The sequence below is a fragment of the Psychrobacter sp. MF31 genome (genome assembly GCF_012847335.1).
GTDB lineage: Bacteria > Pseudomonadota > Gammaproteobacteria > Pseudomonadales > Moraxellaceae > Psychrobacter.
The window spans coordinates 115,343-230,685 of the sequence record NZ_JABBDX010000001.1; the positions used below are offsets into that span (position 1 = coordinate 115,343).

Here is a 115,343-nt window from a genome sequence, read left to right on the forward strand (position 1 = left end):
TTTGCGGTCTGCATACCAAGCTTGAGCAATAGTATCAAAAAGCCTCGAGCCATCTTGTTCAGCACGCTTCTCTTTTTTCTTATCGTTTGGGTTAATTCCTTCAGTGATCAGCTGTTTTATTTCTAGATTACGCTGGCGTGCCTGCTGTAATGTAATCACCGGATACTTGCCCAAAGTGAGCGACTGCTGTTTACCCTGCCAGCGATAAGCGCTGACCCAGACTTTGTTCCCAGTATGTCTTACCCATAATTGAAGACCATCGCCATCACTGTGTTTGTCAGGGCGGCTAGGGGTACATTTTTCACTTGGGGTTAGTTTGTTAATAATAGTATGAGTTAATGACATGTTGGTATATCTCCACGTTGGTATAATCTATACCAACAAATATACCAATATTCTATGTGATTCGCCATATACCAAGATATTCGTAAAACTCAAAAAACCTTATAAAAAAAGGCTTGCCGTATCGCTACGAACAAGCCTGATTTGATATGTGGTGGGCCCAGTAGGACTTGAACCTACGACCAAAGGATTATGAGTCCTCTGCTCTAACCAACTGAGCTATAGGCCCTAATTGAGAAGCATTATGATACCTGATTTTTTGAAATTATCAAGCAAAAGATGAGCCGTTATTTCAACCCAAACCGCCAGCAATGGTCAGACTGCGACCGCCATCAATGGTGATGATTTCGCCGGTAATATAGCTTGCTTTTGCCAAAAACAAAGCGCAATCAGCAATATCTTCGGGCATTCCTAAGCGCTGCATCGGAATGGAGCGCCCGATTTGCTGCTTTTGCTCGTCGCTTAATCCTTGGTCGCTGTCATCTTCGGGTAAAATGTTCGCCCCCGGAGCAATGCCATTAACGCGAAGGTTTGGCGCAAGCTCCAATGCCAAGGATTTGACCATCATAGCATGCGCCGCTTTTGCCATATTATATACCGTATAATTTAAGAACGGCTGATGCGCGCCATGAATATCAAGAAGGCTAATCATACAGCCTTTTGACCTTGCAAGCTCATGGCTTAAAGCTTGACTTAAAAGGAGCGGCGCTTTGGCATTGGTGAGCATCAACTCCTCCCAGTGCTGCAACTTAATATCGCCAATCGGGGTTGGATAAAACCGTGATGCGTTATGAATTAACACGTCAAGCCTACCAAAAGTGCGAATAACCGTTTGCGTAAATTGTTGCAGTTTCTGCGGACAGTTGACCAGTACCAAATCAGCTTTAATAACCGCTGCGCTATTGTCGCGTTTGGCATTCAGTTTTTTTGCTAAATGTAAGGCGTCTTGATGACTTTGATGGCAATGAATAATGACGCGGTAGCCCTGATCGTGAGCCGCGCAAATAATCGCCGCGCCGATACGTTTTGCTGCGCCGGTGACTAGCATAACGGGTGCGTCCGTTTTTTGAGAAAAACTTGAGGTCATATTATACATCAGCGCCCAGTTGAGCCTTAATCTTATCAATTCTTGCTTGTTTTATAGCGATGCCGATGTCCGCGCCTTGTAAATTGGGGTCAATATTTTTAATCGAGATGCTGTTATAGTCATCAATCGCTTGTGACATCTTAATTTTCTGGCTTGCCAATTGCCAAGTTTGTGCAACTTTCATGAGTTCGATAAAGCGATTGGGATGTTTGTCTGCCGAAATAGACTGAATCAACTCTACCAAATCATTGGCATCAACTGCCTCAAAATTGGTCAAAATTTCAAGATGCGTTATAAACCAAAGGGCAAATTGGGTGATATTTTTGGGAACTTTGTTTTCATTGCCAAAGGTACGGATAGTGGTAAGTGTATTTTCTAGTTCTGTAGTTGATGACGAATTAAAGCTAGTCATTAATAATGCCCATCGCTGCTGCAAATTTAGTTGAAAACTTTGGGCAAGTTCAAGGCTTGCAAAAACTTGCAATCGTAATTGATGGCTTGATTTATGTTGATGCCAAGCGTCATCAAGCTTCGGGTAAAGGGCTTGTAACGCGCCGATCTCATCAAGACTTTGCCAATAAACCTGCGGTGCCTCTTGCATGAGCGCTCGGCTTGATTCTTGCCAAATGCGCTCGCAACTTAAATGAGCAAGCTCACCACTGTCAACCAGTGAGGTCATCAATGCCAAAGTTTCCTCAGCAATGCTAAAGCCAAGAGGGGAATAGCGGCTATAAAATCGTGCCGTTCGTAGCACTCGCAGCGGATCTTCGCTAAACGCGCTTGAAACGTGCCGCAAGGATTTATTTTTAATATCTTCAAGACCACCATAGTAATCAATAACTTGGTTATCAACTGGAGAGCTGTCACTCAAGCTTGTCACCTCAATTGCCATGGCATTTACAGTTAAATCTCGGCGCGCCAAGTCGTCTTGCAAGGTCACCTCAGGGCTGGCAAACACTTGAAAGCCTTGGTAGCCGTGACCCAACTTGCGCTCGGTTCGAGCAAGGGCAAACTCTTCTTTGGTTTTTGGGTGCAAAAATACTGGAAAATCAGCACCCACTTGGTGAAATCCGGCGGCAAGCATCTCATCAACACAGCTGCCGACCACGACAAAGTCTTTATCTTTGATCGGTCGCCCAAGCAGTTGGTCACGAACAGCGCCGCCTACCAAATAAACTTTCATGATGATTTTCCTTCATTTTAAAATCGCACGGGCTATTTTAAAAAATAAATGTTGGTAATAAAAAAGCCAATATCTTACGATATTGGCTCAGTGATGAGCAAGTGAGGTCTTTCTCATCTTTTAAAATTGCTAACTAGCGAAGCTGCTTATTCTCCAAATCCTGAGCTTCCGTAACGGCAAGCGCAGTCATATTAACCACGCGGCGCGCCGTTGCCGATGGGGTCAAGATATGAACGGGTTTATTGGCGCCAAGCAGGATAGGACCAATGGAGGCGCTTTGGGTTGCCGTTTTCAGTAAGTTAAAGGCAATGTTTGCAGCATCAACTGAAGGCATGATCAGTAAGTTTGCCGAACCTTTAAGCGTACTTGAGGGCAAGTCGTCTAAGCGAATGCGCTCGTTTAGCGCCGCATCGCCTTGCATTTCACCATCGAATTCAAAGTCAACGTTCATGTCGCTTAGCAATTGATAAACTTTGCGCATTTTGACGGCACTTGGGCGATCTGAGGTGCCAAAGTTTGAATGCGATACCAATGCCACTCGCGGGGTGATGCCAAAGCGGCGCATTTGTGCAACGGCTAAAACTGTCATTTCTGCCAGTTGCTCAGCGGTAGGATCATCGTGGATATAAGTGTCCGCGATAAATACGTTACGATCTTGCATTAAGACGGCGTTCATGGCGTAAAAGTCGTTAACGCCTTCTTTTTTACCAATGACGCTTTGGACATATCTTAAATGCAGATGATAATGGCTAAACGTGCCACAAATCATGCCATCAGCGTCGCCATTTTCAACCAAAAGCGCACCGATCAATGACGTTTTGCGGCGAACATCACGGCGGGCAAGCTCGGGGCTAACGCCGCAGCGTTTGTTTTTTTCGTAATAACCCTGCCAGTAATCTTTGTAGCGTGGGTCGTCGTCTTGATTGACGATGGTGATGTTTTCGCCATCTTTTAGGCGCAGTCCTAAACGCTGAATGTTTTTTTCAATAATGGCTGGTCGACCAACCAAGATGGGTTTGGCAAGCTCTTCATCAACGACCACTTGAACGGCAAGCAAGATGTTATGGTCTTCGCCTTCACAATAAACAATGCGTTTTGGATCGGTTTTGGCGCGTGAAAAAATAGGCTTCATCACAAATGCTGAGTTATAAACAAACTCAGACAATTGCTGACGATAAGCTCTAAAATCGTCAATCGGTAAAGTTGCAACGCCAGATTCCATGGCGGCTTTGGCAACGGCAGGGGCGATTTCGATGATTAAGTTTGGCTCAAGAGGACCTGGAATTAAATAGTCACGACCAAAGCTTTTGCTAGTGTCAGTCGTTTTTGCGCGCGTGGTGGTTGGCATAGCTTCAACATGAGCCATAGCCGCAATAGCGCGCACGCAAGCAATTTTCATCTCCTCGTTAACCGTTGTTGCACCAACATCGAGCGCGCCGCGGAAAATATAAGGAAAGCAAAGGGCATTATTTACTTGGTTTGGATAATCTGAGCGACCGGTTGCCATAATGACATCTGGGCGAACCGAATGCGCAACTTCTGGCATGATTTCAGGCGTTGGGTTGGCAAGCGCAAAGATAATCGGATCTCGCGCCATGCGTTTGACCATATCAGGGGTGAGCGTTCCTGGCATAGAAAGCCCTAAGAACATATCCGTACCATCGATCAATTCGTTGATCGTGGTCGCATCAGTATCACGGGCATAACGAACTTTAGACTCATCCAAGTTATCGCGACTGGTTGAAATGATGCCGCGAGAGTCTGACACATAAATATGCTCTTTTTGAACGCCAAGCGCGCACAATAAATCAAGACACGAAATCGCAGCCGCCCCTGCGCCTGAACAAATCACTTTGATGTCTTCGATTTTTTTATCAGCGATCAATAGTGCGTTTAACAATGCCGCACCAACAATGATGGACGTGCCGTGCTGATCGTCGTGAAATACCGGAATGTTCATGCGTTTGCGCAGTTCGCGCTCGATTTTAAAACATTCTGGCGCTTTAATATCTTCTAAATTAATTCCGCCAAAGGTTGGCTCTAAAGCGGCGACCGCCTCGATAAATTTGTCCGGATCATTTTGCGCCACTTCAATGTCAAAGACATCAATTCCCGCAAATTTTTTGAACAATACGCCTTTACCTTCCATGACCGGCTTTGATGCCAAAGGTCCGATATTGCCAAGACCGAGAACCGCCGTTCCGTTAGTAATGACGCCGACCAAATTGTTACGGGCGGTATATCTTGCTGCAAGGGTAGGGTCTCTTGCAATCTCAAGGCAAGGTACGGCAACGCCAGGCGAGTAAGCCAGTGCAAGATCGCGCTGGTTGGCAAGCTGTTTGGTTGGGGTAACTGAAATTTTACCAGGGCGAGGATTGGCATGGTAGTGCAAAGCGGCTTGTTCAAACTGCTCTTTGTCCAAGTTTGCATTTTCCGTGTTCGAGTTCGTATCGTCAGTCATAATAGTGGCCATCATTAAAAGATAAAATTAAAGCGATCGCTTGATCTAGGTCTCATCTTTAAAGCACGATCGATGATCATCAGCCTTTTTTGCTGATAGGCAACTTATTCTAGCACTATTGCCAAATCGCTGCCTAGTCAACCTGATTTTAACGTACAAAAATATATGAAAATTTTATAGATAGCATTTAGCATTTTAATAATAGACGTTTAAAATATAAAAAATTTATCAATTAATACCTAAGTCATTGTTAAAACTGCTATTTTTTAGATAAAATCAAGATGAACAGCTGATCGCAAGCGGCGGTGCATTGTTATCAGGTGGTGTAATATCTAATTCGGTAGCAATATCTTGAACGATAAATGGCTGACTGAGCAGTTCAAACAATCGTGAAACTTCGCTAAAGTCATCTTTTTCAGCGGCAATAATTGCCCGTTGCGCCATATCATTGCGCAAGATATAAACGGGATTGCTTTCGGTTAGGCGCTTAACAACGTCTTTTTGTGGCAAATTTTGCCAAAGGTTTTGGTAGCGCGATTGCCAATCTTGCCAAGATTGGACAGCGTTTTGCCCTTTTGCTTGGATGTCTTGATTGATCGTGGCAAGTAACTTGGCTTCAAAAGTAAATTTATCGGGGTCAACCAATGCCAAAAGCGCACGAAAGCTGTTGGTATAATCTAAGCGATAATCTTCTAATAAAGTTAACCAATCAAACGCAAGGTTTAAGCTGTCTTGATCAAATGCTAATCCCAGTTTGTCGCAAAGCCCCCGTTGATAATGCTGCATAAAAGTGGGCTCATAATGAGAAAGCGCATCGCTGAGCGCTTGGCGACTGACGCCGGATAAGCGCATAAAGTGCGGCAGCCAAACATTTAAGTTCCAATGCCCAATCGCAGGCTGATTTTGGTAGGCATAGCGTCCGGTAAAGTCTGAATGATTGTTAATCCAAGCCGGATTAAAGCGCTCCATAAAGCCAAAAGGTCCAAAATCAAGCGTACTTCCGGTAATCGATAGATTGTCCGTATTCATCACGCCATGCGCAAAGCCGATCAGTTGCCAATCTGCAATCAAGCGCGCCGTATTTTTGACGACAGTTTCTAAAAATGCCAAAACAGGATGGTCCGCCGATTGGCAATCCGGATAATACGTAGCGATCATATACTCGGTAAATGGCTTTAATAGATCAGGGGCAAAGCTTGCAATCCATTCGATATGACCTAGCCGAATATGACAATCCGCCACCCGAATCAGCGCCGCTCCTGCTTCAATCGTTTCGCGCTGAACCGGTGTTTTGGAAGTCACAATCCCAAGCGCTTCTGATGAGGCAACACCAAGATGGGTGAGCGCATGACCGCCCAAATACTCACGAATGCTGCTTCGAAGTACCGCCCGACCATCGCCCATCCGCGAGTAGGGCGTCAACCCGCTGCCTTTTAAATGCAAATCTTGAAGCTTACCATTGCCATCGATCACTTGCGCCAAAAGTAATCCGCGACCATCGCCAAGCTGACCTGCCCATTGCCCAAACTGATGACCGGCATACGCCATCGCAAGCGGACAAAAATCCTCAGGAACGTAAGCGCCACCGATGATATCGACCCAATTTTCCATTAATTCCTTATCATCTGACCAACCAAGTTTATCAGCCAATTTTTGATTAAAATGAACGGGCATTGGGGCATCAAGTGGGGTTGGCGGCTGCCGATGATACAGCCTTGGGTCTAATTTCGCATAAGTGTTTTGATAATTCATGAGAATAATCCTTAATTTTTAACCACTATATCACAGCAGCAATCGGACGAAAAAACTCGCTATAAAAAGCAACATAAAAAAATCCCCCTAGCCATGTCAGCTAGAGGGAGGAGAAAACAAAATCGTTTTTATTTAGGGCATCAAGCAGCTTTTTGATCAAACCCTAAAGAGCGAAAGGCGATTTTTAGATTGTCGTTATGGGCAACGATTTTTTGTTCGATTTTCGCGTATTCATGCTTAAGCTTTTCATCGACTTCATGCAAGCGGTCAGCAAACTCAGTCTTTTTCATCTCAATGGTTTTGGTCTTTAATGCTTGCCATTCCTCAACCGTTTGCGTGAACGCCTCAAATTCAAGTTTGATGCGCTCTTGGAAGTGGATCATCGCTTGCGGCAGATCAATGCCACTGGTGTTGACGGTATCGATTTGCTCTTGGGCGCGTTTAAACTGCATTTGAACTTCAGCATGTTTAATGGTGGCGTCATCAATAGTGCGTAGCTCACTGGTCAATCCCACTTTTGATAGCGCTGCAATCAGCCACTTAGTTGGGTCATATTGCCACCATTTCACGCCATTTCGGTAGTCGTATTGGAAGAAGTGGTGGTAGTTATGATAGCCTTCACCCCAAGTGAAAATCGCTAAGATAAAGTTATCACGAGCCGTGTTGGTATCAGTATAAGGTCGCGACCCAAACATATGGCATAGCGAGTTAATAAAAAAGGTGAAGTGATGGGTGAGCACCAAACGCAGTAATCCTGCTAATACAAGCGTTCCCCAAACATCCCCAACCAAAAGTCCTGCTGCAGTGACCAGTCCTAAATTGGCAGCCAGCACCCAAAGACCGTAGTATTTGTGCTGAATTTGCAGCGTTTTATCTTTGGTCAAATCGGGAATGTTTTTATAGTCAAACTTGCCACTTGGGTAGTTTTTGAGCATCCAACCGATATGACTGAACCAAAAACCGCGCTTGGCTGAGTACGGGTCGTCCATTCGGTGGTCAACATGACGGTGATGGCTTCGGTGACCTGAGCACCAGTCAAAGGCAGAACCTTGAACCGCTAAGGTTGCGCCCGTTAATAAAAAGTTTTTAACAACGGGATGGGCTTTATAAGCGCGATGCGACAACAAGCGATGATAGCCTGCGGTGATACTAAGCCCTGTCCATGCCATGAAAAAGCCAAATGCGCCCCAAACCGGTAAGCTGACTTTATGAGTAAGCAAATACCACGGGGTAATAACGGCTGCGGCAAGTGGCGTTGCGACCAAAATCGTTGCCGGAATCCAGTTGATCGGCGCTTTTTTAAATTCAAGCTCCCGGATGTCGATCACCTCATTGATGGTCACATCCGTAGGCGTTGACGGCTGAGTGAGATAACTGCTTGCCTGATCTGGCGAGTTGGTTTTTGATGCATTTTTATCCTCAAGCCACGTTTTAAAGCGTAGCGCCCCTGTCCCAGCAGTTTGGATTAATGCGTCACCAGATTGGATTGCGAATCGCAAGCCTTTTAGCGGCAAGCCCATTGCTTTTTTTGCAATCATATAATATCCCTAGCGGTATTGATTTCAGCCTCTATATTACCTGAATTAATTGGGAAAGTGAACGCTTATTCACTATAAAAATATTGCTAAATAACAATAACTTGTATGAATTTTAGTTACAGTTACCAATAAAACCCTACAAGCTCTCAGGATTTAGCATAGTTTGTAATCAAATCGCGAATATTTTGTCCAAGTGTTTATTAGTAAACGAAAACTAGAGATTAAAAAACAATCAAGAAAAAATAAAAAGATCACAAAATCTGTGTCGGAATGTCAGTGATAATGACATCCACTTGCCAAAAGACCAGTTGCTTGACTACCTCAAGATCATTGACCGTCCAAGCGCTTACCTTTAAGCCATAGCGGTGACAATTTTGGATAACCGCTTGAGTTAATAAAGGATAATAAACGCCCAGTTGTTGGCAGCCAAGCTGAAGCGCGCTGTTTGCGGCGTAAGTTAAGGCTTCAGGAGTTCGGATTAACAACCCACGCGGGATTTGTTTTAGTACAGGATGGCGCTGCAATTGCTGCAAAAGCTGGCGATCAAAGGTGGTTAATGCTATGGGCAATTTATGAATTTCAGCGCCGCTAAACGCGGTATTAAGCGCTTGAATCAGTTTTTGATGAGAGGTTCTGCCATGCGTTTTGATCTCAAGCTCAATATGGCTAAAGGTTGCAGCAATAGCATCGGAGGCATTGAGAACTTGAACAAGCGTTTCAAGCGTAATGATCGGGTGCCCAGATTGCAGTTGGCGGCGGATTTCTTTTAAGGTTAACTGGTCTATCCTAGATTGATTGCCGCAAAGCCGTTGCAGCGTGTCATCATGAAACACGACCAAATGACCATCAAAGGTGAGCTGAACGTCAAACTCAATGCCCGCAAGACCAAGTGACTGCAAACGTTTGGCATGTTCAAAGCCAAATAAGGTATTTTCAAGCGCTTCACTGCGCGCGCCGCGATGCCCTAACAGCTGAGTTCGGTTGAGTGCAATCATGATTGCGTCCTAATCAAAGGTTAAACCTTAAATTGTTAAACTCTGCATTTTTGACATTTATGCTTTAAAAAGTTGAGTTTTAAAATTTAAGCCGTTAAAACGACAGTTTACTGGATAATTTAATGGCGGATCAATGCGCGTAAGTAATGACCCACGATTATAAATTTCGTATAATGGCTTCATTTTACTCAAAAGTTTAGGAGCAAGACAAAATGAGCGCAGCAAAACAGCCCCAGCTAATGTGGTCAAATTTGGCAAAAATAGCAGGGATAAGTGTGATGGTTGGGATGGCGCTTGCCGGTTGTAGCAAAGCGGATAAATCAGAAGATGCGCCTGAAGAAACGGTGGTGGTTGACAATAGCGATGTGGCGCCAGCAGTAGGCTGTCAAGACCCTTTGGTTCAAGATCGGCTTAAAAATGCGCTTAAAAATGCCTTATATCAGCAGTCGCAATCGCTGGTTGTCGGCTATGGTAGCGAGGCAGATGTTAGCTTAGATACCAGTATGGTTCGCAATAAAATTAATAATATTGGCGTTGGTATTAACAATATTTCCATGCTTCAAGCGGCAAATGCCAATGGCATCACCACTTGTCAGGCAGCGATCAGTCTTGCTTTGCCAAGCGAAGATGTGTTTTTGACCAATCAGCTAAATGCTGAAAACAATCATCCAACGCTGCAATCACAAGTGGCGCAAGACAATTTGCGCATGTCAGACAATACGATGATTGATGATGCGCTCACCTATATTGTTGGCGCGCAAAACGGTCAAGTCCAAGTGCGAATTGTCAGTAACCCGCCGCTGCTCACTGCCGCTGCTGACGTGGTGGCAAGCTCGATGCTCAAATCAGCGCTTGATAATCAAAGCCAAAGCTTGCCGCAATCAAGCAGCAATCAAGGCTCAGCGCCTGTCGTTCGCGCTACAAGACCTGCTGCGCCCGCTCAGCCAAAACCACCTGCTCAGCCGACCGCCCCTGCAAAACCTGCTCAACCCTCATCAAAACCTGCCGAACCACCAAGTTCAAGCACCAGCTCAAATAGCCAAAGCAGCTCAAGTGCCCAAACCCCAAGCTCAAGCAGCAGCTCATCAAGTTCAAATAATAGCAGCGCAAGCAGTTCGGCAAACAGCAGTGCTAGCACGCCAAGTACAAGTGCCAAGCCGCAACCTGCTGCACCAAAAGATGACAGCATTGATATGGTCATCATTGAAGAAAACGGCACTTATTAAAATTTAGAGGCGCTTATTAAAACTTAGATAGGAAAGGTTTTATAACGTTGCATTGAAATAATAAAGACAGAGTAAAAAAGGCTTACGATAGGTAAGCCTTTTTTATCTGTGATTTTCAACCTCTATTTTTCAGAAAAAACGCTCAGCACTTGACTGTCCCAAAGTACCTCGCGGCTTTGGTCAGAATCGGTGCAAAATCTTGCTGCTACAAATAAAAAGTCCGATAGGCGATTGATAAATTGTAGCGCCGATTTGGTGATGGCGTCAGGAGCGTTAGTCTTTAAGCGAACGGCTTGACGCTCAGCGCGGCGGCAAACGCTTCTTGCAACCTGAAGCTGGCTAACAAGCACTGACCCTGTTGGCAAAATAAAGTCTTTAAGCGGCGGCAAATGCGTGTTCATCGCATCGATTTGCTGCTCAAGCCATGTGATATGAGCTGCCGTCACACCCACATATTCTGGCATGGCAAGCTCACCGCCGATATTAAATAGCAAATGCTGAATGATGGTTAAACTTTGCGCAAAACTTGCGCTGTTATTTTCTTCATTGTGAAGAACACGCTCAGGAAGCGCATTATTGTGTTGAGTGTCATTGAGTAAAGCGCGAACCAAGCCGATTTGCGAATTGAGCTCATCAACATCGCCCATCACCTCAAACAACACATCGGCTTTACTCACGCGGCTGCCATCAGCCATTGCCGTGCTGCCATCATCGCCCGTTCGGGTATAAATTTTACTTAAGCGGTTTCCCATAACAACTCGTTTCCTTTTTTTGGTTGAGATTCGATTTTGGTTAAAAGTTAAAATTGGCATTGTGGCATTTTTTAGCAATTTTCGCTAAGATAACCGATTGCTAGCGCGATTGCGACTGCTGATAAAAGCAATGCGTCATTTTAGCTGGTTTCTTATTTATTTTTTGAATTATTAAAAGGCGACTACTCATGTCTACGCCCCTTGCTGACGCCATGGACAACTTGACAATTTATGACTCACTAACTGCAAAAAAGCGCGTATTTAAGCCGCTAAATGCCGGTCAGGTCGGCATGTACGTTTGCGGAATGACAGTTTATGATTATTGTCATATTGGTCATGCTCGCGTCATGGTTGCCTTTGACATGGTGGTGCGCTGGCTAAAAACCCTTGGATTTTCGGTCAACTATATTCGCAATATCACTGATATCGATGACAAAATTATCGCTCGCGCCATTGAAAATAATGAAAGCATCAATGAGCTGACTGAGCGCTTTATTACTGCTATGAACGAAGATGCCACCGCCCTTGGTTGCGAGCCGCCAAATCAGGCGCCGCGAGCTACCGATTTTATCGATGAGATGCAAGCGATGATTGGCAAACTGGTCGCAAATAACCACGCTTATAAAGCGGACAATGGCGATGTTTATTACGCCATCGACAGCTTTAAAGATTATGGCAAATTGTCCAAGCGCAATTTGGAGGACATGCAGGCGGGCGCTCGCGTTGAAGTGGATGATAATAAGCGCCATCCATTTGATTTTGTGCTTTGGAAAGCCGCAAAGATAGGGGAGCCGCAGTGGTCATCACCTTGGGGTCAAGGTCGACCCGGCTGGCATATTGAATGCTCGGCGATGTCAACGCATTGCTTAGGTAACAGCTTTGACATTCATGGCGGTGGTCACGATTTGCAGTTTCCGCATCATGAAAATGAGATTGCGCAATCCGAAGCGGCAACGGGCTGCGAGTATGCTCACAATTGGATACACGTGGGCTTTATCAATGTCGATGGCGAAAAAATGTCCAAATCTTTGGGCAACTTTTTTACCATTCGCGATGTGATGGCACAGTTTCATCCTGAAACCATTCGCTTTTTCTTATTGTCGAGTCACTACCGCAGTCAGGTTAACTTTTCAGACAGCGCATTGACGGAAGCTCATAATAGCCTAAGTAGATTGTACCATGCGTTAAAAATTGCTGAACAACAAAATTCACAAGCCATTTATCTTGACGATGAACTCATCAGTAAAGCTTGGCAAAGTCAAGCGGGTCAAGAGTTTATCAGCGCCATGAACGATGATTTTAATACTTCAGCTGCGATTAGTGTTTTATTTGGGCTGGCGCGCGATATCAACAAAGCCATTAAAGAAAATGACGTAAGCAGTGCTTGGCAGCAAGCCGTCATGTTAAAAGCGCTTGCTCAGCCGTTAAATATCTTGCAGCAGCCGGCTCAGCAGTTTTTGCAAGCAATCATTGGTCAAGATAATAGTGACTGTTTGAGTGATTCGGCGATTGAAGCGTTAATTAGTGATCGTGCTACCGCCAAAGTTGATAAAAACTTTGCTCGCGCCGATGAGATTCGCCAGCAATTAAAAGATGCAGGCATTGAGCTTGAAGACAGCCGATCAGGAACCACTTGGCGACGCGGCTAATTAACAACAGCAAACCTGACGATCATAAAAAAATAGCGGCAAGTAGAAATAATTCAAATATCGACTTGGCTTTTTTGGTATAATGTGGCGTTATTTTCATCGGGAAATGTTTTTTGCAAGCCCTTTTCGCCTTTATCACAAAAATATCACAACAGTTTTGTGAAAAATGAGTGGGGGATTTTGCTAAAACCTGCCGCGCTCACCGCCAAAATAACCACTGCTAGGGGATTGTATGTTACGAATTGTCGATAAAGCCTTTACCTTTGATGACGTTTTATTGTTGCCCGCTTATTCTGAAGTGCTGCCAAAAGCGGCAAATTTAACCACCCGATTGACCAAAGAGATTTCGCTCAATTTGCCGCTTATTTCAGCAGCGATGGACACCGTAACTGAGTCTGAAATGGCAATCACCATGGCGCAGCTTGGTGGTTTGGGCATTTTGCATAAAAATATGGACATCGCCCAGCAAGCGACCCAAGTTCGCCGCGTCAAAAAATTTGAAGCCGGAACTGTGGTTGATCCCATCACCGTCCACCCTGAAATGAGCGTTGGTGAGCTGCTTCGAATTACCCAAGACAATAATATTTCAGGCGTTCCGGTGGTTGAAAAAGGTACGGATAACGTCGTTGGTATCGTCACCCATCGCGATTGGCGCTTTGAAACCAACTTGTCTTTGCCAGTCAGTCAAATCATGACCCCAAAAGAGCAGCTGGTCACGGTTCATGAAGGTGAAAGCAACGAGAACATTAAAAAATTGCTTCATGAGCGCCGCATCGAAAAAGTGATCGTGATTGATGATGAGTTTCGCCTGCGCGGTTTGATCACCGTGAATGACTTTACCAAAGCTGAAAATAATCCTAATGCTTGTAAAGACAATCAAGGTCGCCTGCGGGTTGGCGCTGCTGTTGGCACAGGGGCGGACACCGAAGCTCGCGTTGAAGCCTTAGTTGCTGCTGACGTTGATGTCATCGTTGTTGATACCGCTCATGGTCACTCAAAAGGCGTGATTGATAGAGTCAATTGGGTTAAAAAAAATTACCCCCAAATCCAAGTCATTGGTGGCAATATTGCCACAGGGGACGCTGCTAAAGCCCTTCGTGATGCAGGTGCCGATGCAGTAAAAGTAGGAATTGGTCCTGGCTCCATTTGTACCACCCGAATCATTGCCGGTATTGGCGTTCCGCAAATCTCTGCCATTGATAACGTTGCAAGCGCGCTTCAAGACAGCATTCCTTTGATTGCAGACGGTGGTATCCGATATTCAGGCGATTTGGCAAAAGCGATTGCTGCTGGGGCATCTTGCATCATGATTGGTTCGCTTATGGCAGGAACGGAAGAAGCGCCAGGCGAGGTTGAGTTGTTCCAAGGTCGCTACTACAAAGCGTATCGTGGTATGGGAAGCTTGGGCGCAATGTCAGGTCAGCATGGCTCCTCGGATCGCTATTTCCAAGATGCCAAAGAAGGCGTTGAAAAATTGGTTCCAGAAGGTATCGAAGGTCGCGTTCCTTACAAAGGTCCTGTTTCAGGGATCGTCAACCAATTGGTCGGCGGTTTGCGATCATCTATGGGTTACACCGGCTGCGCGACCATTGAAGAGATGCGCAAAAAGCCACAGTTCGTTGAAGTAACCTCAGCGGGAATGAAAGAATCGCACGTTCACGACGTTCAAATTACCAAAGAAGCGCCAAACTATCGTGTTTAATAAAATTATCGCGTCTGATATTAAAATCAGCTTTTTAAAAGCGAATATTTGACCAAAATCTGTCTTTTTTGCTACTATCTGCTGAATAAAGACACAAATAGCCAACAATGCCGATGTGTTGTTGGCTATTTTTTTTGTAAAATGAGGCACCCCAATTGTCTTTTGCCATCGCGTTTAAGCTGACGGTTTTGACATTGAACATGGCTTTTAAAACGTAATTAGAAACAAGGATCATTCATGAGCTATTTTGGTACCGATGGCATTCGCGGTAAATTTGGTGAGCTTCCTATTACCCCTGATTTTATTTTGAAGTTGGGCTATGTGACCGGTTGCGTGTTGGTTGAAAATAGCGACTCAAGCAAAAAGCCAAGCGTGGTGATTGGCAAAGATACGCGCCTTTCAGGTTATGTGATTGAAGCGGCGCTACAAGCCGGATTTAATGCTGCAGGCGTCGACGTTCATATGTTAGGACCGTTGCCAACGCCGGCGATTGCTCATTTAACCCGCAGCTTTCACGCGGATGCTGGTGTGGTCATCTCCGCGTCGCACAATCCTTATTTTGATAATGGCGTCAAGTTTTTTTCAAATGAGGGCAAAAAAATTAGCGATGAGCTGCAAGATGCGATTAACCAAAAGCTTGATCAGATGATGGCAGCGGATGGTAGTTCATTGCTCATGCCAATTGTCAATCCGGCACAATTGGGCAAAAATCACCGCATTGATGATGCCAAAGGTCGCTATATCGAATTTTGTAAAGGCAGCTTTCCTTATCAGTACGATTTGTCCAATTTGACCGTCGTGATTGATTGCGCCAATGGGGCAGGCTATAGCGTTGCACCGCGCGTCCTTCGGGAGCTTGGCGCAAACGTCATCGCGATAAATAACAACCCTGATGGCATCAATATCAATGAAAATTGCGGCTCAACTCATCCAGAAGGCTTGCAACATGCCGTGGTTCATCATCAAGCCGATGTTGGCATTGCCTTAGATGGTGATGGCGATCGCATCGTGATGGTCGATGAAAAGGGCAATTTGGTCGATGGCGATGGCATTTTATTTATCTTAGCCACTCAAGGTCAAACCAAAGCAGCAGGCGTTGCGGGAACCTTGATGAGCAATATGGGGCTTGAGCTTGCGCTAAACAGCGCCGGAATTGAGTTTTGCCGCGCTAAAGTTGGCGATCGCTATGTCATGCAAGCGCTTGAAGCCAATGGCTGGATTTTAGGCGGTGAGCCCTCCGGTCATATTTTATGCTTAGATAAGAGCCGAACAGGGGATGCGATCATTGCAGGACTTCAAGTGCTTGCCATCATGCAGGAGCGTGATTTGGCGCTGAGCGATTTGAGCGCCGGCTTTGATGTATTACCGCAAAAGCTGGTCAACGTTCGTTTATCGCAAATGAAAGACCCGTTTGATTATCCTGAACTTGTTTCGGCGTTTGACAATGCTAAAGCAACGCTTGAGGGTCGCGGCAGAGTGCTCATCCGTCAATCAGGAACGGAGCCGATGATTCGTGTGATGGTTGAGTCCGATGACGAAATCGAATGCGATATGTTGGCAGAAGATTTAGCAAATCGCATCAAAGCTCAGCTAGAAGATTAACTGGGTTAAAATTTCGCGCCGCATTTTTGTCAGCAACCCTAATTTAAACTGTCATTATAAAAGAGGTCATCATGAGTATGGATTTTACCGATCAGCGTTTATCCTATGAAAAAGGCGAGCTGGATCAATCTTCAATTCCATCGTCGCCGTTTGAGTTGTTTAATGCTTGGATGAGTGAGGCAATCGAGCAAAGCGTCCAAGAGCCTTATGCCATGAGCCTTGCCACTTGCGGCGCGGACATGAAGCCTGCCGTTCGTATCGTTTTACTTCGGGAAGTGACCGACTCTGGTATCATTTTTTATACCAATTATGACAGCGCTAAAGGTCAAGATATCAGCGAAAATCATAATGCCGAGGCGCTGTTTTTTTGGCATGAGCTTGAGCGCCAAGTGCGAATCAGTGGCAGCATTGCTAAAATTGACGCGCAAAAATCGGCAACGTATTTTCAAAAACGACCGCATGATAGCCAAATTGGCGCTTGGGTCAGTCAGCCGCAAAGTGGTGTGGTGGCAGATCGCGAAGCCATGAATGCTAAATTTGAGGCGTTGGTTGAGCAGTTTCCGGAAGATACCAAGGTGCCAACCCCTGAATTTTGGGGCGGTTATGAGATCACGATTGAAAAAATTGAGTTTTGGCAAGGTCGCGCCAATCGCATGCATGACCGAATCATTTACTCAACTGACAATCATGGCGAAAGCTGGAAAACCAACCGCTTATTGCCATAAAGTTTAAATCAATTTTTAAATTAATCGTATTGTTAATTGATAATACTAAAAACGCCCTTTAAAGACCTATTAAAGGGCGTTTTGCTATTGTTAATTTATTATTTGGCTTTGGTATCCACATCAACAAAAACGGACATCCCTGGACGAAGCTCATTTAAACGCTGTTGATTGGCATCCAAATCAATACGAACGGGGATCCGCTGAGCGATTTTAATATAGTTCCCTGTTGCAGGGTTTGCCGCTCCTGCGCTAAACTCGCTTCCCGTGGCAGGGGAGATATTACTCACGTGACCGCGAAATTTTACGCCGCCGAGCGCATCAACGCGAATGTTTGCAGGCTCGCCAATGCTCATGCTTGCTACCTGAGTTTCTTTAAAGTTGGCAATGACCCAAACGCCGCGAGGGACGATATACATAAGCTGAGTGCCCGCGTTAACAAACTGACCGACTTTGACGCTCACTTGGCTTAATTGCCCAGATTCTGGGGCGCGAATGACGGTATTATCAAGGTTGATCTTTGCTTGTTTTTCACCGGCTTCGGCGTTTTTGATATTGGCATCTAAGGACGCTCGGCTACCGGTGGTTTTTTTGCCGGCTTCTTTTGCCGCTTGCAAGTTGGCTTCCGCTTGACGGACAGCAGCTTCAGCTTTTGCCAATTGTGCTTGAGCGTGAGCAACTTCCGCTTGAGCCACCGCGCCAATGGCAACCAAGCCTTGATAGCGGCTGACATCTTCGCGAGCGCTATTGACGCTCACTTTGGCGCTATAAACGTCCGCTTCGCGGGCTTTAATTTGCGCCTCACTGGTTCCAGTATCCTGCTCATTGCTTGAGCGATTGGTGAGGGCAACTTCAATGTTTGCTTGGGCTTGCTCAAGCTGCTGGCGAAAGCTGCGGTCATCAATTTTGACCAATAAGTCGCCAGCTTTGACCTGAGCAAAGTCTTGAACCGCAACTTCGGTCACATATCCTGACACTTGCGGGCTGATGATGGTCGTTTGACCTTTAATAAACGCATTGTCCGTTTTTTGAATGGTCGGGGTGAACGGTGGCAGTCGCCACGCATAAAGGATCAGCCCAACGCCAATGATAATAAAGGCAATTAACAATACCAAATTAAATACAGATTTTTTTTTGGGTGACCAGCCAGCAGGCTCATCAATCGGCTCTTTTGGTGGCATGGGCGTGTCATTTTCAGCGGCATGGGCATCTGCTTTTAAGCTGTCTTCCGCCATTTTTTCATTGGCGGTTTGCTCAGCATTTTCTTGTGATTTTGGCAACTCATCGGCGGTCAAGTTCGGGTCACGAGGCGCTACAGGCTCACGGGGGGAATGGTCACTCATGACGCGCTCCTAATCATTTTGGTCATAGTTATAAATAGTAACAAGTTAATTACCCGCTTTCATTTTGGCAAGGGCAGCAAGCTCTTTTGCCAGCGGATTGCGCTTATGATAGCGGTAATATAAATAATTCATCAGTAGCAGCAGGGCGGTAATGGTCGCAATCGTGCCAATAATAAAAAACAAATCATCGTAAGCGGCCACGGTTGCTTGGCGCTGAATGCCTTGAAGCACTTGCCCCATAGCCGTGCTTCCTGCTTGAGCGCGGTCAGTGATTTGTCCTGCTAATGCCCCTTGAGCGCCGGCAACTTGTGCTGCCAGCCCCGGATCACCAAGATTCAACGAGCTTACCATATCGGCGTAATGCATTTGCGTTCGAATGGTCGTAAATGCTTGAATAGCGGCTGCTCCTGCCAAACCACCAATGGTTTGTGAAATCCCAAAAATCACCGAAAAGCTGATAATGTAGGCAGGACCATTGGCAATGGCGCGAAACATGCCTTCAAATACCATGGGTCCCATAAAATAAACCGCAGCAAAGGCAATCAAAAACTGGCTAAAATAAAACATCGAGGGCGTCGAATTTAAGGACGCGCCCGTATCAAGCCAAGCGCCAAGCGCGATGAGCGACACCGCAAAAATCACCGGTCGCCGCAAATCCATCGCATTGGTGGTAAAAATGCTTGTCACCAACGCCAAAGCGCTTGCAGCTAAAACCACCACATAAAACGTAACAAGCTGATCGTTGCCATAGCCCAAATTGGCAAGTAGCCCTGCCGCGCCAACGGTTTGTTCGGACAATAAAACCCGCATCACCGCGCCAGTAATGGTAAAGGCAATAATGGTTCGGCTGCGCATCCAGCGAACTTGCAGCATCGGATTTTTGCGGTGCGTTTCAATCCAAAGCGCCGGAATAATGGTCACCACAGCGATAATTAGCGGTGTACTCAGCCAAGGCGTCGTCCACCACAAAATCCGACCTTGAACCAAAAACACACAAAGTGCCGCAAGCCCTACTGCAAATAGCGCAAAGCTGACAATATCGAGCTTTTCAAAGACTTTTTCGGTGATTCCAGCGGGCAATTCAAGCAGATTAATTAAGCTAAAACACACCAAAACCAAGCCAAATTCAAATAAAAATAATGTATTTAGCGACCCATCAGCTGCTAAATAAGGGGAAATAATCCTTGATAATGGAATGCCAAATTGAACCAAGCCAAAGCCTAAAATCAAGCCGCTGATGCGTTTGGCGACGGGCATCCCTTGTAGGCAATAAAAAATAGACAATACCGTCATCGCACTTGCCACGATACCGCTAAGACCGCGCGCGACCAGCTCTAAATAATACGGCTCAATCCAAACGCCAAAGGACGTTTCAAGAAAAACGCTACTGGCTAGCCACTGTAAACTGGTGGCTGCCAACAAAAAAAACATCGTAATTTTACTAAATAAAGACATGCCAAATTGCTGACGGATTTTATAAAGCAGCACCGTAATACAAGCATTGGTCATGTTGTAAGCGACCGAAATCCAGCCGCCTTCAACAGGCGTTAGCCCAAACTCGCCTTGAATTTGCGACAGGTTTGCCGCCAAAAGACCGTTAAGAAAGCTTGCGGTAAGCCCGATAAAAATACCGATGATAAGATAAAAAAACTTGCGGCGCGTGGGATGGTCAGGGTTGGCAGGGGAGCCTACCATCATAGGGCGTTCGTGAGGTTTAAACTGATATTCCGTACTCATGTGGCATCATCGGTTGGCGAAAGAAAATTAGCTCCATTATTAAGCAAAGTCTTTCTACTGATAATAAGCAATTTGTAATCGTTATCATTTAAAAGGATAAAGGCAAAAAAAACAGCCCAAGACTGTTTTGGGCTATTTTATCACAATTTTTTGCTCATCACATAACGATTGGTTATTGTGATTAAGGTAGTGTATTTTAAAGCCGCTTATTGACCAAGCACTTTTAGCAATGCTTTAGCGGTAGCTTCTGATGACGCCGGATTTTGACCAGTGACCAAATTACCATCGGTGATGACAAACGATGACCAGTCCGCGCCTTTATCATAATGAGCGCCGCGATCTTTGAGCATATCTTCTAATAAAAATGGCACGTCATCATAAAGCCCAACTGCTTTTTCCTCGCTATTGCTAAAGCCAGTTACTTTTTTGTCTTTAACCAAATAGTCCTCCCCTGATTTGACATTTTTCAGGGCAGCAGGCGCGTGACAAACAAAGGCGATAGGTTTATTTTGGCTGGCAAAGTTCTCGATTAACGCAATAGAGTCAAGGCTTACTGCCAAGTCCCAAAGCGGACCATGACCGCCGGGGTAGAATACGGCGTCAAAGTCTGAAGCTTGAACCTCAGCAAGCTTTTTGGTGCTACCAAGCTTCTCTTGAGCGTCTTTGTCGTCTTTAAAGCGGCGGGTCGCGTCAGTTTGAGCGGCAGGCTCGTCGCTTTTTGGGTCAAGGGGTGGCTGACCGCCGGCAGGAGAGGCAAGCGTAATGTCGCAGCCAGCATCCAAAAAGGTGTAATAAGGCGCGGCAAATTCTTCAAGCCAAAAGCCAGTTTTTTTGCCGGTATCGGCTAAGCGCTGGTGCGAGGTTAATACCATTAAAATTTTCATTTGTTATCCTTATTATAAGCTGTTTATTAAACGTTATTTTTATAAAGCTACTGTTTATAGACCTACTTAACATCGGCGACTTTCACTACTGTTTTACCAAAGTTGTCGCCATTTAACATATCAAAAAATGCTTGCGGCGCGTTTTGCAGCCCATCGGTGAGGTGCTCTTTGGTTTTTACAACGCCTGATTCGACCCAATTACTCATGGTCGCTAAAAATTCAGGGAAGTGATCGCCGTATTCTTCAAAGATGATAAAGCCTTTGATGGTTAAGCGCTGTTTTAAAATCGTTGCCATAAGTAGCCCCAAGCGATCAGGAGCATCCGGCAACGAGGTGGCGTTATATTGAGAGATTAAGCCACAAACGGGGATTCGAGCGTGGGCGTTTAAGAGCGGTAGCACGGCATCAAAGACTTTGCCGCCAACGTTTTCATAATAAATATCAATGCCGTTAGGACAAGCTGTTGCCAACTGATTTGCAAAATCCTCGCTAGTATGGTCAAGGCAATCATCAAAGCAAAGCTCATCTTTTGCAAACGCGCATTTTTCTGCGCCGCCTGCCACGCCAACTACGTGAAGTCCTAAATGCTTACCAACTTGACCGACGGTTGCGCCAACAGGGCCTGTAGCGGCAGCAACGACAAGCGTTTCGCCTTTTTTAGGTTTGCCAATATCGGTCAGCCCCATATATCCTGTAAACCCTGGCATTCCAAGAACGCCTAAGCCGTAAGAGGGGTTCGCCATGTTTTTATCCAGTTTGACCACGCCTGCGCCGTCGCTGACACTGTAATCCTGCCAACCGGCATTGGCAACGACCAAATCGCCTTTATCAAAACCATCAAGGTTGGAGTCAACCACTTGGCAAACTGCCGCGCCAAGCATCACATCGCCAATAGCAAGCGATTCGGCGTAGCTTTTCGCCGCGCTCATGCGCCCGCGCATATAAGGGTCAAGCGACAAATAAACGGTTCGCAGCAGCATTTCATTGGTTTTTGGCTTTGGAATTGGACTGGTTTCCCAAGCAAAATTATCAAAATTTGGCTCGCCATTAGGTCGGCTGGCAAGCTTGATTTGACGGTTTTGAGTGTCGTTTTGTTGGCTGTTATTATCGTTAATAAAGCTCATGAGTTATCCTTTTTTAAAATAGTTCTTGTTTTTAAGTCTCAATTAAACCGCGCGCTGCAAAATCCGGCGCGATACCGCCAAGTCATTTTTACCGTATTCACCTAAAGCGGTCATTTGATGGGCGTCAAGCTGGTCGATTACGGTATCAATCACGCTTTCATCAAGATTGGCATCGCTTAATGATACCGGCAAATTGAGCGATTTGAAAAACGTCTCAGTCATGTCGATAGCGGCATCAATCTTATCGTCATCGCTTTGGTTGTCGTCCGTTAAGTCCCAGACATTTTTGGCAAACTGCAGCAATTTGTCTTTTTTACTGGCTTTGAGCTCGCGCATGACGGCAGGGAGCAAAATGGTCAGCGTCCGCGCGTGGTCAATGCCAAACAGCGAGGTCAGCTCATGACCGATCATGTGCGTCGTCCAATCCTGCGGAACGCCCGTCCCAATCAAGCCATTAAGCGCCATCGTTGCCGACCACATGATGTTTTTGCGAGTTTCCAAATCCTCAGGATTTTGGCAAACGGCGCGACCTTCTTCAATCAAAATCTTAAGAAGCTGCTCGGCAAACGCATCTTGAACTTTAGCATTAACCGGATAGGTCAAATATTGCTCCATCACGTGAACAAACGCATCTGCAACGCCGTTCATCACTTGCCGTTCAGGAAGCGTTAAGGTTTTGGTCGGATCTAAAATTGAAAATTTGGGATAAGCTAAAGGATTGCTAAATGACAATTTGGCTTGGCGGTTGCTGTCATTAATCACGCCGCCGGAATTCATCTCTGAGCCCGTTGCCGGAATGGTCAGCACCGCGCCCAAATCAATGGCAAAGTCCAAATTGCGGCAGCGACTGGTGAGCGCTTGCCAAGCTTTTTCACGCGAGACTTTTTTTGATTCGCTGTCTTCCTTAAAAGGTGCAACCAACGCCACAAATTTGCTGCCGTCAATCACCGAACCGCCGCCGACCGCTAAGATAAAATCAATCTCAAGCTCATTGACCTTATCCGCCGCCTTTAATAGCGTATCAAATTCAGGGTTGGGCTCAATACCGCCAAACTCAAAGACTTCGCGCGCGCCGTTACTCTCAAGCGCGGCTTTGACCTCATCAAGCGTGCCATGTTTTTTTGCCGAGCCACCGCCAAAGGTAATGAGCACCCGAGCATCGAGCGGTACTAAATTGGCAAGCTCTTTGATTTGGTTGTCACCAAAAACGATTCGAACTGGATTGTAATATTGGAAATTTTTCATAATTATCCTAATTCTTAAAAGGTGCAGAAATCTTTGATACGGTGCATTGTACTAAAATTAGACCGGTCGTCTAGAAATTTTTACAAAAAAATGTAAAATCAGGTGTTACTGGTTAATAAATCTAAAGTGATCAGTGATTATGAAAAAGTGATCACCATTCGGCTAAATCTCGTGGTAGCAAAACGCGCCGTCAATTATGAGCTTAGTTCGGAAGCTTCACTGAAAAGTTTAAGCTGTCGCAAGTCATCTGCCAAACCTCATCAAGCGGCGCATTTGAACGGCTGATTTTAGTGACCAAACTTGCCCCAAGCCAAGCAAAATATAAGCGTTTGGCAAGGCTTTTGACGCTAATGTCACTTAATGTCATATCATCGGCGTCAAAGGCGGTTTTGATTTGAGCCGCAAGCCAGTTGATGGTTTGCTCATAGCCAAAATGTAACGCATTTGCCATTGCCTCGGACAAATCAGCAACTTCTGCGCTTAATTTCACCACCAAGCATTTATCTACCGCGCAGCCACTTTGCTGAGTGTCGTACCATCTTGAAAAATAGTGATAAAGTGCTTGCTTTGCGCTGGTTTGCGTTCGAGCAAGCTCATCAAGGCGGGAGTGATATTGCAAAAAATAATGCTCAATAATCGCCGCGCCAAAGGCTTCTTTTGAGGCAAAATAATGATAAAACGACCCTTTAGGGATGCCTGCGGTGGTTAAAATTTGCTGAAGACCAACCGCTGAAAAGCCTTTTTGCGATATTAATTGATAGCCAACGTCAAGCAAATGCGCTTTGGTATCTTGATGTGAATTTGCTTTTGGCGTTAAAAAAAGTGGTTCTGTCATAATGATAAACATGTTCCTTGTTTTAAATCAGACTTAAGATTACGTATTGTAACCACATTTCTGTGAAAAATCAGCTGAGAAATCAAGCGGCTATGTTAGCCTAAAATTCGTAAACTTTAACAAAAGCTTTAATAACACTTTTAATAAAAACTAGGATAAGTCATGACCGACCATAATAACCAAAATAACAGCAACCAAACCTTTGCTACCAAAGACTGCTATAAAGATTTTCATTTGCAATATATCGCCGGCTACTGGGAAAAAGGTGAGGACGATAGCGAAAATATCGATACCAACCCGTTTAACGGCGAAACCTTGGTTAAAATTCCGCAAGCAACCAAAGCCCAGTTAGATAGCGCCTATCAAACGGCAAAACAAGCGCAAATTGATTGGGCAAAAAAGACGCCAAACGAGCGATCGCAATTGCTTTATAAAGTCGTTGAAATTTTTGATCGTAGAAAAGATGAAATTATCGACTGGCTGGTGAAAGAGTCGGGAAGTACCAAGATTAAAGCCATGGTCGAATTTGGAAGCGCCCGCGCGATGACGCTTGAGGCGGCAAGCTTTCCAAACCGAGCTCACGGCGAGATTCGCCACTCAAACGTAATCGGCAAAGAGCACTTTATTTATCGTGAGCCCATTGGCGTGATTGCGGTGATTAGCCCTTGGAACTTTCCGCTGCATTTGACTCAGCGCTCAATTGCACCAGCGATTGCTTTGGGAAATGCCGTCGTTTTAAAACCTGCAAGCGATACGCCCATTACTGGCGGCTTATTACTTGCCAAAATCTTTGAAGAAGCGGGCTTGCCAAAAGGGGTGCTTAACGTCGTCATCGGTGGCGGTGATGAGATTGGTGACGCCATCGTCACTCACGACATCCCAAGCTTTGTATCGTTTACTGGATCAACGGCGGTCGGCAAACACATCGGTCAGCTTGCCTTTGGTAGTGATTACATCAAGCAAGTCGCCCTTGAGCTTGGTGGCAACAGTCCGTTTGTAGTGTTAAAAGATGCTGATTTGGGTCAAGCGGTCAAAGCTGCTGCGTTTGGTAAGTTTTTACATCAAGGTCAAATTTGCATTGCTATCAATCGAATTATCGTTGAAGATGGCATTTACGATGAGTTTGTCGAGCGTTTTGTTGATCATGTCAAAACGCTAAAAGTTGGCGATCCAAACGACCCTAATACCGCCATTGGTCCAATCATCAATAAAAAACAGCTTGAATCCTTAAAAAATAAAATCAAAATCGCTAAGGAAGAAGGCGCAACCGTCAAGTTTGAAGGCGACATTGACGGTCAAATAGTGCCGCCGCATATTTTTACCAATGTCACCCGTGATATGGAGTTGGCAAAGTGTGAAGTCTTTGGTCCCGTGGTTGGCATCATCCGCGCCAAAGACGAAATCGACGCTTTAGAGATTGCCAACGATACGAGGTTTGGCTTATCAAGCGCGGTCTTTACCAACGATCTGCAAAAAGGCTTGCGCTTTGCTCGCGGGATTAAAGCAGGAATGACCCATATCAATGACATCACGGTCAACGATGAAAGTCACGCGCCCTTTGGCGGCGAGAAAAACTCCGGTATTGGTCGTTTTAACGGCGATTGGATATTAGACGAGTTCACCAGCCTGCATTGGATTTCAGTTCAGAATCAGCCGCGCGATTATCCGTTTTAACCGCGATTAACGCGTCTTTAGTGTATAAGACTTAAAGTTAAAGAGCATAAAAAAGACCAGCGCAATTCTGGTCTTTTTTATAGAGGCTTAAAAATAAGTATTAAAAAATCAGTGGTGAAATCCCAAAATCATTTCAATATCGCGACTGGTTAAGCCTTTAACCAGCAGTTGCTCCTCAATCTCTAAGCGGTTTTGGTGCTCTTTGATCATCAAAAATAAGGCGCGGGCCACCTCCGCGGTCGATGCGTAATACATTTGCGGCTCATCACGGGTTAGCTTTGCTAAAAATCGATTGATAATTTGGCGTTTTTTGGCGGTATTGCTGTCATCAGCAGTGGTCATATCGTTCTCCTTTACGGCTATTTAAGCAACGCTATTATGGCGAGTCAAGCACTCATCATGTACTTGAGTAATCATTGCTTCTTTTATAACATTCATTTAAAATGAATCTATTGGTTTTCCAGTCTTGTTTGTTAAGGATGCCTTCATGCACTCTATCTCCCTGCCGTCTAAGCCGCCAAGCTCGCCGCATCCGATTTTAAACTTAGCGTTTCGGATTTTTTTTAGTGCTGCCGCCGTGTTTGCCGTTGTTATTATGACGGCTTGGGCGTTTATTTTTACCGGTTATGGCAAGATTGACGCCAGCATTTTGACCCCGTTTTATTGGCATGGTCATGAGATGATTTTTGGTTATGCGTTAGCGGTGGTCGCGGGGTTTTTACTGACGGCGGTCAAGACTTGGACGGGGCAGAGGATGCCTTATGGTTACCGATTGCTAGGTATTTTTTTGTGTTGGCTTTTAGCAAGGCTTGGCTGGCTGGCGTTTGGTTTTGGGATCGATTTTGGCGGGGCAATTGGCTCACAAGTTTGGCTCACTGCCGCGCTTATTTTTGATGGCTTGTTTATGGTGACGATGGCAGGGGCGATTTTTCGAGCAGTTTTGGCGGTCAAGCAATATAAGCAATTGGGAATTTTAGCAAAGCTTGCGCTACTCACCCTTGCCAATGGGCTTTGCTATTTGGGAATCCTCAAAGGCGATATGAATTTAAGTGGAATTGGCATTTATTTGGGATTTTACTTAATTATTGGGTTGGTGCTGACCATCGGTCGCCGCGTCGTGCCCTTTTTTATTGAGCGCGGATTGAGTCCGGACTTGCCTGTACCCATTACCGTTAAAAATAGTCGCTGGCAGGATATAACAAGTTTGCTGCTATTTTTGGCATTTTTTCTGATCGATGTCTTTTATCCTAATCCGTATTTGCTCACCATTGCTGCGCTTGGGGTAGGGCTTGTGAACTTCAAGCGGCTTTTGGGCTGGTATCATCCGAATATTTGGCAAAAGCCGCTGCTTTGGTCGCTGTTTTTAGCTTTTTTTGGCATTTGTATCAGCTTTTTCTTATTCACTCTTCAGCCGTGGCTTGGCTTTAATCATAGCCTTGCCGTTCATGCATTGGCGATTTCCGGCGTTGGCATGATGACGGTGGCAATGATGGCGCGAGTAGCGCTTGGTCATACCGGTCGCAGTATTCATAATCCACCGCGTGCAGTTAGCATAATGTTTTTATTGATTATTTTAGTATTTGTTAGCCGAGCGCTATTGCCGATTGTTGATAGCAGCCATTATTTGTGGTGGGTGATGATCGCACAAGCGGGCTGGATTGGCTGCTTTGTGCTGTTTTGCAGTTATTATTTGCCGATATTGTCCAAACCGCGACCGGATGGCTTATTTGGCTAATGAGATTTGGCAAAATAAAGGGAATGAAAGGTAAAACAGCTTATGAGATTGACCAACTATAGTGATTTTGCATTACGAACGTTGATGTATTTAGCAGTGGTTCCTAAAAATGGCGCGCTTGCCAATATCAGTGATATTGCGGGCAGCTATCACATTTCAAAAAGTCATCTGACCAAAGTCGTTCATCAATTAGGAAAGCTTGGCTATATTGACAGCATTCGCGGTAAAGGTGGTGGCATTCGTTTGGCAAAAGCGCCTGAAACAATCAATTTAGGAATATTGATTCGACAAATTGAGCCGGATTTTGAATTGGTTGAATGCTTTGGCAAATCCGCAACGATAAAATCGGAGCTGATTTATCAAGAAGGGATTGGCTGCGTGATTAGTCCTGATTGTCAATTAAAAGGCGTATTTTTTGAGGCGTTAAGCGCTTTTATCACTGTGCTTGAGCGCTATACCTTAGCCGATATCATTCAAAATGACGCCAAACTTGCGGTATTATTATCTTGATAAAAATGGTCAATGATTTTTATTTACAGCGGCTAGATTATTAACTTATAATTCATTTTAGACGATTAAAGATAACTATAGGTTAACTTAAAAAGGATATTTTGATGACTATTGTGTTAAAAAAAAGTGCTATTTTTAATAAGACTGCCATAGCGCTAATGACCGCCGCGCTTTTAAGCGCTTGTTCAGCGATGAATACCGACGATAATGTCAAAAAAGAAACCGTTAACCAGTCGGCAAGCGCAGCGCCAACGCCGCAATCCGGATTCCGATTTAGTGATGCTGAAAATGAGGATATCGCCAATAAAAATCGGCTGTCTTACCGCATATTTTATGATAAGCCCTCAACAGGGGCAGATGCCGCTTGGTTTGATGCGGTAAAGCGCGGTGATTTGGCAACGGTTAAATATATGGTTCAAAACGGTCAGGATTTGGAAGCTAAAGACACTGGCAGTTTGAATCAGACGGCACTTGGCTGGGCGGCATTTATTGGTTATGAGGACATGGCGGATTATTTGATTGCTCAAGGGGCAAGCGTTTATGCCACCGACAAAGGCGATGTTTATAATGTCATGAAGTCCGCCGCGCTTGGCAAAAATACCAACATTGTCAAAAAAGTCCATCAAATATTAAAATCAAAAGGCAAGGTCGATTTAAACGATCAAACGGTAGAAAGCGATGGTGAAACCTTGATTATGGTTGCCGCCAGTAACAACCGGATTGAAACGGTAAAATATTTATTGTCGCAAGGCGCTAACCCAAATCTGGTTGCGACCACCAAAGATAAAAGCATGGGATCGTACAATCAAGGGGCTTATTCTTACGCTTGTACCCGTGGTTTGATCGAGATGCAGCAGCTGCTTGCTGCTAATGGCGCGATCAATCATCGAACTGGTAAAGCAAGCTGTGAGTAAAAGTTAAAATGCAATAAAAAAGAAAAAAAGGCTGCTCGTATTGGCAGCCTTTTTTATTGTTGATACCTTTTTAACACTATTCAGCGTCTTCAAGTTTCGGTCGGGCTTTATCTACCGCTTTTTTCAAGGCTTGCCCAAACTCACCCGCTTTAAATTCAATCCGGTGCGTGTGCGCCGCGCAAAAATTGCGGGTATCGCCCCATTTATCAGCAATAGCCATTGCCCAGTCGCAATACTGTTTGCCGGCATCTGGCTCATCAAGAAGGGCGGCTTTCGTCGTCGGGCTTAACAGCACTTCAGGCAAGAGCGCATCAAGGATTTTCATAGGCGGCGTCATAAAAGTATCATCGACGTGAAAGCTCTTGCTGGCAGGATGAAACACAAGTAACGATCCGGCGTGAATCTTGTCATCTGGCGCAATGTAATAAATCCCTTTTGGCAAAGAAAACTCAAGCTCGGGGTAGCGGCTTGTTACAGCGTTACTTTCAACCAAATCCTCTGACCAATTAACTTCAGGGACTTGCTCGCGATGACGGCGACTGCCATAGAATATCGCCTCTGGAAAGTCTTTTGCCATCTGAGCGCAGTATGTCGTATGAAACGGATGGACGTTAAGCACCGCTTCGACCTTTTTTCCGTTATCAGTGAGCGCCATCACTTCATCGCGGACGTCACCGGTAAGCTTATAACTGTCTAAAAAAATAAATTTCCCGGAGTTTAACCGCACCAACGAGCATTGAGCGCCTACATCGAGGATACCACCAACTCGAAACGAGCCGCGAATGTTCCAAAACCCTGATCCTAAATCACTCATGCTATCGCTCATTTTTATTGTCCTTTTTTTAATTAATATTGAGTTTTAATTGGTATTGATATCAACCTATTATAAAGAATGCAAATCGGGCGAATTGTTATGAAACGATGCATTCTCCGTGAGCTTATAGTATCGCCGGCTGAGTTGTCGATAGCGCTGTTTGACTTTGTTAACTGTTGTTGTCTTAAGTCCTAAGAATACGGGCTATTGTGATATTATATAAAATACTTATTATTTAAAGTTTAAGTGAATAGGATATCTCATTAGCTTAGTAAATTTTAATTCATTAGCACTGTTCATATGAGTAGCAGTGTTATCGCCCTTTTTCGATCACTTACGCGCCTTATTTTCGCGTCCAACATAGTCAGTAATCTTGTGAATCCATCTAACTTTCAAAAATCGTCACGAACGGCATCCAAAAATATGCCAATGCCAAGCGCGCCAACGTTAATTTTAAAGCTGACAGTGGCGCTGATTGGGATGTTTGCCTTTCTGCAAGTATATTCTATCCAAGCGGTGTTACCGGTTTTAATGACGGATTTTTCGGCGACCGAAGTTCAGGCAGGAATAGCCGTTGGTGCAACGGTGATGGCAATTGCAATCATGTCGCCGTTTTTGGGAATGCTTTCAGATGCCATTGGTCGCAAAATTTTGGTGGTCGGCGCGCTTTTGTTTTTAGCCGTTCCAACGGCGCTCATTGCCATAAGCCCAACGATCGGCTGGCTGGATTTGTTTCGGTTTTTGCAAGGGCTGTCCGTTCCTGGGATTACGGTGGTGATTTTGGCGTATATCGGCGAGGAGTTTGAAGGTCGAGCGGTCACTGAATTGATGTCGTTTTATGTGTCGGGGACAGTTTTGGGTGGCTTTTTGGGGCGCTTTTTATTGGGGCATTTGCACGAATTGATCGGTTGGCGGCATGGCTATTTTGTAATGGCTTTAATGACGCTGATCGGCGCAGCTTGGGTTGCCAAAACGCTTCCTGCTTCCAAAAAATTTGTCCCCAATCCTAATTTTCGCTCGGCAATGACGACGCTTAAATCCCATTTGACCAACCGTTATGTGGTGACTGCTTGTCTTTTGGGGGCTTGCGTGCTGTTTTCACTGGTTGGCTGTTTTACTTTTATTAATTTGCATTTGGCGGCAGCGCCTTATCATTTATCAACCGGCGCGCTTGCCAATATCTTTGCCGTTTATTTGATTGGGGTGGTGATTACGCCGCTGTCAACCAAGTTGCTGCGCCGATTTGGGTCAGCAAGAACGGTTCGGGTGGCGGTATTGGTGTCGATGGCGGGCGTTCTGATCACGCAAGTGACACCGCTTTGGGGCGTGATTGTTGGGCTTGCTATTATGTCATCAGGCGTATTTATCACTCAAGCTGCGACCATCAGCTATATTGCGGTCAATGTTAACTCAGGGCGCTCGCTTGCCTCGGGGCTTTATTACATGGGATATTACGCCGGCGGCACGATTGGCGCTTGGCTTTGCGGAATTGCGTTTGCTAAAGGCGAGTGGTCGATGACGGTTGAGTTATTATTAGGGGTTCAAGTGTTAGCGCTACTTGTGGCAAGCTTTGGGATGGTAAAAACGAAAAGAAACCCAAGCGCGACATAGCTTGATACCCTTGATGCCAAAAGAAGCTTTATAGCGAAGGGGATGTTTTTTACTATCGTCAAATCTGTGCTATAAAATGGATAAAAATTTCAATAAAATCAAAAATAATAAGGGAATATAACCATGGATGTTTACCAAAGCGCCCCCGATGCTTATGATTTTCCACTAACGATCAAGCAGCTGTTAAACCGCAGCAAAGTTGCCGCCCGTCACCAAGAAATTATTTATAGCAATAAAAAGCGCTTTACTTATGAGCAGTTTTTTAAGCGCATCAACCAATTAGCGAATGTGCTTGCAACGCTTAATTTAAGCGTAGGCGATATTGTTGCGGTCATGGATTGGGACTCGCATCGCTATCTTGAGGCATATTTTGCCGTTCCTATGTCAGAGCTGATTTTGCAAACGGTCAATATTCGCCTGTCGCCCGATAAAGTGCTGTTCACCATCAACCATGCTCAGCCTAAAGTGCTGCTGCTCAACTCCGAATTTGCGTCTTTGGTCAAAGATTATCAATTTGATAATTCAAGCATTGAGCACATCCTTTGGCTTGATGATAATGGGGTCAGTTATGAGTCGGTATTTGGTGATCAAAACCGCCGCGTCATTGGGGAATATGAAGCGCTTGTGACCGCAGCAGAGGATGAGTTTGACTTTCCAGATTTTGATGAAAATACCATTGCCACCACGTTTTATACGTCAGGGACGACCGGCGACCCAAAAGGCGTGTTTTTTAGCCATCGGCAATTGGTGCTGCATAGCTTAGCTGAAGCTGCGTCTCTTGGGATGCTACCAAGCAAGCAGGGCGTCAGCTATGGCGATGTTTATATGCCGCTGACCCCCATGTTTCACGTTCATGCTTGGGGCTTTCCATTCACCGCCACGATGGCAGGACTCAAACAAGTCTATCCGGGACGCTATGCGCCGGACGCTTTGGTCGATTTAATTGTGACTGAAAAGGTCAGCATTACCCACTGCGTTCCGACCATTTTGCAAATGCTGATAAAAGAGGTAAGCAATCGCGGTCAAAAATTTAATGGCTTAAAAATGATTATCGGTGGCTCAAGGCTGACCGAAGGCCTGGCAAAAGCCGCCCTTGATTGCGGTATTGAAGTTTATACCGGTTATGGTATGTCGGAGACCGCGCCGCTGATTAGCTTGACTGATTTTAGCATCAATGAGCCAAAAATGAGCGAAGCGGAAGACATCAGCCGCCGCTGCTTGACCGGAAAACCGGTATTGCTCGTTGAGGCGCAAATTTGGAGCGAGGTTAATCAGCTACTGCCAACAGGAAAAGATCACGCGGGCGAGTTGGTACTGCGAGCGCCGTGGCTGACCCAAAGCTACCTAAAAAATCCTGATGCCAGTCGCAAGCTTTGGCGTGATGGCTACTTGCATACCGAAGACATTGCTTATCTGCGCGAGGATGGCTATATCAACATCACCGACCGCCTAAAAGACGTCATCAAATCTGGCGGCGAGTGGATTTCTTCGCTTGAGATTGAGACCATTTTATCCTTGCATCCGGCAGTTGCTGACGTTGCCGTGATTGGGGTTCCTGACAAACAATGGGGCGAGCGACCGCTTGCGCTGGTGGTTCTGAAATCTGATTGCCAAAATACGATAGGTGACGACATTAAAGCCATTGCTGAGCAAGCGGTCAGTCGCGGCTTAATTCCCAAATATGGCATTCCAAGCGAGTTTAAATTTGTTAAAGAATTGCCAAAAACGTCGGTTGGCAAACATGATAAGAAAGTTATGCGAGAGCGGTTTGCCTAAACCTAATTCACTTAATTTTAATCAACCGATTCCTTGCGAGTCGGTTTTTCAATCCAAAGGATAACTTATGACTGCCAATCCTGCCAATAATTTCCCTCAAAATACGCCTGACGATGTTGTACTTTTTGAACAAATTGCCACCGATTGCGGTCATATTTTAGGCGTGATGACGCTCAATTCGCCCAAATCGTTAAATGCGCTTAGCGTTGAGATGTGCCAATTGTTATCCAAAGCCTTTACCGATTGGCAGACAGATGATTGCGTCGTTGCCGTAATACTAAAAGGCGCAGGCGACAAAGCATTTTGCGCAGGCGGCGATATTCGCAAGCTTTACGACAGCATGAAAGAGGAGTCGCTGTTGCCAAATCCCTATGCGACCACTTTTTTTGGTAGTGAATATCGACTGTTTTTACAGATGCACCGATTTACCAAACCGATTATTTTGTGGGGTGATGGTATTGTGATGGGCGGCGGCATGGGACTGCTTGCGTCATGTAGCCACCGAATCGTCACCGCAAAAACACAATTTGCCATGCCTGAGGTGACCATTGGGTTATTTCCTGATGCGTCCGGAAGTTGGTTTTTGCAAAAGTTTCCGGCAAAGTCGGGCTTATTTTTGGGATTAACGGGCGCTCGCGGAACCGCAAGTGATTTAATCTTAGGCAATTTGGCGGAGTTTGCGCTGGCTTGTGATGATCAAGAGGTGATTTCTCAGCTTGTCGCAATCAATTGGCAAAGCGCTATTGACCAAAATAGCCCCAATACCGCCCATGGTCTTGCAAGCCACGCGTTAAGCCAGCTGCCAAAAGCTGTGCTACCTGAGAGTAAACTTGAGCGCTATTGGCAGCCGATTTCGCAAATTATGAACAGTGGCAACTTGGCAGATATTGATGCCATTTTGCAAGAGGATGAAAAAATCGCTGCGATATCAAGCGATTTTGCGCAAGATGACTGGACAAAACGCGCGCTTGGCACCTACCGAAACGGCTGTCCGGTAACCAAAGCCCTAGCCTTTGAGTTGTATTATAAAGTTGGCACGCTGTCCTTTGAGCAGATTTTGTATTTAGAGACCAATGTTGCCCTACACTGCGCAGCAAATCCTGATTTTAAAGAAGGCGTTCGGGCGCTGCTCATTGACAAAGACAAGCGCCCAAAATGGTCACGACATTTAGCAGACTGCTTAAGCGCTGAGGGTCGCCACTATATTGATAGTCACTTTATCAGCCCTTATGCTCAAGGTGATCACCCCATTTCAGGGTTTTAATTCAAGCTGATTTAAACTTAGTTTTGCATTTCATAAACTAAGTCTTGAATGTCCGCCGCTGCTTCGCGAAGCCTTGGGACAAATGCCAGCATATCGTCAAGTGACAAGCGAATGGTCGGCGCGTGGACATAAAGCGAGGCAAGATAGCGCGATTTTTTATCGACAATGGGAACAGATACCGACATCATCTCAGAGATGAACTCTTCGTTATCTACGCCAATTTTGGTTTTAGCAATATGATCAAGCTCAGCATTGAGCTCATCGATATCAATGATGGTATTTTTGGTAAATTTGTTTAGCCCCAAATTATTGAGCGTCTTTCTACGGCGTGCGGCTGGAAGTTGACTGAGATACAACTTACCGCTTGAGGTGCACCACATCGGTGATTTAGTTCCGATGGGCAGGTAAATTTGCAGCGGCAGTTCTGTTTGAATCCGGTTGGTGTACGTCATCGACATCTGATAAGGGATCGCAATACCGCACGACTCTTTAATGTCATCCACCAGCTTTTGTAATACCACTTGCCGCTCATTAAAAAACTGCCGCTGCTGCCAAAGCTCCACACTTAAATTGCGAACGCGCTGACCGGGGATGATCCCGCCGCCAATATCGACTTTGACAAAGCCTTCTTCGACCAAGTTTTGGATTAAGCGGTGAACGGTAGGTTTTGGAATGCCAAGCGCTTGCGACAATTCAAGGGGCGACATGGGTGTTGGCGAATATGAGACCGCCTCAATGATTTCTAACACGCGCGTAATGGAGGACATTTTTGGCATAAAAATACTCAATGAACAGGCTAAAAGGTAAGGCATAATAATGGTTGCTATGACAATCACGACTATAAAGTCAACCATAATCCAAGCTGTATTATAGCTCAAGTCAAAATAAAACTAGGAAGTTAACCTATCGTTTTCAAAGAAAAAATCGGACAATATCGCAACTTATAAAGCGATCTCAAAATTTGGCATCACTCATTGTCATCATAACAGATCAAGAGCATAGCTTAAGTTTAAGCGCTTGAATAGCCATTTGTCGGTTGAAATTGCTAAATATCGATAAATTACGTACTATATAAGTCAACAATTAGTAATAAATAATTACAGTAATAGTTTAATTTTTTATTAAAAGCAAAACTTACTTAGGAAAATGCAAGTCAATACTCCATATAAAAGAAGTTAAACGTAAATTTTGTCACTTAAGACTATATTAAGCAAAATTTAAATCAGTAATGTCTTGTTTCAATGATACACTATTTTAAACTCTCTTAAGCTAGCATAATCATAAGTATATTTTTAGCTTAGATAATTATTCTGAAAAGTGAATAATTAATTTGTTTAATACGCATATGTAACAGGAAATGAGCAAATTTGCTTAATTTGGAAGTAATAATTACAATTTATATGCAATCTTTACATAATGGCAAATAAAATGCATGGGTTAAGGGGTGACTTTTAAAGCCAAACTTGTTTTAATTTGCTCAACAAAATGGTTGTTTATAATAACGCTAGATAATCGTTTTTTTTGTGGGAATGACATTTCAAATTTTAGGAGCGTAATATGAAAGCTATTCAATTATCTGCTATTGCAGCAGCGGTTCTAGCCTCATCAGCAGCATTAGCAGCTGATCCTATCGTTGTTGTTGATGACAACGACGCTGTTGTTTACGAAGCTGAGCCTGTAGCTTATGAAGTTCAGCCTGTTGCTTATGCAACTACTGATGCTGGCGTAATCCGTAGCACCCCAGCGGCTGTTGTTGGTGGCACTAAAACTTTCTTCCAAACAGTAACTCATCCAGCAGCCATCAGTGCTGAAGTTGGCTCGCTAGGCTATGGTGCAAACATTGCTTGGGGCGTAAACGACAAAACTGAACTTCAAGCTGGTTGGGCAGGTGGCGATGTTGCTGACCTTTTCGGCGGTGATTTTGACGCTAAAGGCGTAAACTATGATGTCGAAACTGACTTTAGCAACCCATACCTAGGCGTTCAATTGCGTCCGGCAGCAAACTGGTTCACTATGGGTGCCGGTATCATCGTTCCTGATAACGATATCGATGTAAAAGCAAATGCTGACGGTCAAGGTTTTTACAGCTTAAACGGTAAAAAATACTACACAGGTCTTGCAAGTGCAGAGCAAGCTGCAGCTGATGATTTTGGTGGTTCAAACGTTGGTAACCTAGAGGGTACCCTTGAGCACCGTAACAAATTAGCCCCTTATGCGACTATTGGTTTCCGTCCAAACATCACCAATAACTTTGGTGTATTTGGCGAGCTTGGTGCCGCTTACTTAGGTAAAGTAGATGCTACTGTTCGTTATACTGGTACAGGCGCTGATGATGCAACAGGCGGCGTAGCTATTCCTTCAAATGCTGCTGAAGCTGCTCGTCAAGCTGAGCGTGACCTTGAAGACAAAAACTTCTTAGAGTGGTTGCCAATCGTTAAACTTGGCGCAACTTACCGCTTCTAATTGCTACGCATCGCTTAGCAATAAAAAACGATCCTTCGGGGTCGTTTTTTTTGGTGTTAAAAAAGAGAGTCAGAATATAACTGCCAAATGATGCTTGAGAATGATACGAACTTCATAAGATTTGTTTTTTGGTAAATTTATCGGCAATTTAAACGTCGTCTGCTTTTTTAGCAATGCATTTTGGATGGGTAGAATTAACGCTGAATAATCTTGTCCTAAACCTTGAGCAAGGGTAAATTGCTCAATTTTAATGAGGCTTTCTTTGATTTGCCAAAGCAATCGACTAATTGCTTGTTTAAAATAGTCATCGAGCTTTGAAAGCTTGGCAATCTCGTTTGGATGATAATAGCGCTTTGCCACTTGCCAAGAGATATTTTGTGCTTCAACATCCAGTCCAATCGGTTGATGATGGCTAATAGCGACGGCGACTTGGTTCCCTGAATGGCTAAAACAAACAAATGCGCCAGACTTTTTTAAGCGATAAGGGAAACTCGTTTCTACTAATTCATCTTTGATATGAAGAGAATTAAGCAGTGCTTTTAACAGTTGCCGCGTACCAAGCCGTTGCTGATCGCGATGACGCTTTTTTTTCTCAATAAGAGAAACCTCTTCTAAAGTTTCAGTGATATCTGGCAGAGTTGCCACCGCGCACCATGAGCCAGCGTTTAGTTGATAAAACGTTGGCTGGGATAAAGTGATGGCTGCTTTATTTTGGGAGTCATCATTCATAATTGAGATTTTAAATCATACTGATTTTTTAGAACATAATAAAAAGCCCAGCAATTTAACAACTGCTGAGCCATAAAGTTAAGTTTAAGCGATTGATTAATAGGACAATTCAGCGCGGCGGTTTTGCGCGTAAGCTTCTTCGGTCGTGCCATTCACCGCAGGACGCTCTTCGCCATAGCTGATCACGCGGATGTTGCTAGGATTGACGCCTTGCGCTGCAAGATAGCTGCTGACGGATTGGGCGCGGCGCTCACCTAATGCCATGTTGTACTCACGGCTGCCACGCTCATCAGTGTGACCTGCAATCAACACGCTAGCGGCTGGGTTTGAATTTAAAAGACTGGCATGCTGGCTTAAGACACTTGCAGATTCAGCGCTGATTTCGCTGCTGTCAAAAGCAAAATAAACGACCGCTTGCAAATTGTTAGCGGCACTAATAACGTTTCCAGCGTTGTCAACGACGACCGCGCCAGTATAGCCAACTTGACCACCTGGAATACCAAGTGGGGCGACGACGACTTCAGAGGTCGCGCGTTTGGTTTGGCAACCAGTTGCTAATACCACGGCGCTTGATAAGACAGCAAGGGCAGCAACTTTGGTGATGGCATGGTTTGACAATGCAGCAGTTAGTGACATGAAACACTCCTAAATTTGACTTCATTTTGTTGTTGTAAAGCCGATTAAAATAAACAATAAGGCAATGATTGCCCATAGTAAAATCAATGTTACGTTGTGTAAGTACCATTACTGTGAATGATGTCAAAGTTTGCCGATAATTACAATATGCAAATCGCAACCTTCGTTACGATTTGGTAGTTTCTTTGCCTTTTTTCCTTGATTTCAGGGATAATAATGACAAATTTAAAACTAACACCAAAAAGTATTCTCGCGATTTTATTTTAAAACGATTATTTAAGGAATAATTATGTCCATTGCTGAAAATGACGCGCCCATCGTTGATGTTGAAATGCCAGATGTTCCAACGCACGCGCCAACGCCAATCAACCAAAAGATTTATTTAAAAGATTATCAACCGCCAAGCTTCAGCGTTGATACGGTGGAGTTAGACATTAAGCTGTTTGATGATTTTGCTACGGTTGCAAGTCAGCTTAAGATGACGCGAGCGACGGCGGGCGATTTGGTATTGCTTGGCGAAGCGCTTGAGTTGCAAAGCATTGCCATGAACGGTAAAGAATTATCTAGCGATGATTATCAGTTGAGTTCTGGAAAGCTGGTTATTACCAATGCGCCTGATACCGTTCAGCTTGATATTTCGGTCAAAATCGTCCCACAAACCAATACTGAGCTTGAAGGGCTTTATATTGCAGGAAGCGGTGATGAGACGATGTTTGTTACTCAATGTGAGCCGGAAGGGTTTCGCAAGATTACCTATTATCCTGACCGTCCGGACGTACTAGCGGTGTTTACCACGCGGCTTGAGGCTGATAAGCGCTTTAAGACCTTGCTTGGTAATGGCAACTTGATTGAGGCAGGCGTGGTTGAAGGCGATAGCAGCCGCCATTTTGCCGTTTGGCATGACCCCACCAAAAAGCCCAGCTATTTATTTGCTTGCGTGATTGCTGACTTGGACGTTTTAACCGACAGCTTTACCACGAGTGAAGGTCGAAAAGTTAAACTTGAGCTGTTTGCTAAAGCCTCCGACATTGATAAATGTCATGTTGGCATGCAGGCGCTAAAAGATGCGATGCTTTGGGATGAGGTCAATTACGGTCGTGCTTACGATTTAGACCGCTATATGATTGTGGCGGTGAGCCAATTTAACATGGGGGCGATGGAAAATAAGGGCTTAAATATTTTTAATACCGCTTGCGTGCTCTCAAGCCCCGAGACGACGACCGACAGCCGAAGCTTTAATGTCAAAGCGGTGATTGCTCATGAGTATTTTCACAATTGGACGGGCAACCGAATCACCTGCCGCGACTGGTTTCAGCTGTGTCTAAAAGAAGGCTTTACCGTCTTTCGCGACCAGTCGTTTTCTGCTGATCAGCAATCAAGCGCCGTTCAGCGCATTGATGACGTGGCAATGCTGCGCGCCCATCAATTTAGTGAGGACGCAGGACCACTTGCGCATCCGGTGCGACCTGAAAGCTTTGTTGAAATCAACAACTTTTATACCACCACCATCTATGAAAAAGGCGCTGAAATTGTCCGGATGATTGCCAATACCCTTGGCAAAGCCGATTTTCGTGCCGGGACGGATGAGTATTTTCGCCGCTACGATGGTCAAGCGGTGACGGTTGAGGATTTTTTATCGGCGCTAAGTATCAATAATCCTAAAATTGAGCAGTTTATCGATTGGTATCGTCAGCCCGGAACGCCGGTGGTTTCAGGTCAGCAAAGCTTTGATGACAATACTAAAATGCTGACCATTTCCTTAAGTCAAAAGACGCGCCACGTTTCAGGATTTGATGCGCCAAAGCCGTTGCCGATTCCCGTTGCCACCGCGCTATTTGATAAAAATACCGGAAAAATCATTGCCGAGCGGATGCTCTTATTAGAAGGGGCAAGCCAAACCTTTACCTTTGAAAATATTGACAGCGCGCCGATTGTATCGTTGCTTCGTGATTTTAGTGCGCCGGTCATTTTAGATTTTGAGTATCAAGATGACGATTTAGCGTTTTTATTGACTCATGAGACCAACGGCTTTAACCGTTGGCAAGTCACCCAAATGCTGGTCAATCGGATTTTATTGCAAAATCACGACCCAAAAATTTATTTAAAAGCGCTTGAAAATACGATTCCAAAGCTTGCGGCGTCAGATGCTATGCTGACGGCAAGGCTATTGGACATTCCTTCCGCGCAAGAGCTTGCCGCTGCCATCACTCAAGATTATGACCCAACAGCGGTCAAGAAGCTTCGTGATCACCTTTATCAACAAGTTGCCGATACGCTCAAGCCTTATTTAACTGACCTTTATCAAGACTTGCCGATTGAATCGTACACTGACAGTCCTGAAGCGTTTGGCAAGCGTGCACTGCGAAATGTGATTCTTGATTTGGCATTGCAAGCAAATATTAAAGACGCGAGCGACTGGGCAAAACATCAGTATGATAAGGCAAGCTGTATGACCGAACGCTTTGGCGCGCTAAAAGCCATGATTAATCACCAAGTTGATGGCGCAAGTGATTATTTAAACGACTTTTATCAGCGCTTTCGTGATGAGGCGTTGGTGATTGATTTATGGTTTAGCGTTCAAGCCGCAAGTGACTTTGCCACAACTGCCGATATTGAGCGTTTGCTTGATCATTCTGATTTTGATTGGGGAACGCCAAACCGCATCCGAGCGGTGATTGGGGCAATGACGGGTCAGCCAACGATTTTATGGTCAAAAGAAGGCTTGGCAATTTACACCAACGTCATTGCGCGGCTTGATGAGAGCAATCCGGTATTAGCCGCCAGATTGCTTCAGGTGCTGGCGCGATGGAACACGTTAACAGCAGATTATCAACAACTTGCAAAATCTCAACTTGAGGCGCTACAATCAAAAGTAAAATCCAAAAACGTGATTGAAAGCTTGGAAAGCGTGTTGTCGGCTAATGATTAACCGTTATTGTTGATAAAAAAAGCCCATCTTTATTAAGAGGGGCTTTTTATTTTTTGATAAACCGTTGCTCAAAAATAGTAAGTTAACGGTTCGGCAATACGTCTTTGACCAGATCGCGAAGGTTCTCAAGTGCGGTAACCGTGCTTTCCCAATCCAAGCAGCCATCGGTAATTGATTTGCCGTATTCAAGCGCGGATAAATCTGCGGTTAAATCTTGGCGACCGCCTTTTAAATGGCTTTCAATCATCATTCCGATGATCGATTTGTTGCCGTTTTGGATTTGTTCGGCGACGTTTTGAATAACCATGGGCTGCAAATACGGGTCTTTTCCTGAGTTGGCATGGCTTGAGTCAATCATGATTTTGGTACTGGTTTTGCCTTTTTCAAGCTCGTTTTCGGCAGCAGCAACCGCTGTTTCATCGTAGTTAGGCTTGCCATTGCCGCCGCGAAGGACAACGTGGGCATAAGGGTTGCCTTTAGATTTGATGATGGAAACTTGACCGTCAGCAGAGAGTCCCAAAAAGCTGTGACCGGCTTTGACTGCTTGCATGGCGTTCACCGCAACGGTCATTCCGCCGTCCGTACCATTTTTGAAGCCAACTGGGCAAGATAGCCCTGAGCTCATTTCGCGGTGGGTTTGGCTTTCGGTGGTGCGAGCGCCAATGGCTGACCAGCTGATCAAATCTTGAATGTATTGCGGGGTGTTGGGATCAAGCGCTTCGGTGGCACAAGGTAGCCCTTTTTCATTCAAATCGATCAGCAATTTTCTGGCAAGGCGCAGCCCTTTTTCAATATCAAAGCTGTCATTCATGTCAGGGTCGTTGATTAAGCCTTTCCAACCGACCGTCGTTCGTGGTTTTTCAAAATAAACGCGCATCACCACAAAAATGGTGTCTTCAATTTCTTTTGCCAAAACGGCTAAGCGGTCGGCGTACTCGTGAGCGGCTTTGATATCATGGATCGAGCAAGGTCCAATCACCACAAATAAGCGCTTGTCTTTGCCATCCAAAATGTTTTGAATGGTTTGGCGACCTTTGAGTACCGTATCATAAGCCGCTTTGGATAAGGGCAGCTCCGCTTTGAGCGCGGCAGGGGTAATTAGGGGGATGAATTGTTCAATATTCACGTCATCAATTTCTGCATTGTGCGTCGCTGGTATCGTCATGATTATTAATCGTCTAGCTAAGTTATAGGAACAATCATTATGCGGCGAATTGGGGCGCTTGACAAGGGCGCTGTTTAGGATAATTGACTGATAACTGGAATACGAAAAGTAATATTTTGTTATACTTGTCGAGCAAATGGCAGGCTTTGGCAAAAAAAGCTGCCAATAAAAAGCGCAAACGGAAAATAATAAAAACTAACGCTTTGATAACTGGTGATTTAATTAACAAATCAAATTGAGATGGTGCAATGATGCAGGCGCTTAGTAACCCAAGTGTAGTAAACGCTGTAAAAGACTCGCCGTATTTTCCGCCGCTGGTGATCGGTATTGTGGCAGGGGAGGTGTCAGGCGACAGCTTGGGCGCGGACTTTATGGCGCAAATGAACAACCTTTGTGGTGATATCATTTGGGTGGGCGTTGGCGGCGCGAAAATGCAAGCTCAAGGGTTAAACAGCTTATTTCCGCTATCAAGGCTTGCCGTGATGGGACTGGTTGAAATTGCCGGTCAATTAAACGATTTATTTAAAGCGCGCCGTGAGCTGTTAACTGCGTTTGAGAGTGCAAAAATTGATTGGTTTATTGGCATTGATGCGCCCGATTTTAATTTGCGTGTTGCCAAAAAATTAAAACCCAAAGGCGTGTTTTGTGTTCAGTACGTTAGCCCCTCCATTTGGGCTTGGCGTGAGTCGCGAATTCATGGGATTAAAGCAGCGACCGATTTGGTGCTGTGTTTGTTTCCCTTTGAGCTTGGCGTTTATGAGCGCCATAACCATCCGGCGGTTTGCGTGGGTCATCCACTTTTGCAAACGCTTGATCCAAAGTTGGTTCAAGTCTCAAAATCTGATCAGCAATCAAAGCTCACTTGGCAAAGTTTTGGTAAAAAACAATCCTTAATTGCGCAATTTGACCAATTAACTCAGCTCATTTGCATCATGCCAGGGTCAAGGCGCGGCGAGATTTCCGCGATTTTTCCATTGATGCTGGCAGGAATGGTAAAACTGATTGCAACTCATCCTAAGCTGCGATTTGTCATCCCAACGGTTGACGACAGCCACCAAGCGCTGATTGAATCGATGATTAAAGCGCAAGCACCGCAGTTGCAAGGATTTATTGCTGTTATTTTTGATGATAAAACGCCAAATTTAAGCCAACAAGTGATGGCGGCAAGTGATATTGTGCTGTTAGCGTCCGGAACTGCAACGCTTGAAGCCATGCTGCTTGAGCGCCCGATGTTGGTTGTTTATCAGTTGAACGCGCTCACTTATCAAATTGCTAAGCGTTTGGTCAAAGTGCCATTTGTTGCGTTGCCCAATATTTTAGCAGGACAATTTATCGTCACCGAACTGATCCAAGAACAAGCAACCGCTGACGCCATTTGCCACGAAGTTAGCCAGTTACTTTTACCTGAAAATTATGAAAAACAAAAGCAAGCCCTGCAAGATACCAAACGTAAGCTTGCCGAGCAAAGCAGCCAAAGCCCTGCCACCAGCGTGATTGACGCTTGGTTTTATCGTTAATCGTAAGAATATTTTATGACAGCTATCATCACTATTCAGCAGCAATATAACCTCATTGATATTAAAGGTGAGGGCGTAATTTTAGCTGAGCCTATCAATACTTTTGGAAAAATAAACTTAGCAAAATTTGCGCAGTTGCAAAATGATTGCCAAATCGGCGTTGACGAAGCGGGGCGCGGTCCCTTACTTGGGAGCGTGACGGTTGCCGCCGCTATTTTGCCAACGGCTTGGTCGGGACTGATTGAAGATGCTCCATTGAAGAATACGCCGATGGTAGGACTTACCGATTCCAAAAAGCTGAGTGAGAAAAAGCGCGATTTGCTTTATCCAATTATTCGAGCCGAGTCAGTGGGCTTTGTCATCGCCGATATTCCAGCAGCGGTCATTGACCAAATCAACATTTTACAAGCCACAATGAGCGCAATGGCACTTAGCGTTGAGGTTTTAATCAATGAGCTGCTTAATCAAACTAGCAAGCTAATTAACCTTCAAGCGCTATTTGATGGCAACCGTTGCCCTGATTTCACTAGCCATATGCTAACGAATTCGCGAGTGACCCTTGAGTCGCAAGCTTGGGTAAAAGGCGACGCTCGCCATACCAGTATTGCTGCGGCAAGCGTTTTAGCAAAAGTTTACCGCGACCAAACGATGATTGCGCTTGCCGAAAAATATCCGGATTATTTGATTGAAAAACACAAAGGCTATCCGACCAAAGCGCACCTACAAGCCATTGAACAATTTGGTGTATTGCCAGAGCATCGCCGCAGTTATCGACCTGTTCGGTTAGCGATTGAGCAAGCTTTGAATTAGAGGGTTAAGTTAAAAATAGCTTAAGCATTCATTTAACTTAAATAATTCAAAGTTATTCTCGTGTTTCATCCAAAATCACGCCCTGACGTTCAAAAAATGGCTTTAAGTTTTGCTTTGATTCCTCTTGAAAAATGCGGATAAAGTCAGCCGTGGTTGCAATACCAAAGCGGTTTTCATCGGTATAGCGCCGCAGAGCTTGCCAAAATATCTTATCGCCTACATGGTCATGCAGTTGGCTAAGCATTTTTGCGCCATCATCGTAAATGACTTGACCGTAATCGTCCTTATGGTTTGAAAAATCAGCGGCAGATGACGTAATAGAAAACCCAGTTTTGCTATCTTTAATCCAATCAAAATCAGTCGTATCATAAACGGCTGCATAGGACGCAAACGTGGTCAGCGCTTCATCAAGCCACGGCTCGCGGTAAGCATTGCTACCGACCAAACTATAAAACCATTGGTGGGCAATTTCATGAGCAACCGTAACACTAAGCTCTTCATCATCGGTTAAGTGCGGCGTATTCATAGTGACTAAAGTCGGATATTCCATGCCACCATCAAAGTTACTTGAATAATCGGCGCTGGCAATGGTTAGCGACTGCCATGGATAATTGCCAAACCAAGCCTCAAACTTTGGCAGCACTTGCTTTGCGGTTTTTAACATTTTAGCTGCGGCGTCTTCTTCGCCTTTTCGATAGGCAACTGTGACAGTCATGTCACCAATTTTTGCCGTCATTTTTTTAAAAGGCGTGTTTAGAAGCACAAAAAAATCACGAACGTTTGGCGCTAAAAAATGAATCGTTTGCCGATTTTCCAATTTGCTTTTAGAAATTTGCTGTCCGGTTGCTAAAACTTCTAAATCAGCAGGCGCGGTAATCGTTACATCAAAATTGCCCGTCACTGAATAAAACGATTCGCCAAAATCAATATAAGGCGGCGTGTTCCAACCATGACTGTCATAAACGGCTACTATCGGCAGCCAATTGCCAAGCGAAACTTGCCGATCCGACCAGCCGAAGCGGTCTTTTTGCTTTGGAATATTAAAATTAAAATCAAACTCAACCGTCGCCGTTTCGCCATTGTTGATAGCAATATCGTGAATTGTGAGGACGGTATTTTGAAGCGAAGCTTTGACAGGCTTGCCATTCACCCGAATGTTTTTAATCGTCACACTGCTACCAAAAATAGGCGCATTTGCCCAAACGTTAAACCGCACTTTATCCATTGGTTTGCCAAGATTGTTGGTAAAGTTAACGGTTAAATTACCGCTGATGCTGTGGTCGATTTCGTTATAATGAGCGTTGACCTTATAGTTCGGCGCATTTGGGGCGTAGCGGATATTGCTTGCGTCTATTTCATTTTCTGGATAACTATCGTTGGTAACGTTTAGCGATACATTTTTCGAACAGCCAATAAGCCCAAGCGTCAAAAAAATACTAAAGCATTGAGTCAAAGCGCGATTTTTTAGCCCTAACTTTTGAAATCTCATTAAAAAGACGAATTTGGCTGTTGTAAAAACTCAAGTTCAGCTTTGCTTGACTTACGACCAAGCGCCGCATTTCGGTGCGGATAACGACCAAACTGCTTTAAAATGGCGGTGTGACGATGCTCAAAATCTAGCGTTTCAGGGTCGTCTAGCTCTTCAAATAAGTGTAAATAGTTTTTATGAATGACTAACGATTCAGAATGCATCATTGGCATAATTATAAATTTGCGCCACTGCACGGGAAGGGTAGCAAAGCCCTGTTGGCAAACGGCTTCTTGAGCAAGAATAAGCGCCATTGGGTCTTGAGTAAAGGCGGCGGCTTGATTGCGATTTAGATTTCGTGAAAACTGATCAAGGACTAAAATTTCTGCCAAGCGTCCGGCAAGATTTAACCGTGCAATATCATCTTGATTACTATCAATATCATGATGTCGCCGCCAAGATGCGCATTCACCAAGGCAAGCTTTTTGCCAAATGGCGCTGAATTTTTCTTGAATTTTGCTATCAAAGTTATCATCTTTTACAAACCAGAAGGGCTGATTGTCCTTATCAAACCAAAATTCTAAAACAGCGCGCGCCTCAGATTCAAGGTGGTCAAAAATAGGCAGAGTTAAACCATCAAAATCGTTAAAAGCGGTGGTCATAGCTATTCTCATTGTCAAAGATTTCGACTACTATAGCGCAACTTCTTGCTGCCGTCATTGTCCAATCGGTCGCCAAAACTGTTACTTTTTGCAATCATTGAGAGCCTATTATGACTCAAAAAACTTCCCTTAACGTCGATATTTCTACAATTGCTACGCCTTATTATTTACTTGATGAGGCGCTGATTGTGGAAAATATGAAAATTATTGCCAAGCTTTGCGAGTTGTCCGGCGCAAAGGCATTGCTTGCGCTTAAATGTTTTGCCACTTGGGGCGTTTTTGAGGCGATGACGCCGTATTTGCACGGCACGACCTCATCGTCGTTAAACGAAGTTCGCTTAGGGTTTGAAACCTTTGGCGACAATTTAAAGGGTAACAATAAAAATAGCCTAAGCAAAAAAGAAACCCATGCTTATAGCGTCGCCTACAGTACGGATGAAATTGATGAAGTTTTAACCTACGCTGATAAAATTATTTTTAATTCCATTTCGCAATTGAATGCCTTTAAAGACAAAGCTCAAGCAAAAAATATTCCAATCGGCTTACGATTAAATCCAAAAACGAGTAATTCGTCTTTTATCATTGCTGACCCTGCAAGACCATTTAGCCGCTTGGGTGAGCATGATAAAGCCAAAATTAGCGACGTTTTGGACGATATCAGCGGCGTGATGATTCATAACAACTGCGAAAATGACAGCTTTGATGCCTTTAGCCAAAGCCTTGATGATATTGAAACGCGCTTTGGCGATGTTTTAGCAAAGCTTGAATGGGTCAGCCTTGGCGGTGGAATCCACTTTATTGCACCTGATTATCCGCTTGAAAAATTAGCTGCGCGCTTAAAAGATTTTAGCCAAAAATTTGGCGTTCAAGTTTACCTTGAACCCGGTGAAGCAAGTATTCACGGTGCAGGAAGTTTGGTAACGACCGTCCTTGATACCATGACCAACGAGAAAAATCTCGCGGTCGTTGATGCCTCAATTGAAGCGCATATGCTTGATTTGCTGATTTATCGTGAGTCTGCGCCGATTGCCGCAATTAATGGCGAGAAAACTGACATTAACGCCGTAAAAAAAGACGATCAGGTAAATTCAAACAATACCATTATTTACGGTCGTTCTTGTTTAGCAGGGGATATTTTTGGCGAATATCAGCTTACGGAAACTTTAAATGTTGGTGATAAAATTGCCTTTGGCAATGCGGCAGGCTATACCATGGTGAAGAAAAACTGGTTTAATGGCGTGAACATGCCAGCAATCGTGATTAAACGACTTGATGGCAGCATTGATATTCAGCGCCAATTTGACTATCAAGATTATAAAGCCAGCTTGTCTTAACTTGATGTGAATAAAAATGCAGCATGGTGATGATTTTTTGTGAAACAGATTATCACCTAAGCTGCAAAATTGTTATAATTGCGCCGGTCAGGACACTGGCATTATGGGTGCGTGGGTTTTCCTCGGTCTTCCTTTTTAATTCACGCATATTATTCACAGGTTTTTGCTTAACTTTTCCCCAAGTCTGGCAGATGGCAAAAACACAAAGGAGGATTGTTGCATTGAGCACTCAACCGACCAATTTAAGCAAAAAAAATGTGTTAATCATCGGTGCAGGCGGCGTCGCGCAAGTGGTCGCTCATAAATGCGCCATGCATAATGACGTCTTAGGCAAGATTCATATTGCCTCAAGAACGCTTGAAAAATGTGAAGCGATTGCCAAAAGCGTTGCCGATAAAGGCAGCTTTAAGCAGCCAGCAACTTTGAACGTTCATCAAATTGATGCACTAGATGGCAACGCATTGCGCGCGTTAATCCAAGATACGGGCGTTCAAATTGTGATTAACGTCGGCTCGCCGTTTTTAAATATGAGCGTTCTTGAAGCGTGTATTGACACCAAAGTTGCTTATATTGACACTGCCATTCACGAAGACCCGCACAAGATTTGCGAGACGCCGCCTTGGTATGGCAACTATGAGTGGCAGCGCCGCAAGCTTTGTGAGGACAATAACGTCACGGCGATTTTGGGGGCAGGATTTGATCCCGGAATGGTCAACGCTTATGCTAAGATTGGCTATGATATGATGGATAAAGGCTCGGTAACGGATATTGACATTATCGACATCAATGCCGGAAGCCACGGTCGCTACTTTGCGACCAACTTTGACCCCGAAATCAACTTTCGCGAATTTACCGGAACGGTTTATTCTTGGCAAAACAGTCAGTGGCAATCGAACAAAATGTTTGAGGTCAAGCGCACCGATGATTTGCCAGTCGTTGGCGTTCAAAACAGCTATTTAAGCGGTCATGACGAGATTCACTCATTATCGGCAAATTTGGACGTTCCCAATATTCGCTTTTGGATGGGCTTTGGCGACCATTACATCAACGTCTTTACGGTACTTCAAAGCTTAGGGCTATTGTCTGAGCAGCCGGTCACTACCGCTGAAGGTTTAGAAGTTGTGCCATTAAAAGTCGTTAAAGCCGTGCTTCCTGACCCAAGCTCGCTTGCGCCAGATTATACGGGTAAAACCTGCATCGGTGATAAAGTCAAAGGCAAAATCAACGGCGAGGACAGCGAGGTGTTTATTTACAACATCTCCGACCATGAAGAAGCGTTTGCGGCGATGGGAAGCCAAGGCATCTCCTACACCGCAGGCGTGCCGCCCGTTGCTGCGGCGATGTTGATTGCCACGGGCGAATGGGATGCCGGTCGAATGGTCAACGTTGAAGAGCTTGACCCCAAGCCATTTATCAATTTGCTCAATGACATTGGCATGCCAACCCGAATCCAAGATAAAGACGGTGACCGCTTGCTTGAGTTTCCGGCAGCCTAAACCGCTAATTTAAAGTTTGGTTCACTATTAAAGCTTGCAATATCAATCGGTATTGCAAGCTTTTTGTTAGGGATATTCAAATTATTAGAGCAGTTTAAAAAGGAAGATAACTTGATGGAACAATATAAAGTTGGTGATTTGATTATTGATACCAAAAAACTAAATGTTTTATTGATTTTAGAATCACCGCATATCAATGAGTTTATTCATCAACATCCAGCGGCAGGTGAGGCAGCTTGTGAGTTGACGCAGTTTTTTACCAAGCAAGGTTATTTGGCAGCGTTTGACAATTACTTGCCGATTGGCTGCAATATTGAGCAAAAAAAGTACGTTGAACTTGGCATTATGAACTGCGCTCATTTTCCGATGAATTTGGCGTTTTATCCTTGTGATTTGAGCGCTGATGACAAACAAAAAGTGGAGAAATTGGCAAGTTTTCGAGATAATTTAGGTCAAAATTTGGCAAGTGAGGATTGGCTGATTAAGCTTAGTCAAACAGAAATGTTTACAGATTTTGCAAAAAGGCTTAATGCGGTGATTCAAACGCCGCGCGATAACCCATTAATCATTATTCCTTGCGGCTTTACTGCGACCAATTTTATCGAGTTATTTAAAAGTAAGTTTCAAGAAAATAGCAAGCAGCAGGATTTTAGAATTCTTGACCCGCTACCGCACCCAACCCAAAGTGATTGGTCAGAAAAGATCACTCAAATTTCTATCACTGAACAAACTCCAAAACACTTATTGCCTTAAATCTTATTGCTTAAGATAAAGCCGTTTTAATACGTTTTTGTTCTAAATGTTGCGGTTTATTCTCTACATTGTGAAACGAAGTTGCAACAGTTGCTCTGAACTTGAGCGCCCGCCTTACGCTAAACTAAGGTCAAATCAAAGTTAAAGACAAAGGACGATGCCCATGAGTCAGCCGCCCAATGATGACCACCTTAATAACGACCTTCCAAAAACTGTGCCACCAAAAACGCCATTTGAACGCAGCCGTTTTGGGGGTAGCGTGCGACCGCAAAAAACGCTTGAGGATGAAGTTCCGGTTTCCAAAAGCGATTTGGGAAAAGGTGCGGGGGAGTTGTCGCTGACCAAAACGACGCAGGTTAACTGGAGCGTGTTGATCGTATCGTCAGTGATTATCGCGGCGTTTTCGATTTGGGCGATGGTCATGCCAGCGCAAGCAAGCGCAACGATGGAGCTGGTGGTCAATTGGATTGCAACCAATTTGGGTTGGTATTATGTGCTGACCATGGCGCTGGTCATTTTCTTTGTGATTTGGGTGGCACTGTCAAAAGCGGGAAGTGTTCGCTTGGGTCCTGATGATTCACGACCGCAATACGGCTTGGCAACGTGGGGGGCGATGCTGTTTGCGGCAGGCGTTGGTATTGATTTGCTGTTTTTTTCAGTGACTGGACCTGTGGTTCAGTATTTGACGCCGCCATCGGGCGAGCCAGAAACTGCTGCCGCGCTGCAAGATGCGGTCGTTTGGACGATGTTTCATTATGGCATTGCTGGCTGGTCAGTGTATGCGCTGCTTGGCATGGCAATGGGTTATTTTGCCTATCGTTGGGGGTTGCCGTTGTCGATTCGAGCGGCGCTTTATCCGCTGTTTGGCAGGCGCGTTAAAGGTTCGCTTGGTCACGGGATTAGCATCATTGCCCTTGTAGGAACGGTATTTGGCGTGGCAACCACGATGGGAATCGGCGTGGTGCTGCTAAACGTAGGCTTTGCAACGCTTTTTGGCTTTAGCGAAGGCTTAACGCTGCAAATCGCGCTGGTAGTTGGCGCGGTGATTTTAACCATTGCCGCCACGACATCAGGCGTTGACCGTGGTATCCGCTGGATTTCAGAATTGAACCTTTGGAGCGCCGTTGCGATGATGGCGTTTATCCTCATTGCAGGGCAAACGGCGTTTTTGCTGAATGGTTTGGTTGAAAACATCGGTCATTTTTTGGTGACACTGCCGTCAAGAATGCTTAAAACCTTTGTTTATGTTCCTGATAGCAGCGAGTGGATGGGCAGCTGGACGCTGTTTTTTTGGGCATTTTGGCTGGCTTGGGGACCGTTTGTCGGCGTGTTTTTGGCGCGGATTTCGCGCGGTCGAACGCTTCGCGAGTTTGTTATCGCTGCCATTACCGTTCCGGTACTTTGTGACTTTATTATTGTGTCTTTTTTTGGCAACTCAGCGCTTTATCAAGTGTTACAGGGTAATACTGAGTTTGCCGAGCTTGCTATTCAAAGTCCTGAGCATGGTTGGTATGCGTTGTTAGGAATGTTCCCAGGAGCCATGTTTTTGATTGCGCTTGCCACGTTTTCGGGGCTGCTGTTTTATATCACCAGTGCCAACTCAGGGGCGATGGTGATGTCGAATTTTTCGGCATCAATCCCTGACCCAAGCGAAGATGGTCCAAAATGGCTGCGGATATTTTGGGCGGTATTAACGGCGGTGCTGACCATTTCAATGCTGCTTGCCGGCGGCGTGATTACCATGGAATATGCCACGCTGATTTTTGCGTTGCCGGTGACGATTATTGCGTATTTGGTGATGATTTCATTTTATAAAGCGCTGCGAATTGAGCGTGCAGAACAAGAAGGCACGGTGCTGCGGCGAGCAACCATCACCCCAAGTGGTGGTCATATTCCTGAGCGCTCTTGGAAGCAGCGCTTAGGGCAGATGCTCACCTATCCTTCTAAACGCGAGGCTGTTCAGTTTTTAGAGCGCGTGGTTCGACCGGCGCTTGATGATGTGGCAGCAGAGTTTCGCGGTCAAGGCTACGATGCCGAGCGCCAAAACGCCGACCACGACCAAAGCGTCTCAACCATTGATCCCAATCGCCCCTCAGGACCTTTGCTTCGGGTATCGACAGACAGCGTTCACGATTTTTATTATCAAGTGGCAATGGTGCCAACGCCTGCGCCGACCTTTAGCGGAAAAATGGCATCCGATACCGATGTTTATTATCGCCTTGAGGTCACCACCCAAACTGGCTCAGGCGGTTATGATTTGATGGGGCTAAGTCGTCAGCAAGTGATTGATGACGTTCTTGAGCAGTATGAGACGTATTTGACGTATCTAAGTGGCGCGAGTGAGGAAAGTGGCGCAATTACCGAATAATTAGCCTGATACCTTTTTAGTATTGCTCAAATAAATAAAATACAGCGCCGCCGCCAAAAGTCCAATGGCGATAAGGCGCTTACCCCCAAGTAAAATTTGCGGATTGCCAAACCAACCGAAATGATCCACCAACAGTCCCATTACAATTTGACCGGTAATAATGGACACAATGGTTGCTGCTGTGCCAATTTTTGGAACCGCAACCACGATTGCCGCCATGGAAAAACAGCCAAAAAGCGCGCCAGACAATTGCCAAATCGGCACGGTAAACATGGTTTCCGCTTGCGGCGGCTCAAAAAATATCACCAAAAAAAATAAAACAATAGCAGCAATAACATTGGCAAGCCAAGCGGTGGTGACCAAATCGGTTTTTAAGCTTAGCGCGCCGTTGATTGCCGATTGCGCCGCGATTGCCGAGCCACCAAGAAGCAACAGCGGAAAGGTAAAAATCGCTAAAGAGTCCAACATTTAACATTATCCTTAAAAGCAGTTGCTAATAAATCAGCCCAAGCGCCGCCAAAATTAGCCCAAGCGCAATAATTCGGTAGCTGTCGACTTTGCGTTTTTTGGTTCCCAAAATGCCAAAGTGGTCAATGGCAAGGCTTGCGGTAATTTGACCGCATAAAATCCCAACCATCGTTGCGCCAACGCCCACAAGCGGCGTCGCCACCACCAGAACAATGGTGTAAGCAAACCCAACCAAGCCGCCTGAGAGCAGCCACGGCGGCAGTTGAGCCAGCTTTAAAATATAACTTCGCCGCTGAATAACCATGGCAATACTGAACACCAAGATACCAATCAAAAAAATCGATAGCGATGCCGACAGCTTACCGATGCGCTCACCAAGCGGTCCTAAAATCGCCGCCTCAAGTGCCAGCGCCATGCCGCCCATCACCACAAATATGAGCATTGCCAGTTGTTTCATAGTGTCCTAATCACCGTAAATTATTGCTTCTTCTTTTTTTAAGTTTGCCGGAGCATTTGCCGCCGCTATTGTAGGCGCTCTCGTAAAATCTCTCAACTTATCTGTTTTTTAAATCATTTCATAAGTAAATTTAGTTGGCTTTTAAAACACAATAAATAAATCGCCTTGCGTTTCAGCGCAACCGAACTCCTTAAAAATAGTTATAATGAGTCAGAGTTGGCAAGCCTAATAAATTTAACGGATAACCAAGAATAATTGAGAAAATAACTATGCAGCTTGCAATAGATGTTATAGATGCTTTTACCGATACCGTTTTTAAAGGCAATCCGGCGGCGGTCATCATTACGGAGGATTGGCTAAGTGATGAGCTGATGCAGTCCATAGCTTTGGAAAATAATTTGTCGGAAACCGCCTTTTTGGTTAAAGATGGGTCAGGTGAGAAAAATACTTACCACATTCGCTGGTTTTCACCGCTCACTGAGATTGATTTTTGTGGTCACGCAAACTTAGCCTCCGCTTTTGTTTTATTTAATAAAAATCCTGAGTTAGCTAACATAAAATTTATTGCTAAAGCCGTTGGCGCGTTGACTATTGTGCGGCTTGACAATGGTAAAATTCAAATGGATTTTCCCAATACTTGTCCTGAAAAAGTCGATGATATTCCGGCAGAACTTTTGGCAGGATTGTCGATCGCTCCCGTTGAGGTTTATTGCAATAAACAAGCTTATTTTGTCATTTATGATAATGAAGCGGATGTGATAGCTGTACTTCGTGACAATGAGCAGCTAAAAGCACTTGCGCCTCGTGATGTCGTGGTCACCTGTCAAGCCGAATCAGCCGATGCTGATAAATCAAACCGTTACGATTTTATATCCCGCTATTTCTGGCCTGCCAATGGCGGTGATGAGGATGCGGTCACGGGATCGATTCATACTGGACTTGCGCCATTTTGGGCAAATCGCCTTGGGAAAAATAACTTAGTTGCGTATCAAGCGTCATCTCGCGGCGGGATACTTGATTGCACTGTAGTTGGTGATCGTGTGTTTATTTTTGGTCATGCCGTTCAGTATTTGACCGGAACCATTTGCGTTTAGGAGCAAAGTGTTGCTAGGACTAAAAACGCTGGCGCTGTTTGCGTTAACGGCACTCGCCGAAATTATTGGTTGTTATTTGCCATATCTTTGGCTAAAAGAGGGCAAATCGGTTTGGCTGCTAATTCCGGCAGGAGTTAGCTTGATGGCGTTTGTTTGGCTGTTGACCCTGCATCCGGCGGCAGCAGGCAGGGTTTACGCGGCTTATGGCGGCGTTTATGTAGCGATGGCGATATTTTGGCTTTGGGCGATCGATGGCATTCGTCCAACGCCTTGGGACATCATCGGTGCAGGGGTAGCGCTGCTTGGTATGGCAATCATTATGCTAGCGCCGCGAGCTTCTTAACAATAGCGGTCATAACTACTTGCTTACGAAGCGCCTTTGATTTGCTATAATGAGCAATTGGCTGAAACTTTAATCTTGTTGCGATGTTTCAGCGCCTACTTTTTAAGCTAACTTATTATGCGAATACGAAAACTTTTTAAATTTGAAAACGCCCATATCGTCCGCAACTGTAGCTCTGAGCGCTGCAAGCATTCCATTCATGGTCACAGCTATCAAATTGAGCTGATTTTAGAGGCGAACCGCTTAGACCACGGTCAGATGGTTTATGACTTTGGCTTGCTTAAATCCTCAATTAAAGATTTGATTGACAGCTTTGACCATGCCATTTGCTTTTGGAATCAAGACGATCCTGAATATATTGCCGCTTGCAAAAAATTTAGCGCGCGCTGGATTTCGCTGCCGGTATCGCCGTCAGCTGAGCAGTTTTCCCGAGTTATCTTTTTTTGGGCGCGTGAGATTTTAAAGCAAACGCAAATGCAAAACGGCGAGGCAGACGTTAAAGTTTACTCGGTCATCGCTCACGAAACGGCGACCGGCTACGCTCAGTGCTTTAATGAGGACGTGGATAATGCGCAAATGGGAAAGCTTAATTTAGAAGATTTTGAATTTAGCCCGCAAGTTTGCGCCGAATGGGGCGACCCCGAGCTTTACCAAAAATTGATCAATGGCGAGCGCTTCGTTAACCCAACCGTTAGCATTCAAGTTGCTGTTGATAAAAAAGGTGAGCTTGATGGCAAATAACGACAATATTGCCAACAGCGCCAATTTTCAAGCCATAACGCTAAACTCTGAAGCGGATACCAAACGTTTAGCCGAAAAGTTAGCCGTCATGGGACTTGAAGGCAGCGTTTGGCTGTCTGGCGATTTGGGCGCAGGAAAAACCACCTTAACGCGCTATTGGCTGCAAGCTTTGGGTCATCAAGGCGCGATTAAAAGCCCAACTTATACTTTGGTTGAGCCGTACCAAATTAAGCAAAGTGACGGCTCAAAATTGCCGGTTTATCATGCCGATTTGTACCGCTTGCAAGATCCTGAGGAGTTGTCTTTTATCGGCTTTGAGGAGTATCTTGATGAGTCAAACGCGCTAATTATCATTGAATGGGCAAGCCGCGCTGATAACTATTTGCCGCCGCCGGTATTATTTATCGATCTCATTAAAGGCGACAATTTAGCAAATAAAGAATCGCGTCAAGCGCTCTTGCGATTGTCCAAAGTTGGTCAAGCATTTGGCTTTAATTTGACGGCGCTAAATGATTAAGAACTGAACGATTAAATGTTGTTATTTTAACTGATGCCAAATTTTGAACATTCTTCTCAAAGTCAGCCTCGAATTAAAAAACTCTCCCCGCTGCTGATTAACCAATTAGCCGCGGGCGAGGTCGTCACGCGACCTGCTGCTGTGGTCAAAGAGCTGCTTGAAAACGCCATTGATGCGGGCGCGACCAAGATTGAGGTTAGCATTACCCAAGGCGGCATGGGGCAGATTTCGGTCGCGGACAATGGATCAGGAATTTTACCGGATGACATGGCGATGGCAATTACTCGCCACGCGACCAGTAAAGTTGCGGACGTTGCTAACTTGCAAGGCATAAATACGCTAGGCTTTCGCGGGGAAGCTCTAGCAGCAATCGCTGCGGTATCAAGGCTTGAGTTAATAAGCTCGGCAGATAACAGCGGTGTTGGTCGCAAAATCAGCGTGGCAGGGGTGCTAAGTGACTCACCAACTTTAACGCCGATCGTTCATCCAAAGGGCACTTGCGTTATTGTTAAAGACTTATATTTTAACGTTCCTGCGCGTCGCGGCAATTTAAAATCGATTGTCACTGAGTTTTCTTATATTGAAGCCATTGTTCGCGATGTGGCACTTGTGGCAGCCGATGTTCAGTTAACGCTCACTCATGATCAAAAGCTGCGGTTAAGTTTACCTGCGGTCGGTGAAAATTGCCAAAAATTGCCGTTATCGCGACTTGAGCAAGCCCTTAGCGTTAATCTTGAGTCGATCGCCAAACCGATTTTTGTGGATCTATCGCATTTAATCCAAAGTGCTATGAATAGTAGTCAGCATACTTTGTCAAATCATGACAGTAACGCCAGTATTGAAGGTTGGTTGTTGCCGCAGCCCTCAAATGAAACGATGCCGAAGCTGATTTATGTCAACGGTCGCTTGATTAAAGATCAAGTGATTAGTAGTGAGCTGCAAAAAATTGCTCAGCGTTTGTTGCCCTCAGGATTGGGATTTGCGCTGTATTTTACCTTGCCAAATGACTGGATAAATATCAACGTTCATCCGGCAAAGCAGCGTATCAAAATCAGCCCGCTTGCCAATATTTTGGCGCATTTACGGCATAATGTTGAGCTGATTTTAAAGCCAATTCAGGTTCAAGAAGCTAATCATTCTGAGCAAAGTTATCCAGTTAATTCTAAAAGTTTGGGTAACCATAAAACGGCAACCAATTATCAAACTTATGATCGCCGAGTTTTGCCCATGGCTACAAATTCGCGCCAAGTTCAAGCACCAAAGCAATCGTATCAAGTCAATCCTGAAAATTCAAAACCGTTGTCTGACCATGTTGAAAATCATCCTAGTAAGATTACTCAAAATTTAACCGTACCGAAATGTTTAGCGATCATTCAAACTTTACCTAAGAATATTGATAGCATAAAAGTTACCGCACCGCTGCCATGGCTGCTGATTCAAGCCGGCGAGCAATTTTTATTAATGAGCGTTAAAGACAAACAAATTTTTGCTGAACATCAATATAGTTTAAATGAGATTAATCAAAAATTTTGCCAAGAAAATTTGCAAGCGTTAACCGAAAATTTATTAAATCAAGCATTCGTAATTTTGACAGCAGATGAATTAATCAATTTAATGCTAACTGCGCCACTTTTAACTAAATAAATCAATTGAGCCTCATGAATAAAACCTTGCCTAGCCGTCTTAATAACAGCAGCCTTAATGATCATAGCGTGGTTTGTTTGATGGCGCCAACCGCAAGCGGCAAAACGGCGCTGGCTTATGAGCTTTTTGATACTGGCAGATTTGAGCTGATTTCGGTAGATTCCGCGCTCATTTATCAAGATATGGATATTGGTACGGCAAAACCAACCAAGGTCGAGCTTGAGCGCTATCCGCATCATTTGGTTGATATCATTGACCCGACCCAAAGCTACAGCGTTGCGCAATTTGTTCAAGATGTCGGCGTTTTGATTGATCAAATTCACCAAAATGGCAAAATCCCGCTATTGGTTGGCGGTACCATGATGTATTTTATGGCGCTGATTGATGGCATTTCTGCCGTTCCAGATAGCGATGATGCAGTTCGCAACCATGTCGAAGCTTGGCGGCAGGTTGAGGGCATCGGCGCGCTTTACGACTATTTAGCACAGGTTGACCCCTTCACGCATCAACGGCTCAAACCAAACGACACTCAGCGAATCACCCGTGCCGTTGAAGTTTATTTACAAACCAAAACGCCAATAAGCAATTGGCAAGAGATGCCCAAATCTGCCTTGTCGCAAAACCCCGATCAGGATTGGCATGCGTTAGGGATTTTTCCTGACCGCGCTTGGCTTCATGATCGCATTCAACTGCGTCTTGATATCATGTGGCAAGATGGCTTGATTGATGAGGTCATAAGGCTGCTTGAGCGCTATCCGCTAACCCCAAACATGCCGTCGATGCGAGCGGTCGGTTATCGGCAAGTCCTTGAATATTTAGTTGCTATTCATCATCCGGTTCTTGAGTTGCCACATTTGGACAAAACGCTATTTTATCAAGCCTTTGATGACCAAAATTTAGATTTTGATTTGAAAAAAAATCATTCAAAACTTTTTCAAAAAAATCAAGCGTTATTGTCCGAAAAAGACCTTCAAAACGCCGTTGCTTGTCATCAAATGCAAAATAAGGCATTATATGCGACAAGACAATTGGCAAAACGGCAGTTCACTTGGCTGCGAAAGCTGGCAAAATTGCAAAATCTTGATTCTAAGCCGTCGTTGTCACCAAAAACGGTCAAGATTCAATCATTTGAAGATATGGCATTGACAAAATCTTATTTGTGTTAATTTGAGGAAGGTTAACTTAAGAAATAATAACAATAATGACCATAAACTTACATTGTGTTTATAGGGCTAGGTCACGATATTATGAGAGTAAATATTGAAAAGCTGTAATTTACGTTAGCGATTACTTTTAATAATAACTATAGAAACAAGCAGTTAGTCAATGATTTACAATAATAAGGCAGTAAGATACGACCGTTATCGTTTTTAAGAAATTGCAGTAAACTTCTTGCTTTTTTTAATCCGACGACGTTTTTAAACTGCTAGGCATTATAATTGCGATATTATTATAATAACGAACCTTTAACTATAACGATATTTTATTTAGGAGCGCTCCCATGTCAAAAGGACAAACATTACAAGACCCCTTTTTGAATTCTCTTCGAAAAGATCGCATCCCCGTATCAATTTTTTTAGTCAACGGTATTAAGCTTCAAGGTCAGATCGAATCGTTTGATCAGTACGTTGTTCTTCTTAAAAATACTGTCAGCCAAATGGTGTATAAGCACGCCATCTCAACGGTAGTGCCAGCTCGCAATCCGCGTGGTAGTGGTCAGCCAACAGGTGGCATGTCTTCACAAGGGATCAGCGGCGGCTATCAAGGCGGTATGGGCGGCGGCTTTGACAATCGCTCTTCAGGATTTGAAGACCGCAGCTTCACCTCTAATCGTAGCGGCTTTAACCGTAGCGGCTTTGGCAGTAATGATCGCGGGTTTGATCGCGGCGGCTTTGGTAGCGATCGCAGCTTTGATCGTGGCGGCTTTGGCAACAATGATCGCGGCTTTGAAAATTCAGAAAACTCTGGCTTTGATAACGGCGGCAATTCAGATTTTGACAACAACTTTGATAACAATAACAACAACTGATGTGAAGCAGGCTTGATATCAGGGGTATTCGTTAACAATTAAGATAGGAAACCTGCTGATAAGTGGGTTTTTTTTATAAAAAAATAAAGTGATGATTCAAATATTGATTTTTTAAAAGTCATATCAATTTATCCTTTGATAACTTTTGACATTAAAATAAAAGCAGCGAGCCTAAGTAATGACTTTAGCCCAAGAACTTCCCAAAAAAACCTTAAATGCAATGAGTGCTGAGCAATTCATCACAGCAGCTGTTGACGCGATTCATACGGAAAAGCTTGCCCTTGACTTGGTTGTTGAGCAAATTGATGAGCGTTTTGCTACGGCTTGTGACATTATCTTGGCGTGCCAAGGTCGGGTGGTGGTCACCGGAATGGGAAAATCAGGGCTGGTCGGTCGCAAAATTGCGGCAACGTTTGCGTCAACAGGAACGCCATCGTTCTTTATGCATCCGGGGGAAGCGGGTCACGGTGATTTAGGGATGCTTGTTCAAGGCGACGTTCTGCTTGCGATTTCAAACTCCGGCGAGTCCGATGAAATCAAAACCTTACTTCCGGTTATTAAACGCTTACAAATTCCGCTGATTAGCATCAGCCGCGACAAGCGCGGGATGTTGCCAAAGTCGGCAGATATTGCGCTTACCTTAGGTCATTCGCAAGAGGCTTGCCCGCTTAACCTTGCGCCAACGTCAAGCACAACGGCAACACTGGCGCTTGGTGATGCCTTAGCAGTTGCTTTGGTTCACGCGCGCAATTTTACCTCTGAGGATTTTGCCTTGTCGCATCCGGCAGGGGCGCTTGGTCGCAAACTGTTAACGCGCGTTGAAGATTTGATGCATTCAAGCGCTGAGGAGTTGCCCAAAGTTTTGCAAACTGCGCCGCTTCATGACGCGCTATTTACCATGACGCATGGCAGGCTTGGGATGACCGTGGTGGTCGATGAGAACGACAAAGTGGTCGGCGTGTTTACCGATGGTGACTTGCGCCGAAGCCTTGAGCGCGGGGTGACGCTGACCACAACCATGAGCAGTATCATGACTACCAACCCGCGCGCGATTCATAAAACCATGCGCGCCTCAGATGCTTTAAGCTTAATGAATGAAAATGCGATCAGTCAGCTGTTAATTATGGATGATAGCCATCATCTTGAAGCTATTATTACCGTTCACGATTTATTAAAAGCGGGCGTTGCTTAAGCCTTATATTTGGGGTTTAAATAATTTTAAACTGATCAATCATAATGAGAAAAATCATGCAAGATTTGATAAAAAAAGCCGGTCAGGTCAAGCTATTGGCTTTAGATGTTGATGGTATTTTGGCAGATGGTCAGATTATTTATGACGCCAATGGGGTTGAAACCAAAGCTTTTTTTGTTCAAGATGGCGTTGGGATTAAAGCATTGGCAAAATATGGCATTTTAACGGCGATCATTACGGGTCGTGACAGCCCCATGGTACAAAAGCGCGCGACTGAGCTTGGCATTGATTTTATCATTCAAGGTCGTGATGATAAATTTATTGCGCTCAAAGAGCTGCTATCAACGCTTGATTTGAGCCTTGCAGATTGTGCTTATATGGGCGATGATTTGCCAGATATTAAAGCCATGCAGTCGGTCGGCTTTGCCCCAACAGTACCAAACGCCCATCAAGAAGTCATCAAGCGCTGCGATATGGTGACCACCAAAGCAGGTGGCTTTGGGGCGGTTCGCGAAGTTTGCGATTTAATTTTAAAAGGTCATGGTCATTATCAAGACTTTATCGCTCAGTTTACCCTTGATGAGCCTATTTAGGATGCGGTTTTGTGAATAATACCCGAATTTTAATCTTTTTGGCGCTCGTTATTGCTGGGATTGCCGGTTGGTTTTTTCACAAACATGGCGAAATTGCCCCGCCGGTGAATATTGAACCTTCTGAAGTGGATTATGAAGCGACCGATATTAAAGCGGTTCAGACCAACGAAGCTGGCGAGACGGAGTATGAGCTGAATGCTGACGCCATCTCGCACAATCCAAAAACCAATCAAGACGAGATGTCGGGAATCACAATGAATTGGGAGCCGTCTGCCACTCAGCGCTACCAGATTCAAGCGGGAACTGCTGCTATCAATCAGCAATCTGGCGATTTAAAATTATCCGGCGGCTTTGTGCTCACAAGTCAAGACAAATCAGGGCAAGCAAACAGTGAGCCAATAAAGGTGAGCGGTGCTGAACTTAAAGGCAATACCAAATCGCGCCAAGTGTTCAGTGATCAACCGGTCAAAGTGGAGCAGGGGATGAACCGCTTTGAAGCTGCCAGTATGAAGGCAAATTTAGAAACTGGTGATTATGAGTTTGGCAACATTGCGGTCACGTTTACGCCGTCTAAACGCCAAGATAAAGCTTTGTTTTAATACCGTCGCGCTGATTTGCTGTTATGATAACCACTCAGCTGCCGATTATTTTATGTTGAGACGCCATTAATGACATTATCTTATTTTTCTTGCTCTACCAAACGCCATTTTCAAGCCGCTTTGCCGGTAAGTAAAGCGCTATCGACCGTTTTGCTCTTAAGCTTGCCGATATTTAGCCACGCTTTGCCGTCGGATGCCAACCAGCCGATCAAATTGCTTGCAGATAAAGCCACTTATAGCGAGCGCACGGGAATTACCAGCTATTCAGGAAGCGTGGTCATCACCCAAGGAACGCTAAAACTGACGGCAGATAACATCACGGTTAATTTGTCGCCAAGCCGAAGCATCAATTCAGCGGTTGCAACAGGTCGCCCTGCAACCATGCAGCAAGTGGTCACTCAAGAAAAAGGGCTGGCTAAAGGTCAAGCAAACACCATTGATTATAATGCGGTGACCGGAATTATTACCTTAACGGGTAATGCCAGATTGGTACAAAATGGCGCAAGCTTTGCCGGAAATGTGATTCGCTATAGCTTAAAAGCGGGCGATGTTGAAGCAACCGCAGGGGGCAATCAGCGTGTTGAATTGGTATTCCCGCCTAACAACAATACCAATCAGCGCAGTATTCGCTAGGGTTAAGCAATCATTTACTAGCCATCATTTTCAACTGAAATAAGACCGTAAGCTATGAGCGAGCCATTGACACCGCCAAATGCGCCAACTAGCGCAACCCCACCAAAAGCCAAGCTGGTAATGCAGCATTTAGGAAAACGCTATGGTAAGCGCTGGGTGGTCAAAGATGTCTCATTTTCAGTGGAACAAGGTCAGGTGGTCGGGCTGTTAGGACCCAATGGCGCGGGAAAAACGACCAGTTTTTACATGGTTGTCGGTCTTGTTAATATGGATAAAGGTCGGGTGACACTCGGCTCCATGGATTTGTCCAAATATGCCATGCATGAGCGGGCGCGCGCCGGAATCGGCTATTTGCCGCAAGAGGCGTCCATTTTTCGCAAATTAAGCATTGAAGACAACATTTTAGCCATTTTGCAAACCCGAAATGACTTAAATGCCGCCGCTCAAAAAGCAGAGCTTGAAAAGTTGATTGGCGAGTTTCATTTAAATCATGTCCGAAAATCGCTTGGCATGAGCGTGTCCGGCGGTGAGCGTCGCCGCTGCGAGATTGCCCGAGCGCTTGCTGCCAATCCGAAATTTATTTTGCTTGATGAGCCGTTTGCAGGGGTTGACCCGATTTCGGTCGGTGATATTAAAGAGGTCATTTTAACGCTTAAAAGTCGCGGCATTGGCGTGTTAATCACCGATCATAATGTCCGAGAAACCCTCGCAATTTGTGAAAATGCCTATATTGTCTCCGAAGGCGCTATCATTGCTGAGGGCACTGCTGACGATATTTTAAACAATGACTTGGTCAAAAGTGTTTATTTGGGTAAAGATTTTCAGGCGTAGTTTGGTCGCTAAAATTTTGATTTGACTGATTTTTTGCTGGATTTTTACCACTTTCGCCCCCATCTTAGTTTATCTTTTATTACGATTCAAAAATCGCTCAGCCTATTTTAGGTTTGGGCGTTTTATCGCCAGTTAGCAATAGGCTCAAATTATGGCAAAAAATAAAAGCAGTTATGTTTGCCAAAACTGCGGGGCGCATTTTGGAAAATGGTCAGGGCAGTGCAGCGACTGCGGTGAGTGGAATTGTTTGGTTGAGGCGCCAAACGTAAGCTTACCGCATCATAAATCTACGGCAAAATCAAAAGCTGTAACTCCTGCCCGCGCGCAAAACTACTCAGGAACTCAAAGCGCGGTGATGCCGCTTAACGCTGTCAGCGTCACATTGGATACCCGATTGCCGACGGGAATCAGTGAGTTTGATCGCGTTTTGGGCGGCGGTTTGGTAGCCGGATCGGTGGTGTTGATTGGTGGCGATCCGGGCATTGGTAAATCAACTATTTTGCTGCAAACGGCAACCAACATGGCGCGCGCCGATTCGTTAGCAGGAAGTGCGCTTTATGTGACCGGCGAGGAGTCGCTTGCTCAAGTGGCAATGCGAGCTAAGCGTTTAGACTTGCCTGCCGATCGGCTGCGCGTGTTGGCGGAAACCAATGTTGAGACCATTTGCGCGGCGCTCACCCAAGAACAGCCGGCAATTGCCATCATTGACTCCATTCAAACCATCTATACTGACGCCATTCAATCCGCGCCCGGTGGCGTCAGCCAAATCCGTGAGTCCGCAGCGATGCTGACGCGCTATGCCAAGCAAACGGGAACGGCGCTATTTTTGGTCGGTCACGTGACCAAAGAAGGTACGCTTGCAGGTCCCCGCGTTCTTGAGCATATGGTGGATACGGTGCTTTATTTTGAAGGTCAATCGGACTCACGCTTTCGGATGATTCGCGCGGTCAAAAATCGCTTTGGCGCGGTGAACGAGCTGGGTATTTTTGGCATGACCGATATGGGACTCAAAGAAGTTGCCAATCCGTCAGCGATTTTTTTAAGCCGTTATGACAAGCCTGTGGCAGGCTCTATCGTGATGGTCAGCCGTGAAGGTACCAGACCACTTTTGGTTGAAGTTCAGGCGTTGGTTGATGACTCGCAAGCTCAGCCGCGACGAATGGCGCTTGGTCTTGATTATCAGCGGCTGTCAATGCTGCTTGCGGTCATGCACCGTCACGGCGGCATCCATACTAGCGGTCAAGATGTCTATGTCAACGTGGTGGGCGGCGTAAAAGTATTAGAGACGGGTTCGGATTTGGCGGTGCTGCTGGCTTGTGCGTCAAGCATCAAAGAAAAAGCCTTGCCGTCGTCTTTGGCAGTCTTTGGGGAAGTGGGGTTGTCAGGTGAAATTCGCCCTGTTCCTAATGGTCAAGAACGGCTTAAAGAAGCCATCAAACACGGCTTTACTCATGCCATTGTCCCAAAAGCCAATGCGCCAAGCCGAAATACACCGCCATTTAATGGCATTACTATCATCGCTGTTGATCGATTAGATGACGCCATTCAAAGCGCCTTTGACATTGACACGTAAGCTAAGCAAGACCTATTTAAACCACAAAAAAAGCGCCCAAGTTTGGCGCTTTTTTTAACTTATCATTTTTTATAACCTGATAACTTAAGGTCCTGAAACGCGCTCAATAGAAACATTGCCAACGCCTTTACTAGCAATGCCAAGCTGTTTGGCAGCGCCGTAAGATAAGTCCATCACACGATTACCATGGAATGGACCGCGGTCATTAACCTTAACAACCACGCTTTTACCGTTGTCTTTATTGGTGACTTTAACATAGCAGTTCAGTGGCAGTGAGCGATGAGCGGCGGTGAGACCATTCATATCAAACACATCACCGCTTGCGGTTTTGCGACCGTGGAATTGGCGACCATACCAAGAGGCAAGTCCAGTTTGTTTAAATTTGCTTACTGACGTTGATGCCACAGCTGTTAAGCGCTCAAGGACATCAGAGTCGTTGCTCACTTGGCTGGTGTCACTTGCCAAAAGAGAGCTGTTTAGCGCCAAAGAAGTAGGCTTTCGCGCGGATTTTACTAAGCTTGATGCGTTATCGTGTTGCCGAGTCAACTCACTTAAAACTCGGTCGATGTGGGCGTTATCTTGCGACCCGCTCAACGTGATTCTTGATTCTGCAGCGTTAGCAGTAGCGCCAAGCATAAAACACATTGATAGAGCCATCAATCCAGATAGACGCTTCTTCATAAATACCTCGTCACTTGAACCTAAAGGCTTAAAAGTGGTCAGTAAAACTGCATTAAAGACCGACTTTTCAAATACTGGCTTATCAAAAAGATAAAGCTTCTGATTTGACTCCTCGCTAAAACAGCAGCGGGGCTAAACGTTTAGGTGTGGTTAATTTTTTCATGTCATTATCCTCATTAGCGGTTAACTCTGATTGGCTAATGACAATAAGCTCAAAAAAAATATCGTTATTGTTAATTCCTTATTTTCAAAACCACTGCTTAATTATTTTAAATTTCGATAGCTTTTTTCATTGGGTTTGTAAAAAAGCGTTAATTAAGTTGTGCCTTTGAAATCTAGTTGCTAACTATACGAGCGAGCTTTGACCTGAATATAATTAATTGCAAAATTGATTGGTAGAACTGTACGGTTTATGTACTAAGATTACAGTAAAAAGAGAGTAACGCACTTTTTTGTAAAAAACAAGCTTTAAAATCAGTTAGTTTTAATTAATAATAAAGCAAGTTATTTAGTAAATTTATAGGTAAAAATTTATATAAAGATATAAATATCAATAGTATATAATATAAAGGCTTTTCCAAATTTTGATGATATTGTTAAGTATTTCTTACTAAATATAACTCTAACAACCAAATAGCAAATGGCTTTCAAACCCTGATTTTAACAGTAGATCGCGATTTACTAAGCTCTATTTAGGGCTAACTTTAATCGTTTTCAAGCGTTGTCGTTTAGTTATATTCATGTAACCTTTAAGTAAGGGCTTGGTAAGAAGCTCTCAGTCTTATTAAATATGATCAGCATTATTGTTAATTTTGCCAAGCTTTTGCCTAATTCTTAAGGTTATTTTTACTAACGATTGCAAAATTTGCTACCATCTTTTTATCAATTTATGAGCAGTAACGAATGATGATAAAAAAAGATGATGATTTTTTTTACGGTAATAAAAGCGCTAAAACTTTTAGAAGGCAGCCAAGTACTTCTAAAATTAACTTTTTATTTGCCAATAGGTTATCTAAAGCTTCTTTCTATGGTTATTTAACCCCGTTGGTTGGTGGGCTTGGCGTCATGGTTTGCTGTTCGCAGGCTCAAGCTGCGATTTTAAGTGACAGCACTGCCCAAAAGACAGCACCGAGAATTCAAATTCGAAGCGGTTCTGTGACTCATGCCGCATCGACAAATGCGATTGTAATGAGCCAACCGCGGCAGGTGATGAGTGAAGATAGCTTGCAAGCGCTAATTCAACAAAAGCAGTTGGAAGCCAACGTTTCCATTGAGGAAAATAAACGCGTCAACGTTAAGCCGACCTCAACTTCAGCAATCAGCCGTTATCCTCAGCCAAGCTTTGGCAAGGAGCAATACCAAACGGTTTATTATAACAGCTCGGTGACGGCGGACTTTAACAGCTGGCTTGCTCGTGATCGCTACCGCGCTCAAGAGGTTGCCAACTATCAGCGCTATTTAAGCCAACAATTAGGGGCTTATAATGTTCCGCCGATGAGTCAGCTTTTGACGACGGCAAGAAGTTGGGATAAGTGCGGCTATGAGCCGTTTCAGTTGCCGCCTGAATATCTTTGGGCGAATGTTGTGCCAACATTACGACTTTATAGCGAGTTAAAACGCCAAGGGATTTTGCCTGCAAGCACTGAGATTCGCTCGGTTTATCGCAGTCCGGGGCTAAATACTTGCGCAGGCGGGGCAGCAGGAAGCAAACATTTAACCGCAGGAGCGATTGATATTTGGGTTCCTGAATTTGAAGGCAATTCTTGGCAGCTGAGCAATTTACAAGAAGGGCTTTGTCAATTTTGGCAATATCAAGGGGTGAATTACGACTTTGGTCTTGGGCTTTATGCCACAGGGGCAATCCATTTAGACACCCAAGGCTACCGAAAATGGGGCTTTGAGCATTCAACCAGTACATTTTGTCGGTATTAATTGTTAGTTAATTTCAAAAATCTGAATATTTCTTAAAATACCAACCATTGCCCACATATTTTTATTTAAAATAAGCTTATTCTAAAAAATTATGTTTTAATACTGAGATAATATGATTCATTTTAAATATTGTACGTTAATAGGAGCAAATAATTTCGCTTACTGATAACGTCATAAGTGATGGTTATGAAAAAACATTTGCCAATAGGACTTGGCATTTTGCTGTTGGTGTTAATTGCCTGTGATCCTAATGCGTCAACCTCCAAAAACCACAGCAAAATCGATAAGGAGACGCAGCGGCAAAATGATATTGCCGCCATTGAGGACAGCATCAACAATTCGCACGCCAAGCGCGCCTCCGAGCATGATGATGTTTGCCCAAAGCTGCTTCAAAATGAGGTTGGCAGTCAAAATATCCAGCGCAGTGCTGAGGTTATGGTCGATGACTATTGCGATTATTATTTGTACCTGCAAAGTGGTCAAACGCTTACAGTGACGGTAAATGACAGCCGAATTGAGGCGCTACTTATTGTGCCGAAGCTTCATGATTTTGCCAATGGTTCGTATCATGTGACCTCTTATGATAAGCATGTGGTTCGGCTGTCCTATAATGGCGCTACTTATAAGCCTGAGCGCCTGCGCTATGATGTCAGCATCAGCGTTCAAAAATAGCTACTTTTAAAAATAGCTACTTTTTACGGGTTTTTTCGTCAGCGGTTTTACTTTTCCAAGGATTATTTTTACCAACGGTGACAATTAAAAAATCCTCTGGTTTGAGGGTATTTTTTAAGCTTTGATTGACTGAGGTTAAGTTAACCTTGTCAATACGCTTGCTATAGTTGGCAAGATAATCGTTTGGCAACTGGTAAAAATTCATCATTCCAAGCGTGCCATTGATTGCCGCATTGCTAGAAAAGCTCATCGGGAAGCTGTTTTTAAGGCTGTCTTTGGTCAATTGCAGCTCAGATTGGCTGATACCATGTTTTAACGTGTCATCAATGACCTTTAGGCTTGCAGCAATCGCATCAGACGCTTTGTCGTTTCGGGTTGAAAAGCTAATTTGATAAGGTCCACGGGTGAGCATCGGGCTCATACCGCCTGAAATGCCATAAGTATAGCCCAAATTTTTTCGGACTTCGGTCATCAGTCTGGCATTAAAATCACCCCCTGCCAGCACTTCATTGCCAACGGTAAAGTTGGTTTGCGCTTGCTGCTCGCTGTCGGTGGTGGCGCGCTTGTTGCCAAGCTGTCCCATAACTACGGTGGTTTGGGAGCTGTCAAAGGGGATGTGGATGTGCTGAGATTTGGTTATTGGTTTGGGTTCAGAAAGTTTGGTTGCCGCTTTACCTTGGGGTAAGTTTTTGGTGATGGTTTCAGCAAGGGCTTTAGCTTCATTAAGCGTTAATTTTCCGGTGATCGCCATTGAGGCATTGTTAGCCACCAAATAGCGCTGCCAAAACTTGGTTAAATCAGCTTGCTTAATGGTCGGTACGCTATCAAGCGTCCCTGACGTTGGATGTGCGTAAGGGTGATCGCCATAAAGCGCTTGGTTAAATGCTATGCTGGCTAAATATGCCGGATCTTGTTTTTGCTGCTTAAGCCCAACCAAGAGTCTTGATTTGTTGCGATTTAAAATGGCGTTATCAAATGTAGGCTCAGTGAGCATTTGTGCCATTAATGCTGCGCCTTGAAGCAAATGCTCATCATCGGATAAGCTGCGCATGGATACCACAAACATATCTTTATAAGCAGCGCTGTCAAGCTCGATTCCCAAAGTTTCGGCAGCTTTGGTAAAGTCATCTTCATCCAAGCTTTTGGTGCCCTGAGTCAGCATGGTGGCGGTCATCGCTGAAATGCCAAAGCCGTCTTTGCGAAGTTCAGTATCGCGAGCACTTCCTGCATTAAATCTTAGCGCCACATCGACAATGGGCAGGGCAGGCGTCTGAACGAGCAAGACTTTGATGCCCGATTGGGTGGTAAACGCTTCAATGGTTGGCGCGGTCACGGCTAATGGCGCGGCATTTTTTACACTGGTAAGGATATCGAGCGCTTTTATCGGAGCATCTTTATCAACATTGGCTGAATTTGCCGCGTGATCTTCGGCAATTGCAGTGACGCTGATCAAAGCCATTGAGCCGAGTAACAGAAATTTTTTAAAAGAATGACTGATTTTGTGATAATTTGTCATGACCGCCTTCTGATAGTTTTACTATTTTTTATTGGCAAGGTTGTTGAAAACTTAAGGCTTTGTCGCTTCTGTAATTACAGAAGCGCTGTTCATTGGAACAATATCCATCACCGTTAAGTTATTTTTTACCAAATAATTTTGCGCCGCTTTTTGAATATCCGCTGTGGTAATAGGATCAAGCAAACTTGGCAGGCGCGCAACAATGGTGTCGTCAAGACCGATAGATTGTAGCGAGCCGATCATTTGCGCTTGACCTTCAACGCTGTCTTGTGCGTAAATAAGTGACGTTAACGTGTTGGTTTTGGCGCGGCTGATTTCATCAGGGCGGATAGGCTCAGAAATCAGCTTATTAATCTCTGCCATGATTGCTGTTTGAGCTTGGCGTAAGCTGATGCCTTCTCGCGGCGTGGCTTGGATCAAAAATAAGCCGTCACCGCGATCGAACACATCGTAAGAGGTGCCAATAGATGTTAACAGCCCTTGATCGCGAACCAAGCGCTGCTCAAGTCGCGCTGATAAACCACCATCCAAAACATCTTGAGCAAGCGATAACGCAAGCGCTTCTGGTTTGTTGCTAGCGGTAATAAAGCTTGGCACGTTAAATCCCATTAAAAGTACGGGAACTTCAACCGCTTGCTTAGATTCTAGCTGCTGATAGCTTCGATAGCCGCGCTGCAAAACGCTTGGACGCTTTGGTAGAGTTTGTTTAGGGATGTCAGCAAAATAGCGCTTAACTTCTGCCAGCGCCGCTTTTGGAGTCACATCGCCGACGATCACAACGGTCGCGTTATTGGGCGCGTACCACGATTTATACCAGTTTTTCAGCTCATTTAGCGTGATGCTTTCAAGCTCATTCATGGGACCTATAACCGACTCACCTTTTGGGCTGTTTGGCAGCGCTTTTAGGCGAAACTCTTCATAGGCTTTTGCAAGCGGGTTGTCATCGGTACGCTGCCGACGCTCCTCCATCACCACTTGATGCTCTTTTTTAAATTCAGCTTCATCAAAAATCAGCTGCGTCATTCGATCTGCTTCAAGCTCTAAGGCAAGCCCCAATCGGTTTGCCGGAAACAGCTCGTAATAACCGGTGTAATCATAGCTGGTAAAGGCATTGTTGACGCCGCCAAACTTGGCAATCAAGCGCTCAAAATCTGCGCTCGATACAGTTTTAGTGCCTTTAAACATCATATGTTCAAGTAAATGCGAAATGCCGCCTTTATTCACCGGCTCATCCGCTGATCCCACACGATACCAAATCTGAGTCATCACCACAGGCGATCGGTGATCTTCTTTTATGATCAACTTTAACCCATTGTCAAGCTGATACTCATGGCGCAAGGTCAAGTCCAAAGCCAAATCGTCCGCTTGCGTATTTGTTTTCGAACTCGTTTGCGCATCAGTTTTTGGTAAGGATTGAACGCTTGCTGTTGAGGTGGGCGCAGATTGACACGCCGCCAAACTGATCGTCAGCGCGGTCATAGCCATCAGGCGCGATGACAAAAACTTGGGCATAAGGCACTCTTTTTTAAATAAAAAGTTGATCAAAATAAAGCTGATTAAAAACAATGAAAGTAAATGTTAAAGCGGCTTATGAGGGCCAACCATCACGCTTGCGGTGGGCTTAAATTCTTGCGTGGTGCTACAACCGGTGGTGAGCATAACCGCTGCTATCGTAATAACTGCTTGAGTTGTCAATAATTTCTTAATCGTTAACATAAGGTTTCCCAACCAAAGACAATAGGAAAAAATAAAAGGCTAGATGACTGTAACGAAATTTTATATGATAAAGGTCACTATTTTGTCACCAAACCTTAAGCAAAGCTTACTTTTGGTATCTTTTGAGCCGATGAAAAAGCAGCTGGCTAAAAAATATCCTAGAAAAATTGTGCTAAACTGTTTTAAAGACCACCTTAACATCAAGCGCTAAAGCGGCTTCATATTATCACTTTTATTGTAAAACTATCTTTTAGGGCAAGCTTATGAATAACATCAATAACCCCAATCGAGTGGTCATCAATTTAGATGGCAGCCTTGATGATATCGATGACGATGATATTACCTTACCAAGCTTGCCTGTGCAATCGGTGACGATTGTTGATGATCTATCAGAAACAGCTCAAAAAAATGACGACGATATCGATGAGCCCATTGCGCTTGGCGCGCCTATCGTTTCTGCCCAAACGGTCGTCGAAGAAGCAAAAGCTGAGCCGACAACGGTGGTTAAATCAGCATCCGTTATTCCAAAAATGCCGCTGCAAGCTCAGCTTGGCGATGCCCAAGCGCCTTTGCAAGCAAAATCCGCTCAAGAAAAATCTACGCAAGATCAGCCAACCCAAAACTTAGAAGCAGCTCGCGAAGAAACCAAGCAAGCTCAAGCGGTTGCCAAAAAAGAAAAAGAGAGCGGCAGCTGGTTTAACCGAATGAAATCGGGTCTGACCAAATCGCGTAAAAACCTAGCTGAAGGCATGGTCAATATCTTGATCGGGGGTAAAGAAATCGACGATGAGCTGCTTGAAGAGGTCGAAGACCAATTGCTCGTTGCCGACATTGGCGTGAGTGCAACCAACCGCATCATCAAAAGCTTAACCGAGCAAACTGCTCGTGGTGATTTGATTTACTCGCATTCGCTTTATAAAGCACTACAAAGCGAATTGGTTGATATTTTAACGCCAAAAGTTGCCCCGCTTGAAATCGATACCAGTAAAAAGCCCTTTGTGATTTTGGTTGTTGGCGTCAATGGCGTTGGCAAAACGACCACGATTGGAAAGCTTGCGCGTAGACTGCAAAGCGAAGGCAAGTCGGTCATGCTAGCGGCAGGCGACACCTTCCGCGCCGCCGCCACCGAGCAGCTACAAATTTGGGGCGAGCGCAATGACATTCCGGTGGTTGCTCAAGGTCATGGTTCTGACAGCGCTTCGGTCATTTTTGATGCCATGCAATCAGCAAAAGCCAAAAATATTGATGTATTAATTGCCGATACCGCAGGGCGACTGCAAAACAAATCGTACTTGATGGCAGAGCTTGAAAAAGTCGTTCGCGTCATGAGGAAAGCTGATCCCACCGCGCCGCATGAAGGCATGATCGTTCTTGACGCCGGAACCGGTCAAAACGCGATTAATCAAGTCGAAATCTTTAACCAAGCCGTACCGTTAACCGGCATCACCATCACTAAACTTGATGGCACGGCAAAAGGCGGCGTGGTGTTTAACATTGCTGAAACCACAGACATTCCCATTCGCTTTATCGGCGTTGGCGAATCGATTGATGATTTGCGCCCCTTTAGCCCCAAGCAGTTTGTCGCCGCGCTGTTTGAAACGGATGAGAAGTAAGTTTTAATAACAATATTTAATTTTCAAGATACTGGATATGAGCTCATGAATAGCTGTAATAAGAGTTTAAAAAAGAAGTTTTTCGAAATTCTAATAAATTCGAAGGTAAAAGGTTGTCAAAATATTTACTATGATAAGAAAGCACCAAAAGGTCATGGAATTGGTCAAAAAATAGATTTTCTAGGGTTGAGTATATTTTCTAACTTGAATAAAAATAGCTTAAATATAACTTTAGTCGTTAATTCAGCTGATAAAAATATTGCGGAAAATGAAAGAATTTTCAGTTACTTAGAAAAAAATGCTCATTTGCTTCAAAAGGATATAATAAATAAGATAGTATGGGAGCGGAAGCCAAATACTATTAGAAGAGTTGCTAGAATAACTAATAAAGATTTCAGCTATGAAAAGCAAAGCGATTGGGAAGATATGATAAATTATATTATTCAAACCAGTTCTTCACTAAAAGCATCTACTGAATCTGTACTTCAAAAATACTGAGTTTGATAGATGATTATAGTTACCGCCGTTCCTTTATCACAAATTGCGCCAATCGATCAGCCGCTTAACAATACTGCGCTGATTTTGGCAGTTCGGCAGGGCAGGCTTGTGAGTTGCGATTGGGCGGAAAATACGTCACAGCAAACAGCGTTCTCAAAAGTTAATGGGAGTAAAGCTTATCAAAACGAGGAAAAAGCTTTTATAAGTTTTAATGAGCTACAAAATGCTGACCCTAATCAGCACATTTTATTAACGGCGATTTCGCAATTGACCGATTACTTTTTTGGTCGTAGAAAAAGCTTTGAGTTGCCGATGGATTTAAGGGGTGGCACACCGTTTCAGCAGCGCGTTTGGCAAGCGCTACAAACGATTGAGTTTGGGAAAACGATCAGTTACGCCAAATTAGCCCATTTAATCGGCAATCCAAAAGCTTACCGCGCCGCTGCCAATGCTAATGGTAAAAATCCGCTCAGTATTATTATTCCTTGCCATCGCGTGATTGCTCATGATGGCAGCCTTGGCGGTTATACAGGTGGGATGGATAAAAAGCGTTATTTATTAGCGCTTGAAGGTCAGTGCTTTTAGATCAAAACTATTTATAATAAGAAGCTTGAATAATAAAAAGCCTGATAACTAATCAGGCTTTTGGTTTATCTATTCAGTTTTTAACGCTAAAAATCAAGCTTGTTACTGCTCAAACTGTGCCATCACCTCATCAGAAAAGGTGACGTTGGTATAAACGTCTTGAACGTCGTCTAAGTCTTCTAACATATCGATCATTTTCATCACTTTTTGCGCGTCATCAAAGTTATCAATAACGGCGCTGGTTGACGGTGACATGGTCACTTCAGCATTGTCAGAATTCAGTCCTGCGGCATTAAGCGCGTCTTTGACTTGACCGAAGTTTTCAACCTCAGTGATCACCGTGAGCGTCTCGCCATCGTTTTCGATGTCGGTTGCCCCAGCATCAAGAGCGATCATCATCAAGTCATCTTCAAGCGTCAAGTCACTAAAGCTGATCTCGCCGCGTTTGTTAAATAAATAAGCCACCGATCCTGACGTTCCAAGGTTGCCATCGTGCTTGGTGAAGGCGTGGCGGACTTCGCTGACGGTTCGGTTGAGATTGTCCGTCATGGTTTCAACCAAGACCGCAACGCCGCCGATGCCGTAGCCTTCATAGCTGACCTCTTCCATATTGTCATTGTCGCCGCCGCCAGCGCCACGCTCAACAGCGCGTTTGATGGTGTCTTTGGTCATGTTGACGGACAGCGCTTTTTCAACCGCCGCTCGCAATCGTGGGTTTTTATCAGGGTCAGGGTCACCTTGCTTGGCAGCGGAAACAATCTCACGAATGATTTTGGTAAAAATCTTACCTTTGACCGCATCTTGACGGGCTTTGCGATGTTTGATATTCGCCCATTTAGAGTGACCTGCCATAACTTATCCTTAAACAATAACTGAAATAAAATAATGTGCCAAGTGGGCTTGCGCCTCATGAAAAAGTGTCGTTAAAAGCGGAAGTTTGCTACACTGTATTGTCTGATTGCCATCGCTGATGAAAAAGCGCTGCGCATCATCTTAGCACCCCGGTTATTATAAACCACTTTTAGCCAGCAAAGCTGCTGTTGCAAGCTGGTTTTTGATAGATGATTCTCTCCACTTTATGAAGCACTCACGGTTATGAAGCAGCCATCGGCAGATCGCCTCACCCAATTGCGAAAGCGCATTCATATCATCATTGAAGGCACGGATACCAGACTTGGTAAGCTGTTTGATATCGTTCTGCTCATTGCGATTTTAGCCAGCGTTGCTGTGGTGATGCTTGATAGTGTGCTCATCATGCGGCTGCAATTTGGCACGATATTTTTTTATGCCGAATGGTTTTTTACCCTATTATTTACCATTGAATATCTGCTTCGGCTGTTTTCTGCACCCAATCGCTTGCGCTATGTGTTCAGCTTTTTTGGCATTGTTGACTTATTATCGGTGCTGCCAAGTTACTTAAGCTTGATGTTTGTGGGCGTTCAATATCTACTTGTGGTGCGCATTTTGCGGATTTTGCGCGTGTTTCGCGTGCTTCGGCTCAAAGCTTACATGCAGCAGGCAGGATTTTTGGCGTCGGCACTACGAACCAGTCAGCAAAAAATTACCGTCTTCTTTTTGTCATTGGTGCTGCTCGTGACTATTTTCGGGGCGGTCATTTATGTGGTCGAAGGTCCTGAAAATGGCTTTACCAGCATTCCGTTATCCATTTATTGGGCGGTGGTGACCATGACCACGGTTGGCTATGGCGATATGTCCCCAAAAACGCCGCTAGGACAGGCGATTGCAACGATGGTGATGATCACCGGTTACTCTATCATTGCCGTGCCGACGGGGATTTTTACCTCGGAGCTTGCTCGAAATATGCGACCACAACTTGACCCGATAGCTTGCCCTAACTGCGGTAAATTTGGTCATGCAGTTAATGCGGTGTTTTGTGATCGCTGCGGTCATGCGCTTCACGTTTAATAAATGTTAAAAAAATTGCTAATCATCAATGATGGGCTTCATTTCGATTTAAATACTCATAAACCAAAGGCGACAGATCAATATTAACGCCCAAATTAACCAAGTTCCAATATTGACCAGAAATGGTGCGATCAAGCATCATGGTGATGGGCGAGGGTTGAAATTGGCTAAAGTATTTTAAAGACGATCGCATTTGGGTAATGACATCGTGATGAACTTGGCTGCTGGCAAAATCAAACGCGCCCTCATGATAAGGCGCAATGGAAAGCGGCTTCATACCAATATTGAGCCAATCATGATAAAACTGCGGTGGAATGTGATAGTCATCATCGCGGCGAACCTCAAGGGCAATCAAATCTTGCTCCAATGCAGTCACATCACCACTGACCGCATGGCGGGCAAAGCGCAAAAATAGCTGAATCTCACGGTCGCTATAGCTTTTAATCCCGCCAAAATCATAAGCAATGACGCTGCCGTCTTCTTTAAAGGCAAAATTTCCGGGGTGCGGGTCGCAGTGCATCCGGTAAAGTCCAAACAGCTGCCCTGCGCTAAAGTGAAATAAATGCCGAGCGATTTTTTGTTTGACCTCATTGTCCCAAGTTGCTGCCACTGAAAGGCTTTCGCCGCGCTCCTCAGTCAAGGTCAATACGCGCTTGGAGGAGTGACTGCTGATCACGCGCGGAATAATAATGCCCTCATCGCGTGAGTGAAACGCGCCAAACACGCGTAGGTTTTGCGCCTCTTTGGTGTAATCAAGCTCATCTTGCAGGCTTTGGCGGATCTCGTTAAACAATTGCTCCTGCAAATCGCGGCTCATATTAAGCACGCCTGCAATTTTAAGTGCCATGCGAACTTGCTTTAAATCGCTTTCACAGTTTTTGTCCACGTCGGGATATTGAACTTTGACCACCACTTTTTGACCGGAGGGCAACGTGGCTTTATGAACCTGACCGATGGAGGCCGCAGCAAAGGGCGTTTCTTCAAAGTCTAAAAACAGTGACTCAAGCGCCGCGCCAAGCTCGCGCTCAACTTGTGATTTGATTTGTGAAAATGGCATGGGCGGCGCATCTTTTTGCAATTTTTCAAGGGCGGTTGCCACCTCCGCCGGAAACACGTCTTTATATTGCGAGGCGATTTGACCAACTTTCATCACCGCGCCTTTCATCTCGCCTAAGGTATCTGCAATTTGGATTCCTACGTCTTGTAGCAATTCAGAGCGCGCTTGCAGGCGTTTTTCTTCGTCACTAGACAGATGCTTTAAGGAGTTTTTTGCCGCTTTTCCGGCAATGCTTGCCGTCATGCCAGCCAATTTCATAAAGCGTTTTCCGGACGATGTTGCCATTCATATCACCTTAAAAACATATTACCGTAAAAACTTTGGGTAACGGCTGCAATCACGTATTAAATTTCATTTTAAAAACATCATTAGTTTAACGGCGCACTTAGCGTTAATCCATTGCGCTTCGGTTACGAAAGCTGACTTATTAACCGATTGTGTGAATTTTTAACTCATCTTATCCTTGCAACGCTACGCCATAAAGCTCTGTTAACCAATAATCAAGCGCCATCTGATAGCCAAGTTTCCCAAGCCCGCAAATCACCCCCGTTGCCACATCGCTTAAATAAGACACGTGCCGAAAGCTTTCGCGGGCATGAACGTTGGACAAATGCACCTCAATAAAGGGCTTTTGGGTTGCTAAAAGAGCATCGCGAAGGGCAACTGAGGTGTGGGTGAACGCACCGGGGTTAATAATCACCGCATCAACTTTTTCATCATCACCGCTGAGCAGTCCAAAATGCTGAATGTCATCGATAATTTTGCCTTCATGATTGGACTGCCGGCAGATGATTTCAACCCCAAAATTTGCAGCGCGCTGAATTAATCCAGCTTCAATATCAGCAAGGGTCGTATGACCATAAATATGCGGTTCACGCTTGCCAAGCAGATTTAAATTGACCCCGTTGATGAGAAGTAAGCGGCGCGAAAGGGAGGCTTGCGAAGGTTGCGAAAAAGTCATAAAAAACTCAACGATAAAAAGGAAATAAGAGAATAAAGTTAGGCTAAGATCTCAAAAATACATGATCTTTTTTAAAGTTATCATAGCAAATTGATGGCAAAAATTGCCAAAAATCGTGCAAAAAGTTGATTTAAAGACAAAAATCGCATTAAAAGACTTTATGTTACTAAAATCCCATGCTATGATATTTTTTAAGCCATAAACATCACAAGTTTGTTACTGCTTAACGTTTAAGTCACAGCTTTTGGTTACTTGGCACCGGTTATTTAAGAGGGCTTTATTTTAAAATAAAATATGATGGTCATATTTTTAATGATTAAAGTGACCTCTCTTAAATTCTGATTTCATGACCCAAGCGCTCCTAACGTGCAACCGCAAAGGAAGTTAGGACTCAGCATATTTTTTTAGGAAGTTATATTATGTCAGCTCGTGAACAAGGTATTGTTAAGTGGTTCAATGATTCAAAAGGCTTTGGTTTTATTCAGCGTGATAGCGGTGAGGACATCTTTGTTCATTTTCGCGCGATCCAAGGTGACGGCTACCGCTCACTAAAAGACGGCGAAAAAGTTGAATTTACCGTTGTTGAAGGTCAAAAGGGTCTACAAGCAGAAGAAGTCAGAAAAATCGAAGGCTAAAATAATAACAAGAAAACTAGAGTTTTTAATAAGATTGGGGCATAAGTCCTCAACCAAAAACGCTAACTGCTGTTATACTAAGTCAAGCCAGCCCCATTTTGATCGATTAGGTTAAAACAGGGTAAGGCTTGGCTTTTTTATATGACCACGCTTTTTAAATACCTGCGATGGGTCAAGGTTGAGGGATTATTTTTTGAGTCAATTTAGCACATTCACCGATTTGCCGTTGTCAAAGCCCTTATTAAAGGCAGTTGCGGATTTGGGATTTACGGCGCTTACGCCCATTCAAGCCAAAATTTTGCCCTTTACGCTTGCAAATCAAGATGCAATCGGTCAGGCGCAAACCGGAACCGGAAAGACAGCAACCTTTTTAATTACCATTATTGAGGCGTTATTAAAGCGCCCGTTTTTAGCCGATGAGCCGCGTTATTTGGGCGAGCCGCGAGCAGTGGTGATGGCGCCAACGCGTGAGCTCGCCCTGCAAATCTTTGCCGATTGCCAAGCGCTGACCAAATACACCAAGCTGCATAGCGTTTGCGTGATGGGCGGCACCAATTACGACGCTCAGCAGCAAGCGCTTGAAAGTGGCTTTGTCGATATTTTGATTGCCACCCCTGGGCGGTTAATTGATTTGATGCAAAAGGGCATGGTATTTTTAGATCGCGTTGAGGTGCTCGTGCTTGATGAAGCCGATCGCATGCTTGATATGGGATTTATTCCGGATATTAAGCGCTTGGTCGGACGAATGCCGCCCAATACTGATCGTCAAAGTTTACTGTTTTCAGCAACATTCAATCAAGATGTGATGAATCTTGCCTATCGCTGGCTGTTTGAGCCGCAATTTGTTGAGATTGAGCCTGAGCACAAAACCAGCGAATTGGTAGAGCAGCATTTTTATTTATTGACCGAAAAGCAAAAGCTTGCAGCGCTTGAGCGCATCATCAATGATGAAGATATGGACAAAATGATCGTGTTTGCTAACCGCAAGGATCAGGTGAAGCGATTATATGACAAGTTGCGGCAAAACCATCATGTGGTGATGCTCTCAGGGGATGTTATTCAGCAAAAACGCGAAAAATACTTACAGCGTTTTAAAGATGGCAAAGCTAAGATTTTGGTGGCAACTGATGTTGCCGGTCGCGGCATCCATGTGGATGACGTGAGCCACGTGGTCAATTTTACCCTACCGGATCAGCCTGACGATTACGTCCACCGGATCGGCAGAACGGGGCGTGCCGGTCAAACGGGGATCAGTATCAGCTTTGTGAGTGAGGATGATGCGTTTAACTTACCGCAGCTTGAAGATCACCTTCAGATGAAATTTGTACTTGAGCAGTGGCAGCCTTAAGCTCATAAGCTCAGTAACTTGCCTAAATAAAAAAGCCTTTCAATTCGAAAGGCTTTTTTTATTGGCGATCAAAGCGATTTTAATGATGGCTCATGCCTTGATGATCACTTGATGGGCTGTGGTCTTCAGGCATTTCCATAGCATTTGCGTCATGATTTGAATGACTACTCATGTCATGGCTCATTTCATGATTCATGGTCGACCCCATATCCATACCATGCGACCCGTGACCGCCGTGCATGTTACTCATGGCAATAGGAACAGCAATAACGGCAACGCCTGAGAGCATCATAATCGCGCCATTCATTTGCCGAAGCTTCAAGCGTCCAATTTGATTTCGAAGCCAACCGACGGTTTCATGAGTGGCAATAAGCATCGGAAGGGTTCCAAGACCAAAGGCAAACATCAACATCGCCCCTGAAAGTGGACTGTGACCCACCACCGCGATTAGCAGCGCGCCATAAACCAAACCGCAAGGTAAAAATCCCCAAAGCAGTCCAGCACTGAGCGCCCGTGGGTAAGTGTTCAGCGGAAATACTTTTTGGCGGATCGGCGCAAGCTTTTGCCAAAACTTCATCCCTAATCGCTCAAGCTTATTTAAAAAAGGCGCCCCAAGCATCACCATGCCCACAAATACGAGCACCAATCCCAACAAAATCCGTGGCAAGTTGTTATCCGCAATCAATGGCGCCAGCACTGTTGTGCCAACAAGCCCTGCAATCAAGCCAAGGGTTGCATAGCTTAGCAGCCTGCCTAAATGATAGGTTGCAACCAAGGCACGGCGTTTTTTTGCGGTGAGGTCTTGCATCGACATCCCAAACGCGCTTATCAAACCGCCGCACATACCAAGGCAATGCGGCGAGCCAAAAAATCCCATCAACACCGCAGCAACAACTAACGCTAGGGTCACAATACCTCTCCTCATCAATGGGTGATATTAAAAATTGAATGGTTTGAAATAAAGGTTTGCTTAATTTGCTATTTTTTAACGGATCATAAATCGCTAGGATTTGTGATCCTCTGTTGAGGAAGAATTTGAAGGTGGGTGATCAAAGGCTTGCAACGTTTGTCGGCGCTCTTGGCGGTCATCTAAAATGATACGCTGCGAGGCGTTGTCCAAATCCTCAAATTGGTTGGATTTGACCGCAAAGCGAACCGCCCAAATCGCCACCACAAACAGCATGAGGCTAAGCGGAATTAATAAAAAGATACTAAGCATAAAACACTCCCTCATTGGCAGTAACTATAATTATACGCCGATTGGGGAAAAAAGTCAGAATTATCCCTGAGTTTGTCTTGACAATACGGTTAAAAGATAGCTTTATCTCAATTAACAATCACCGCTAAAAAGTCTTTACTGCTTGACCGCGCGGGGTTTTAAGCTCAGCAATGCTAATATTGTCGGTCTCGCGGCAGTCTGCTTGGGGTCGCAGCACATCGCGAAGATACGCCGCAAGCTCATAAACGGCGCGCCGAGAGTGGCTTAAATTTTGCGCAGGTTCGCGCCAATCAAGCGCTACGGGCAGTGGCGCGCTCAGGGGCGTCACATTGATATTATTAAGTGCAAATTGCCGCCGCGCCCGCGCCATATGATAAGCATCAGTAATCAGATAAATATGATTCAAAGGGATTCGTTTTGCCGTAAATCTGGCATTTTCGCAAGTGTTCATGCTGGCGTTTTCGCTGATGATGCCGCTTACGCCATGCGCCAACAGCCACTTTTCAATCCAAGGCGCTTCAGCACCACTGAGCACCACGGGCAGCGGCAAGTCATGATAAGCGGCGGCAGCGGTTCGCGCGCGATTTAAGGTAAAGTTATTAAGGATGATTTCGTTATTATTGTCATTGGTTAAACCCCCGCCAAGCACCACGTAAGCGGTCGGCGGCGAGCTGATTGCCGCCCCCGTCATGGTAGGGATGGGCAAATGATCGAGAACATAAATCACTGATTTTGCAAATAATGGCGTAAATAAGCTGGCAATGACCAAAATAACGGTCGTTGTTCCCACCACAAAAATCACATGAATGATTTTAAAAACTTTAATCGTTCGTTCCGCTGAGCGCAGATAATAGCGCCAAAGCCGCTTTGATAATAGCGACTTGGGCTTATTTGCCCGATGCTGCGATTTAAAGCGCATGACCGCCGCGTCCTAAACTGCCATTTTGATTGACCCAAACTGGCTCACGCGAAATGGTAATGCCAAATTTAGCTAAAACTGTTTTAATAATAAAATCTTGCGCCGCTGCCACCTCGTCTTGGGTCGCGCGAAATGGCGCATGATTGGTCAATACTAGTGCTTGCTTGTCATGCGTTAAAATAGGAGCAATGCCGCCACCTTTAAGTCCTGCCTGATCGATCAGCCAGCCGGCGGCAATTTTCACCTGATTTTCTGGCATAGGATACGAGGGCAACTTTGGAAATTGTGCCTTTAACGCATCAAACTGCGCTTGAGAAATCACAGGATTTTGAAAAAAACTGCCGCAATTGGGCAACACTTTAGGGTCAGGAAGCTTTTGCTTACGGATATCAATGATCGCGTTCATCACATCTAATGGCGTAGGAGCATTTCTGTCGTTTTTTTCTGCCAAACTTTGGGCAACGGTTGCCACATCGCCGTAGCTTGTTAAGATCTGTTGCTCATTTTTATGAAGGACAAAGCCAACTTTGGTGATAATCCAGGTATTTGGCTCGCGTTTAAAAATACTGTCGCGATAGCCAAATTGGCAGTCGTCTTTTGACAGCGTTCGCCAAGATTTTGACGGGATATGAAACGCGCGAACGTGAGTTAGGCAATCTTCTAACTGAACGCCATAAGCGCCAATGTTTTGCACGGGAGCGGCGCCCGTAAGCCCCGGAATCAGCGCTAGGTTTTCAAGCCCAAACCAGCCTTGATTGACCGTAAATTGCACCAAGTCATGCCAGTTTTCGCCCGCCATGACTTCGATTTCAATACGGTCTGCCGATTGCTTTTGCGTCGTTATCCCCATCATTAATGGTCGCAGGACGATCGCATCAAGAGTATTTGGGAGCAAAACATTACTGCCGCCCGATAAGACAAATAAAGGCTTTTGGTCATCAAAGGCTTTAAAAAACGCTTCCAGTTCTGCCTCAGAAGTCAGCGTCAGCACTTGATTGGCTTGACACGACAATGCCATGGTATTAAGCGCAGACAAATCGTTAGTGCTTGCCGTCATTTTGTTCAGACTTTGGGCAGGCGAGCGGGCATTGTCATCAATACGCAACGCTTGAGTCATAAATCGACCTTTTAAACCTTTGTTAAACCATAAAAAATCAGCAAGCTTTGGGCTTACCTGAGCGCGGTACAAAATAGGCTTAATGAACCAGCCAGCTATCAACCCAAGCTTTTGCGCCCGATTCAACGCGCTCAATAACCGCTTCAAACTCATCGCTGTCGCCATGATACGGATCGGGAACATCATCACCGCCAAAAGTTGGGTCTTCTTCGCTAAATAATGCCAATCGGGCAAGCGGTTTGTCATCTGTAAGCTTTGATTTAATCGCTTGTAAATCTTTTAAATTTTGTTCATCCATTGCCAAAATTAAATCGAAATCATAAAAATCTTGCGGTTTGATTTGGCGGGCGACCAACTTGCTTAAATTGTAGCCATGGGCTTTAGCGTGGCGCTGCGAGCGCTCATCAGGGGCATGACCAATGTGCCAATTACCCGTTCCTGCCGAATCGACTTTTAACGAAATCCCAGCAATCGCGGCTTGCTGCCGCAATACCTCTTCTGCAGTCGGGGATCTGCAAATGTTGCCAAGGCAAACCAAAAGAACGGAGGAGGGCGTGGAGGGCTTAATGGGCATAGCTCACCTGTAATCGACAATAAAAAAAACATGCCAAAATAGGTCAAAAAATCGGCGACCTATTTGCATGCAAGATTTGGGCTACTAGCGTAACGATTAATGAGAAAAATGGCAAGGTTCTTCTTTTTATGGCTGAAGATAAATCAATGACAAAATTGCATAATAATCAATCATGGCTGTCTTTAAAGCGCTGTAAATCTCGGCGCTGCTTTTTATTGGGGCGATTGTCAGGTCGGGCAAGATTAGCAAGTTTGCGCTGCTCGCTAAAATAAGCGCGGCGCTCGATGCTGCTTTCTGTTTCAGAATACAGCACTTGAGCGGTGGTGGCATTGCCGCGCTGAATGGATAACGCCTCAACGATGACCACTTTTTCCGTCATCGCTGTTGCCGAGCCTTGGCGGATGGTCAGCTCATCACCAACGGCAATTTCTTTGCTGCTTTTAACGCGGCTGCCACCAAAATGAACGCGACCGCTGTCGATGGCTTCTTTAGCAAGAGTTCGGGTTCGAAAAAAACGCGCTGCCCAAAGCCATTTGTCCAAACGTACTTTGGCAGGCGTCGCATTATTTTCTTTGGTTGTTTTATTGGTCATTCAAACCTCATTTTGGCAAAATACCTTTGATAGTTATCTTGAATAATAATGAGGTTTTATTTGCAAATTAAAAGAGCATTTGCGGCTAAATGACCTTAAAAAAGGCTATTTGCACCACTGCTTTTCGCAAGGAATGCCATCGTTGTTGCCATCCATTTGCGTGTTAGGACAATGCTGTAAAAAATAGGTTGCTTCCTCGCAAGAAGTCATTTGCGAACAATGCTGGCGACCATCGCAGCTAAATTTAGATGAAATCGGGCTATTAGCGCTGTTGGTGTTGGTACTTAATGGAGCAGGGCGATGGTCGTTATAAGATGGCGCAATATTGTCCACCTCTTCAAGCGTCAATTCAGAAACTTGCGGTGGGTCAATAGGATCAGGCTGTTTTTGAAATTTTTGATAGCCATAAATTGCTAAAATTAATACGACGGCAATAATTAAACTGTTTTTCATGTCATCTCAACAAAGATCGCGCAAAATGGCTAACAAAAATCCTATTATAACATTTTAAAAACAGCTATTTTAAAAACAACTGATAGCCAATATTGTCGCTGACCATCGTGCATTGATAGCCAATATCAAGAAGCGCATCTTGAAGTTGCCGTGAGTTGCTGGGCGAGGCTTGCAGCCCTACCAAAACGCGACCTTCTGCCGCCCCGTGGTTGCGATAGTGAAATAAGGTAATATTAAAATCATTACCAAGCTTTTCTAAAAAACTAAGCAGCGCACCGGGGCGCTCAGGGAAAGTAATTTTTAACAATTGCTCATTTTCAACGTGGGCATGACCGCCGATCAAATGGCGAATGTGTGATTTGGCAATTTCATCGTCGGTCAAATCATAAGCGGTATAGCCGTCATTTGCTAGCTGATTGCTGATAGTTTGGCGCTCATTTTCGCCGTCTTTTAAGGCAATACCAACAAAAATTGCTGCAGGTTCCATTGAATCGGGCGATAAGTTATTGTCCGCACGGTAGTTAAATTCGGTGATATTTCGACCTTGAAGGCTGCGGCAGAAGTTTAAAAACGCGCCAGTTTTTTCAGGGATGGTAACCGCAAAAATGGCTTCTTTTTTCTCACCGATTTCGGTACGCTCGGCAATATAGCGCAAACGGTCAAAATTCATGTTCGCGCCGCAAATGATACCGACGCAGTTTTTATCTGTTAGATGATGCGCTTGGATATATTTTTTCATTCCGGCAATGGCAAGCGCGCCTGCCGGCTCAACGATGCTGCGATTTTCTTCAAAAACATCTTTGATGGCGGCGCAAACTTCATCATTGGTGCAAGTAACCACTTCTGGGTCAACCACTGCGCCTGAGCCGTCGCTTTTTTGCATTCGAACGACATCAAACGGCAATTTGCCAATTTGCGCGACCGCCACACCATCGGCAAACAGACCAACTTGTGGTAGTCGAACGCGCTCGCCGGTGTCAAGCGCCGCTTTTAAACTTGCCGCCTCGCTTGCCTCCACGGCAATGACTTTAACATGCGGGGCAACTTCGCCCAAAAATGCCGCAACGCCCGAAATCAACCCGCCGCCGCCGACGGCAACGAACACATAATCCATGTCGCGCCACTGCTGGGTCAACTCAAGGGCGATCGTACCTTGACCGGCAATCACAAGCTCGTCATCGTAAGGCGGGATAAAGGTTAAGCCTTCGTTTTCGGCGCGAGCCATGGCGTAGCGGTTGGCATCATCAAAGCTGTCGCCAAACAAATCAACGTGACCGCCAAGGGCTTTGACTGCATTGACTTTGATGTCAGGCGTTGTGGTAGGCATGACAATGATGTTATTAATTTTTAAACGCTGAGCGGAATAAGCCACGCCTTGAGCGTGGTTGCCGGCGGACGCGCAAATCACGCCGCGTGCTTTTTGCTCATCGCTTAACTGGCTGATTCGGTTATAAGCGCCGCGAAGTTTAAATGAAAATACCGGCTGCAAGTCTTCTCGTTTGAGGCGAATGTCATTGCCAAAGCGCTGGGTCAATTTCGGCGCCGCCTCAAGTGGAGTTTGAATGGCGACATCATAAACGGTGGCTTGCAAAATAGCCCGAACCCAGTGCGATAACATATCGGCTCCTCATTGTAAAAGCAAAAAGATTAGCCTATGCTCATTTTTCTTATCTTGCAAGGCGCAATTGCAGTTTTTGTGCTCAAGATTAGACACAGTGGTTAGAAAATAATCTTAAATTGCCTTACTATGTTGCTAATATTGAGCGATTGCAAATTATTAAAGCAAGGATAAGTTGGTCGAGCTGTTCTTAAACGAATAAATAAAAATCAACCTTTTTAAACTCTCAAAACTTAGGGCATAAAACCATGACGCCACTGATTTATCATAACCCAAAATGTAGTACGTCTCGAAATGCGCTTGCCATCATGATCGCCTCTGGGGAGCCGCCAAAAGTGATAGAATATCTAAAAAATCCGCCCAATCGTGATGAGTTGGTTCAGCTGCTGACCGCCATAGATATGACGCCGCGAGCGCTGCTACGAAATAAAGAGCCACTTTATCAAGAGCTTGGTTTGGACAATCCGGCATTGACCGACGATGAGATTGTTGATGCCGTCATTGCGCACCCTAGATTAATGAACCGCCCGATTGTGGTCACCGATAAAGGCGCAGCGTTGTGCCGACCGTTAGCGCGCATTTTTACTTTATTGGCAAATCCCGTAAGCCAATTTACCAAAGAAAACGGCGAGGTGATTTATCATGATTCACATGAGCTTTGAGTAGTCTTTAATTGATATTTTAAGCTAGATTTAATAAGTTTTATTGGTTTTATCAAGGTTGCTTCATGCTGGCTTTCGTTATTTTTATTTTGACGCTGATTTTGGTCATTTGGCAACCGAAAGGCTTAGGAATTGGTTGGAGTGCATTAGGCGGTGCGCTGACAGCGCTGATTTTAGGCGTGGTTCAGTGGGCAGATGTGGGGGTAGTCTGGCAAATTGTTTGGGATGCCACCTTAACTTTTGTGGCGCTGATTATTATCTCACTGGTTTTGGATCAAGCAGGGTTTTTTGGTTGGGCGGCTTTGGTGGTGGTCAATTGCGCTCAAGGTCGCGGTCGATGGCTGTTTTGCATGATCGTGCTGTTGGGCGCGCTGATATCGGCGTTTTTTGCTAATGATGGGGCGGCGCTATTGTTAACGCCGATCGTTATTGCTATTTTACTTCGGTTGGAGTTTTCGCCTGCTGCCGCTTTAGCTTTTATTATCGCCACAGGATTTATCGCGGATACCGCAAGCTTGCCGTTCATCACTTCAAATTTGGTAAATATTGTAAGCGCCAATTATTTTGGTATTGGTTTTGGGCGCTATGCTCAGGTGATGCTGCCGGTCAATATCGTCTCGGTGATGGCTACCCTTGTCGTGCTTTGGGCAGTCTATGGTCGAAAGCTTCCAAAACATTATCCCACAAGCAATCTGACCCCTCCTGAAACGGCGATTGTTGATCCGCTGGTGTTTAAAGCCGCTTTTCCGCTATTGACCGTATTGCTTATAGCATACTTTGCAACCGAGGCATTAGACGTTCCTATTGCTGTAGTGACGGGGATCGCAGCGCTGATCTTGCTTGCAGTGGCAAGTCGATTTTGGCAAAAAGGTCGCGGCGCTGTGATTTCGGTGAGCGAGATTTTGCGGCAAGCGCCTTGGCAAATCGTGTTGTTTTCCGTTGGGATGTATTTGGTCGTTTACGGTTTGGGAAATGCCGGATTAACGAGTTTCGGCGCGCAATTGTTAACTTGGCTTGGCACTCAAGGGGAAGTTGTGGCAACCTTGGGAACGGGATTTTTATCGGCTATTGTTGCCTCAGTCATGAACAATTTGCCATCAACGCTTGTGGGAGCGCTTGCGATAGATAGCGCTCAAGTTCCGGCGGCAACTCGAGAGCTGATGATCTATGCCAATGTCATCGGTAATGATTTGGGACCTAAATTTACCCCGATTGGCAGTTTGGCGACCTTGTTATGGCTGCATGTGTTGTCAGAAAAAGGCGATCACATCAGTTGGGGTCAATATATGAAAGCAGGCTTGCTCATCACGCCGCCTATATTATTATTCACTTTGTTGGCATTGGTTTTTTGGCTTCCTGTGTTAAATATGGTTTAAGCTTGACCATTTTGCCGTTGATCGCGCCTTGACGCTGACAATCGCTCATGGCATCGGTTATAATAGCCGCAACGTTGACTTTTTATAATTTACCTTTATGTTGCCAAGGATTGATGATGAGTGACCAAAATGCCCAAAAGCAAGCCGCCGCGAAGGCTGCGCTGCGCTATATTGAAGATGAGATGATTTTAGGGGTGGGTACGGGCAGTACGGTCAATTGCTTGATTGAGCTGTTGCCCCAAGTGAACCTAAAAGGCGCGGTGGCAAGCTCCAAAGTCACTGAGGATAAATTGCGAGCGCTTGGCATTGATATTATTGATTTAAACTTTGCCGGAACGCTTGATTTGTATATTGATGGCGCGGATGAAGTGAACGCTGATTTGCAGCTGATCAAAGGCGGCGGCGGGGCGCTCACCCGTGAAAAAATCGTCGCGGCAGCATCAAATAAGTTTGTTTGCATGGTGGATGCCAGCAAATCTGTTGAGGTGTTAGGTCGCGCCTTTCCGGTTCCGATTGAAGTGTTGCCGCAAGCGCGCTCGTATGTCGCTCGGCAATTAGTTGAGCTTGGCGGCGAGCCGGTTTACCGTGAAGGGTTTGTCACCGATTATGGCAACTTGATTTTGGACACGTATGACTTAGATGTCAGTAACCCAATTGCTCTTGAGCAAACATTAAATAATATCGTTGGCGTGGTTTGCAATGGCATTTTTGCTGCCAATCAAGCCGATGTGTTGTTAAAGGCAAGCTCGGCAGGCGTTGAAACAATTTTGCGTTAGTTTTGTTGAAATAGCTTTAACAATAAAAAAGCAGCCTATAAATTTGCTGCTTTTTTATTTGCTTGTTTTTTAAACAGTAGTAATTAAGCCAGCTTAATCTTATCTTTAAGCAAAAATTCCATCAGTGCTTTTTGCGCATGAAGGCGGTTTTCGGCTTCATCCCAAACGACTGATCGCGGGTCATCAAGCATATCAAACGAGATTTCTTCACCGCGGTGGGCAGGCAAGCAGTGCATAAATAGCGCATCCGGCGCGGCTTTATCAAGCAGTGATGGCGTCACTTGATATGGCGCAAATCGGCGCGCCCTTGTTAGTTGCTCAGATTCTTGACCCATACTTGCCCAAACGTCAGTGACAATAAGGTTGGAATCTTTTGCCGCGTCCTGAACATTTTCAACCCAGCTGACGCAATGCGAAAAGCGCTTCATGAGATCAGGATCCGGCTCAAAGCCATAGGGCGCTGCTACTCGAAGCTCAAAGCCAAACTGATTTGCCGCTTGCATGTAAGAGGCACACATATTATTGCCATCGCCCACCCAAGTGACGATTTTGTTTTCGATGCTGCCGCGATGCTCATAAAAGGTCTGCATGTCAGCCAGCAATTGGCAAGGGTGAAACTCATCGGTGAGCGCATTGATAATAGGAACGCTTGAATATTTGGCAAAGGTTTCGACTTTTTCATGCTCAAAGGTGCGAATCATGATGATGTCCACCATGCTTGAAATCACCCGCGCGGAGTCCTCAAGCGGCTCACCGCGACCAAGCTGAGTGTCTTTTGGGGATAAAAAAATAGCCTGACCGCCAAATTGACCCATTCCCGTTTCAAAAGAGATGCGCGTTCGGGTAGAGGATTTCTCAAAGATCATGCCAAGCGTTCGACCAACAAACGGCTGATAAATCTCGCCTGCATGCTGCATTTTGCGCAGCTCACAGGCGCGGTGGATCAAATCTTGCAGTTCAGTTTTGGATAAATCGGATAAAGTCAAAAAGTGGCGCAAACTCATAGCAGTCCTAGCAATCAAGCTCAGTCAAAAAAACGTCATCCCTTAGCCGCGCTGATTGTTGGCTTTTGAAAGTTGACGACAAACTTTTAGTATAGCGCAATTCATCGCAATGTAAACGCCCAATTTTGGTAAAGTCAAGCGGGGTAACTTTGCGTGTCGAAGCTCATATTTGGCTTAAGCGCTGGCTGCCAATCGGGTTGGTCGGCGGCTAAGCCTGCAAAGCAGCTCATAGCTGATGGTGTCGGCAAACCCTGCGACCTCATCGATATGCGGCTGCTGCCCCCAAAGTACCACGAGGCTATCAAGCGCGATGCTTTGGGTAATATGACTGACATCAATCACCATCATATCCATCGCTACCCGACCGACAATCGGGCACAAATAGCGCTGATTATCAAAGCTATTATGCAAGCAAACCACCGCATTGCTGCTGATACCGCGCGGATAGCCGTCGCCATAACCAATGCTGACCAGTGCCACGTTGGTGTCTTGATTAGCAACAAATCGGCTGCCATAACCGATGCCTTCGCCTTGGTAGATGGTTCGTAGCGCCATGATTTTTGCGCTAAATTCCATGACAGGTTTTAAGTTAAGCTCAGCCGCGCTTTGGTCAGTGACCGGCGAGCTGCCATAAAGCATGATTCCAGGGCGAACCCAGTCAAAATGATAAGGGGCAAAGTTAATAATCCCTGCAGAATTGCAAAGTGAGCCTTGGATATCGGGGTGGATATGGGTTTTTAAATAGGCAAGCATTTTGCAAAAGCGTCTGATTTGCTGAGCGTTCAGCGGATTTTGAACGCTATCGGCATTGGCAAAATGTGTCGTCAATACCAAGCGGTAACCGGCGTTATTTAGCTTAGTGGCAGCATCAATGATGTCGGCTTCATTGAATCCTAAGCGGTTCATTCCGGTATTAAATTTAAGCCAAACAGTTTGCGACTTGCTATTGGGCTTGGGCAAAACCTTAAGCGCCCAATCAAGCTGAGAGTGATGATGAATAACGCAGCAGCATTCAAAATCAAGCGCTTGTTGCCATTCATTAAAACAAAACACGCCCTCAATCAACGTGATAACTTTTGACCAGCCAAGCGCTCGCGCCTCCTTTGCCTCATTAAAGGTTGCCACCCCAATGCCGTCTGCCGATTGCAGCGCCGGTAGCGCCGCCGCTACGCCATGACCATAAGCATCGGCTTTGACCATAGCAAGCACCCGCGAGCTTGGCGCGCGCTTTTTGACTTCACTTAAGTTGTGGGATAAGGCAGCAGAATCAATGGTGACGGTGGCAGTGCGCATAGTTCACTTCTTATTAATTGGGGCAAATCAGGCGTCAAAGCGCTGACCTATCAGCGCAATTTACCATCCTGAGCGTTGAGGTTAAAGATCATGGGACGAAAAATTTTATAAAAATAAGTCATTACCGCTTTATTCATCATCAAAATTTGCGCTTTGATAATGCTCAGGGGTTAAGTTACTAAAGCGAGTAAATTGCCCCTCAAAGGACAAGCGAACCGTACCAATAGGACCATTTCGCTGCTTGCCAATGATGATTTCAGCAACGCCTTTTTGCTCAGAGTTTTCGTTATAAACTTCATCGCGGTAAATAAACATGATCAAATCCGCATCTTGCTCAATTGCGCCGGACTCGCGCAAATCGGACATGATCGGGCGCTTATTGGGGCGGTTCTCAAGGCTTCGGTTCAGCTGAGATAACGCAATGACCGGACACTCAAGCTCGCGGGCAAGCGCTTTTAAGCTTCGTGAGATTTCAGAAATCTCGCCAACGCGGTTGCCATCAAGGCTTGGCACTTTCATCAGTTGCAAATAATCGACGATAATAGCGCCGATTCTGCCATCATGATTTTTGGCAATTCGGCGGCAGCGTGATCGCAGCTCAGAGGGCGGTAGCGCCGTGCTGTCATCGATATATAAATGTTTGGATTGCAAATGCTGAATGGCATTCATCATTTTTGCCCATTCATCCTCGCTCATTTGCCCTGATCGCAGATGCGATTGGTTAATCGCGCCCCAAGAGGACAATAGCCGCATCACGATAGATTCAGCGGGCATTTCCATCGAAAACACCACCACCGGCAAATCTTCATTGAACAAAACGCTTTCGGCTAAGTTCATCGCAAACGTTGTTTTTCCCATTGAGGGACGCGCCGCCACAATCACCAAATCGCCTTTTTGTAGCCCTTGGGTTTTGTTGTTGAGCTCAGCAAAGGGCGTTTGTAAGCCGATCAGACCAAACGGATTGGCTTTGAGTTCTTGAATTTGATCAATAACGTTAGTGAGCACCGTTGTCACCCCAACAGGACCTCGCTGCTCGGCGCGTTTGTTGTGCTGCTCATTGATGCTAAATACGGATGCCTCAACGCTGTCTAAAATGTCGCTGACGCTGCGATCTTTTGGATTGTAAGCCAAGCTTAACATCTCGTTGCCCGTAGTGATCAGCTGACGCAAGGTGGATAACTCGCGAACCCTTTGCGCATACGCGGTCAGGTTAAATAACGTTGCCGGACTTTGGCTTAAAATGTCCGCCAAATAACTGTCGCCGCCTGCCAGCTTGAGTAATTTTTGACCTTCAAGCCAATCGTGAACCATTACCGTATCATAAGGCTCATTGACCGCCGCTAAGTGCATAATTGCGGCAAAAATATGCTGATGGCGCGCGGCATAAAAGTCATCTTTGGTCACGATATCCGCAATTTTATCAAACGATTCCTCAATGCTCATCAAGGAGGCAAGGAGCGCCTTTTCAATATCAATATTGTGCGGTGGCTGCTGACTTAGTAAGTCCTCAGAAGTGGTTTTGTCGGTCATAATGGCGCAATCTTTTCTCAAAATTTTAGGTCGCAAGATAACCTAAATGTATACGATTTTCTTAAATTTTGATGTTACAATCAAAAGCACAAGTTTAGCACAGTCTTCGCTTTTTAAAATTAGGATTTATCAAGCATTACATAATTTTTGCTAAGAATTTTGATTAAAATAGTAAGTAATTTATTGATATTTTTGATAAAATTTGAATTTTTTAAATTATTATAAAAAATATAATGTTATTGATTTTAACTTTTCCACAACTTTTTACTGATTAAAATAAGGTCAACTTATGCCGCCGTTACCATTATTGATTACCACAGGAGAGCCTGCCGGAATCGGCATGGATATCGTATTACAGCTTGCTGATTCTGGGCAACTAAAAACGGTCAATCGCCCGATTTGGGTGACGGCAGATGGGCTTGCTATGGAAGAGCGTGCGGCGCAATTGATGGCAAAAGGCGTGTTGTCAAGAAAGCCCATTTGGCAAACAGTTAATTTAAATGTCGCGCCTGCATTTGATGACTTTAATCGTATTGGCGCGGCTGATTGCGATTTTATCTTATTAAATGTTCCGGTTGCCGCGCCCGTTGTTGCTGGCATGATCAATATTAATAATGCCAAAATGGTGCTGCGTCAGCTTGAATTGGCGCATACCTTAGCGGCAAACAAACAAGTGGCGGCTATCGTCACAGGCCCTTTACAAAAGTCAGCGCTGATCGATGCTGGCATTAAGCTGCTTGATGGCACGATGTTCAGCGGTCATACCGAGTTTTTTATGCAGCAAAGCGGTTGCCAAAAAGTGGTGATGATGCTTGCCAACCAAGCGATGAAAGTGGCGCTGGTAACAACGCATTTGGCGCTCAAAGATGTGCCGTTTGCCATTACTAAAGACAACGTTCGCCAAACCGTTCAGATCGTTCTTGACGACATGCAGCGCAAATTTGGGCTACTGCGACCGCGCGTTTTGGTTTGTGGTCTGAACCCGCACGCAGGCGAGGGCGGTCATTTGGGTGTTGAGGAGATTGACACCATCAATCCAGTATTGCAGCAATTTATCGAGGCAGGTGCGGATATCTCCCTTGCTATGCCTGCTGATACTTTATTTACGCCGCGCCATTTAAGCAACTGTGATGTGGTGATTGCGATGTATCACGATCAAGGATTGCCGGTGCTCAAATCACATGGCTTTGGCGATACTGTGAACTTAACCTTGGGACTGCCGTATATTCGCACCTCAGTTGACCACGGAACGGCGCTTGATTTGGCAGGTCAGGGCAATGCAAGTGCCACCAGCTTATATCAAGCCTTAAAGATGGCAGACGAGATGGCAAGTAAAAGTATAAGCTTGGTTTAGTGTGATTGAGCATCGCTTTTGAGCGACCCCAATCGTCGTCACTGTCAACGGTAAGCTGTGATATACTACGCGGCTTCTAGCAAAAAGCGGCTGATTTAGTTTGAACGGATGAACGGCTATTGTAGTTTCAAAAAGTTTTAACCTTCAGCTCACTATTTATTTTGGCAACTTAAAAAAGATCAGTTATGAGTCATCCCACTTTTGATTCCCAATCGCTAAAACAAAGCCTGAAAGCGGCAAAGCATCAGCCGCGAAAGCGCTTTGGTCAAAACTTTTTACATGACAGCAGCATCATTCGCCAAATCGTGGACAGCATTCATTTAAACCGCGATGACAATTTGGTAGAAATTGGTCCTGGAATGGGCGCGCTGACCGAGCCATTATTGGCAGAAGTGGATGCGATGACGGTCGTTGAGCTTGATCGCGATTTGGCAGACAGCTTGCGAATTCGTATTGGCGCCAATAGCCATCCTAATTTTACCATCATCAAAGCCAATGCGCTGGCGGTCGATTTTAGCGAGCTTGCCAAAGATCGTGGTCGCTTGCGTGTGGTGGGAAATCTGCCGTATAACATTTCAACGCCGATTTTATTTCATTTGTTAAGCTTTGCCAGTAGCATTCAAGATATGCATTTTATGCTACAAAAAGAAGTGGTTGAGCGCATTACCGCAGACGTTGGCAGTAAAACTTACGGCAGATTGTCGGTGATTATTCAATATTATTGCGAAACGGAGTATTTATTAACCGTGCCAAGAGGCGCGTTTAACCCGCCGCCGAAAGTGACCAGCGCCGTATTTCGATTAACGCCTTTTCAAGACAAGCCGATTTGTGCGGAAGATGAGACGCTATTTGCTTTAATCGTTAGAGAAGCCTTTAATCACCGCAGAAAAACGCTGCGAGCGATTTTTAAAGGCTCATCCCTTTTACCAACGCTTGGCGATGATGATTTTGCTGCCTGCCAAATTGATCCGCAGGCGCGACCAGAAACGCTTGCCGTTCGCGATTTTGTAACACTGAGCAATCATGTTCAACAGTTGCAAAAAACGCTTGAATAACCTTTGGTTTAAAATATCACGCTCCTAAAAGTTAGCGTGGTAAACCATCCGCCGTTTTCATAAACGGGTATCAAGGTCAAAAAGCGGTAAACGTTTGCCGCTTGATAAAAGTTTCGCTGTTAAATTGAGAGATTATGAGTTTTCGTCATCAATACGTTATTGGAGATTTACAAGGTTGTCACGCCGCTTATCAGCAGTTATTAGCAAGCTTGGAGTTTGACCCTGCTCAAGATAAGCTTTGGTTTGCAGGTGATTTAGTGGCTCGCGGTGAGGATTCGCTCAATACCCTTCGCGATGTCAAAGCGCTTTGTGAGCAGGGCGCAGCGGCAACCGTGCTTGGCAATCACGATTTAAATTTGATTGCCGTTTGGCGCGGTGCGACCAAAATCCGTAAAAAAGACAAAACGGCGCCAATATTTTTAGCCGAGGATTGCGATGAGCTGCTCAACTGGCTTCGCCATCAGCCCATAATGGCGTACCCTGATGATAAAACGGTCTTGGTTCATGCCGGAATTCCGCCCAACTGGACACTTGATGAGGCGGAAGGCTATGCTCGGCAGTTGGAAGCTCAGCTAAAAAGCAGCCTTAATCAACTCGATCGCTTATTGCCGCATTTGTATAGCAAAACAGCGGATGAGTGGTCAAAAAATATTAACGGTTTTACCAAAATGCGCGCCATCGCCAACTATTTTACCCGAATGCGCCTTTGCAAAGCTGACGGCACGCTTGAGTTTAGTTTTGATTCAAGTCTTGATGATGCCATGCCCAAAGACTTTTTGCCGTGGTTTGAATGGCAAGTGCCGCGCTCGCGCAAGATTTTATTTGGTCATTGGGCGGCGCTCAAAGCCAAAGTTGATTTGCCAACGGCGCGCGCTTTGGATGGCGGCTGCGTTTGGGGCAATTATTTGGTGGCTTATCGCCTAGAAGATGAAAAAACCATCACCTCAAGCGCCAAATGCCCAAAACCGCGAACCAATAAACACTAAGATCATCATAAACCGCCATCTTGCTGATTAATCAGGAAGATTTGGCGGCTTTTTAGGTTTTGGCAATGGCGTTTTGGCATTACACGGGATCTCAGGATTGGCTTTTGAAATAGCCGCGTCCTCAGATTTTTCGTATTGAATATCTTCTAAATATGGCACGCTATTGAGCTCATCGTCATTTAACCCATCATCTAAATCGATGATTTTTTTTGGGGAGTCTTTGGTGAGCGCCGATAAGTTATGATCGCCATGGTTTTGAGTGATCTCATCGGACAACGTTTGGTTATAATGAATGTCCGTTTGCGTTTCTGCCGATTGAATGGATTGCGGCAATACCTGAACGTCGGATAGGCGTCTGACCACATAGTTATTAGGAATCGGCTTACCATTTTTTTGTGCCACATCTTCAAAAATCATATGACCTTGGCTGTTGATTCGCGCGTATTTCATCGGTTTTTCGCGTGGCCATAAAAAGTCAGAAGGGTGGCTGACCAAATGCGCAAAAATCAGTTGGATCAAGCGACCCCACTCCAAAAACTTCACATCTTTTGAGCGCAGCGCCACAATCAGAGCTAAGGTAAAGCTGACCATCAAGTTGACCAAACCAATCAGCGCGACGCCTAACACGGATATGATCACCAAAGAGGCGCTTAACTGATCAGGGGCAACGTTAAATAACCCATGAGCTAAGTTGGCTGAGGCAAAGGCAATATGGCGAATGTCGATAGGAAGCCCAAAGATAAACCCAATCGTCGCGGTACTTCCTAAAAATACCCCGAAAATAAAGTTGCCCATAATCGCGCCTAAGTTTGCTTCCACAAAATCGCCAAAGCGTTCGCGCCACGTTTTAGATAATAAGCGATTGACCAGCCAGTGGCGCTTGATTCGAGCGCCAATTTTATTATAAACCGCTAAGTTGTCGTAATAGCCGGCAATGAGTCCGGATAAAAACAAATATACCCCAGCGATGGCGGCATGTGGCAAGGCTAATGAGTGAATCGGGTCAAGCTCATGAAGCAAATGCGCCGCTTTGTCGGTATTGATCATCGGCGCGCCGGTATAGTGCAGCCAAAGAAACGAAATCAACAGCGCAACTGGCGCTGCCATCATGACGTTACCAATGATGGCGATAAATTGCGTTCGCATGATATCAACAATCAGCTCAGACAATTTGGTCAACTGATGCGACTTTTTACCAGAGCCACTTGAAATGGTTGAGGCAATGGCAGCGGCGGTCATGGCAGGCTGTTTGGTGGCAACCGTCCCATGAATAATGTGAATAAAGACAAATCCCAAGCCATAAATCATGCTGTTCACAAACGCTCGACCAATGGGCGCCAGTGCCAGCTGATAAGCTAAAATCTTAGTCGTTCCCATAAAGGCAATGACAAAGCCGCCGGTTGCTGCCATTTTGAGCATCTTGCGATAGCCGGCTTTGTCGGTGCTGATATAATGTTCACCGCGTCGGCTTGCGTTTTCAGTCACTTTTCGTGACAAAAGCTTGGTATTGTTGTCGATCAAATAAACGATACTATAGCGGCGATTGGCAGCAATGATTAGGGTTTGAATCAGCTCAATGATGGCTTTATCGCGCTTTTGCGAATTGATGGTCAATAAATCTGTCAAAATGCGCATGCGCTGAAGGCTTTGATCAAGCCTTAGCATCATATTGGTCGCGCGAATCGAAATGCCTGTTTTATAAATGCGCTTTCGGACGGTGGCAACGATCTCCTCACACTGCTCAAGCATGACCAAAAGCGGTGCGGGGTTTACTGCCTCTTCAGGGATGATGTCCGTTAACGTATCAAGCTCATGCGCCTCGCGATATTGGTTAACAAACAATACCGCTTCTTGGTTTTGCGCCACAAACGATGCTGAATAGTTCAAAATCTGCGGATAAGACTCCATCAAATCCGGATGCAGTCCCACACCAGTAATGCGATAAGATAAAATGACAATGGCATTTAAAATATTGTTTTTAACCGTTGCGACCAGATGCAAATGCTCATCTTTGACTTTTAGCAGTGCAATCAAAGTATCCCATTTATCAGAATCAATATTGGCAAGCCAGCGCTCATCAAAGCGATTGTCAAGCAAATAAGCGACCAGCTCGACCACCGAATCATCTTCAGGAAGCAGCGGCAAAAACCGGTGACCGATCAAGCGCCGAAGCCCACTAAAAAAGCCCTGATCCGACATAATTCCGGTATCAGTGAATAAAGCAATCTGGCGATACTGAATGATCAATTTGAGCACAAAGCTTGCCAAACCATCGGCATACTCAGGATGCGCTTGCAACACCTCAATCAGCTCTTGAATTCGCGCATTGGCAAGCTCAGGCTCTTTATCAGACGCGCGCAACTCATCCACCAAACGTTTAAGAACGGAAGCTTCAGGAACGTCGCTCAGCGCGGTAATCTGCTGTAAAATGCGTTTTATTTCTGACACCGAACACCTATTATTATTATGACTTGAAATTGTTATTGGCAGTCATTGTTGCCAACGTTTTCACTTATCATCCTTATAAGCTCACCGTATTCTAATCGGAATAATTTAAAAATGTTCAACTATTTTGTTAGCAGTTGCGAACGCCGCTGATTTTAAAGCGGATTTTGGGATAAAAAAGGACAGTTGCTACTGTCCTTATTTTTGAGAGTTTTTTACCTTAGCGCAACTAAGTTTAGCTTAACAATGAAAAATTGCGATAGCCCCATTCCAAATGGGATCAAGCCAAACGCAATCGCGGCATTAACGGATAGCTTGGCTAAAATAGTCCAAATCAAAGCTCATGATCGGATCGCTTCCTGCCTCGACCATTTTGGCATGTGCCTCAAGCCGTGGCAAAATCCGCGCGACAAAATAGTTGGCAAGCTTGGCTTTATTTTGATAAAAATCGCCCGCTTTGCCATTAGCGGCTTCCACCATCATGGCAAACATATAGGCGTAGCACAAATAGCCTGCTGCATGCATGAAATCGACCGCGCAGCCGTTGATCTCGCTTTTACGCGAGCCAATATTGCCAAGCACTGTTTGGGTTAACTGCTCAATGGTGTCCGCCGATTTAAGCGTTGCGGCTTTAATGGCATGATCGGCGCTCATAGTTGCCACAAAGCTGCGGATTTCATCTAAAAAGTTGAGCAGATATTTGCCTTCATTTTTTGCAACTTTTCGACCTAAAAAATCCAGCGCTTGAATGCCGTTAGCACCTTCATAAATCTGCGCAATTCGGGTATCGCGAACGATTTGCTCCATGCCCCATTCTTTAATGTAGCCATGACCGCCAAAAACTTGCTGACAATCTACAGTTGCCTCAAGCGCTTTATCAGTTAAAAAGGCTTTGGCAATTGGTGTTAATAGTGCCACGCGAGCGGCTGCCGACTTTGCCGCTTCCATATCGGTGCTAAATTTTTCGGTATCGAGCTGTTTGGCAACATACATAGCAAAGCAGCGCGATGCCTCACTATTGGCTTTGGCATTGAGCAGCATCCGGCGAACGTCAGCATGATAAATGATGGCGTCAGCAGGCTTTTCTGGGCTTTGGATTTGGGTATCGCTGCGACCTTGACCGCGATCGAGTGCATATTGCGCGGCGTTTTGATAGGCAAGCTCAGTGCCGCCAAGACCTTGAAGCCCCATAGTGACGCGCTCATAGTTCATCATGATAAACATCGAGGACAGCCCCGTGTTTTCCGCGCCAACCATCCAGCCTTGAGCATTATCAAAGTTCATCACACAAGTGGCGGATGCTTTGATGCCCATTTTGTGCTCAATTGACCCTGCTGCCACGTTATTGCGAGCGCCCAAGCTGCCATCGTCATTCACCAAAAATTTTGGCACTAAAAATAGTGAGATGCCTTTTGAGCCTTCAGGGGCGTTTGGCGTTTTAGCAAGTACCAAATGGATGATGTTTTCGGTTAAGTCATGCTCGCCGCCGGTAATAAAAATTTTGGTGCCAGAAATATTGTAACTGCCATCATCATTTGGCGTGGCTTTGGTTTTGATGATTCCCAAATCCGTTCCGGCATGCGGCTCGGTTAGGCACATGGTTCCCGACCAAATTCCTGAATATAGATTTTCTAAATATTTTTCTTTTTGTTCCTCACTTGCTGCCGCGTTTAAACAAAGCGTTGCGCCAACGGTGAGGTTCGGGTAGAGCGCAAAGGATTGGTTGGTGGTGAACATCATCTCTTCGGTCAGCATGGTGACCATTTTAGGAAAGCCTTGACCGCCAAAGTCGGGGTTGCCACCAAGACCAACCCAGCCGGATTCGGCGTACTGCTGATAGGCGTCTTTAAAGCCTTTAGGCGTTGTCACTACGCCGTCACCTTGATAGCGTGCGCCTTCGTCATCACCGGATTGGTTGATCGGAAGTAATACGTTTTTAGAAAATTTTGCCATTTCTTCTAAAATCATATCAACCGTTTCTAAATCGACATGAGTAAGATTTTCATTGTTTTGCCAAAAGCTTGGGGCGTCAAACACATCTTTTAAAATAAAGCGCATGTCTTGTAAGGGCGCATTATAATCAGCCATGAGAACTCCTTGGGATAATCAAAAAATCGAAAATTATTGTTATAGATAATTTAAAAGCAGTTTTAAAATAGTAGCAAATAGGCGCCGACTTTTATGTAGCGCTTCGTGACTGGGAATGTCAAAGAAAAGCGAACAAGGTAGCGAAAAAACGGCAACCTTGAAGGGTTGCCGAAATTTAACCTTTATCATGGCGACTTAAAACGCAAACTGATCCACATCCATGCTCATAAACGGCTCAACGCCGGTGGCAATTCGCTGAACGTAAGTGGTGCTTCGTGGCAAGAGTTTGGTAAAGTAAAACTGAGCGGTTTTGATTTTGGCATCATAAAACGCTGCTTCATCTGAGCCATTATCAATTGCGGTTTGCGCCACCAATGCCATCCGCGCCCAAAGGTAGGCAAGGGTCACATAGCCACTAAAGAACAAGTAATCGACCGCCGCACCGCCGACGGCTTCAGGGTTTCCAGTTGCTTGCATGCCAATTCGTGTCGTTAATTCGCCCCATTCTTTGACGTGTTTGGCAAGCGGTCGCACAAATTGCCCCATCGCGTCATTGTCCCAGTTGTCCTCACAGAACGTTTGGATGATTTGTACAAAGTTGGCAAGCAGTTTGCCTTGCGAGCCAAGCACTTTTCGACCGAGTAAATCGAGCGCTTGAATTTCGGTCGTGCCCTCGTAAAGGCAAGCAATTCGCGTATCGCGGACGTTTTGTTCCATGCCCCATTCGCTGATAAAGCCGTGACCGCCGTAAACTTGAACGCCGTGGTTTGCCGCTTCAAATCCAGTTTCAGTTAAAAACGCTTTGGCAATCGGGGTGAGTAAGGATAACATTTGGTCAGCAAATTCGCGCGCCTTGCCTTCGCCTTTGGCAACCGTATCGGCAAAGTGTGATAAGTAATAAACAAGGGCGCGACCACCTTCAGCAAAGGCTTTTTCGGTTAAAAGCATGTTGCGAACGGCAGGATGAACGATAATCGGATCAGCAGCTTTGTCAGGAGCTTTTGCGCCGGAAAGTGCGCGCATGGCTAAGCGGTCTTTTGCGTAGCTAAGTGAGCCTTGAAAGGCAAATTCTGCTGCCGTTAACCCTTGAACGGCTGTGCCAATTCGAGCAACATTCATAAAGGTAAACATGCACTGTAAGCCGCGGTTTTCAGGACCAATCAGGTAGCCGGTTGCGCCATCAAAGTTCATCACGCAAGTTGCTGACGCCTTAATGCCCATTTTGTGCTCAATTGAGCCGCAAGTGACGTTATTGGCATCACCTAAACTGCCGTCATCATTGACCAAAACTTTTGGAACGATAAATAATGAAATACCTTTGGTGCCTTTTGGAGCGTTTGGCAAGCGCGCTAGCACAATATGAATGATATTGTCAGTTAAATCATGCTCACCTGCGGAAATGAAAATTTTTTGACCGGTGATTTGATAGCTGCCATCGTCGTTGGGATCCGCTTTGGTTCGGATGATTCCTAAATCAGAGCCGGCATGAGCTTCGGTCAAACACATCGTTCCTGACCATTCGCCCGTGACCATTTTTTCCAAATAGGTGGCTTTTTGGTCATCTGTGCCATGGTGCTCAATGGTTTGGATCGCGCCATGCGACAGTCCGGGGTACATTGAAAACGACCAGTTTGCCGTTCCCATCATCTCATTAATGACCGTTGATACGGAAAATGGCAAATTTTGACCACCAAATTCTTCTTCAGCCGACAGCGCCGGAAAGCCAAGCTCGCAGTAAGCTTGATAGGCTTCTTTAAAGCCTTTTGGGGTAGTGACCGCGCCATTATCAAAATGGCAGCCCTCGGCATCGCCACTTTGGTTGAGCGGGGAGAGCTCGTTTTCAGCAAAGCTTGCTGCCATCTCAAATAGGCTGTTCATCAGGTCGCGATCAGTTTCTTGAAATTTGGGCAAAGATTGGTAATGACTTTCACTGTCAAGCAGCTCATGCATCACAAATTGAATATCACGAAGGGGTGCTTTATATTGCATGGACAATCCTTTATTCATCATTTTTTAGGAAAAATTAATCGTGGTCACCCCTGCCAAATGCAGCTTGAGTGACCACTAAGATGTATAAAAGATAGGTGGTCGGGAATAATTATACAAGGCTTGCTCCCAAACTGATAAGTCATCATCGCGCCTTGCATCTTTTCACTAAATTCCGTTATTGATGGCTTTTTTAAACTATAAAATTACCTATTATCAAGGGGTTAATGAATTTTAAAATTTTGAATCGTTTAAAAATTTTTCATAGTGCTGATGAGCGGCGCGTTGGTCAAGCAGCATTTTGGTGGCTTTTTCTGCGGTTACCGGATGGCTAAACCAAAAGCCTTGACCATAATTGCAACCAATATCTACCAAAATATCACGCTGATCTTGGGTTTCGATACCTTCGGCAACTGCTTTCATATTTAACGCTTTGGCTAAATCTAAAATGGCTTTCACAATCGCCTTTTGCGTTGAATCAACGACAATTTTGGAAGTAAAGCTTTGATCGATTTTAATAAAATCAAAGGGATATTCTTGCAAATAACTAAGTGAGGCGTAACCCGTACCAAAATCATCAAGCGCCAAACAAACGCCAAGCTCTTTGATCGCTTTGAGTTGAGATTTTACCTCGGCATGACGTAGCATCAGTGAGGATTCGGTGATTTCAATCTGAAGTCTATGACCAGAGATTTGATGAGTATCAAGCAAGGTTTTGATAACCTTGAAAAAATTAGGCTGGCTAAATTCGGCGGCATCGGCATTGATACAAATGTGCTGGGGCAGCTCTAATTTTTGCCAGTGCTGTAATTGCTCGGCAATTTGGCTTGCCATTTTATGAAACAGCTCAAATGACAATTTATATTTGGCAATGGCATCGATAAAAAAGGTGGGCGCAAGCAGTCCTTTTGTAGGGTGTTGCCAGCGCACTAAGGCTTCAAACCCAATAATCCTGCCCGTTGTCAGCTCAATTTTAGGCTGATAATAAGGAATAAATTGCCCTTTAATCAGTCCCAATCTAAGCTCAGCTTCAAATCCTAAGCTATAATCGGTGGTGATATTTAAATCAGGGCGATACCAATAGACGTCATCACCGCCTTGCTGTTTGGCATAAAGTAAGGCTTTTTCCGCTTTGCTCATCAGATCTTTAAGATGATTGCCATGGCAGGGCGCGTAACTGACGCCGACGGAAATGTGTAAACACAGCAAATTACCGTCAACAAGAAAAGGACATTCACAAAGCTGCATGATTAAGTCGAGCGCATTGTGAGCAAAATTTGCATCAGCAAACTCAAACAGTAAGCCAAAGTCATCGCCGCCAAAATGGGCAAAACAGTGCAATTGCTCAAGTTCTAGCGCGCTAAGCTCGTCTGAAAACTGCTTAATTAAATTATTGGTCGACTCCAAACCAAGCGTGCTAATTAAAATGCGATAGCGGTCGATATTCAAGCGAATAATCACCACTTGTTGATGGCTTTCATTGAGCAATTGGCTGGCTTGAGCTAAAAATACCTTGCGATTGGGAAGCCCTGTGATTTGATTGTAATTGTTCAGTTTATTAAGCTGATCTTTTTGCTGAGTCAGCTGGGCTTCTTGTTTGATAACATCCGTTTCATCGCGGATGATTCCGACGTAATATGCGTCACCTGCGATGATCGATTTAGAAAACATCAATTGGCAATTGATATTTTGCTCATAGCGCGTTGACATGACAATGCTTGACTGATAAACCTCATTTTCATTTAGGTTTTGAATGGCACTATTGAGCAATTGAAGCTCATGCTCGGGTAAAAATTCATTGTCATAAATGCCTAAGGGTCGCCCCAATAAAAACTCTTGACTGTAACCGATCAAGATTTCATGGGCGCGATTGACAAAGACATAGCGCAGATCGGCATCTAAAATAAGAATAGCGTCCTCTAAATCTTCACAAAGTTTGGCGAGCAACATGTGCTGAGTCGTTTTTGAAATGGGTTGAAATGTTGTCATCATTGGATCACCCTAAGTCAGAAGATTTGTTGGACGTCACTTTTTTACTACTTCATATTTATAAGTTTATGGTAACAGTTTGAGGGCATTTAACGTCGCCAAGGCTACCACAGGCGCCGTTTCAGTTCGAAGAATACGATCACCAATTTGCCATGGTAAAAATCCGCAACTTTCTGCAACAGTAAGCTCTTCTTCACTAAGCCCCCCTTCGGCGCCGATCAGTAACTGAACATAAGGCTTTGGTAGGCTAAGGCTGTCTAATAACGATTTTGGCAGTAAAGGCTGATTTGCTTTTGGAACACTTAGCACCAATTTTACAGTAGGACTTTGTACCAGCGGCTGATAATATTCATCCATGCTGATATCGGCAACAACGGGCGCCATCTTATTTGGCGCTAGGATCACATCCTCACCAAATGGCAATTGTAGCCATTCAGTGATTGGCATCGGCGCAATAATGAGTGGCACGCGATTTAGACCACATTGCTCACAAGCCGCAACCGCAACTTGCTGCCAATGTGCCAGTTTTTTATCAACTTGAGCTGATTTTAAATGAACCTCACCATGCTGACTGCTGAGTAGCCAAATGGCAGTGACGCCAAGCTCAGTTGCCTTTTGAATCGCATAATCCATGCGCTCACCGCGGCTCATCACAAGCCCAATCATCGTAACAATATCGGAATTACGATTTATATTTAAATGATCAAGAATCACTACCGCTGCGCTTTTTTTATCCAAATGGCTAATTTTTACCATTGTCTCGCCGCCAAACCCATCAAAAAGCACGCCTTCATCGCCAACTGCGGCGCGAAGCACTTTTATCCAATGATGAAAAATAGCAGAGGTTAGCGCAATTTCAGTGCCAATGGCTAAATCCGATAGCGCTACGGGCTTAGAAGTCAGCTCGACATCTGGGCTTTGAGAGTAAAAAAAACGTCGCACGATTACCGATCCTGTAAATATTTAAGCAAAATTAACCGCGTTGCGGCGATTATTATATATTAATTTATAGATTAAAATTATGGAAAAATGTTTATTTTTTAACAAAATAACTTTCTGGTTGATGACGACTGGTCTTAACCAACCAATCATAATGTCAGCTTTTAAGCTTTATCATCAATAAATAACAGGGCAAATAAAAAACTGGCGCTCATTGAACGCCAGTGCTTTACAATAATGTCAGATTATAAAATGAATGGTTTAATAAAGGGTCAAAATCGGCTAAGTTATCAATCCAAGCGCTTGCACCAAGCGTTTATTTGGCTCAACTTTATTCATGCTATAAAAGTGCATCGCAGGGACGCCCTCATTGATTAAGCGCTCACAAAGCCTAAATACCACCTCAAAACCAAACTCGCGAATGGCTTTGGTATCATCGCCAAAATCACTAAGCTTGCGGCGTAAATAGCGCGGAATGTCCGCCCCGCAGCTGTCCGCAAAGCGGATCAAATTGCTTGAGTTGGTAATGGGCATGATTCCTGCGACCAACGGCTTATCATCAGTATCAATACCGCGCTGCTCTAAGGCATCACGCAAATATAAATAGCTGTCGGCGTTGTAAAAAAACTGCGTGATGGCAGCGTTCGCGCCAGCGTTATATTTGTTCACTAGGTTATCAATGTCAAACATAAAGCTGCGCGCTTGCGGGTGCATCTCAGGGTAAGCGGCGACTTCGATATTAAAATAATCACCTGAATGCTCGCGGATAAACTGAACCAAATCAAGGGCAAAGGGCAATTGCCCCATACCCACTTGACCTGACGGCAAATCACCACGAAGGGCAACCAAGCGCTTGATCCCTAACTGCTGATAATGATCAAGCAATTCTGCAATCTGCTTTTTATCATCGCCAATGCAAGAAATATGCGGCGTGATAGGCGTGTCGCTGCGACCATTGAGCGCCTCAACGATGCTCAGTGTTCGATCTCGCGTCGAGCCGCCCGCGCCATAAGTCACTGAAAAATAAGCCGGAGACAACTCATTAAGCTCATCAAAAGTGCTAAGCAGCTTTTCATGACCAACTTCAGATTTTGCCGGAAAAAACTCAAACGAAAAAGCAGGCTTGCTCACTCAATGCTCCTTAGTACTTATATTCTTCAGGCTTAAAAGGACCTTCAACGCTTACGCCAAGATAGTCTGCTTGCTCATCGGTCAGTTTGGTCAAAACGCCGTTAAACCCTGCGACCATCGCGGCGGCAACTTCTTCATCAAGCTTTTTGGGTAACACGCGAACGTATAAGTTGTCAAAGCGCTCATCCACAGGCAATTCAGCAAATTTTTGCTCAAACAAGTACATTTGCGCCAAAACTTGGTTGGCAAATGAGCCGTCCATCACGCGCGACGGGTGACCGGTGGCATTACCAAGGTTCACTAAGCGACCTTCAGCCAGCAAAATCAAATAATCGCTGTCATCATCTGAACGGAATACTTGGTGAACTTGTGGCTTGATTTCGACCCAGCGCCAGTTGTCACGCATAAATTGGGTGTCAATTTCGGTATCAAAGTGACCGATGTTACAAACGACCGCACCCGATTTAAGCGCAGCAAGCATATTTTTATCACAAACGTGATAGTTTCCGGTCGTGGTGACGATCAGGTCGGTATCTTGAAGCAATCGCGTGTTGATACCCTCTGCGCCGCCGGTGTTGTCGCCGTTAACGTAAGGTGAAAGCACTTCATAACCATCCATGCAAGCTTGCATCGCGCAAATCGGATCGATTTCTGATACGCGAACGATCATGCCTTCTTGACGCAGACTTTGCGCTGAGCCTTTGCCCACATCGCCGTAGCCGATGACCAAAGCGCGGCGACCGGCTAGGAACATGTCGGTGGCGCGTTTGATCGCATCGTTTAAGCTGTGGCGGCAGCCGTATTTGTTGTCGTTTTTGGACTTAGTGACGGCATCGTTCACATTAATGGCAGGAACTTTTAACGTGCCTTTTTTGAGCATGTCGATTAAACGGTGAACGCCAGTGGTCGTTTCTTCAGAAATACCGTGAATGTTGTCCAAAAGTTCAGGATATTTATCATGGATCAGCGCGGTTAAATCGCCGCCATCATCCAAAATTAGGTTAGCATCCCAAAGCTTGCCGTTTTCTTCACCGCTGACAAACAACTGCTGACGTAAGCACCAGTCGTATTCTTCTTCCGTTTCGCCTTTCCAAGCAAACACAGGGATTCCAGCAGCGGCAATGGCAGCAGCAGCATGATCTTGGGTTGAAAAAATGTTGCAAGACGTCCAGCGAACATCAGCGCCAAGGGCAACTAGGGTCTCAATTAAAACGGCAGTTTGGATCGTCATGTGAATACAGCCGACGATTTTGGCGCCTTTTAAAGGCTGCTCGCTTTCATAGCGGCGGCGAAGCCCCATCAGGGCAGGCATTTCAGCTTCGGCAAGGCTGATTTCGCGGCGACCGTAATCGGCAAGGCTAATATCAGCAACTTTGTAATCGGTAAATGACGGGTTGATGGTGTGGGCAGAGGGGAGATTTGACACTGCGTCCATAACTTGCTCCTATCGAAAGGTGATAAAAAGACTAAAACGCAGGTGTCGTTGTTTTGACCGCAAAAAGCAGTTTCCCGAGCCTGACAGCAGCACAGCTACTGGCGCAACACCTCTCGGCGGGGAATATTGTAAAGGATGAAGTAGGCTTTGTCACCTGTTGCGAGCAATTTTGCTGGCGCCAAAAAAACCGTCTATAAGCGACGGTTTTTTTAAATTTAGCAATTTTTGAGTAAAAATTAAAACCAGTTATAGGTTAACGCGGTGAAAAAGTTAGTTCCATCAGTATTATAACCAGGCGTGGTGACGTATTTCTTATTGGTAATGTTGTTTAATCGCGTGGTCATCGATAAGTTGTCGCTAAACTGATAAGTGCCACTGATATTGAACAAACCATAGCTATCGATTAATTGCGCCTCACTATTGGCAATGCCACTAAAATAGTCATCTACGAATTGATATTCAGCGCGCAAATCAAGACTTGGCAAACGGTATCCTGCGTAAACTAGACCTTTATGTTTAGGACGATAAGGCAAATAATTGCCATCATTGCTGCCGCCACTACTGTCTTTAGCTTGCTGATAATCGTAGCTACCACCAAATAGATAGTCATTAATTACCCAATCGGAAGTTAATGAGATACCTTTGATTTTAGCTTCGGCAAAGTTTTCACTGCTTCCCGCCCATTGGTCTTCAGGGGTCGGCTTTGGCACATAGCCGATTAAGTCATTGACTTTGTTATGATAGCCGGTTAGGCGAGTGACTTGACTGGCGTTATTAAATTCAGTAAAGGCTTCGTAGTTATCGCTCGTTTCTGGTCTTAAGTTTAAATTTCCAGATCCTGGATAATACAAATCATTAAACGTTGGGGCGCGAAAGCCTTTAGCATAGTTAGCGCCAACTCGAAATTCAGGGCTAATATTATAAGCACCGCCAAGATTATAAGTGGTCTTGTCGCCATATTGCGAGTTGTCATCAAAGCGAAGGTTAGCTTGAGCATCAAATTGCGGACTTGCTAACACATAGCCTAAAAACGCGCTCTTCACATCGCGATCATCAATATTATATTGACTCGTATCAATACCTTGATTGAGATATTCTAAGCCGTAAATACCTTGCCCTACAGGTAACTTATGCTGACCAACAAGGCTGATTTGATCTTGCTTGGTATTGTAAACGCTTTGGTACGTCGGGTTGTCGGATTTATCAATGGAGTGACCGTATTGCAATTTAAGCGATGAGCCGGGTAGATAACGCCAATCGACAAAGGCTTGAGCTGCGCCGTTTTCTTGCTTGGCAAAAGCATTGCCAACTCCTGCATCAAAATCGCTAGTTGATTTACTATAAATGGCACTAGCGCCAGCCAACCACTGATCGTTAATTCGCTGATTTAAAGTGGCACTAAAGTTATTACTTTTAAAGCCATCATCATCTGGGTTATAAGTGTACTCTCCTGAGCTTGGATTGGTTGCGTTAAAACCGTCCGTTTGATTGCGGCTTGCACCAATGCTCATGGTCGTTCCTGAACCGTTGGCGAACTGCGCGTTTGCGCCATACGTGTAATGATCGTGCGAGCCTGCGCCTGCGGTTACTGAAAAGTTGGTCTTATCGACGTTTGCGCCTTTGGTAAAGACCTGAATCACGCCGCCCATCGCATCTGAGCCATAAAGGCTTGATCCTGATGCGCCATATAAAATCTCAACGCGATCGATTTGATCGGCAGGCAATAAGTTAAGAGCAGGGGTTCCAAGCGATAGTGAGCTATAACGGACGCCATCAATCAATACCAAAATCTGTTTGCTGTCGTAACCACGAACGTAAAAGTTATTTGCTGTGCCCATGCCGCCATTAGTGTAATGACTAAATCCTGGCTGACGCATAATAACATCAAGCGCTGTCTGACCTTGATAACGCTTAAGCTCCTCGCTATCGATAACTCGGGTTTGCGCAATGGTATTGCTGATTTTGGTTGGCGTTCGCGTTGCGGTGACAGTAATTTTATCAAGCTCCACTTGCGGTAGCGCGTCGTCATTGCGATCTATTTCTGCCGCCGTGGCTGAAAGCGTTGCCATGCCAAGCGCGCTTAAAATACAAAAGTGCAAATACGTGCTTGCTTGCTTTGATGTTTGCATAATCTTTTCCCAAAACCTCAATACTAAGTTTATCAACTAACTACTGGCTAAATTGTCACCAACGATCGCCATCAAAATATGCGCCTATTATCTATAAAAAAAGGCGGTATTAAAACCTTTATTAAGCTTATGTTTCCTCAAGGTTAAATGAATTTTATTCAGAGTAAAAATTAGTAACCTTTACTTGATCTAAAAAATTGTGAGCAAAATCAGCATAAAGCTAAATAAAGAGCTAGAAAATCAAAACTTTAACAGAGGCTTAATGTTTCTTTCCTCGTTAATCCGTTAAGATAAGAGACTGATATTTTTAAGCATCATTCACGAGGTTTGTTTTGTTGTCCGCGCGTCCTACTAAAAACGTATTTTCAACTTGGTCATCGCCATTATTTACTTTAATAGCGACTTTTTTAAGTATTCTTAAAAAATGTCCGCAATTACACGTTCGCCGAATCATCGTTGCTGCATTATTAACCGTTCAGTTAGGACTTAGTGCAAGCTTGGCAGCAGAGGGCGGCGTCCTTGGTCTTGGTGGGACAACAAGTGAGGAGAGCGCTCCTGAATTGCCGCCTGATCCTTTTGGTCGCGATACGCCGCGCCATACGGTTCAAGGGTTTATCAGTGCGCTTGGGGAAAATGACTATTTGCTGGCAAGCAATTATCTTAATTTATCCAAAGCCGACAACCCAGCAACAGTGGTTCGTCAATTTAAACAAGCGCTTGATGCTGGAGGTAGGTTTCAGCCGGATTTGCAAATTAACAACTCCCCTGAGGGCAATTTGACCGATCAATTGCCTGCCAATCAAGAAAAAGTCGGCAGCATTAATATTGGTGATAAAAGCGTCCCGCTCGTTCTTGAGCGTATGGACTCAAAAAAAGGTGAGCAGTATTGGCAATTTTCTAATGAAACTTTGCGCTCAATTCCTGAAGTGATTGAACACACCACGCCAACGTTGGTCTCAAAATATTCGATCGATTCCCTTAATGGCAAAAAGCTGTTCGGCTATCAACTTACCGATTTGGTCGCCGCGCTTGGGCTGACCATCAGTGGTTTTGTTTCCACTTATATTGTTGTTTGGCTGCTATTTCATCTGCTCAAATTTATCTATCCGCGCGTTCGTGGGACGCCGCTGCCGTTGCCAAATAAAGTTATTTTACCGCTTGCTGTGGTGATTATCGCGGTAACATTGTCGGAGGTGATGGTTTACGCGGGCGTTTCGGTCACGCTGCGAGAGCCTGTTAAGCGCTTCACCGATATCGCACTTTGGCTTGCGCTTACTTGGCTACTACTTCGCGTGATTGATGCCATTTTTACCCGCGCTGAAAATTTAAGTTATAAGAAAAACTATACTGAGCGCGTGTCAATTTTGGGACTGCTTCGCAAAATCGTCAAAGCGCTGCTGCTTATTTTTGCGGTCATTGTCATTTTTGGCAATTTGGGATTTGATTTAACTACAGGGATTGCCGCGCTTGGGGTTGGTGGTTTGGCGCTGGCTTTAGGGGCGCAAAAAACGATTGAAAACTTGGTCGGTAGTGTGGTGGTGGTTGCTGATTCGCCCGTTCGAGTGGGTGATTATTGCAAATTTGGCACTTATGAAGGCACAGTGGTGGATATTGGCATTCGCTCATCGCGCGTCCGAACACTGGCGCGAACCATTGTGACCATTCCTAACGGCGATTTTTCCTCCATGCAAATTGAAAACTTTGCTGCCCGCGATATGTTCCGATTTTTACATCAAATTTATATCAAACGTAGTGCAGACATTGAAGTGGTTTTTAAGATGGTTAAAGACTTAGACGGCTTTTTGGACAAGCATTATTTGACCAATAGCGAGTGGAACCAAGTCAATATTTTAGAGCTGCGTCAAGATTGCTATGTCATTCAGCTGCAAGCTTATGTGAATGCCAGTGGTATTGCTGAATTTTATAATAAGCAAAATATTATTTTTGTTGATATCTTACAAAAGGTTGCTCAATATGATGTTGAGCATGCACTGCCAACTCAGCAGTTAATCGTTGATGAACAGTTGCACCAAGAAAACTTGCCTGCTAAGCGATTTAACGCCCCAGATTTGGTGAAGGCGGTTCACGATAAATTTGAATCAACGCTTGATGATAAAGGCAATCAAGACAATAGCGACGCGCAAAAAAAGCTTCTTGAGGAAGTCGAAAATGCCGCTTATGCCACGGATATCAGCTACGATGAGCGAGCAAAAGCGGCGCAGTTAAAGCAGCAAAGCAAAAAGCCACTTCATAAACGCCAATACAAACGGGCGCAAAAAGGCTTTCGATTTCCAAAATTTAAGCATTTGGAAAAATAGTTAATCACCAATATCAAAAACAAAAAAGGACAGCAATCGCCGTCCTTTTTTATCTTAATTTAACTACTTATTTAGCGTCTTTTTCATCGGTTTTTTGTTTTTTAAGCAATACCAAAACCGCGCCATTGCCACCATCTTTGGCAGGCGCTGAACAAAACGCCAGCACTTCAGGAAGCTGGCGCAACCAGCCATTAATACAGGTTTTTAATACCGCATCGGTGCCTTTACCATGAACGATTTTGACGACCGTTTCATTGTTTTGCTTAGCTTGTGATAGCAACTGTGTCATGGCTGCGCGCGCCTCATCAATCGTGCAGCCGTGAATATCTACCGCATCAAACCAGCGCAATTTACCTTGCTTTAACTGAGTAAAGATTTTGTTTTGTAGCGTTGCTTGTTTATACGATAAATAGGCTTCGCCGGATACTGGATTTAATAAAGCTTGCATGTCCGAAAGCCCCGCGCCAAGCTGATTTTCCTCGCCGCCTTGAGCTGCTGCGCGTTTAGATAGCGTTGCGGCGTCAGGCTTGGTCGTGCTACCACCGGCAGGCGGGCGAACATTTTTATCGGCTAAACGGTTCACCCCATGCATCGCTTGCAAAAACAGCACTTTGTCATCGTCCAATTGCTCGCTATCAAGCTTTTTGACAGTTTTTTTAACTTGCTTTTGGGTCGGAAGGGAGATCGGCTCAGTTGGCTTTTGATTGTCGCCATCAGGGCTACTGGTATCACGACCGCGGGTAAGCTCACTTTTAAGCGCTTTAAGTTGGTCTTGCATGTCTTTTGAAAATAAAGAATTTGCCATAAGAATAAACTGTCAGTTAAGAAAAAAGAGAAGTCATTTAAAAATATTTAAGTAAAAAGGTTATACCTGCGCTGCGACCGATTCAAGTAAAGATTGTAACGCCGCGCCGGGGTTGTCAGTTTTCATAAACTGCTCACCGATTAAAAATAGGTTAATATTTTCATTGAGCATCAAGCGAATGTCCTCTGCGCTATGAATGCCGCTTTCGGTGACGATGAGCGGGTTTTGTGATTCATCTGCTGCCAAATGTTCTAGCAAAGTTTGCTTTAAATCAAGCGTCGTTTGTAAGTTCACCTCAAAGGTATTTAAGTTGCGATTATTAATGCCATAAATATTATGCTTAGATTTTGGCAGCAATAACGCACGCTCAAGCTCCGCTTGGGTATGAATTTCAATCAAAACGTCCATACCAAGATCGATGCTCACTTTATGCAATTGCCGAACGCTATCATCATCAAGGCACGCCATAATTAACAAAATACAATCCGCGCCCAGAACAAACGATTGATAAATTTGATATTCATCGACCATAAAGTCTTTTCGAAGTACCGGAAGCTTGCAAGCAGCGCGCGCTTTAATCAAATACTCATCGCAGCCTTGAAAATAATCGCGATCGGTCAATACGGACAGACAAGCTGCTCCTGCTGCCTCATACTGCTTAGCAAACGTGACGGGATCAAAATTATGGTTGATGATGCCTTTTGATGGCGACGCTTTTTTAATTTCAGCAATCACGCCCAAATTTGCCGATCGTAAGGCATTGGCAAAGCCGCGACGAGGCTCAGTGATATTTTTTGCTTGAGCTTTGATATCGTCAAGCGAAGTTTGCTGTTTTGCAGCGGCAACTTCTTCATGTTTGGTGGCAACGATGCGCTGAAGAACGGAAGGT

100 protein-coding genes, 1 tRNA gene and 1 pseudogene (2 of these 102 running past the window's edge) are annotated in these 115,343 nt (G+C 44.9%); 48 read left to right on the plus strand and 54 right to left on the minus strand.

The genetic code is table 11. From position 1 onward, the window contains the following. The 8 genes from HF322_RS00465 to HF322_RS00500 form a co-directional block, all read right to left on the minus strand. A protein-coding gene (locus HF322_RS00465; protein WP_169391433.1) for a tyrosine-type recombinase/integrase crosses the window boundary here: on the minus strand, positions 1-345 show its beginning. 846 nt of this gene lie to the left of the window's left edge; only the first 345 of its 1,191 coding nucleotides appear in the window; it begins with the start codon at positions 343-345; its stop codon lies off the left edge, out of view. A 149-nt stretch (positions 346-494) separates the two neighbouring features. Then, positions 495-571: transfer RNA gene (locus HF322_RS00470), tRNA-Ile, on the minus strand. Positions 572-634: 63 nt separating this feature from the next. Beyond that, positions 635-1,438 (minus strand): pteridine reductase, encoded by an 804-nt coding sequence (locus tag HF322_RS00475; protein ID WP_223193110.1) that lies wholly within the window; start codon positions 1,436-1,438, stop codon positions 635-637. Continuing rightward, positions 1,431-2,612 (minus strand): tRNA nucleotidyltransferase, encoded by a 1,182-nt coding sequence (locus HF322_RS00480; protein ID WP_169391434.1) that lies wholly within the window; start codon positions 2,610-2,612, stop codon positions 1,431-1,433. The genes HF322_RS00475 and HF322_RS00480 overlap by 8 nt, the downstream gene beginning before the upstream one ends. A 133-nt stretch (positions 2,613-2,745) precedes the next feature. Further along, on the minus strand, positions 2,746-5,073 hold the full coding sequence (locus HF322_RS00485) for an NADP-dependent malic enzyme (protein ID WP_308811467.1): 2,328 nt from the start codon (positions 5,071-5,073) through the stop codon (positions 2,746-2,748). A 276-nt stretch (positions 5,074-5,349) separates the two neighbouring features. After that, complete coding sequence (locus HF322_RS00490; protein ID WP_169391435.1) at positions 5,350-6,825, minus strand: YdiU family protein; 1,476 nt, start codon at positions 6,823-6,825, stop codon at positions 5,350-5,352. A gap of 140 nt (positions 6,826-6,965) precedes the next feature. After that, positions 6,966-8,144: an acyl-CoA desaturase gene (locus HF322_RS00495; RefSeq protein WP_375138514.1), complete on the minus strand. Its 1,179-nt coding sequence runs from the start codon at positions 8,142-8,144 to the stop codon at positions 6,966-6,968. A gap of 470 nt (positions 8,145-8,614) precedes the next feature. Further along, entirely contained in the window at positions 8,615-9,358 is a 744-nt protein-coding gene (locus tag HF322_RS00500) for a glycerophosphodiester phosphodiesterase (protein ID WP_169391437.1), read from the minus strand. Positions 9,359-9,570: 212 nt separating this feature from the next. Between HF322_RS00500 and HF322_RS00505 the strand changes: the two genes are divergently transcribed. Further along, the gene (locus tag HF322_RS00505; protein ID WP_169391438.1) at positions 9,571-10,584 is read left to right on the plus strand and encodes a hypothetical protein; all 1,014 of its coding nucleotides are present in this window, start codon (positions 9,571-9,573) and stop codon (positions 10,582-10,584) included. 122 nt (positions 10,585-10,706) lie between these two features. On the opposite strand, the gene HF322_RS00510 is transcribed toward HF322_RS00505, so the two are convergent. Further along, the gene (locus HF322_RS00510; protein ID WP_169391439.1) at positions 10,707-11,336 is read right to left on the minus strand and encodes a cob(I)yrinic acid a,c-diamide adenosyltransferase; all 630 of its coding nucleotides are present in this window, start codon (positions 11,334-11,336) and stop codon (positions 10,707-10,709) included. A 188-nt stretch (positions 11,337-11,524) separates the two neighbouring features. On the opposite strand from HF322_RS00510, the gene cysS reads away from it, so the two are divergent. Then, positions 11,525-12,985: a cysteine--tRNA ligase gene (cysS, locus tag HF322_RS00515; protein ID WP_169391440.1), complete on the plus strand. Its 1,461-nt coding sequence runs from the start codon at positions 11,525-11,527 to the stop codon at positions 12,983-12,985. Positions 12,986-13,217: 232 nt separating this feature from the next. Continuing rightward, positions 13,218-14,687 carry an IMP dehydrogenase gene (gene guaB / locus HF322_RS00520; protein WP_169391441.1) on the plus strand — a complete coding sequence of 490 codons (1,470 nt, stop codon included), beginning with the start codon at positions 13,218-13,220 and terminating at the stop codon, positions 14,685-14,687. Positions 14,688-14,721: 34 nt separating this feature from the next. Here guaB and HF322_RS00525 read toward each other — a convergent pair whose 3' ends face one another. Next, positions 14,722-14,922, minus strand: a complete 201-nt coding sequence (locus HF322_RS00525; protein ID WP_169391442.1) for a hypothetical protein — start codon at positions 14,920-14,922, stop codon at positions 14,722-14,724. A 2-nt stretch (positions 14,923-14,924) separates the two neighbouring features. Here HF322_RS00525 and glmM point away from each other — a divergent pair, with 2 nt between their 5' ends. Next, the gene (glmM, locus tag HF322_RS00530) at positions 14,925-16,289 is read left to right on the plus strand and encodes a phosphoglucosamine mutase (protein WP_169391443.1); all 1,365 of its coding nucleotides are present in this window, start codon (positions 14,925-14,927) and stop codon (positions 16,287-16,289) included. Between the two features lie 77 nt (positions 16,290-16,366). After that, positions 16,367-17,014, plus strand: a complete 648-nt coding sequence (gene pdxH, locus HF322_RS00535; RefSeq protein ID WP_188211210.1) for a pyridoxamine 5'-phosphate oxidase — start codon at positions 16,367-16,369, stop codon at positions 17,012-17,014. 98 nt (positions 17,015-17,112) lie between these two features. Here the strand turns inward: pdxH and HF322_RS00540 are convergent, their stop codons facing one another. The 6 genes from HF322_RS00540 to HF322_RS00565 all read right to left on the minus strand — a co-directional run bounded on the left by HF322_RS00540 (position 17,113) and on the right by HF322_RS00565 (position 24,179). Then, the gene (locus tag HF322_RS00540; RefSeq protein WP_223193111.1) at positions 17,113-18,354 is read right to left on the minus strand and encodes an HlyD family secretion protein; all 1,242 of its coding nucleotides are present in this window, start codon (positions 18,352-18,354) and stop codon (positions 17,113-17,115) included. A gap of 45 nt (positions 18,355-18,399) precedes the next feature. Further along, positions 18,400-20,091, minus strand: coding sequence for an MFS transporter (locus tag HF322_RS00545; protein WP_169391445.1), 1,692 nt, complete (start codon positions 20,089-20,091; stop codon positions 18,400-18,402). A gap of 206 nt (positions 20,092-20,297) precedes the next feature. Next, a complete protein-coding gene (locus tag HF322_RS00550) occupies positions 20,298-20,975 on the minus strand; it encodes a type 1 glutamine amidotransferase domain-containing protein (protein WP_169391446.1) in 678 nt (225 codons plus the stop codon). Between the two features lie 62 nt (positions 20,976-21,037). Beyond that, on the minus strand, positions 21,038-22,099 hold the full coding sequence (locus HF322_RS00555; protein ID WP_169391447.1) for an NADP-dependent oxidoreductase: 1,062 nt from the start codon (positions 22,097-22,099) through the stop codon (positions 21,038-21,040). 42 nt (positions 22,100-22,141) lie between these two features. Then, on the minus strand, positions 22,142-23,344 hold the full coding sequence (locus tag HF322_RS00560) for an iron-containing alcohol dehydrogenase (protein ID WP_169391448.1): 1,203 nt from the start codon (positions 23,342-23,344) through the stop codon (positions 22,142-22,144). A 202-nt stretch (positions 23,345-23,546) separates the two neighbouring features. Next, positions 23,547-24,179 (minus strand): TetR/AcrR family transcriptional regulator, encoded by a 633-nt coding sequence (locus HF322_RS00565; protein ID WP_188211201.1) that lies wholly within the window; start codon positions 24,177-24,179, stop codon positions 23,547-23,549. Between the two features lie 162 nt (positions 24,180-24,341). On the opposite strand from HF322_RS00565, the gene HF322_RS00570 reads away from it, so the two are divergent. Next, positions 24,342-25,853, plus strand: coding sequence for an aldehyde dehydrogenase family protein (locus HF322_RS00570; protein ID WP_169391450.1), 1,512 nt, complete (start codon positions 24,342-24,344; stop codon positions 25,851-25,853). Between the two features lie 108 nt (positions 25,854-25,961). Here HF322_RS00570 and HF322_RS00575 read toward each other — a convergent pair whose 3' ends face one another. Further along, entirely contained in the window at positions 25,962-26,195 is a 234-nt protein-coding gene (locus HF322_RS00575) for a hypothetical protein (RefSeq protein ID WP_169391451.1), read from the minus strand. Between the two features lie 145 nt (positions 26,196-26,340). Here HF322_RS00575 and HF322_RS00580 point away from each other — a divergent pair, with 145 nt between their 5' ends. The 3 genes from HF322_RS00580 (at position 26,341) to HF322_RS00590 (ending at position 29,012) form a co-directional block, all read left to right on the plus strand. After that, positions 26,341-27,588, plus strand: a complete 1,248-nt coding sequence (locus tag HF322_RS00580; RefSeq protein WP_169391452.1) for an NnrS family protein — start codon at positions 26,341-26,343, stop codon at positions 27,586-27,588. A gap of 42 nt (positions 27,589-27,630) precedes the next feature. Continuing rightward, complete coding sequence (locus HF322_RS00585) at positions 27,631-28,098, plus strand: Rrf2 family transcriptional regulator (RefSeq protein WP_169391453.1); 468 nt, start codon at positions 27,631-27,633, stop codon at positions 28,096-28,098. Between the two features lie 104 nt (positions 28,099-28,202). Continuing rightward, positions 28,203-29,012, plus strand: a complete 810-nt coding sequence (locus tag HF322_RS00590) for an ankyrin repeat domain-containing protein (RefSeq protein ID WP_219848133.1) — start codon at positions 28,203-28,205, stop codon at positions 29,010-29,012. Between the two features lie 76 nt (positions 29,013-29,088). On the opposite strand, the gene HF322_RS00595 is transcribed toward HF322_RS00590, so the two are convergent. Further along, on the minus strand, positions 29,089-29,838 hold the full coding sequence (locus HF322_RS00595) for a hypothetical protein (protein ID WP_169391454.1): 750 nt from the start codon (positions 29,836-29,838) through the stop codon (positions 29,089-29,091). A gap of 411 nt (positions 29,839-30,249) precedes the next feature. On the opposite strand from HF322_RS00595, the gene HF322_RS00600 reads away from it, so the two are divergent. The 3 genes from HF322_RS00600 to HF322_RS00610 all read left to right on the plus strand — a co-directional run bounded on the left by HF322_RS00600 (position 30,250) and on the right by HF322_RS00610 (position 34,477). Beyond that, entirely contained in the window at positions 30,250-31,437 is a 1,188-nt protein-coding gene (locus HF322_RS00600) for an MFS transporter (protein ID WP_169391455.1), read from the plus strand. A 123-nt stretch (positions 31,438-31,560) separates the two neighbouring features. After that, positions 31,561-33,213 carry a fatty acid--CoA ligase gene (locus HF322_RS00605; protein WP_169391456.1) on the plus strand — a complete coding sequence of 551 codons (1,653 nt, stop codon included), beginning with the start codon at positions 31,561-31,563 and terminating at the stop codon, positions 33,211-33,213. A gap of 67 nt (positions 33,214-33,280) precedes the next feature. Next, on the plus strand, positions 33,281-34,477 hold the full coding sequence (locus HF322_RS00610; protein ID WP_169391457.1) for an enoyl-CoA hydratase/isomerase family protein: 1,197 nt from the start codon (positions 33,281-33,283) through the stop codon (positions 34,475-34,477). A 17-nt stretch (positions 34,478-34,494) separates the two neighbouring features. Here the strand turns inward: HF322_RS00610 and HF322_RS00615 are convergent, their stop codons facing one another. After that, positions 34,495-35,253 (minus strand): IclR family transcriptional regulator, encoded by a 759-nt coding sequence (locus HF322_RS00615; protein ID WP_169391458.1) that lies wholly within the window; start codon positions 35,251-35,253, stop codon positions 34,495-34,497. 781 nt (positions 35,254-36,034) lie between these two features. Here HF322_RS00615 and HF322_RS00620 point away from each other — a divergent pair. Next, on the plus strand, positions 36,035-36,940 hold the full coding sequence (locus HF322_RS00620; protein WP_169391459.1) for a hypothetical protein: 906 nt from the start codon (positions 36,035-36,037) through the stop codon (positions 36,938-36,940). A gap of 69 nt (positions 36,941-37,009) precedes the next feature. Here HF322_RS00620 and HF322_RS00625 read toward each other — a convergent pair whose 3' ends face one another. After that, positions 37,010-37,669, minus strand: a complete 660-nt coding sequence (locus HF322_RS00625; RefSeq protein ID WP_169391460.1) for a 4'-phosphopantetheinyl transferase superfamily protein — start codon at positions 37,667-37,669, stop codon at positions 37,010-37,012. A gap of 96 nt (positions 37,670-37,765) precedes the next feature. Beyond that, a complete protein-coding gene (gene pal / locus HF322_RS00630; protein WP_169391461.1) occupies positions 37,766-38,305 on the minus strand; it encodes a peptidoglycan-associated lipoprotein Pal in 540 nt (179 codons plus the stop codon). A gap of 331 nt (positions 38,306-38,636) precedes the next feature. On the opposite strand from pal, the gene pepN reads away from it, so the two are divergent. Then, a complete protein-coding gene (gene pepN, locus HF322_RS00635; protein ID WP_223193139.1) occupies positions 38,637-41,234 on the plus strand; it encodes an aminopeptidase N in 2,598 nt (865 codons plus the stop codon). Between the two features lie 82 nt (positions 41,235-41,316). Here pepN and HF322_RS00640 read toward each other — a convergent pair whose 3' ends face one another. After that, positions 41,317-42,399, minus strand: a complete 1,083-nt coding sequence (locus HF322_RS00640; protein ID WP_169391463.1) for a 3-deoxy-7-phosphoheptulonate synthase — start codon at positions 42,397-42,399, stop codon at positions 41,317-41,319. Between the two features lie 251 nt (positions 42,400-42,650). Between HF322_RS00640 and lpxB the strand changes: the two genes are divergently transcribed. Both lpxB and HF322_RS00650 read left to right on the plus strand, forming a co-directional pair. Further along, the gene (gene lpxB / locus HF322_RS00645; RefSeq protein ID WP_223193112.1) at positions 42,651-43,916 is read left to right on the plus strand and encodes a lipid-A-disaccharide synthase; all 1,266 of its coding nucleotides are present in this window, start codon (positions 42,651-42,653) and stop codon (positions 43,914-43,916) included. Between the two features lie 15 nt (positions 43,917-43,931). Continuing rightward, positions 43,932-44,726, plus strand: coding sequence for a ribonuclease HII (locus HF322_RS00650; protein WP_169391465.1), 795 nt, complete (start codon positions 43,932-43,934; stop codon positions 44,724-44,726). A gap of 52 nt (positions 44,727-44,778) precedes the next feature. Here the strand turns inward: HF322_RS00650 and HF322_RS00655 are convergent, their stop codons facing one another. Together HF322_RS00655 and HF322_RS00660 are read right to left on the minus strand one after the other, a co-directional pair. Beyond that, entirely contained in the window at positions 44,779-46,215 is a 1,437-nt protein-coding gene (locus tag HF322_RS00655) for a M1 family metallopeptidase (protein WP_169391466.1), read from the minus strand. Further along, a complete protein-coding gene (locus HF322_RS00660; RefSeq protein ID WP_169391467.1) occupies positions 46,215-46,856 on the minus strand; it encodes a DUF924 family protein in 642 nt (213 codons plus the stop codon). The genes HF322_RS00655 and HF322_RS00660 overlap by 1 nt, the downstream gene beginning before the upstream one ends. Before the next feature lie 110 nt (positions 46,857-46,966). On the opposite strand from HF322_RS00660, the gene nspC reads away from it, so the two are divergent. From nspC to betT, 4 genes are all read left to right on the plus strand, one after another. Then, a complete protein-coding gene (gene nspC, locus HF322_RS00665; RefSeq protein ID WP_169391468.1) occupies positions 46,967-48,190 on the plus strand; it encodes a carboxynorspermidine decarboxylase in 1,224 nt (407 codons plus the stop codon). Positions 48,191-48,411: 221 nt separating this feature from the next. After that, a complete protein-coding gene (locus tag HF322_RS00670) occupies positions 48,412-49,686 on the plus strand; it encodes a saccharopine dehydrogenase family protein (protein ID WP_223193113.1) in 1,275 nt (424 codons plus the stop codon). Positions 49,687-49,800: 114 nt separating this feature from the next. Continuing rightward, positions 49,801-50,439 (plus strand): hypothetical protein, encoded by a 639-nt coding sequence (locus HF322_RS00675; protein ID WP_169391470.1) that lies wholly within the window; start codon positions 49,801-49,803, stop codon positions 50,437-50,439. Positions 50,440-50,602: 163 nt separating this feature from the next. After that, positions 50,603-52,807 carry a choline BCCT transporter BetT gene (betT, locus tag HF322_RS00680; protein ID WP_223193114.1) on the plus strand — a complete coding sequence of 735 codons (2,205 nt, stop codon included), beginning with the start codon at positions 50,603-50,605 and terminating at the stop codon, positions 52,805-52,807. Here betT and HF322_RS00685 read toward each other — a convergent pair whose 3' ends face one another. Continuing rightward, complete coding sequence (locus tag HF322_RS00685) at positions 52,808-53,275, minus strand: DMT family transporter (RefSeq protein ID WP_169391472.1); 468 nt, start codon at positions 53,273-53,275, stop codon at positions 52,808-52,810. It lies immediately after the preceding gene. A gap of 25 nt (positions 53,276-53,300) precedes the next feature. Next, positions 53,301-53,732 carry a DMT family transporter gene (locus tag HF322_RS00690; RefSeq protein WP_169391473.1) on the minus strand — a complete coding sequence of 144 codons (432 nt, stop codon included), beginning with the start codon at positions 53,730-53,732 and terminating at the stop codon, positions 53,301-53,303. 269 nt (positions 53,733-54,001) lie between these two features. On the opposite strand from HF322_RS00690, the gene HF322_RS00695 reads away from it, so the two are divergent. From HF322_RS00695 to radA, 13 genes are all read left to right on the plus strand, one after another. Further along, positions 54,002-54,826, plus strand: coding sequence for a PhzF family phenazine biosynthesis protein (locus tag HF322_RS00695; protein ID WP_169391474.1), 825 nt, complete (start codon positions 54,002-54,004; stop codon positions 54,824-54,826). A gap of 10 nt (positions 54,827-54,836) precedes the next feature. Then, entirely contained in the window at positions 54,837-55,169 is a 333-nt protein-coding gene (locus HF322_RS00700) for a YnfA family protein (protein ID WP_169391475.1), read from the plus strand. A 117-nt stretch (positions 55,170-55,286) separates the two neighbouring features. Continuing rightward, positions 55,287-55,910, plus strand: a complete 624-nt coding sequence (locus HF322_RS00705; RefSeq protein ID WP_169391476.1) for a 6-carboxytetrahydropterin synthase — start codon at positions 55,287-55,289, stop codon at positions 55,908-55,910. Then, positions 55,900-56,427, plus strand: a complete 528-nt coding sequence (gene tsaE, locus HF322_RS00710; RefSeq protein WP_169391477.1) for a tRNA (adenosine(37)-N6)-threonylcarbamoyltransferase complex ATPase subunit type 1 TsaE — start codon at positions 55,900-55,902, stop codon at positions 56,425-56,427. The genes HF322_RS00705 and tsaE overlap by 11 nt, the downstream gene beginning before the upstream one ends. A gap of 33 nt (positions 56,428-56,460) precedes the next feature. Further along, positions 56,461-58,071 carry a DNA mismatch repair endonuclease MutL gene (gene mutL, locus HF322_RS00715; protein WP_169391478.1) on the plus strand — a complete coding sequence of 537 codons (1,611 nt, stop codon included), beginning with the start codon at positions 56,461-56,463 and terminating at the stop codon, positions 58,069-58,071. Positions 58,072-58,085: 14 nt separating this feature from the next. Next, positions 58,086-59,237, plus strand: a complete 1,152-nt coding sequence (gene miaA, locus HF322_RS00720) for a tRNA (adenosine(37)-N6)-dimethylallyltransferase MiaA (protein WP_169391479.1) — start codon at positions 58,086-58,088, stop codon at positions 59,235-59,237. A 335-nt stretch (positions 59,238-59,572) separates the two neighbouring features. After that, positions 59,573-60,100, plus strand: coding sequence for an RNA chaperone Hfq (gene hfq / locus HF322_RS00725; protein WP_169391480.1), 528 nt, complete (start codon positions 59,573-59,575; stop codon positions 60,098-60,100). A gap of 178 nt (positions 60,101-60,278) precedes the next feature. Continuing rightward, positions 60,279-61,292 (plus strand): SIS domain-containing protein, encoded by a 1,014-nt coding sequence (locus HF322_RS00730; protein ID WP_169391481.1) that lies wholly within the window; start codon positions 60,279-60,281, stop codon positions 61,290-61,292. Between the two features lie 56 nt (positions 61,293-61,348). After that, positions 61,349-61,885 carry an HAD family hydrolase gene (locus HF322_RS00735; RefSeq protein WP_169391482.1) on the plus strand — a complete coding sequence of 179 codons (537 nt, stop codon included), beginning with the start codon at positions 61,349-61,351 and terminating at the stop codon, positions 61,883-61,885. A gap of 11 nt (positions 61,886-61,896) precedes the next feature. Further along, positions 61,897-62,484 (plus strand): LPS export ABC transporter periplasmic protein LptC, encoded by a 588-nt coding sequence (lptC, locus tag HF322_RS00740; protein WP_169391483.1) that lies wholly within the window; start codon positions 61,897-61,899, stop codon positions 62,482-62,484. Positions 62,485-62,553: 69 nt separating this feature from the next. Then, complete coding sequence (gene lptA / locus HF322_RS00745) at positions 62,554-63,117, plus strand: lipopolysaccharide transport periplasmic protein LptA (protein ID WP_169391484.1); 564 nt, start codon at positions 62,554-62,556, stop codon at positions 63,115-63,117. A 54-nt stretch (positions 63,118-63,171) separates the two neighbouring features. Then, entirely contained in the window at positions 63,172-63,948 is a 777-nt protein-coding gene (lptB, locus tag HF322_RS00750; RefSeq protein ID WP_375138513.1) for an LPS export ABC transporter ATP-binding protein, read from the plus strand. Between the two features lie 151 nt (positions 63,949-64,099). Next, on the plus strand, positions 64,100-65,521 hold the full coding sequence (gene radA, locus HF322_RS00755) for a DNA repair protein RadA (protein WP_169391485.1): 1,422 nt from the start codon (positions 64,100-64,102) through the stop codon (positions 65,519-65,521). A gap of 84 nt (positions 65,522-65,605) precedes the next feature. Here the strand turns inward: radA and HF322_RS00760 are convergent, their stop codons facing one another. After that, complete coding sequence (locus tag HF322_RS00760; RefSeq protein WP_219848151.1) at positions 65,606-66,178, minus strand: septal ring lytic transglycosylase RlpA family protein; 573 nt, start codon at positions 66,176-66,178, stop codon at positions 65,606-65,608. A gap of 1,233 nt (positions 66,179-67,411) precedes the next feature. Here HF322_RS00760 and HF322_RS00765 point away from each other — a divergent pair. Together HF322_RS00765 and HF322_RS00770 are read left to right on the plus strand one after the other, a co-directional pair. After that, positions 67,412-68,134 (plus strand): D-Ala-D-Ala carboxypeptidase family metallohydrolase, encoded by a 723-nt coding sequence (locus tag HF322_RS00765; RefSeq protein WP_375138515.1) that lies wholly within the window; start codon positions 67,412-67,414, stop codon positions 68,132-68,134. A gap of 186 nt (positions 68,135-68,320) precedes the next feature. Continuing rightward, a complete protein-coding gene (locus HF322_RS00770; RefSeq protein ID WP_169391488.1) occupies positions 68,321-68,806 on the plus strand; it encodes a hypothetical protein in 486 nt (161 codons plus the stop codon). 16 nt (positions 68,807-68,822) lie between these two features. Here the strand turns inward: HF322_RS00770 and HF322_RS00775 are convergent, their stop codons facing one another. The 3 genes from HF322_RS00775 to HF322_RS00785 form a co-directional block, all read right to left on the minus strand. Next, positions 68,823-70,322, minus strand: a complete 1,500-nt coding sequence (locus tag HF322_RS00775; RefSeq protein ID WP_169391489.1) for a pitrilysin family protein — start codon at positions 70,320-70,322, stop codon at positions 68,823-68,825. Between the two features lie 51 nt (positions 70,323-70,373). Beyond that, entirely contained in the window at positions 70,374-71,834 is a 1,461-nt protein-coding gene (locus tag HF322_RS00780; RefSeq protein ID WP_169391490.1) for a pitrilysin family protein, read from the minus strand. Positions 71,835-71,900: 66 nt separating this feature from the next. Then, positions 71,901-72,038, minus strand: coding sequence for a hypothetical protein (locus HF322_RS00785; RefSeq protein ID WP_169391491.1), 138 nt, complete (start codon positions 72,036-72,038; stop codon positions 71,901-71,903). Positions 72,039-72,742: 704 nt separating this feature from the next. Here HF322_RS00785 and ftsY point away from each other — a divergent pair. From ftsY to HF322_RS00800, 3 genes are read left to right on the plus strand one after another with little or no spacing between them, the layout of a single operon-like run. Next, complete coding sequence (gene ftsY / locus HF322_RS00790) at positions 72,743-73,651, plus strand: signal recognition particle-docking protein FtsY (protein ID WP_219848152.1); 909 nt, start codon at positions 72,743-72,745, stop codon at positions 73,649-73,651. 45 nt (positions 73,652-73,696) lie between these two features. Beyond that, positions 73,697-74,149: a DUF4268 domain-containing protein gene (locus HF322_RS00795; protein WP_169391492.1), complete on the plus strand. Its 453-nt coding sequence runs from the start codon at positions 73,697-73,699 to the stop codon at positions 74,147-74,149. Positions 74,150-74,158: 9 nt separating this feature from the next. Then, positions 74,159-74,734, plus strand: coding sequence for a methylated-DNA--[protein]-cysteine S-methyltransferase (locus tag HF322_RS00800; RefSeq protein WP_169391493.1), 576 nt, complete (start codon positions 74,159-74,161; stop codon positions 74,732-74,734). A 102-nt stretch (positions 74,735-74,836) separates the two neighbouring features. Here the strand turns inward: HF322_RS00800 and HF322_RS00805 are convergent, their stop codons facing one another. After that, positions 74,837-75,586: a YebC/PmpR family DNA-binding transcriptional regulator gene (locus tag HF322_RS00805; RefSeq protein ID WP_169391494.1), complete on the minus strand. Its 750-nt coding sequence runs from the start codon at positions 75,584-75,586 to the stop codon at positions 74,837-74,839. 243 nt (positions 75,587-75,829) lie between these two features. Between HF322_RS00805 and HF322_RS00810 the strand changes: the two genes are divergently transcribed. Beyond that, positions 75,830-76,660: an ion transporter gene (locus HF322_RS00810; protein WP_169391495.1), complete on the plus strand. Its 831-nt coding sequence runs from the start codon at positions 75,830-75,832 to the stop codon at positions 76,658-76,660. 25 nt (positions 76,661-76,685) lie between these two features. Here the strand turns inward: HF322_RS00810 and HF322_RS00815 are convergent, their stop codons facing one another. Further along, positions 76,686-78,002: an AarF/ABC1/UbiB kinase family protein gene (locus HF322_RS00815; protein ID WP_169391496.1), complete on the minus strand. Its 1,317-nt coding sequence runs from the start codon at positions 78,000-78,002 to the stop codon at positions 76,686-76,688. 172 nt (positions 78,003-78,174) lie between these two features. Next, positions 78,175-78,678, minus strand: coding sequence for a type II 3-dehydroquinate dehydratase (aroQ, locus tag HF322_RS00820; protein ID WP_169391497.1), 504 nt, complete (start codon positions 78,676-78,678; stop codon positions 78,175-78,177). 419 nt (positions 78,679-79,097) lie between these two features. Between aroQ and HF322_RS00825 the strand changes: the two genes are divergently transcribed. Both HF322_RS00825 and HF322_RS00830 read left to right on the plus strand, forming a co-directional pair. Next, on the plus strand, positions 79,098-79,313 hold the full coding sequence (locus HF322_RS00825; protein WP_169391498.1) for a cold-shock protein: 216 nt from the start codon (positions 79,098-79,100) through the stop codon (positions 79,311-79,313). Between the two features lie 193 nt (positions 79,314-79,506). After that, positions 79,507-80,661: a DEAD/DEAH box helicase gene (locus tag HF322_RS00830; RefSeq protein WP_169391499.1), complete on the plus strand. Its 1,155-nt coding sequence runs from the start codon at positions 79,507-79,509 to the stop codon at positions 80,659-80,661. A gap of 79 nt (positions 80,662-80,740) precedes the next feature. Here the strand turns inward: HF322_RS00830 and HF322_RS00835 are convergent, their stop codons facing one another. The 8 genes and pseudogenes from HF322_RS00835 to ilvA all read right to left on the minus strand — a co-directional run bounded on the left by HF322_RS00835 (position 80,741) and on the right by ilvA (position 87,153). Continuing rightward, a complete protein-coding gene (locus tag HF322_RS00835) occupies positions 80,741-81,571 on the minus strand; it encodes a sulfite exporter TauE/SafE family protein (RefSeq protein ID WP_169391500.1) in 831 nt (276 codons plus the stop codon). Between the two features lie 93 nt (positions 81,572-81,664). Further along, positions 81,665-81,880, minus strand: a complete 216-nt coding sequence (ccoS, locus tag HF322_RS00840; RefSeq protein WP_169391501.1) for a cbb3-type cytochrome oxidase assembly protein CcoS — start codon at positions 81,878-81,880, stop codon at positions 81,665-81,667. Positions 81,881-82,004: 124 nt separating this feature from the next. Continuing rightward, positions 82,005-82,799, minus strand: a complete 795-nt coding sequence (locus tag HF322_RS00845; protein WP_169391502.1) for a YdcF family protein — start codon at positions 82,797-82,799, stop codon at positions 82,005-82,007. Beyond that, a complete protein-coding gene (gene murB, locus HF322_RS00850; protein ID WP_223193140.1) occupies positions 82,789-83,856 on the minus strand; it encodes a UDP-N-acetylmuramate dehydrogenase in 1,068 nt (355 codons plus the stop codon). The genes HF322_RS00845 and murB overlap by 11 nt, the downstream gene beginning before the upstream one ends. A 139-nt stretch (positions 83,857-83,995) precedes the next feature. Further along, positions 83,996-84,490: a low molecular weight protein-tyrosine-phosphatase gene (locus HF322_RS00855; protein WP_169391504.1), complete on the minus strand. Its 495-nt coding sequence runs from the start codon at positions 84,488-84,490 to the stop codon at positions 83,996-83,998. A 166-nt stretch (positions 84,491-84,656) separates the two neighbouring features. After that, entirely contained in the window at positions 84,657-85,082 is a 426-nt protein-coding gene (locus tag HF322_RS00860; protein ID WP_169391505.1) for an RNA-binding S4 domain-containing protein, read from the minus strand. A gap of 105 nt (positions 85,083-85,187) precedes the next feature. Next, positions 85,188-85,328: pseudogene (locus HF322_RS11600) on the minus strand (excalibur calcium-binding domain-containing protein); the annotation flags it as partial. 271 nt (positions 85,329-85,599) lie between these two features. Further along, a complete protein-coding gene (ilvA, locus tag HF322_RS00870) occupies positions 85,600-87,153 on the minus strand; it encodes a threonine ammonia-lyase, biosynthetic (protein ID WP_169391507.1) in 1,554 nt (517 codons plus the stop codon). Positions 87,154-87,401: 248 nt separating this feature from the next. On the opposite strand from ilvA, the gene arsC reads away from it, so the two are divergent. From arsC to rpiA, 3 genes are all read left to right on the plus strand, one after another. Beyond that, entirely contained in the window at positions 87,402-87,815 is a 414-nt protein-coding gene (gene arsC / locus HF322_RS00875) for an arsenate reductase (glutaredoxin) (RefSeq protein WP_169391508.1), read from the plus strand. A gap of 65 nt (positions 87,816-87,880) precedes the next feature. Beyond that, positions 87,881-89,191 (plus strand): arsenic transporter, encoded by a 1,311-nt coding sequence (locus HF322_RS00880; protein WP_169391509.1) that lies wholly within the window; start codon positions 87,881-87,883, stop codon positions 89,189-89,191. A 116-nt stretch (positions 89,192-89,307) separates the two neighbouring features. After that, the gene (gene rpiA, locus HF322_RS00885; protein ID WP_169391510.1) at positions 89,308-89,967 is read left to right on the plus strand and encodes a ribose-5-phosphate isomerase RpiA; all 660 of its coding nucleotides are present in this window, start codon (positions 89,308-89,310) and stop codon (positions 89,965-89,967) included. An 83-nt stretch (positions 89,968-90,050) separates the two neighbouring features. On the opposite strand, the gene argF is transcribed toward rpiA, so the two are convergent. The 3 genes from argF to dnaB all read right to left on the minus strand — a co-directional run bounded on the left by argF (position 90,051) and on the right by dnaB (position 93,794). Then, positions 90,051-90,971 (minus strand): ornithine carbamoyltransferase, encoded by a 921-nt coding sequence (argF, locus tag HF322_RS00890; protein WP_169391511.1) that lies wholly within the window; start codon positions 90,969-90,971, stop codon positions 90,051-90,053. A gap of 174 nt (positions 90,972-91,145) precedes the next feature. Then, a complete protein-coding gene (gene alr, locus HF322_RS00895; RefSeq protein WP_169391512.1) occupies positions 91,146-92,264 on the minus strand; it encodes an alanine racemase in 1,119 nt (372 codons plus the stop codon). 129 nt (positions 92,265-92,393) lie between these two features. Beyond that, positions 92,394-93,794, minus strand: coding sequence for a replicative DNA helicase (gene dnaB / locus HF322_RS00900; protein ID WP_169391513.1), 1,401 nt, complete (start codon positions 93,792-93,794; stop codon positions 92,394-92,396). Between the two features lie 289 nt (positions 93,795-94,083). Between dnaB and pdxA the strand changes: the two genes are divergently transcribed. The 3 genes from pdxA to HF322_RS00915 all read left to right on the plus strand — a co-directional run bounded on the left by pdxA (position 94,084) and on the right by HF322_RS00915 (position 97,189). Beyond that, positions 94,084-95,148 carry a 4-hydroxythreonine-4-phosphate dehydrogenase PdxA gene (gene pdxA / locus HF322_RS00905; protein ID WP_169391514.1) on the plus strand — a complete coding sequence of 355 codons (1,065 nt, stop codon included), beginning with the start codon at positions 94,084-94,086 and terminating at the stop codon, positions 95,146-95,148. Between the two features lie 185 nt (positions 95,149-95,333). Beyond that, positions 95,334-96,203, plus strand: coding sequence for a 16S rRNA (adenine(1518)-N(6)/adenine(1519)-N(6))-dimethyltransferase RsmA (gene rsmA / locus HF322_RS00910; protein WP_169391515.1), 870 nt, complete (start codon positions 95,334-95,336; stop codon positions 96,201-96,203). Positions 96,204-96,337: 134 nt separating this feature from the next. Beyond that, complete coding sequence (locus HF322_RS00915; RefSeq protein ID WP_169391516.1) at positions 96,338-97,189, plus strand: symmetrical bis(5'-nucleosyl)-tetraphosphatase; 852 nt, start codon at positions 96,338-96,340, stop codon at positions 97,187-97,189. A 27-nt stretch (positions 97,190-97,216) separates the two neighbouring features. Here the strand turns inward: HF322_RS00915 and HF322_RS00920 are convergent, their stop codons facing one another. From HF322_RS00920 to HF322_RS00955, 8 genes are all read right to left on the minus strand, one after another. Next, the gene (locus HF322_RS00920) at positions 97,217-99,637 is read right to left on the minus strand and encodes a site-specific recombinase (protein ID WP_169391517.1); all 2,421 of its coding nucleotides are present in this window, start codon (positions 99,635-99,637) and stop codon (positions 97,217-97,219) included. A gap of 300 nt (positions 99,638-99,937) precedes the next feature. Beyond that, entirely contained in the window at positions 99,938-101,722 is a 1,785-nt protein-coding gene (locus HF322_RS00925) for an acyl-CoA dehydrogenase C-terminal domain-containing protein (RefSeq protein WP_169391518.1), read from the minus strand. Between the two features lie 195 nt (positions 101,723-101,917). Continuing rightward, entirely contained in the window at positions 101,918-103,711 is a 1,794-nt protein-coding gene (locus HF322_RS00930) for an acyl-CoA dehydrogenase C-terminal domain-containing protein (protein ID WP_169391519.1), read from the minus strand. Between the two features lie 231 nt (positions 103,712-103,942). Continuing rightward, positions 103,943-105,697: a bifunctional diguanylate cyclase/phosphodiesterase gene (locus tag HF322_RS00935; protein WP_169391520.1), complete on the minus strand. Its 1,755-nt coding sequence runs from the start codon at positions 105,695-105,697 to the stop codon at positions 103,943-103,945. Between the two features lie 66 nt (positions 105,698-105,763). Then, a complete protein-coding gene (locus HF322_RS00940) occupies positions 105,764-106,639 on the minus strand; it encodes a 16S rRNA (uracil(1498)-N(3))-methyltransferase (protein ID WP_169391521.1) in 876 nt (291 codons plus the stop codon). Positions 106,640-106,918: 279 nt separating this feature from the next. Beyond that, positions 106,919-107,767, minus strand: a complete 849-nt coding sequence (metF, locus tag HF322_RS00945) for a methylenetetrahydrofolate reductase [NAD(P)H] (RefSeq protein ID WP_169391522.1) — start codon at positions 107,765-107,767, stop codon at positions 106,919-106,921. 10 nt (positions 107,768-107,777) lie between these two features. Further along, entirely contained in the window at positions 107,778-109,202 is a 1,425-nt protein-coding gene (gene ahcY / locus HF322_RS00950; protein WP_169391523.1) for an adenosylhomocysteinase, read from the minus strand. 236 nt (positions 109,203-109,438) lie between these two features. Next, positions 109,439-111,331: a TonB-dependent siderophore receptor gene (locus HF322_RS00955; RefSeq protein WP_169391524.1), complete on the minus strand. Its 1,893-nt coding sequence runs from the start codon at positions 111,329-111,331 to the stop codon at positions 109,439-109,441. Between the two features lie 335 nt (positions 111,332-111,666). Between HF322_RS00955 and HF322_RS00960 the strand changes: the two genes are divergently transcribed. Next, positions 111,667-113,649 carry a mechanosensitive ion channel family protein gene (locus HF322_RS00960; RefSeq protein ID WP_219848135.1) on the plus strand — a complete coding sequence of 661 codons (1,983 nt, stop codon included), beginning with the start codon at positions 111,667-111,669 and terminating at the stop codon, positions 113,647-113,649. A gap of 67 nt (positions 113,650-113,716) precedes the next feature. Here the strand turns inward: HF322_RS00960 and HF322_RS00965 are convergent, their stop codons facing one another. Next, on the minus strand, positions 113,717-114,454 hold the full coding sequence (locus HF322_RS00965; protein WP_169391525.1) for a Smr/MutS family protein: 738 nt from the start codon (positions 114,452-114,454) through the stop codon (positions 113,717-113,719). Positions 114,455-114,514: 60 nt separating this feature from the next. After that, a protein-coding gene (gene trpC / locus HF322_RS00970) for an indole-3-glycerol phosphate synthase TrpC (RefSeq protein ID WP_169391526.1) crosses the window boundary here: on the minus strand, positions 114,515-115,343 show its 3' portion. 32 nt of this gene lie beyond the right edge of the window; 829 of the gene's 861 nt are visible here — the last part of the coding sequence; the start codon falls outside the window, past its right edge — the gene reads right to left on this strand; its stop codon occupies positions 114,515-114,517.

Excerpts from the sequence above, each read along its gene's own strand:
- HF322_RS00475 (WP_223193110.1), bottom strand. The coding sequence starts at position 1,438 with ATGTATAATATGACCTCAAGTTTTTCTCAAAAAACGGACGCACCCGTT.
- HF322_RS00480 (WP_169391434.1), bottom strand. The coding sequence starts at position 2,612 with ATGAAAGTTTATTTGGTAGGCGGCGCTGTTCGTGACCAACTGCTTGGG.
- HF322_RS00485 (WP_308811467.1), bottom strand. The coding sequence starts at position 5,073 with ATGACTGACGATACGAACTCGAACACGGAAAATGCAAACTTGGACAAA.
- HF322_RS00490 (WP_169391435.1), bottom strand. The coding sequence starts at position 6,825 with ATGAATTATCAAAACACTTATGCGAAATTAGACCCAAGGCTGTATCAT.
- HF322_RS00500 (WP_169391437.1), bottom strand. The coding sequence starts at position 9,358 with ATGATTGCACTCAACCGAACTCAGCTGTTAGGGCATCGCGGCGCGCGC.
- HF322_RS00505 (WP_169391438.1), top strand. The coding sequence starts at position 9,571 with ATGAGCGCAGCAAAACAGCCCCAGCTAATGTGGTCAAATTTGGCAAAA.
- HF322_RS00510 (WP_169391439.1), bottom strand. The coding sequence starts at position 11,336 with ATGGGAAACCGCTTAAGTAAAATTTATACCCGAACGGGCGATGATGGC.
- cysS (WP_169391440.1), top strand. The coding sequence starts at position 11,525 with ATGTCTACGCCCCTTGCTGACGCCATGGACAACTTGACAATTTATGAC.
- guaB (WP_169391441.1), top strand. The coding sequence starts at position 13,218 with ATGTTACGAATTGTCGATAAAGCCTTTACCTTTGATGACGTTTTATTG.
- HF322_RS00525 (WP_169391442.1), bottom strand. The coding sequence starts at position 14,922 with ATGATCCTTGTTTCTAATTACGTTTTAAAAGCCATGTTCAATGTCAAA.
- glmM (WP_169391443.1), top strand. The coding sequence starts at position 14,925 with ATGAGCTATTTTGGTACCGATGGCATTCGCGGTAAATTTGGTGAGCTT.
- pdxH (WP_188211210.1), top strand. The coding sequence starts at position 16,367 with ATGGATTTTACCGATCAGCGTTTATCCTATGAAAAAGGCGAGCTGGAT.
- HF322_RS00540 (WP_223193111.1), bottom strand. The coding sequence starts at position 18,354 with ATGAGTGACCATTCCCCCCGTGAGCCTGTAGCGCCTCGTGACCCGAAC.
- HF322_RS00545 (WP_169391445.1), bottom strand. The coding sequence starts at position 20,091 with ATGAGTACGGAATATCAGTTTAAACCTCACGAACGCCCTATGATGGTA.
- HF322_RS00550 (WP_169391446.1), bottom strand. The coding sequence starts at position 20,975 with ATGAAAATTTTAATGGTATTAACCTCGCACCAGCGCTTAGCCGATACC.
- HF322_RS00555 (WP_169391447.1), bottom strand. The coding sequence starts at position 22,099 with ATGAGCTTTATTAACGATAATAACAGCCAACAAAACGACACTCAAAAC.
- HF322_RS00560 (WP_169391448.1), bottom strand. The coding sequence starts at position 23,344 with ATGAAAAATTTCCAATATTACAATCCAGTTCGAATCGTTTTTGGTGAC.
- HF322_RS00565 (WP_188211201.1), bottom strand. The coding sequence starts at position 24,179 with ATGACAGAACCACTTTTTTTAACGCCAAAAGCAAATTCACATCAAGAT.
- HF322_RS00570 (WP_169391450.1), top strand. The coding sequence starts at position 24,342 with ATGACCGACCATAATAACCAAAATAACAGCAACCAAACCTTTGCTACC.
- HF322_RS00575 (WP_169391451.1), bottom strand. The coding sequence starts at position 26,195 with ATGACCACTGCTGATGACAGCAATACCGCCAAAAAACGCCAAATTATC.
- HF322_RS00580 (WP_169391452.1), top strand. The coding sequence starts at position 26,341 with ATGCACTCTATCTCCCTGCCGTCTAAGCCGCCAAGCTCGCCGCATCCG.
- HF322_RS00585 (WP_169391453.1), top strand. The coding sequence starts at position 27,631 with ATGAGATTGACCAACTATAGTGATTTTGCATTACGAACGTTGATGTAT.
- HF322_RS00590 (WP_219848133.1), top strand. The coding sequence starts at position 28,203 with ATGACTATTGTGTTAAAAAAAAGTGCTATTTTTAATAAGACTGCCATA.
- HF322_RS00595 (WP_169391454.1), bottom strand. The coding sequence starts at position 29,838 with ATGAGCGATAGCATGAGTGATTTAGGATCAGGGTTTTGGAACATTCGC.
- HF322_RS00600 (WP_169391455.1), top strand. The coding sequence starts at position 30,250 with ATGCCAATGCCAAGCGCGCCAACGTTAATTTTAAAGCTGACAGTGGCG.
- HF322_RS00605 (WP_169391456.1), top strand. The coding sequence starts at position 31,561 with ATGGATGTTTACCAAAGCGCCCCCGATGCTTATGATTTTCCACTAACG.
- HF322_RS00610 (WP_169391457.1), top strand. The coding sequence starts at position 33,281 with ATGACTGCCAATCCTGCCAATAATTTCCCTCAAAATACGCCTGACGAT.
- HF322_RS00615 (WP_169391458.1), bottom strand. The coding sequence starts at position 35,253 with ATGCCAAAAATGTCCTCCATTACGCGCGTGTTAGAAATCATTGAGGCG.
- HF322_RS00620 (WP_169391459.1), top strand. The coding sequence starts at position 36,035 with ATGAAAGCTATTCAATTATCTGCTATTGCAGCAGCGGTTCTAGCCTCA.
- HF322_RS00625 (WP_169391460.1), bottom strand. The coding sequence starts at position 37,669 with ATGAATGATGACTCCCAAAATAAAGCAGCCATCACTTTATCCCAGCCA.
- pal (WP_169391461.1), bottom strand. The coding sequence starts at position 38,305 with ATGTCACTAACTGCTGCATTGTCAAACCATGCCATCACCAAAGTTGCT.
- pepN (WP_223193139.1), top strand. The coding sequence starts at position 38,637 with ATGCCAGATGTTCCAACGCACGCGCCAACGCCAATCAACCAAAAGATT.
- HF322_RS00640 (WP_169391463.1), bottom strand. The coding sequence starts at position 42,399 with ATGACGATACCAGCGACGCACAATGCAGAAATTGATGACGTGAATATT.
- lpxB (WP_223193112.1), top strand. The coding sequence starts at position 42,651 with ATGCAGGCGCTTAGTAACCCAAGTGTAGTAAACGCTGTAAAAGACTCG.
- HF322_RS00650 (WP_169391465.1), top strand. The coding sequence starts at position 43,932 with ATGACAGCTATCATCACTATTCAGCAGCAATATAACCTCATTGATATT.
- HF322_RS00655 (WP_169391466.1), bottom strand. The coding sequence starts at position 46,215 with ATGAGATTTCAAAAGTTAGGGCTAAAAAATCGCGCTTTGACTCAATGC.
- HF322_RS00660 (WP_169391467.1), bottom strand. The coding sequence starts at position 46,856 with ATGACCACCGCTTTTAACGATTTTGATGGTTTAACTCTGCCTATTTTT.
- nspC (WP_169391468.1), top strand. The coding sequence starts at position 46,967 with ATGACTCAAAAAACTTCCCTTAACGTCGATATTTCTACAATTGCTACG.
- HF322_RS00675 (WP_169391470.1), top strand. The coding sequence starts at position 49,801 with ATGGAACAATATAAAGTTGGTGATTTGATTATTGATACCAAAAAACTA.
- betT (WP_223193114.1), top strand. The coding sequence starts at position 50,603 with ATGAGTCAGCCGCCCAATGATGACCACCTTAATAACGACCTTCCAAAA.
- HF322_RS00685 (WP_169391472.1), bottom strand. The coding sequence starts at position 53,275 with ATGTTGGACTCTTTAGCGATTTTTACCTTTCCGCTGTTGCTTCTTGGT.
- HF322_RS00690 (WP_169391473.1), bottom strand. The coding sequence starts at position 53,732 with ATGAAACAACTGGCAATGCTCATATTTGTGGTGATGGGCGGCATGGCG.
- HF322_RS00695 (WP_169391474.1), top strand. The coding sequence starts at position 54,002 with ATGCAGCTTGCAATAGATGTTATAGATGCTTTTACCGATACCGTTTTT.
- HF322_RS00705 (WP_169391476.1), top strand. The coding sequence starts at position 55,287 with ATGCGAATACGAAAACTTTTTAAATTTGAAAACGCCCATATCGTCCGC.
- tsaE (WP_169391477.1), top strand. The coding sequence starts at position 55,900 with ATGGCAAATAACGACAATATTGCCAACAGCGCCAATTTTCAAGCCATA.
- mutL (WP_169391478.1), top strand. The coding sequence starts at position 56,461 with ATGCCAAATTTTGAACATTCTTCTCAAAGTCAGCCTCGAATTAAAAAA.
- miaA (WP_169391479.1), top strand. The coding sequence starts at position 58,086 with ATGAATAAAACCTTGCCTAGCCGTCTTAATAACAGCAGCCTTAATGAT.
- hfq (WP_169391480.1), top strand. The coding sequence starts at position 59,573 with ATGTCAAAAGGACAAACATTACAAGACCCCTTTTTGAATTCTCTTCGA.
- HF322_RS00730 (WP_169391481.1), top strand. The coding sequence starts at position 60,279 with ATGACTTTAGCCCAAGAACTTCCCAAAAAAACCTTAAATGCAATGAGT.
- HF322_RS00735 (WP_169391482.1), top strand. The coding sequence starts at position 61,349 with ATGCAAGATTTGATAAAAAAAGCCGGTCAGGTCAAGCTATTGGCTTTA.
- lptA (WP_169391484.1), top strand. The coding sequence starts at position 62,554 with ATGACATTATCTTATTTTTCTTGCTCTACCAAACGCCATTTTCAAGCC.
- lptB (WP_375138513.1), top strand. The coding sequence starts at position 63,172 with ATGAGCGAGCCATTGACACCGCCAAATGCGCCAACTAGCGCAACCCCA.
- radA (WP_169391485.1), top strand. The coding sequence starts at position 64,100 with ATGGCAAAAAATAAAAGCAGTTATGTTTGCCAAAACTGCGGGGCGCAT.
- HF322_RS00760 (WP_219848151.1), bottom strand. The coding sequence starts at position 66,178 with ATGGCTCTATCAATGTGTTTTATGCTTGGCGCTACTGCTAACGCTGCA.
- HF322_RS00765 (WP_375138515.1), top strand. The coding sequence starts at position 67,412 with ATGAGTGAAGATAGCTTGCAAGCGCTAATTCAACAAAAGCAGTTGGAA.
- HF322_RS00770 (WP_169391488.1), top strand. The coding sequence starts at position 68,321 with ATGAAAAAACATTTGCCAATAGGACTTGGCATTTTGCTGTTGGTGTTA.
- HF322_RS00775 (WP_169391489.1), bottom strand. The coding sequence starts at position 70,322 with ATGACAAATTATCACAAAATCAGTCATTCTTTTAAAAAATTTCTGTTA.
- HF322_RS00780 (WP_169391490.1), bottom strand. The coding sequence starts at position 71,834 with ATGCCCAAGTTTTTGTCATCGCGCCTGATGGCTATGACCGCGCTGACG.
- HF322_RS00785 (WP_169391491.1), bottom strand. The coding sequence starts at position 72,038 with ATGTTAACGATTAAGAAATTATTGACAACTCAAGCAGTTATTACGATA.
- ftsY (WP_219848152.1), top strand. The coding sequence starts at position 72,743 with ATGAAATCGGGTCTGACCAAATCGCGTAAAAACCTAGCTGAAGGCATG.
- HF322_RS00795 (WP_169391492.1), top strand. The coding sequence starts at position 73,697 with ATGAATAGCTGTAATAAGAGTTTAAAAAAGAAGTTTTTCGAAATTCTA.
- HF322_RS00800 (WP_169391493.1), top strand. The coding sequence starts at position 74,159 with ATGATTATAGTTACCGCCGTTCCTTTATCACAAATTGCGCCAATCGAT.
- HF322_RS00805 (WP_169391494.1), bottom strand. The coding sequence starts at position 75,586 with ATGGCAGGTCACTCTAAATGGGCGAATATCAAACATCGCAAAGCCCGT.
- HF322_RS00810 (WP_169391495.1), top strand. The coding sequence starts at position 75,830 with ATGAAGCAGCCATCGGCAGATCGCCTCACCCAATTGCGAAAGCGCATT.
- HF322_RS00815 (WP_169391496.1), bottom strand. The coding sequence starts at position 78,002 with ATGGCAACATCGTCCGGAAAACGCTTTATGAAATTGGCTGGCATGACG.
- aroQ (WP_169391497.1), bottom strand. The coding sequence starts at position 78,678 with ATGACTTTTTCGCAACCTTCGCAAGCCTCCCTTTCGCGCCGCTTACTT.
- HF322_RS00825 (WP_169391498.1), top strand. The coding sequence starts at position 79,098 with ATGTCAGCTCGTGAACAAGGTATTGTTAAGTGGTTCAATGATTCAAAA.
- ccoS (WP_169391501.1), bottom strand. The coding sequence starts at position 81,880 with ATGCTTAGTATCTTTTTATTAATTCCGCTTAGCCTCATGCTGTTTGTG.
- HF322_RS00845 (WP_169391502.1), bottom strand. The coding sequence starts at position 82,799 with ATGCGCTTTAAATCGCAGCATCGGGCAAATAAGCCCAAGTCGCTATTA.
- murB (WP_223193140.1), bottom strand. The coding sequence starts at position 83,856 with ATGACGGCAAGCACTAACGATTTGTCTGCGCTTAATACCATGGCATTG.
- HF322_RS00855 (WP_169391504.1), bottom strand. The coding sequence starts at position 84,490 with ATGCCCATTAAGCCCTCCACGCCCTCCTCCGTTCTTTTGGTTTGCCTT.
- HF322_RS00860 (WP_169391505.1), bottom strand. The coding sequence starts at position 85,082 with ATGACCAATAAAACAACCAAAGAAAATAATGCGACGCCTGCCAAAGTA.
- ilvA (WP_169391507.1), bottom strand. The coding sequence starts at position 87,153 with ATGTTATCGCACTGGGTTCGGGCTATTTTGCAAGCCACCGTTTATGAT.
- arsC (WP_169391508.1), top strand. The coding sequence starts at position 87,402 with ATGACGCCACTGATTTATCATAACCCAAAATGTAGTACGTCTCGAAAT.
- HF322_RS00880 (WP_169391509.1), top strand. The coding sequence starts at position 87,881 with ATGCTGGCTTTCGTTATTTTTATTTTGACGCTGATTTTGGTCATTTGG.
- rpiA (WP_169391510.1), top strand. The coding sequence starts at position 89,308 with ATGAGTGACCAAAATGCCCAAAAGCAAGCCGCCGCGAAGGCTGCGCTG.
- argF (WP_169391511.1), bottom strand. The coding sequence starts at position 90,971 with ATGAGTTTGCGCCACTTTTTGACTTTATCCGATTTATCCAAAACTGAA.
- alr (WP_169391512.1), bottom strand. The coding sequence starts at position 92,264 with ATGCGCACTGCCACCGTCACCATTGATTCTGCTGCCTTATCCCACAAC.
- dnaB (WP_169391513.1), bottom strand. The coding sequence starts at position 93,794 with ATGACCGACAAAACCACTTCTGAGGACTTACTAAGTCAGCAGCCACCG.
- pdxA (WP_169391514.1), top strand. The coding sequence starts at position 94,084 with ATGCCGCCGTTACCATTATTGATTACCACAGGAGAGCCTGCCGGAATC.
- rsmA (WP_169391515.1), top strand. The coding sequence starts at position 95,334 with ATGAGTCATCCCACTTTTGATTCCCAATCGCTAAAACAAAGCCTGAAA.
- HF322_RS00915 (WP_169391516.1), top strand. The coding sequence starts at position 96,338 with ATGAGTTTTCGTCATCAATACGTTATTGGAGATTTACAAGGTTGTCAC.
- HF322_RS00925 (WP_169391518.1), bottom strand. The coding sequence starts at position 101,722 with ATGGCTGATTATAATGCGCCCTTACAAGACATGCGCTTTATTTTAAAA.
- HF322_RS00930 (WP_169391519.1), bottom strand. The coding sequence starts at position 103,711 with ATGCAATATAAAGCACCCCTTCGTGATATTCAATTTGTGATGCATGAG.
- HF322_RS00935 (WP_169391520.1), bottom strand. The coding sequence starts at position 105,697 with ATGACAACATTTCAACCCATTTCAAAAACGACTCAGCACATGTTGCTC.
- ahcY (WP_169391523.1), bottom strand. The coding sequence starts at position 109,202 with ATGGACGCAGTGTCAAATCTCCCCTCTGCCCACACCATCAACCCGTCA.
- HF322_RS00955 (WP_169391524.1), bottom strand. The coding sequence starts at position 111,331 with ATGCAAACATCAAAGCAAGCAAGCACGTATTTGCACTTTTGTATTTTA.
- HF322_RS00965 (WP_169391525.1), bottom strand. The coding sequence starts at position 114,454 with ATGGCAAATTCTTTATTTTCAAAAGACATGCAAGACCAACTTAAAGCG.